Annotated in this window: 95 protein-coding genes and 1 pseudogene (1 of these 96 running past the window's edge); 6 read left to right on the top strand and 90 right to left on the bottom strand. The window is 26.8% G+C overall.

Annotated features, from left to right (window positions below):
- The 12 genes from VJI93_RS00950 to VJI93_RS00895 form a co-directional block, all read right to left on the bottom strand.
- Positions 1 to 418 (bottom strand): hypothetical protein (locus tag VJI93_RS00950; RefSeq protein WP_323998643.1); only part of this gene is annotated, 418 nt, incomplete at its 3' end.
- Between the two features lie 3 nt (positions 419 to 421).
- Positions 422 to 808 carry a hypothetical protein gene (locus VJI93_RS00945; RefSeq protein ID WP_323998642.1) on the bottom strand — a complete coding sequence of 129 codons (387 nt, stop codon included), beginning with the start codon at positions 806 to 808 and terminating at the stop codon, positions 422 to 424.
- 68 nt (positions 809 to 876) lie between these two features.
- Positions 877 to 1,221, bottom strand: coding sequence for a DUF1667 domain-containing protein (locus VJI93_RS00940; RefSeq protein ID WP_323998640.1), 345 nt, complete (start codon positions 1,219 to 1,221; stop codon positions 877 to 879).
- Positions 1,222 to 1,223: 2 nt separating this feature from the next.
- Positions 1,224 to 2,492 (bottom strand): NAD(P)/FAD-dependent oxidoreductase, encoded by a 1,269-nt coding sequence (locus VJI93_RS00935; RefSeq protein ID WP_323998638.1) that lies wholly within the window; start codon positions 2,490 to 2,492, stop codon positions 1,224 to 1,226.
- 10 nt (positions 2,493 to 2,502) lie between these two features.
- A complete protein-coding gene (locus tag VJI93_RS00930; protein WP_323998636.1) occupies positions 2,503 to 3,939 on the bottom strand; it encodes an NAD(P)/FAD-dependent oxidoreductase in 1,437 nt (478 codons plus the stop codon).
- A gap of 21 nt (positions 3,940 to 3,960) precedes the next feature.
- Positions 3,961 to 4,584: an MBL fold metallo-hydrolase gene (locus tag VJI93_RS00925; protein WP_323998635.1), complete on the bottom strand. Its 624-nt coding sequence runs from the start codon at positions 4,582 to 4,584 to the stop codon at positions 3,961 to 3,963.
- 9 nt (positions 4,585 to 4,593) lie between these two features.
- The gene (gene dtd / locus VJI93_RS00920; protein ID WP_323998633.1) at positions 4,594 to 5,043 is read right to left on the bottom strand and encodes a D-aminoacyl-tRNA deacylase; all 450 of its coding nucleotides are present in this window, start codon (positions 5,041 to 5,043) and stop codon (positions 4,594 to 4,596) included.
- Positions 5,043 to 7,196, bottom strand: coding sequence for a RelA/SpoT family protein (locus VJI93_RS00915; protein ID WP_323998632.1), 2,154 nt, complete (start codon positions 7,194 to 7,196; stop codon positions 5,043 to 5,045). Before VJI93_RS00915 ends, dtd begins: the two co-directional genes overlap by 1 nt.
- Before the next feature lie 12 nt (positions 7,197 to 7,208).
- Positions 7,209 to 8,954 carry a single-stranded-DNA-specific exonuclease RecJ gene (gene recJ / locus VJI93_RS00910; protein WP_323998631.1) on the bottom strand — a complete coding sequence of 582 codons (1,746 nt, stop codon included), beginning with the start codon at positions 8,952 to 8,954 and terminating at the stop codon, positions 7,209 to 7,211.
- 66 nt (positions 8,955 to 9,020) lie between these two features.
- Positions 9,021 to 9,338 (bottom strand): preprotein translocase subunit YajC, encoded by a 318-nt coding sequence (yajC, locus tag VJI93_RS00905; RefSeq protein ID WP_323998630.1) that lies wholly within the window; start codon positions 9,336 to 9,338, stop codon positions 9,021 to 9,023.
- A gap of 278 nt (positions 9,339 to 9,616) precedes the next feature.
- A complete protein-coding gene (locus tag VJI93_RS00900) occupies positions 9,617 to 12,184 on the bottom strand; it encodes an ATP-dependent Clp protease ATP-binding subunit (RefSeq protein WP_323998628.1) in 2,568 nt (855 codons plus the stop codon).
- Positions 12,185 to 12,241: 57 nt separating this feature from the next.
- Positions 12,242 to 13,153, bottom strand: coding sequence for a DnaJ domain-containing protein (locus tag VJI93_RS00895; protein ID WP_323998626.1), 912 nt, complete (start codon positions 13,151 to 13,153; stop codon positions 12,242 to 12,244).
- A 266-nt stretch (positions 13,154 to 13,419) separates the two neighbouring features.
- Here VJI93_RS00895 and yedF point away from each other — a divergent pair, with 266 nt between their 5' ends.
- Positions 13,420 to 14,019 carry a sulfurtransferase-like selenium metabolism protein YedF gene (gene yedF / locus VJI93_RS00890; protein WP_323998625.1) on the top strand — a complete coding sequence of 200 codons (600 nt, stop codon included), beginning with the start codon at positions 13,420 to 13,422 and terminating at the stop codon, positions 14,017 to 14,019.
- Between the two features lie 38 nt (positions 14,020 to 14,057).
- Here the strand turns inward: yedF and VJI93_RS00885 are convergent, their stop codons facing one another.
- The 11 genes from VJI93_RS00885 to dnaE form a co-directional block, all read right to left on the bottom strand.
- On the bottom strand, positions 14,058 to 15,092 hold the full coding sequence (locus VJI93_RS00885) for a hypothetical protein (RefSeq protein ID WP_323998624.1): 1,035 nt from the start codon (positions 15,090 to 15,092) through the stop codon (positions 14,058 to 14,060).
- 1 nt (position 15,093) lies between these two features.
- Positions 15,094 to 16,575 carry an O-antigen polysaccharide polymerase Wzy family protein gene (locus tag VJI93_RS00880; protein WP_323998622.1) on the bottom strand — a complete coding sequence of 494 codons (1,482 nt, stop codon included), beginning with the start codon at positions 16,573 to 16,575 and terminating at the stop codon, positions 15,094 to 15,096.
- A gap of 13 nt (positions 16,576 to 16,588) precedes the next feature.
- Positions 16,589 to 17,689 carry a glycosyltransferase gene (locus VJI93_RS00875; protein WP_323998619.1) on the bottom strand — a complete coding sequence of 367 codons (1,101 nt, stop codon included), beginning with the start codon at positions 17,687 to 17,689 and terminating at the stop codon, positions 16,589 to 16,591.
- A 9-nt stretch (positions 17,690 to 17,698) separates the two neighbouring features.
- On the bottom strand, positions 17,699 to 18,544 hold the full coding sequence (locus VJI93_RS00870; RefSeq protein WP_324009200.1) for a LicD family protein: 846 nt from the start codon (positions 18,542 to 18,544) through the stop codon (positions 17,699 to 17,701).
- A 21-nt stretch (positions 18,545 to 18,565) separates the two neighbouring features.
- The gene (locus VJI93_RS00865; protein ID WP_323998615.1) at positions 18,566 to 19,585 is read right to left on the bottom strand and encodes an alcohol dehydrogenase catalytic domain-containing protein; all 1,020 of its coding nucleotides are present in this window, start codon (positions 19,583 to 19,585) and stop codon (positions 18,566 to 18,568) included.
- A 1-nt stretch (position 19,586) separates the two neighbouring features.
- The gene (locus VJI93_RS00860) at positions 19,587 to 20,294 is read right to left on the bottom strand and encodes an IspD/TarI family cytidylyltransferase (RefSeq protein WP_323998613.1); all 708 of its coding nucleotides are present in this window, start codon (positions 20,292 to 20,294) and stop codon (positions 19,587 to 19,589) included.
- A gap of 3 nt (positions 20,295 to 20,297) precedes the next feature.
- On the bottom strand, positions 20,298 to 21,299 hold the full coding sequence (locus VJI93_RS00855; RefSeq protein WP_323998611.1) for a glycosyltransferase family 2 protein: 1,002 nt from the start codon (positions 21,297 to 21,299) through the stop codon (positions 20,298 to 20,300).
- The gene (locus tag VJI93_RS00850; RefSeq protein WP_323998608.1) at positions 21,289 to 22,002 is read right to left on the bottom strand and encodes a sugar transferase; all 714 of its coding nucleotides are present in this window, start codon (positions 22,000 to 22,002) and stop codon (positions 21,289 to 21,291) included. Before VJI93_RS00850 ends, VJI93_RS00855 begins: the two co-directional genes overlap by 11 nt.
- 61 nt (positions 22,003 to 22,063) lie before the next feature.
- Complete coding sequence (pyk, locus tag VJI93_RS00845) at positions 22,064 to 23,815, bottom strand: pyruvate kinase (RefSeq protein ID WP_323998605.1); 1,752 nt, start codon at positions 23,813 to 23,815, stop codon at positions 22,064 to 22,066.
- A gap of 9 nt (positions 23,816 to 23,824) precedes the next feature.
- Entirely contained in the window at positions 23,825 to 24,784 is a 960-nt protein-coding gene (gene pfkA, locus VJI93_RS00840) for a 6-phosphofructokinase (protein ID WP_323998603.1), read from the bottom strand.
- Between the two features lie 12 nt (positions 24,785 to 24,796).
- Positions 24,797 to 28,165, bottom strand: coding sequence for a DNA polymerase III subunit alpha (dnaE, locus tag VJI93_RS00835; protein ID WP_323998602.1), 3,369 nt, complete (start codon positions 28,163 to 28,165; stop codon positions 24,797 to 24,799).
- Positions 28,166 to 28,285: 120 nt separating this feature from the next.
- Between dnaE and VJI93_RS00830 the strand changes: the two genes are divergently transcribed.
- A complete protein-coding gene (locus tag VJI93_RS00830; RefSeq protein WP_323998600.1) occupies positions 28,286 to 28,675 on the top strand; it encodes a GrdX family protein in 390 nt (129 codons plus the stop codon).
- Positions 28,676 to 28,786: 111 nt separating this feature from the next.
- Here VJI93_RS00830 and VJI93_RS00825 read toward each other — a convergent pair whose 3' ends face one another.
- The 6 genes from VJI93_RS00825 to VJI93_RS00800 all read right to left on the bottom strand — a co-directional run bounded on the left by VJI93_RS00825 (position 28,787) and on the right by VJI93_RS00800 (position 34,885).
- Complete coding sequence (locus VJI93_RS00825) at positions 28,787 to 30,145, bottom strand: hemolysin family protein (RefSeq protein WP_323998597.1); 1,359 nt, start codon at positions 30,143 to 30,145, stop codon at positions 28,787 to 28,789.
- Positions 30,146 to 30,305: 160 nt separating this feature from the next.
- On the bottom strand, positions 30,306 to 32,315 hold the full coding sequence (locus VJI93_RS00820; protein WP_323998595.1) for a sodium-translocating pyrophosphatase: 2,010 nt from the start codon (positions 32,313 to 32,315) through the stop codon (positions 30,306 to 30,308).
- A gap of 18 nt (positions 32,316 to 32,333) precedes the next feature.
- Entirely contained in the window at positions 32,334 to 32,558 is a 225-nt protein-coding gene (gene secG, locus VJI93_RS00815; RefSeq protein ID WP_323998593.1) for a preprotein translocase subunit SecG, read from the bottom strand.
- Between the two features lie 93 nt (positions 32,559 to 32,651).
- On the bottom strand, positions 32,652 to 33,287 hold the full coding sequence (locus VJI93_RS00810) for a hypothetical protein (RefSeq protein ID WP_323998591.1): 636 nt from the start codon (positions 33,285 to 33,287) through the stop codon (positions 32,652 to 32,654).
- A gap of 1 nt (position 33,288) precedes the next feature.
- Positions 33,289 to 34,032 (bottom strand): peptidylprolyl isomerase, encoded by a 744-nt coding sequence (locus VJI93_RS00805; RefSeq protein WP_323998590.1) that lies wholly within the window; start codon positions 34,030 to 34,032, stop codon positions 33,289 to 33,291.
- Positions 34,033 to 34,045: 13 nt separating this feature from the next.
- Complete coding sequence (locus VJI93_RS00800; RefSeq protein WP_323998589.1) at positions 34,046 to 34,885, bottom strand: CvfB family protein; 840 nt, start codon at positions 34,883 to 34,885, stop codon at positions 34,046 to 34,048.
- 152 nt (positions 34,886 to 35,037) lie between these two features.
- Here VJI93_RS00800 and VJI93_RS00795 point away from each other — a divergent pair, with 152 nt between their 5' ends.
- Positions 35,038 to 35,874 carry a hypothetical protein gene (locus VJI93_RS00795; RefSeq protein ID WP_323998588.1) on the top strand — a complete coding sequence of 279 codons (837 nt, stop codon included), beginning with the start codon at positions 35,038 to 35,040 and terminating at the stop codon, positions 35,872 to 35,874.
- A gap of 202 nt (positions 35,875 to 36,076) precedes the next feature.
- Here VJI93_RS00795 and VJI93_RS00790 read toward each other — a convergent pair whose 3' ends face one another.
- The 3 genes from VJI93_RS00790 to VJI93_RS00780 all read right to left on the bottom strand — a co-directional run bounded on the left by VJI93_RS00790 (position 36,077) and on the right by VJI93_RS00780 (position 38,089).
- Complete coding sequence (locus VJI93_RS00790; RefSeq protein ID WP_323998587.1) at positions 36,077 to 36,586, bottom strand: hypothetical protein; 510 nt, start codon at positions 36,584 to 36,586, stop codon at positions 36,077 to 36,079.
- A 12-nt stretch (positions 36,587 to 36,598) separates the two neighbouring features.
- Positions 36,599 to 37,582, bottom strand: a complete 984-nt coding sequence (floA, locus tag VJI93_RS00785; protein WP_323998586.1) for a flotillin-like protein FloA — start codon at positions 37,580 to 37,582, stop codon at positions 36,599 to 36,601.
- 105 nt (positions 37,583 to 37,687) lie between these two features.
- Positions 37,688 to 38,089, bottom strand: coding sequence for an ATP-binding protein (locus VJI93_RS00780; protein ID WP_323998584.1), 402 nt, complete (start codon positions 38,087 to 38,089; stop codon positions 37,688 to 37,690).
- Between the two features lie 126 nt (positions 38,090 to 38,215).
- Between VJI93_RS00780 and rodA the strand changes: the two genes are divergently transcribed.
- Entirely contained in the window at positions 38,216 to 39,316 is a 1,101-nt protein-coding gene (gene rodA, locus VJI93_RS00775; RefSeq protein WP_323998582.1) for a rod shape-determining protein RodA, read from the top strand.
- 70 nt (positions 39,317 to 39,386) lie between these two features.
- Here rodA and alr read toward each other — a convergent pair whose 3' ends face one another.
- The 37 genes and pseudogenes from alr to VJI93_RS00590 form a co-directional block, all read right to left on the bottom strand.
- Positions 39,387 to 40,568: an alanine racemase gene (gene alr / locus VJI93_RS00770; protein WP_323998581.1), complete on the bottom strand. Its 1,182-nt coding sequence runs from the start codon at positions 40,566 to 40,568 to the stop codon at positions 39,387 to 39,389.
- 4 nt (positions 40,569 to 40,572) lie between these two features.
- Positions 40,573 to 41,796, bottom strand: a complete 1,224-nt coding sequence (locus tag VJI93_RS00765) for an NAD(P)H-hydrate dehydratase (protein ID WP_323998580.1) — start codon at positions 41,794 to 41,796, stop codon at positions 40,573 to 40,575.
- Positions 41,796 to 43,175, bottom strand: a complete 1,380-nt coding sequence (locus VJI93_RS00760) for a GTP pyrophosphokinase (protein ID WP_323998578.1) — start codon at positions 43,173 to 43,175, stop codon at positions 41,796 to 41,798. Before VJI93_RS00760 ends, VJI93_RS00765 begins: the two co-directional genes overlap by 1 nt.
- An 86-nt stretch (positions 43,176 to 43,261) precedes the next feature.
- Positions 43,262 to 44,452, bottom strand: coding sequence for a MalY/PatB family protein (locus VJI93_RS00755; RefSeq protein WP_323998577.1), 1,191 nt, complete (start codon positions 44,450 to 44,452; stop codon positions 43,262 to 43,264).
- 28 nt (positions 44,453 to 44,480) lie between these two features.
- Positions 44,481 to 45,659, bottom strand: coding sequence for a methionine adenosyltransferase (gene metK, locus VJI93_RS00750; protein WP_323998576.1), 1,179 nt, complete (start codon positions 45,657 to 45,659; stop codon positions 44,481 to 44,483).
- A gap of 10 nt (positions 45,660 to 45,669) precedes the next feature.
- Positions 45,670 to 46,143, bottom strand: a complete 474-nt coding sequence (ispF, locus tag VJI93_RS00745; protein ID WP_323998574.1) for a 2-C-methyl-D-erythritol 2,4-cyclodiphosphate synthase — start codon at positions 46,141 to 46,143, stop codon at positions 45,670 to 45,672.
- A gap of 1 nt (position 46,144) precedes the next feature.
- Entirely contained in the window at positions 46,145 to 46,831 is a 687-nt protein-coding gene (gene ispD / locus VJI93_RS00740) for a 2-C-methyl-D-erythritol 4-phosphate cytidylyltransferase (protein ID WP_323998572.1), read from the bottom strand.
- A gap of 177 nt (positions 46,832 to 47,008) precedes the next feature.
- Positions 47,009 to 47,434: a rhodanese-like domain-containing protein gene (locus VJI93_RS00735; protein WP_323998571.1), complete on the bottom strand. Its 426-nt coding sequence runs from the start codon at positions 47,432 to 47,434 to the stop codon at positions 47,009 to 47,011.
- 100 nt (positions 47,435 to 47,534) lie between these two features.
- Positions 47,535 to 48,746, bottom strand: a complete 1,212-nt coding sequence (locus VJI93_RS00730; RefSeq protein ID WP_323998570.1) for a glycosyltransferase family 4 protein — start codon at positions 48,744 to 48,746, stop codon at positions 47,535 to 47,537.
- 145 nt (positions 48,747 to 48,891) lie between these two features.
- Positions 48,892 to 49,164, bottom strand: a complete 273-nt coding sequence (rpsT, locus tag VJI93_RS00725) for a 30S ribosomal protein S20 (protein ID WP_323998569.1) — start codon at positions 49,162 to 49,164, stop codon at positions 48,892 to 48,894.
- A gap of 137 nt (positions 49,165 to 49,301) precedes the next feature.
- Entirely contained in the window at positions 49,302 to 53,597 is a 4,296-nt protein-coding gene (locus VJI93_RS00720; RefSeq protein ID WP_323998568.1) for a PolC-type DNA polymerase III, read from the bottom strand.
- A gap of 1 nt (position 53,598) precedes the next feature.
- Positions 53,599 to 54,654: a flavodoxin-dependent (E)-4-hydroxy-3-methylbut-2-enyl-diphosphate synthase gene (gene ispG / locus VJI93_RS00715; RefSeq protein WP_323998567.1), complete on the bottom strand. Its 1,056-nt coding sequence runs from the start codon at positions 54,652 to 54,654 to the stop codon at positions 53,599 to 53,601.
- The gene (gene rseP / locus VJI93_RS00710) at positions 54,654 to 55,685 is read right to left on the bottom strand and encodes an RIP metalloprotease RseP (RefSeq protein ID WP_323998566.1); all 1,032 of its coding nucleotides are present in this window, start codon (positions 55,683 to 55,685) and stop codon (positions 54,654 to 54,656) included. Before rseP ends, ispG begins: the two co-directional genes overlap by 1 nt.
- A complete protein-coding gene (locus VJI93_RS00705; protein ID WP_323998565.1) occupies positions 55,685 to 56,467 on the bottom strand; it encodes a phosphatidate cytidylyltransferase in 783 nt (260 codons plus the stop codon). Before VJI93_RS00705 ends, rseP begins: the two co-directional genes overlap by 1 nt.
- Entirely contained in the window at positions 56,467 to 57,183 is a 717-nt protein-coding gene (locus VJI93_RS00700) for an isoprenyl transferase (protein WP_323998564.1), read from the bottom strand. Before VJI93_RS00700 ends, VJI93_RS00705 begins: the two co-directional genes overlap by 1 nt.
- Entirely contained in the window at positions 57,183 to 57,740 is a 558-nt protein-coding gene (gene frr / locus VJI93_RS00695; RefSeq protein WP_323998563.1) for a ribosome recycling factor, read from the bottom strand. Before frr ends, VJI93_RS00700 begins: the two co-directional genes overlap by 1 nt.
- Position 57,741: 1 nt before the next feature.
- Positions 57,742 to 58,455 carry a UMP kinase gene (gene pyrH, locus VJI93_RS00690; RefSeq protein ID WP_323998562.1) on the bottom strand — a complete coding sequence of 238 codons (714 nt, stop codon included), beginning with the start codon at positions 58,453 to 58,455 and terminating at the stop codon, positions 57,742 to 57,744.
- 243 nt (positions 58,456 to 58,698) lie between these two features.
- Complete coding sequence (locus VJI93_RS00685; RefSeq protein ID WP_323998560.1) at positions 58,699 to 60,288, bottom strand: ABC transporter ATP-binding protein; 1,590 nt, start codon at positions 60,286 to 60,288, stop codon at positions 58,699 to 58,701.
- On the bottom strand, positions 60,281 to 61,912 hold the full coding sequence (locus VJI93_RS00680; RefSeq protein WP_323998558.1) for an ABC transporter ATP-binding protein: 1,632 nt from the start codon (positions 61,910 to 61,912) through the stop codon (positions 60,281 to 60,283). The genes VJI93_RS00685 and VJI93_RS00680 overlap by 8 nt, the downstream gene beginning before the upstream one ends.
- A 77-nt stretch (positions 61,913 to 61,989) precedes the next feature.
- Positions 61,990 to 64,017: an ATP-dependent DNA helicase RecG gene (gene recG / locus VJI93_RS00675; protein WP_323998556.1), complete on the bottom strand. Its 2,028-nt coding sequence runs from the start codon at positions 64,015 to 64,017 to the stop codon at positions 61,990 to 61,992.
- 36 nt (positions 64,018 to 64,053) lie between these two features.
- The gene (locus VJI93_RS00670) at positions 64,054 to 65,676 is read right to left on the bottom strand and encodes a DAK2 domain-containing protein (protein ID WP_323998554.1); all 1,623 of its coding nucleotides are present in this window, start codon (positions 65,674 to 65,676) and stop codon (positions 64,054 to 64,056) included.
- 9 nt (positions 65,677 to 65,685) lie between these two features.
- The gene (locus VJI93_RS00665; protein ID WP_323998553.1) at positions 65,686 to 66,039 is read right to left on the bottom strand and encodes an Asp23/Gls24 family envelope stress response protein; all 354 of its coding nucleotides are present in this window, start codon (positions 66,037 to 66,039) and stop codon (positions 65,686 to 65,688) included.
- Between the two features lie 71 nt (positions 66,040 to 66,110).
- The gene (locus tag VJI93_RS00660; protein ID WP_323998552.1) at positions 66,111 to 67,475 is read right to left on the bottom strand and encodes an MATE family efflux transporter; all 1,365 of its coding nucleotides are present in this window, start codon (positions 67,473 to 67,475) and stop codon (positions 66,111 to 66,113) included.
- 103 nt (positions 67,476 to 67,578) lie between these two features.
- Positions 67,579 to 69,591 (bottom strand): bifunctional 4-hydroxy-3-methylbut-2-enyl diphosphate reductase/30S ribosomal protein S1, encoded by a 2,013-nt coding sequence (locus VJI93_RS00655; RefSeq protein ID WP_323998551.1) that lies wholly within the window; start codon positions 69,589 to 69,591, stop codon positions 67,579 to 67,581.
- Positions 69,569 to 70,159 (bottom strand): lysophospholipid acyltransferase family protein, encoded by a 591-nt coding sequence (locus tag VJI93_RS00650; RefSeq protein ID WP_323998549.1) that lies wholly within the window; start codon positions 70,157 to 70,159, stop codon positions 69,569 to 69,571. The genes VJI93_RS00655 and VJI93_RS00650 overlap by 23 nt, the downstream gene beginning before the upstream one ends.
- The gene (cmk, locus tag VJI93_RS00645) at positions 70,152 to 70,808 is read right to left on the bottom strand and encodes a (d)CMP kinase (RefSeq protein WP_323998548.1); all 657 of its coding nucleotides are present in this window, start codon (positions 70,806 to 70,808) and stop codon (positions 70,152 to 70,154) included. Before cmk ends, VJI93_RS00650 begins: the two co-directional genes overlap by 8 nt.
- A 2-nt stretch (positions 70,809 to 70,810) precedes the next feature.
- A complete protein-coding gene (locus VJI93_RS00640; protein WP_323998656.1) occupies positions 70,811 to 72,016 on the bottom strand; it encodes an NAD(P)/FAD-dependent oxidoreductase in 1,206 nt (401 codons plus the stop codon).
- A 253-nt stretch (positions 72,017 to 72,269) separates the two neighbouring features.
- Positions 72,270 to 72,476, bottom strand: a complete 207-nt coding sequence (rpmB, locus tag VJI93_RS00635) for a 50S ribosomal protein L28 (protein WP_009372827.1) — start codon at positions 72,474 to 72,476, stop codon at positions 72,270 to 72,272.
- A gap of 132 nt (positions 72,477 to 72,608) precedes the next feature.
- The gene (gene ligA, locus VJI93_RS00630) at positions 72,609 to 74,597 is read right to left on the bottom strand and encodes an NAD-dependent DNA ligase LigA (protein WP_323998547.1); all 1,989 of its coding nucleotides are present in this window, start codon (positions 74,595 to 74,597) and stop codon (positions 72,609 to 72,611) included.
- A 2-nt stretch (positions 74,598 to 74,599) separates the two neighbouring features.
- The gene (locus tag VJI93_RS00625) at positions 74,600 to 76,852 is read right to left on the bottom strand and encodes an ATP-dependent helicase (protein ID WP_323998546.1); all 2,253 of its coding nucleotides are present in this window, start codon (positions 76,850 to 76,852) and stop codon (positions 74,600 to 74,602) included.
- A gap of 59 nt (positions 76,853 to 76,911) precedes the next feature.
- A complete protein-coding gene (locus VJI93_RS00620; protein WP_323998653.1) occupies positions 76,912 to 78,156 on the bottom strand; it encodes a CdaR family protein in 1,245 nt (414 codons plus the stop codon).
- Entirely contained in the window at positions 78,131 to 79,093 is a 963-nt protein-coding gene (gene cdaA / locus VJI93_RS00615; protein WP_323998545.1) for a diadenylate cyclase CdaA, read from the bottom strand. The genes VJI93_RS00620 and cdaA overlap by 26 nt, the downstream gene beginning before the upstream one ends.
- Before the next feature lie 117 nt (positions 79,094 to 79,210).
- Positions 79,211 to 80,572 (bottom strand): thioether cross-link-forming SCIFF peptide maturase, encoded by a 1,362-nt coding sequence (gene scfB / locus VJI93_RS00610; protein ID WP_323998544.1) that lies wholly within the window; start codon positions 80,570 to 80,572, stop codon positions 79,211 to 79,213.
- Between the two features lies 1 nt (position 80,573).
- On the bottom strand, positions 80,574 to 80,708 hold the full coding sequence (scfA, locus tag VJI93_RS00605) for a six-cysteine ranthipeptide SCIFF (RefSeq protein WP_324010837.1): 135 nt from the start codon (positions 80,706 to 80,708) through the stop codon (positions 80,574 to 80,576).
- A gap of 9 nt (positions 80,709 to 80,717) precedes the next feature.
- Positions 80,718 to 80,852 (bottom strand): annotated as a pseudogene (scfA, locus tag VJI93_RS00600) (six-cysteine ranthipeptide SCIFF); the annotation flags it as partial.
- Between the two features lie 12 nt (positions 80,853 to 80,864).
- The gene (locus VJI93_RS00595) at positions 80,865 to 82,289 is read right to left on the bottom strand and encodes an aminotransferase class I/II-fold pyridoxal phosphate-dependent enzyme (RefSeq protein WP_323998543.1); all 1,425 of its coding nucleotides are present in this window, start codon (positions 82,287 to 82,289) and stop codon (positions 80,865 to 80,867) included.
- 154 nt (positions 82,290 to 82,443) lie between these two features.
- Positions 82,444 to 83,175 (bottom strand): ABC transporter ATP-binding protein, encoded by a 732-nt coding sequence (locus tag VJI93_RS00590; RefSeq protein ID WP_323998648.1) that lies wholly within the window; start codon positions 83,173 to 83,175, stop codon positions 82,444 to 82,446.
- 252 nt (positions 83,176 to 83,427) lie between these two features.
- On the opposite strand from VJI93_RS00590, the gene VJI93_RS00585 reads away from it, so the two are divergent.
- A complete protein-coding gene (locus VJI93_RS00585; RefSeq protein ID WP_323998542.1) occupies positions 83,428 to 84,822 on the top strand; it encodes an MATE family efflux transporter in 1,395 nt (464 codons plus the stop codon).
- A gap of 233 nt (positions 84,823 to 85,055) precedes the next feature.
- Here the strand turns inward: VJI93_RS00585 and tsf are convergent, their stop codons facing one another.
- From tsf to VJI93_RS00480, 21 genes are all read right to left on the bottom strand, one after another.
- Entirely contained in the window at positions 85,056 to 86,126 is a 1,071-nt protein-coding gene (gene tsf, locus VJI93_RS00580; RefSeq protein WP_323998541.1) for a translation elongation factor Ts, read from the bottom strand.
- Positions 86,127 to 86,220: 94 nt separating this feature from the next.
- Positions 86,221 to 86,985: a 30S ribosomal protein S2 gene (gene rpsB, locus VJI93_RS00575; RefSeq protein WP_323998540.1), complete on the bottom strand. Its 765-nt coding sequence runs from the start codon at positions 86,983 to 86,985 to the stop codon at positions 86,221 to 86,223.
- A gap of 198 nt (positions 86,986 to 87,183) precedes the next feature.
- The gene (locus tag VJI93_RS00570) at positions 87,184 to 87,462 is read right to left on the bottom strand and encodes an HU family DNA-binding protein (RefSeq protein WP_323998539.1); all 279 of its coding nucleotides are present in this window, start codon (positions 87,460 to 87,462) and stop codon (positions 87,184 to 87,186) included.
- Positions 87,463 to 87,580: 118 nt separating this feature from the next.
- Positions 87,581 to 88,567, bottom strand: coding sequence for a peptidylprolyl isomerase (locus VJI93_RS00565; RefSeq protein ID WP_323998538.1), 987 nt, complete (start codon positions 88,565 to 88,567; stop codon positions 87,581 to 87,583).
- Positions 88,568 to 88,642: 75 nt separating this feature from the next.
- Positions 88,643 to 92,149 carry a transcription-repair coupling factor gene (mfd, locus tag VJI93_RS00560; RefSeq protein WP_323998537.1) on the bottom strand — a complete coding sequence of 1,169 codons (3,507 nt, stop codon included), beginning with the start codon at positions 92,147 to 92,149 and terminating at the stop codon, positions 88,643 to 88,645.
- 35 nt (positions 92,150 to 92,184) lie between these two features.
- The gene (pth, locus tag VJI93_RS00555; RefSeq protein ID WP_323998536.1) at positions 92,185 to 92,772 is read right to left on the bottom strand and encodes an aminoacyl-tRNA hydrolase; all 588 of its coding nucleotides are present in this window, start codon (positions 92,770 to 92,772) and stop codon (positions 92,185 to 92,187) included.
- Entirely contained in the window at positions 92,762 to 93,724 is a 963-nt protein-coding gene (locus VJI93_RS00550; RefSeq protein ID WP_323998535.1) for a ribose-phosphate diphosphokinase, read from the bottom strand. The genes pth and VJI93_RS00550 overlap by 11 nt, the downstream gene beginning before the upstream one ends.
- 16 nt (positions 93,725 to 93,740) lie before the next feature.
- Positions 93,741 to 95,126: a bifunctional UDP-N-acetylglucosamine diphosphorylase/glucosamine-1-phosphate N-acetyltransferase GlmU gene (gene glmU / locus VJI93_RS00545; protein WP_323998534.1), complete on the bottom strand. Its 1,386-nt coding sequence runs from the start codon at positions 95,124 to 95,126 to the stop codon at positions 93,741 to 93,743.
- 277 nt (positions 95,127 to 95,403) lie between these two features.
- Complete coding sequence (locus VJI93_RS00540) at positions 95,404 to 95,979, bottom strand: MptD family putative ECF transporter S component (protein ID WP_029949146.1); 576 nt, start codon at positions 95,977 to 95,979, stop codon at positions 95,404 to 95,406.
- On the bottom strand, positions 95,969 to 97,396 hold the full coding sequence (locus VJI93_RS00535) for an ABC transporter ATP-binding protein (protein WP_323998533.1): 1,428 nt from the start codon (positions 97,394 to 97,396) through the stop codon (positions 95,969 to 95,971). The genes VJI93_RS00540 and VJI93_RS00535 overlap by 11 nt, the downstream gene beginning before the upstream one ends.
- Positions 97,374 to 98,066: an energy-coupling factor transporter transmembrane component T gene (locus VJI93_RS00530; RefSeq protein ID WP_323998532.1), complete on the bottom strand. Its 693-nt coding sequence runs from the start codon at positions 98,064 to 98,066 to the stop codon at positions 97,374 to 97,376. Before VJI93_RS00530 ends, VJI93_RS00535 begins: the two co-directional genes overlap by 23 nt.
- Positions 98,067 to 98,256: 190 nt before the next feature.
- A complete protein-coding gene (locus VJI93_RS00525) occupies positions 98,257 to 99,975 on the bottom strand; it encodes an ABC transporter ATP-binding protein (RefSeq protein ID WP_323998647.1) in 1,719 nt (572 codons plus the stop codon).
- Complete coding sequence (locus tag VJI93_RS00520) at positions 99,975 to 101,711, bottom strand: ABC transporter ATP-binding protein (protein WP_323998531.1); 1,737 nt, start codon at positions 101,709 to 101,711, stop codon at positions 99,975 to 99,977. Before VJI93_RS00520 ends, VJI93_RS00525 begins: the two co-directional genes overlap by 1 nt.
- 299 nt (positions 101,712 to 102,010) lie before the next feature.
- A complete protein-coding gene (gene rplA / locus VJI93_RS00515; RefSeq protein ID WP_323998530.1) occupies positions 102,011 to 102,706 on the bottom strand; it encodes a 50S ribosomal protein L1 in 696 nt (231 codons plus the stop codon).
- 43 nt (positions 102,707 to 102,749) lie between these two features.
- Positions 102,750 to 103,175 (bottom strand): 50S ribosomal protein L11, encoded by a 426-nt coding sequence (rplK, locus tag VJI93_RS00510; protein ID WP_323998529.1) that lies wholly within the window; start codon positions 103,173 to 103,175, stop codon positions 102,750 to 102,752.
- Positions 103,176 to 103,277: 102 nt separating this feature from the next.
- On the bottom strand, positions 103,278 to 103,817 hold the full coding sequence (nusG, locus tag VJI93_RS00505; RefSeq protein ID WP_323998528.1) for a transcription termination/antitermination protein NusG: 540 nt from the start codon (positions 103,815 to 103,817) through the stop codon (positions 103,278 to 103,280).
- 33 nt (positions 103,818 to 103,850) lie between these two features.
- The gene (secE, locus tag VJI93_RS00500) at positions 103,851 to 104,057 is read right to left on the bottom strand and encodes a preprotein translocase subunit SecE (RefSeq protein ID WP_323998527.1); all 207 of its coding nucleotides are present in this window, start codon (positions 104,055 to 104,057) and stop codon (positions 103,851 to 103,853) included.
- A 22-nt stretch (positions 104,058 to 104,079) separates the two neighbouring features.
- Positions 104,080 to 104,229: a 50S ribosomal protein L33 gene (rpmG, locus tag VJI93_RS00495; RefSeq protein WP_009372623.1), complete on the bottom strand. Its 150-nt coding sequence runs from the start codon at positions 104,227 to 104,229 to the stop codon at positions 104,080 to 104,082.
- A gap of 162 nt (positions 104,230 to 104,391) precedes the next feature.
- Positions 104,392 to 105,171 (bottom strand): uridine phosphorylase, encoded by a 780-nt coding sequence (gene udp / locus VJI93_RS00490; protein WP_323998526.1) that lies wholly within the window; start codon positions 105,169 to 105,171, stop codon positions 104,392 to 104,394.
- Positions 105,172 to 106,011: a 16S rRNA (cytidine(1402)-2'-O)-methyltransferase gene (rsmI, locus tag VJI93_RS00485; RefSeq protein WP_323998525.1), complete on the bottom strand. Its 840-nt coding sequence runs from the start codon at positions 106,009 to 106,011 to the stop codon at positions 105,172 to 105,174. It lies immediately after the preceding gene.
- Positions 105,995 to 106,714, bottom strand: a complete 720-nt coding sequence (locus VJI93_RS00480; protein WP_323998524.1) for a tRNA1(Val) (adenine(37)-N6)-methyltransferase — start codon at positions 106,712 to 106,714, stop codon at positions 105,995 to 105,997. Before VJI93_RS00480 ends, rsmI begins: the two co-directional genes overlap by 17 nt.
- A gap of 82 nt (positions 106,715 to 106,796) precedes the next feature.
- On the opposite strand from VJI93_RS00480, the gene VJI93_RS00475 reads away from it, so the two are divergent.
- On the top strand, positions 106,797 to 108,399 hold the 5' portion of the coding sequence (locus tag VJI93_RS00475) for an ATP-dependent helicase (protein WP_323998521.1). The gene runs 245 nt beyond the window's last position; 1,603 of the gene's 1,848 nt are visible here — the first part of the coding sequence; the start codon lies at positions 106,797 to 106,799; the stop codon falls past the right edge of the window.

Here is a 108,399-nt window from a genome sequence, read left to right as displayed (position 1 = left end):
TAGTTATTATAGAATCTGGATATTCTGCTTTTATCTTATCTGCAAATTCTAATGCAGTCTTTGATTGAGCATCATGGGTTTCACTATATCTGCCCGAACCAAAACTTGTATTCAGTGTTTCTGTATTTCCAAATCCTATCATTTGAGCATCTGTTTCAATATCATTCCATTCATCAGTTCCTGCATAAGCAATTACAATATGTTTTGTATCCACTTTTCCATTTATTATTGGAGCAACTGCCATTGCTTGCATTCCATTTTCATGGTCTAGTACTTCTAAAACTTTAAATCTATTATTAGATTTTTTAAATTCACCTTCTTTTTCAACGATGTCAACACCTTTTTTATCTTTACGAACATTATATACTTCTTGTGAAATTTTGTTATAATCATAATCTGTAATCTTTACATTACTCATATTCTAATCCTCAAAATATTCTATCTTTGCTTCTAATTTTTTATTATTTTTTGGCGGTAATATTTCTTTAAAATCCTCTCCGTGATATCCAGCACCATCAATTTCTCTTGTTCTGTCACTTTCCGAAACATTAGCAGAATATTTTCCATTTATTAAAAAAGAACAACGCCATGATCCCGTCATTTTGTTTTTAAAGAAACTTGTAATTTTTATTTCTTTAATTTCTTCACCATTCGTTAATTCATAATTATTTACAAAATATAGGGCAAGTCTTTCTTGTCTTTCTCTAAATTCTTCTTTGTGTTTTGCTCTGTTTCCATTTAAACTAAAAGCCATAAAAACACCTCCTATTAAAATTATAACTAAGCCTATAATATATATCTTTTTCATTTAATCACCTTTCTAGTCTGAAATCAATCTATATAAAAATTTGTAATATTTAATACCCTTATAATAAATCACATATCTCTACTTGCAATGATATTTGCACCAGTATTTAATACGTTTTCCAAAATAATATCGCCAACTTTTATCGGAGAAACAACTTCGACTTTATTCAATTCTCTCATAATATCAAAAATCAGATTTTTAGGAATTTCTTGTGAAGTTTTTACTGGTAATCTATTATGAATGGCATTTTTTATCTTTACAGTGGAAGTTATAGTTCTAGTTGGAAAAGTCAATTCTTTTTTTCCATAATTTGACCCCTTTGGACATTTATTTCCTATTACTTTATAATTATTTTCTTCATCAACTGATATTCGACATCCAACAGGACAAACAATACATACCATATCTTTCATAGTTAATTATCTCCTTTTTCCATAGATATAATTATCTTATCCGTACTTACAAACTCTATTTGTTTTTTTGTTAAAGCAATTTTTTCCATTTCAGCTGGTGCAACATGAGATTTCTTAAATTCTTTTATAATTTTTCCATTCTCATCCGCAACTTTAATTATAATATTTTTTTCTACACTTTTTACTCTGAAAAATATTTCTAATCTATTTTCCATATTTTCAACCCTAATATTTTGAGGAACTGTATAAAAAATTCCATCTCCATTTAAAATCTCAATCTTTCTACTTTCAAATAAATTATTATCAAAAATGTATTTTGCAGCTGCTCTACCAGCTTTTTGACTTTCTCCTGTAACAAAATCTACTAAATCATGAACATGGCATACATTACCACATGCAAAAACTCCATCCATACTTGTTTCCATATTTTCAAAAACAAAAGCTCCTTTAGTTCTTCCATCTATTTCGATGCCAATTTCTCGAGTAATTTCATTTTCTGGAATTAAGCCTACAGAAAGTAATAATGTATCACATTCTAATTCTATTTCAGTACCTTTTATAGGAACTCTATTTTCATCAACTTTACTTATAACAACTTTTTCAAGTCTATCTTTCCCAATGATGTTGGTAACAGTATGAGAAAGTAACAATGGGATGTTATAATCATGTAAACATTGGACTATATTTCTTGCAAGACCATTCGAATAAGGCATAAGTTCTACACAAGCTATAACTTCAGCCCCTTCCAAAGATAATCTTCTTGCCATTATTAATCCAATATCTCCTGAACCTAAAATAACAATCTTTTTACCACACATAAGGCCTTGCATATTAACATACATTTGAGCAGAACCTGCAGTTAATACTCCAGAAGGTCTATCTCCAGGTATAGAAATTGCTCCTCTCGTTCTTTCTCTACATCCCATTGCAAGTACAATTGCTTTTGTTTGTATTATTTGATAGCCATAATCCTTGCTTATTGCATGAATAATTTTGTTTTCATCAAAATCTAATACCATTGAATTTAATCTTATTTCAACATTATATTCTCTTGCTAAATCAATAAATCTTTGGGCATATTCTGGTCCTGTTAATTCTTCTTTAAAATAATGTAATCCAAATCCGTTATGAATACATTGATTTAAAATTCCACCAGCCTCTTTATCTCTTTCTAAAATCAATACTTTATCTATTCCATTTTTCTTAGCTTCACAAGCAGCAGCTAGCCCTGCAGGACCTCCGCCAATAACAACTAAATCATAATTTTCCATATTAGGTACTTTACTCCCCTTCTTTTGTTTTTCCAGTTATAATATAACTTCCAAAATTAGTATTATAAACTTCTTCCGGTGGAATATTTAATTCTCTTGAAATTATATCTAATACTTTTGGACCACAAAAACCACCTAAACAACGTCCCATACCAGCTCCTGTCCTTTTTTTAACAGCACCAAGTGTTCTTGGAGGTAAAGGCATATTTAATGAATCTATAATTTCTCCCTCAGAAACAGTTATACATCTACAAATTATATTCCCATAAAGAGGATTTTCTCTAATTTTTTCTGATTTTTCTTCAGGAGATAGATGTTTTATTCTTATAATTTTTCTGTTATCAATATAATTTTCTTTTTCTACAAAAACTACACCAATATCCTTTAAAATATCTAAACACATTAATCCAATAGCAGCACAAGAAGCTAAGCCTGGAGATTTTATTCCAGCTAAGTCAACAAAATTTTTACAGCTTTTTGCTTCCCTAATTATAAAATCAGGCTCTGTACTATTAGCCCTTAACCCTGAAAAATTATTAATGTTTTCCCAGTAAGGAATATTAGAAATGGTTTTTGAAACTTTTTCTTTTACCTCATTTAATCCCTCAAAAGTTGTTGATTTATCAAAAATTTCTGAATTGCTTTCAGCATTGGGACCGATTATAATATTATTATGTGATGTAGGAGCAATTAAAACTCCCTTACCCGCTTTAGATGGACATTGAAATAGTACATGTTTAACAAGATCTTTTTGACTTTTATCTAATATAAAATATTGACCTCTAGATGGTGTTATTTCAAATTCCTTTTCACAAACCATATTATGCACTTTATCTGAATTTACTCCTGCTGCATTTACTATATATTTGGATGTATATGTATTATCTTTAGTTTTTACTATGAACTTTTCATCTTCTTTTATAATATCTACAACTTCACTATTTAATTTTATTTCAACTCCATTTGAAACAGCAACTTGAGACATTGCTATACATAATTCCCAAGGATCTATTACTCCTGCACCTGGTGAAAATAGTGCTTTAGTTACAGTTTTATTGATATTTGGTTCTATTTTTTCAATTTCTTCTTTATTGATAATTCTCAGATTTTCAACACCATTTTTAATACCATTATCTAACAATTTTTCTAAAGTTTTTTCATCTTCTTCATTAAAAGCTAAAACTAATGAACCACATTCATTATATTGAACATCTAATTTTTTTACCAATTCTTTAATTCTTTTTGAACCTTCTACATTTAACCTTGCCATTAATGTTCCGGGTTCAGGATCATAGCCTGAATGTAAAATTCCACTATTTGCCTTTGTAGTTCCATCAGCAACATCAATTTCTTTTTCTAATACTAAGACTTTTAAATTATACTTAGATAATTCATAAGCAACACTCGCACCTATTACTCCACAACCTATCACTATAATATCATACATTTATTGTATCTCCCACTATCTTTACATATTTTTCATAAACGGATTATTTTCTCTTTCAAATTGCAAATTACTCTCTGCACCGTGACCCGGCAATATTCTATAATCCTTTTTTAAATTATATAATTTTTTTACAGAATTAATTATTTCATCAAAACTTCCCGTAGGTAAATCACTTCTTCCTATGCTCATTCTAAATAATGTATCTCCTGAAAATATAACACCATCCATAAGAATACAGATACTTCCAATTGTATGTCCAGGTGTTTCCATTATATAAAGTTTTTCCCCATAAAAATCTATTATTTCTTCATCATAAAGCCATCTATCTGCTATTAACTCTATATCTTTAAAAGGTGGAATTGATTTTGATAAATTTAAGATAGGATCTTCTAATAAATCTTTTTCATTTATACTAGTATAAATAGGTAAATCATATTTTTCTTTTATAATTTTTACAGCTCCAATATGGTCTGCATGACCATGAGTTAGCAATATAAATTCTAATTTTATGTTTTCTTTATCAACAAATTTAATAATATCATCACTATCTCCACCTGGGTCTACTATAAATCCATTTTTATTATCATTATAAACGATATAGCAGTTTACTGCATATACTCCAACAACTATTCTTTTTATATTCATAATTATCTCCTAATAACTTTTCTCGGAATCCAACTGAATTGTAACAGGTCCGTTATTTTCAAGCAATATTTTCATATCAGCTTGAAATATTCCTGTCTTAATTGCAATATCATTATCATAAAATAATTTCAAAAATTCTTCATATTTTTTCTTAGCTTCAAAAACAGATAAACTACTATCAAAACTAGGCCTATTACCTTTTCTACAATCACCATATAAAGTAAATTGTGAAACAATCAAAATTTCATACCCTTTATCTAAAACTGATAGATTCATTTTAGAATTTTGGTCTTCAAAAATTCTAAGATTTATAATTTTTTTAAAAATATACTTTAAATCATAATCAGTATCTTCTTTTCCAAAGCCAACAAAAAGAAGTAGTCCCTTACTAATTCTGGATACTTCCTTTTTATCAACTTCTACACTTGCAAAATTAACTCTCTGTAATATAGCTCTCATTATGCTCTCACCCTATATACATCAAGTATACCTTTTAAAGATTTAATTTTATTTATTAACCTATCAAGTTCATCAATATTTTTTATTTCAACTATAATATTAGTAATAAAAGTTTTGTCTTTTCCGGTTTTTGCAGTTATACCTACTAAATTTAATTTTGATTCTGAAATAATATGAGCTACATCTGCCAATGCTCCAACTTGATCTAAAGAAATAACTGCAACTTCAACTTTATAAAATAAATTTTTAGTATTGGTCCATTCAACTGCAATAAGTCTATCTCGATTTATAACATTTTTTATATTAGTACAATTGCAATTATGAATAGAAATCCCTCTACCTTTTGTAATATACCCTACTATTTCATCTCCTGGAAGAGGATTACAACATTTCGCAAAGCTAACTTCTATATTATCAATTCCTTTTACAATAACTCCTTTAGAATTAAGTTTACTCTCAGACTTTTCACTTTTAACTCGATTAATTATATCATCAGCTGATTCCTGATAATAATCGCTATAAAATTCTTTTAATCTTGGTATAATCTGTTTTAAATTAATGCTTCCAAAACCAATTCCAGCATACATTTCATCAATTGTATTAAAGCTCAATCTTTTTGCAATTTGTAAAAGCCAATCATCTTTTAAAATCTTACTATAAGTAAAACCTAATCTCCTAACTTCTTTTTCAAGCATATCTCTACCTTGAACGATATTTAAAGCCTTATTCTCTTTTTTAAACCATTGTTTTATTTTAGTCTTAGCTTGAGAAGATTTAACAATCTTAAGCCAATCCTTACTAGGACCTGATGAATTAGGGTTAGTAAGTATTTCTACTATATTTCCATTTTTTAACTTATAATTTAATGGAACTATTCTACCATCAACTTTAGCTCCAACACAATTATTCCCAACTGCTGTGTGAACTTTATAAGCAAAATCTATAGGTGTTGCTCCAGCTATCAAATTTATAACATCACCTTTTGGAGAAAAGACAAAAACTTCATCAGAAACAAAGTCTTCTTTAAAAGAAGTAATAAATTCTCTATTATCATTTACTTCTCTTTGCCAATCCATAAGTTGTCTAAGCCAAGTTAATTTATCATCAAAACTTGTGCTTCTATCAACACCGGCCTTATATTTCCAATGTGCAGCAATCCCATATTCTGCGGTTTTATGCATTTCAAAAGTCCTAATTTGCACCTCAAATACATCTCCAGAATTACTAATAAGTGTATTGTGCAAAGATTGATATAAATTAGGTTTTGGTACTGCAATGTAGTCCTTAAACCTTGAAGGTATTGGTTTCCATTTAGAATGAACTATTCCTAAAACAGCATAACAGTCACTAATTGTTGGAACAATAATTCTAACAGCTGTTAAATCAAAAATTTCATCAAAACTCTTATTTTGTTTATACATTTTCTTATAAATACTATATAAACTCTTTGGTCTTCCGCTTATTTCTCCTTGAATATTATGTTCTTTTAAACTCTTACTTATTTCTTCAATAATATCATTTATAATTTTTTCTCTTTCACTTCTCTTTTTCTTAACTCTTTCAGCTAAGTCATAATATATTTCAGGTTCTAAATACCTTAAAGATAAATCTTCAAGTTCCCATTTAACATTACTCATACCTAGTCTATAAGCTAAAGGTGCATAAATTTCTAAAGTTTCTTTTGCTTTCTCTAATTGCTTAGCTTTTTTCATATATTCCAAAGTTCTGATATTATGAAGTCTATCTGCAATTTTTATTATTATAACTCTAATATCTGAATTCATAGCTAAAAGCATTTTTCTCAAATTATCTGCTTGTGATTCTTGTTTACTTTGATACTTAATTTTTTTAAGTTTTGTAACTCCATCTACAAGATTTGCAATTTCTTCATCAAACATTTCTGCCATCTCTTCAAATGTAACTTCCGTATCTTCTAAAATATCATGCATAAGGCCAGCAATAATTGTTGCATCATCCATATATAAATCTGCTAAAATATTAGCTACCGCCACAGGATGGATAAAATATGGTTCTCCGGAATTTCTGAATTGACCTTCATGACATTCTTTGGTAAAATCATATGCTTTTGTAATTCTTTCAACATCTGTATTTGGATTATAGCTTTTAATTTTTGATAATAATTCATCTAACATTGTTCTCACCTCCTACCTTATATCTTTTATTAGTAATTGTATCGATTTTGTATGCATATACTCATTAATTACAGGAGTATATAAAATATCTACAAATTTATTTTTAATATTATTCTGTTCTGATATTATATTATTAGTTTTAAACTTTTCGTTAAAATACTTAATATATTTATCGTAATTAGTAAAAATAATTCCACTAAATTCTACATTATCTTGACTTAAAATTAATTTTATTACATTTTTATTTTTTCCTATAATAGAAATAGATTTTATTTCTACATTTTTAGTTCCAAATAGAGGCTCTGGATTTGCTTTTCCATAAGGTTCTAATAATTTTAATTCATCCACAATATTATAATTTAATAATCTAAAATCTAATGAACAATCAATCTTTACTTTTTCTATAAAATTTTCTGAAATCAAATTAGAATTCTTATTTAATTCATTTCGCAATATATCTAAATTTTCTTCTTTTATTGAGAAACCCGCTGCCATAGCATGTCCTCCTAATTTTTCAAAAAGATTTGAAAAATCTCTAAGTTTTGAAATTATATCATAATCTTCAATGCTCCTAGCACTTCCTTTTAAAATACCTTCTTCTTTTGCTTTTGAAAAAACTAAAGTTGGTTTATAATAATAATCTTTAATTCTTCCTGCAACAATTCCAGCAATTGATTCATGAATTTCTTCATCATATACTACAATAATATCATCTTCAAAATATTTATTTTCCTTAATTTTTAAATTCACTCTGGAGTATGCTTCGTTAGTTAAATCTTTTCTTTTACCATTTAATTCAACTAATTTCTTAGCATAGTTATCAGCAGACTCTTCATCTTCTTCTAAAAACAAATTAACACCAATGCTTGCAGACTCTAGTCTTCCTGCAGCATTAATACAAGGTCCTAATTTAAATCCTAATGAAGTAGCTGTTATTTTTCCTACCTCATTCTCTTTTTTTAATTTATTTACTCCAATATTATCACTAGAATTTAATAATTCTAATCCTTTTTTCACAAAAAATCTATTTTCATCAACTAGGTCAACAACATCACAAACCGTTCCCATAGATACAAATTGTAATAAATCTATCAAATAATTTTCGTCGCCACCTAATTCATCAAATAATGCCTGCATTAACTTAAATGCAACTCCGGCACCACATAATTCTTTAAATGGATATTCACAATCTACCCTATGAGGGTTTATTACTGCTTTTGCTTTAGGAAGAATTTGATTTTTTTCACCATCAAAACATACCTGATGATGATCAGTTATAATCATTGGAATATTTATAGAATTACAATATTCCGCAACTTCAAATGCAGATGTTCCATTATCACAAGTTATAATTAAATCAACGCCATTTTCTTTAGCATTATCTACAATTCCCTTTGAAATACCATAACCATCTTCTACTCTGTGTGGAATAGCAAAACTGATATTATCAGTAAAAAAACCTATTCCCTTCATTAGAACAACAGTTGCAGAATTACCGTCTTGATCATAATCTCCAACAATTTGTATATGCAAATTATTATCTATAGCATCAACAATAATTTCAATAGCTGTATCTAAATCTTTCATCAAAAAAGGATTATGGAGGTATTTATAATCAGGATATAAAAATTTTTTTACATTTTTATAATCAATTTTTCTGTTTGCCAAAAGTTGACAAGTTATATAAGAAAATTCATTATTATTTTTGAAATTTTCTTTAGTTAATCCATTATCAGACTTAATAAACCATTTTTTCATAAATACCTCCTTTCAATATTACCTATAAAGAAAAAAATAGACGAAATCCGTCTATTTAATTAAAAATTAATTTTCTTCGCTATCTTCCTCTTCTTCATCATCTTCTTCAGAAGATTCTTCAGATTTGCTAACGATAGAATGAATAGCAGATTTAATAAATTCTATTTTTGTTCCATCAGATGTTTCAATTACAACGTCAGTATCAGTAAGTTCAATAATCTTACCTTTAATTCCACCAATTGTAACTATATTATCTCCTATTTTTAAATTATTTCTCATATCCATTATGGCTTTTTGTCTTTTCTTTTGAGGTTTAATCATAAGAAAATAAGCAATAACCATAAAACCACCTATCATAACTAATTGCATAGTCACCTGATCCATAATATGCCTCCTAAACTTAAATATATGACTATATTCTAACACAAAATCTATTATATTTCAAATATTTATAATGTTTTACAACAAAAAAATTATTATATTAAACTATTAAAACTAAAAAACAAATTAACTATATAAGAACTTTCCTACAATAATTTTACAACTCTTACTATTTTTTAAAGGAAATAAAAGGATGCTTTTAAAATTTAGTTACTAAACCTAAAATATAAAAAAGCTAAGATTTTTCTATTCTTAGCTCCTTATATCTATAACATATAGTTTTATGAAATACAAATTTTTCCATTTATATTTTTAAAATTTATTGTTGAATTTGTAGTAATTTTTCCTTCAATTATTTTTGTAGCAATCTCAGTTTCAATATTTTTTTGAATGTATCTTTTTATTATTCTAGCTCCATAGTTAAATGAATAAGTTGAATCTAAAATTAATTTTTTACATTCTTCGTCTAAATTAATTTTTACTCCAATATCTTTTAACCTATCTTCAATTTCTGAAATAGTCATATCAATTATCTTATAAAGTTCTTCTTTTTGTAATGGCTTGAATAATACTATATCATCAACTCTATTTAAAAATTCAGGTCTAAAAGAGTTTTTCAACTCTTTCATAACTTCATTTTCAGCTTCTTTAGTAATCTTACCATTTTCATCAATTCCATCAAGCAAATAAATTGAACCTATATTTGAAGTCATAATTATAATCGTATTTTTAAAATCTACAACTCTTCCCTGATTATCAGTAAGTCTTCCATCATCAAGAACTTGTAAAAGAATATTAAATACATCAGGATGAGCTTTTTCAATTTCGTCAAATAGAATTACACAATATGGATTCCTTCTAACTCTTTCAGTAAGTTGACCTCCTTCATCATATCCTACATATCCAGGAGGAGCTCCTATTAGTCTTGAAACAGAATGTTTTTCCATATATTCACTCATATCTATTCTAACAAGATTTTTTTCGCTATCAAACATACTTTCACATAATGTTTTTGCTAATTCAGTTTTCCCAACCCCTGTGGGTCCTAAGAATATAAATGAACCTATAGGTTTATTTTCATCTTTCAATCCACTTCTTGATCTTAAAATACAATCCCTAACCAAATCAATAGCTTCATCTTGTCCTACAACTCTTTTATGCAAAATATCTCCAAGATGTAGTAGCTTTTCTTTTTCACCTTCCACCAATTTTTTAATAGGAATATTTGTCCATTTAGAAATTACTTCTGCTATTGTTTCTTCTGTAACTTCTTCTTTTAGATAGCTTTCTTTTTCTTTTTTCTTTTCATTAAGTTCAGCTAATTTTAATTCTAAATTTGCAAGCTTTCCATATCTTAATTCTGAAAGTTTTTCAAAGTCATATTCTCTTTCAGCTTTTTCAATATCTATTCTAACAGAATCAATTTCTGCTTTTATAGCTTTTATTTCATTTATATCCTTCTTATCACTTTCCCATCTTGCAAGTTCAACATTGTATTTGTTTTTCACAGTTGAAAGTTCTTCTTCTAAATCTTGTAATCTTTTTTTACTAATTTCATCAGTTTCTTTAATTAAACCAGCCTTTTCTATTTCTAATTGTAAAACTTTTCTTCTTAAATCATCAATTTCTTGTGGCATTGAATCAATTTCAGTTCTTATCATGGAAGATGCCTCATCCATCAAGTCAATAGCCTTATCCGGTAAAAATCTGTCAGTAATATATCTATCACTTAAAGTTACACAGGCAATAACTGCTGAATCGGTTATTTTAATTCCATGATGAATTTCATATTTCTCTTTTATTCCCCTAAGTATTGAAATTGTATCTTCAACGGTAGGTTCTTTTACTAAAACTTTTTGGAATCTTCTTTCTAAGGCACCATCTTTTTCAATATATTTTCTATATTCATCTAGTGTTGTTGCTCCTATTGTATGCAATTCTCCCCTAGCAAGCATAGGTTTTAACATATTTGATGCATCCAAAGCTCCATCCGTTTTCCCGGCACCAACTAGAGTATGAATTTCATCAATAAATAAAATTATTTCACCTTCTGAATTTTTGATTTCTTCAAGAACAGCTTTTAACCTTTCTTCAAATTCTCCTCTAAATTTTGCTCCAGCTATTAAACTTCCCATATCTAATGAGAAAATTATCTTGTTCTTTAATCCATCTGGAACATCATTATTTACAATTCTTTGTGCCAATCCTTCTACGATAGCTGTCTTACCAACTCCTGGTTCACCTATTAAAACAGGATTATTTTTTGTTCTTCTTGATAAAATTCTAATTGAATGTCTTATTTCTTCATCTCTACCAATAACAGGATCAAGTTTACCATTTCTTGCTTCTTCAGTTAAATTTCTTCCATATTTTAACAACTCTTCACTTGTGCTTCCTTCTTTATGTTCATTTTTCATATTCTTAATTCCCATTAAAGCATATTTAAAAGAATTGTATGTTATATTATACTTTCTAAAAATATCTGAAGACTTTATATTTTTTTCTTTTAAAAGAGAAAGATAGATATGTTCAGGTAAAATAGCACTATCTCCTGTTCCTTTTATTTCATCTTCAGAATTAAGTAAAATTCTTTGATAAACAGTATTTGGATAAATGTTTGAATCGCCATATTGTGAAGGCAAATTATCAAAAGCTAGCTTAACATCATTTCTATAGCTATCTATATTTACATTCATAATGTTTAAAATTTTAATTATTATGTTGTCACTATCAATCAAAGCTTTGTGTAGATGAACATCAGATATTTCTACATTTGCATTTTTAATTGCCAAACTTTGAGATTCTTCTACAATTTTCATTGCATCACTACTAAATTTTTCTAAATTCATAATACTCCTCCTTTTTAAAACCTAAAATTTTAATAAAATATAAATTTTACTATATCATTAATTTTCCATTAATTTCTTATATAATTCTAATTTTTCACCGGATAAATTTTTAGGATTATTTATAACTATTTCAAGATATAAATCTCCAGTTTTTCCTTTTAAATCAGTATAACCTTTATTTGAAATTCTTATTTTTTTCATACTTTCTATCTTTGCAGGAATTTTTACTCTAACATTTCCATTTAAAGTTTCAATTACTTTTGTAACTCCAAAATATGCTTCCCAAGGATATAGACTAATCGTCTTTATTAAATCTAAATCTTCAAGTCTATATTCATCATTTATAACATTAATTTTTACAAAAATATCACCATCAAGTTTATATTTATCTCCATTAACTTTTACCTTTTTTCCTGTAGTTATGCCTTTAGGAATTTTTACAGTTATTTTTTTAGGAGAATTATTTATATTAACATATAGTTCTCTTTCAATCCCGGAATATGCTTCCTTAACTGACAAATTTATACTTGTTTCATACTTTTGCCTTTGAGGTTGTCTTTCAAACCCTGAATAAGTTCTAGAATTTGTAAAACCATCAAATCCAGAAAAGCCACTAAAACTTGAAGAAGATGTTCCACCTCCACCAAAAAACATATTAAAGAAATCAGAGAAACCACTCATATCACTTCCGCTATAGGAAGCACTAAAACCATAATTTCTCGGATCAAAATTGTCTCCACCACTAAAATTATAATTTGATCCAAACATATCATATTGTTTTCTTTTTTCCTTATCGGACAAAACCTCATAAGCTTCATTGATTTCTTTAAATTTATTACTTGCCACCTCATCATTTTGATTAACATCAGGATGATATTTTTTTGCAAGTTTTCTATATTCTTTTTTTATTTCTGCATCAGTTGCATTTTTTTTTACGCCTAAAATTTTATAATAATCTTTATATTCCATAAATCCCTCCATAAATTTGACTTTCTTTGACCTTTAGTTTTATTATACCCTAAATAGATAATTTAAACATATTTTTTACAAAAAATTAATATTACTTAATATTGTACTTTATTTAATTTAGAATTTTTTACTAATAAGCTTTACTTCTTATTAAAATTAAATATAACTAAATGTATTCCAATAAATTAATAATTTAAATCGCTTGTATTAATAATACTAATATTGTATAATTAGATTGTATAAATTATATTTTTTGGAGGTAAAATATGAAAGAAATAAATGCTAAGGGATTAGCTTGTCCACAACCTTTGATTTTAACAAAAAAGGCTGTAGAAAATTCAGAAGAAAAAGAGTTTTTAGTTATAGTTGATAATGATACTGCTGTAAAAAATTTAGAAAAATTTTCTAAAAGCAGTAATTTAAATTTTAGATTTGAGAAAAAATCTGATAATGAATTTAATGTGTATGTAACAAAAAGCAATGAAACAAATTTACAAGAAGCAACTGCGTTTTGTTCTGTGGGAAATTCATCAGATGTAGTAATTGCAATTTCTAAAGATTTTATGGGAAATGGGTCTGAAGAATTAGGAAAACTATTAATTAAAGGTTTTATTTATACTTCAAGTGAATATGAAAAATTACCTAAAACTTTAGTTTTCTTTAATTCTGGTGTAAAGCTAACTTGTGAAGAATCTCCTTGTACTGACGATTTACAAAAACTAAAAGATAAGGGTGTAGAAATAATCTCTTGTGGAACTTGTCTTGATTACTTCGGATTAAAAGAAAAACTTTTAGTTGGTGAAATAAGTAATATGTACACTATATATGAAACTCTTTTCAATGCAGAAAAAGTAATTAATATCTAAAAAAACAAAACCGGCTAAAATTAGCCGGTTTTGTTTTTTTATAATTTATATGATAAAACTCCTATAATATTTTTATCATAATTTTTTAGATTTTGTAATAATTTTTCGAATAATGAGTATCTTGTTATTCCATATTCTTCAATAAATATAGCATTTTTTAAATTCATTATATTATTTAATTCATTAGATTTTAAAACATTTACTTTATCAATGTTTAAATCATTCAACTTCTTAATAATTTTTGAATTTGAACTAATTACACTCAATTCATCAATTTTTTCTGAATTAAGTTTATATTTTAATACTTCTACTAAATCATTATTGTTTTTTATTTCTTGAACAAATTTTATATTATATTTTCTATAATCTCCTTCTCTATTAATTGTTGGATTAAATATATACAATACAAAATTCATAATAGCAACTAAAATTATTAAAGCCACTTCAATAGCAAAAACTTTCACTAATAATTTTTTCATGCTATATCCAGTATTTACATTTTCTTTAGAGCTTAACTCTTTAGAATAATTTGACTCAATCTTTTCAATGGTAACATTTTTATAAACAGCTTTATATTTATTTATTAATTCATCAAATTTCTTTTCAATAACATCATTTACAGCTTTACTTGGAGTTAAAATTTTAACAGAAACCCCTAAATTCGTAGAAATATAATTTATTACTACCTTCTTATCCCAGTAATCAGCATTAGAATTTTTTAAAGTAACAGCTGATGTATCCAATTCTTTAGCCATTTGTGATAATTCTTTATCACTTACGTCATTAAATAAAAAAGCTCCATTTAGATTAGAAGTTAACAGTTTTTCATAAAAATCAGAATATCCTCTTCTACTAAACAATGCATTTGTATTATCACTTTCAGGAGCAGTGATCTTATATGCTACATAAGTTGAATATTGAACTCCTTCTTTTGTTACTGTTTTTCTGTTAATAGTTTTAGTTACTAACGGAAAAATTAAAGCAATACTTAATAGTAGAAATGCTACTAAATTTAAAATTCTTTTTTTATATATATTGGATAATAAATCTCCAAACGAATAATTTTCAAACATATTATATCTCCTTTACTTTATAAATCGTATACGAATTATCCTTCGATATTAATTTTGCAACTAAGAAAATTAATATCACTATAAACCAAAATTGGAATGTAAGTAATGTTGAAAAACTTTCTGAAAAACTACTTCTAGGCATAAAGAATAAATTATTCAATACTATTAAAGTACAAACAAATGACAAAGTTTTATTTTTATAAGAAACATTTAACATTCTTATAAATAAAAAACCTAAAAACACACTAAACAAAAATACACCTAAATATCCATAGTCTGTAAAATTTTCCATTATATAACTACTTCCTAAACCGTGTCCTTGTAAATAATCACCTTTTATTGCTATATAGGAAAGATTGTGTGCATAACTATTACTTTTTATTGCCAATTCAATGCTATTTGTTGTAGCTGTAAATGGCTTTGTATCGAATAATAATTTACCAAAATTTCCATGAGTAAAATATTCAATTATTGGTCCAAAAGTAAAGTTTGTAAAACTTCTTACAGCAATATTACTATTATATAAGAATCCTTTAGCTAAAACACCAAAACTTGTGCCCTGTTTATAGATAAAATCTATAAATATATCAAATATTTTAAAATTAGAAACTTTAACATTATCTCTAACATAGTTTAAGAGTCCCATGCCCACAATTATTATAGGAAGACTTGTAAAAATTAATATCTTTTCCTTAACTCCTATCCATTTATTTTTAATATCTTCCTGTCCTCTTATAAAATAATATATAAAAGAAAATATTAAACTTAAAATAAATGGATTTCTAGTTCCAATAAATAGATATATTGCATTTGCAAATAGATTACTAACTAAAACTATAGTAGCATTTCTTTTATTTGGTTTAGATGCCAAATATACACACATTGAATATACTGTAAAAACTGATAATATATATGTAAAGTAAGGCAACTTGCTTTTAAACTCTGCATAATATATATAATAAGATGTATTTAATTTAAATATCAATCTTTCAATTAGCCTTAAAGCATAAAATGGATATGTTAAAATATATACTGAAAAGGAAACAATTCTCACATTTTTCAACCAAATAGAATTTTCTAATTTATTATTACTATCTACATCTAATTTTTTTTTATTTTTTATTTTTAATAATGCTTTTGAAATTACTCCTCCAATAAATAATCCTGAAAGCGAAATCATAACTATAATAAAAGCAAAAACATAAGCATCTTTCTGATAAGTATTAAAGCTATAACTTCTCAAATAATCTATTGTCGGTCTTGAAACTAGAAATATAAAAATAGTTATATAAAAAAATAAATGTATTATATAATATTTTATATCTATAAAACAAAATATTATTAAACTTACAAAAAAAGATAATAATGTAAAAAGCAATATATCCAACCTGTCTGTGTATAAATAACCCATTCCAAGTAACAGAGTTAAAATAAAAGAAAATACTGTAATTAAAGAATAAAATCTTTTAAAAGTAATATTCATATAATTATCTCCATTATTCTAATATTTCATTTATATTTTTTATTTGTTCGGCAATTGTAAATTGAGTTATAAAATTTTTCATTTCTGATTTATCTATTAATATATTATTTTCAAAATAATCAATAATATATTTACAAGCATCATCAGTAGAATTTACAATTTCACCGAATTTACCGTTATTTGAAAGCTCTTTAATTCCTCCAACATCGGTAGAAATGAAAGGAATTCCTAATGCTAATCCTTCAACTATCGCACCAGAAAAGCCTTCCTGTTTTGACATTGAAAACATCAAGTCCATTTTTTTGATATATTTATATGGATTTTTTTGATATCCTAAAAAATGAACATAATCTTCTAAATGGTCGCTTTGTACTAATTCTTTTATATAAGTTTCCAATTCTCCAGTCCCTAAAAAATATAAATGATACTTTTTATTTAAATTTTTGTGTAATTTTTTAATTGTCTCATAAACCTCTAATGATCCTTTTAGGTTCTCAATTCTTCCAATTACACAAATTGAATTTTTTTCAATATTAATATCTGTCATCTCATTTGATTTTTCCAAAATACTTTCAAAATCATATCCATTATAAATTGTAATGACTTTATCTTTGTATTCCGGATAAACTGAAATTATGGACTCTTTAGTTTTTTCCGATACAGAAATTATTTTATCGACTACATCTAAATGCCTTCTATGATTATTTCTCTTTTGAGAATCTTTCATAAAATCTTCAATACTTCCATGAATCCAGGAAATTTTTTTTACATTCTTATCCTTTGAAAATTCAAAAGGAGGGTTCATTATAGTAAATGAAATTTCTATATCATATTTTTCTTTAACCATTATTTTTCTCACTAAATTCGGAAAAAACTTTCTTATTCTCCATAAAATAGCTCTTTTTATCTTAGATTGTCTATAATCTTGCCATGATTTTAGTATTCTTATATTATCATTAATAGGTTCGTAACCTTTATCAAAATGCTCTATCTCGAGTATATCAATGTCATATTTTTCACTATCAAGATTATTTACAATTGTTGATAATATTTTTTCTGCTCCTCCCCCAAGGGAAAAGGACCACAAAAAAAATAATACTTTCTTTTTTTTCAAACAATCACCTTATTTCCAAATTTTTTCATAATTTGTATAGCTATTTTTTAAATCTAAGAATAGTAAATCATGATGAGGTATCTGCTTATCTTTTGGAGGTAATTTCATATAATCTCCAAAAGCAGTTTTTAAATATCCATCATAACCAATAGGAATAGGCATTTTCGTATCTTCAAAATCAAAATACTTCTTATCCATAAACCACTCTTTTCTATATACTTTTTTCATATAATATGGACCAGAACAAAGTTCTGTAATATATTCTGATTTATCAATTTTATATTTAGTCATTCTTTTTTCTGCGAACTTCCAAATTTTATATCTAATTTTTTTAGATTTAAAAATTGATAATAACAATTTAGAAACTTTTTTCTTTATCCCACCATGTTTTTCAGGTAAAACTTGAGCACAAAAAAGAGAATAAATTAATCCCCACATTATTTGAAATTTTCGTTTCACTTTACCACTAGGACAACCATCAAGAGGTAAAATATCCAACGCTATCCCATGACTTATATTTAAGCCTTTTTGATATGGTTTAACAGCAGTTGTTTCATTATCTCTAATAGTAATAAAAAGATTATAATCAACTAAATCTTTATTAGCCTTAACAAGAGAATATCTTTTAGTATCAGCTTTTTCATTCCATAGCAAAGCTAATTTTTCGTAATCTTCTCTAGGCATAAAAAAATCTAAATCATCATCCCATGGGATAAATCCTGAATGCCTTAAACTACCAATTGCTCCACCACCACAAAGATAACATAATAAATTATTTTCTTCACAAAACGAAACAAAATATTTTCCCATTTCTAGACTCTTAAGTTGTAACTCTCTTAAATTTATTTCATCCATAATTTATATAATCACACTTAATCAAATATTCCATTTTGCCACAGTTTTAAAAGGTGTATTTAAATCATTTTTAAAAAATCTATGAATATCATCAACACTATTGATTTCATCATCTTCAAATACAATCGACTTAAATCTGTTTTGAATTTTTTTGTTTTCAAGCATTCTAACTGCCTCTTGAAAATCATATCTTCCAGATCGGGAACATCCAATTAATGTTAATCCTTTCTCCAATATATCTCTAGTATTTACAGCAATTTTATTTTCGCTAACTCCCATCAACATAATTGAGCCTTGAGGCTTAATATATTTTATAATATTATTAATAGCATCTTCACTTCCTGGTCCTCCTGCACATTCAAAGGCATGATCTGTTGAAAAACTTTCAGGAATATCATCACTTGAATAAACCTCATCTACAAATGAGAAAATTTTTAACTTTTCTATATTTCTACCAACAACAACTATTTTAGTATTTGGAAATCTATATTTCAAAACATTTGCGACAATAAAACCCAAACTTCCATTTCCAAAAATAGTTATTGTTTCTTTATTTTCAATAGAATTCTTTACAAATCTATCATAGGCATGAAATCCAACTGAAATAAATTCCAAAATAGAAGCAACAGGTAAATCTATATCATTAAATTTTACAAGTCTATCCGGAGCAATTTTGACAAATTCCCTCATAAAACCATCATGACCACTAGATAGAAAATAAGAACCCTTCACATAATTTTCATATATACTTTCATCATAAGTACAAGGTGGAGTATTTGGTATCATAGATACCTTATCTCCAACCTTAAAAGTGTTTGTTGGATCAAAAACAACCTCTCCACAAGATTCATGAATTGGAGCCATAGGCAATTTTTTTGCCAATACTTTTGGATCTCTCTTTCCTAAATAGTATCTTTGATCAGCATGACACAAAGATACGTATAATGGTTTTACAATGACTTTATCTCCTAAAAAGCTCTCATCAACATATTTAACTGAAATAAAACCTGGTTTCATCAATTGAAAAATTCTATTTATCATCTTAAATCTCCATAAGCATTGCTTTAGCAATTTTTAAGTCAGTTACAGTAGTAATTTTTATATTTGAAAAATCACCATTAACTAAAAATACTTTTTCCCCATTTAACACAAATATTTTACAAGCATCAGTTAAAATATTTTTTTCTTCTTCAGAGAGTTTATTATAATATTCCATAAATTTATTAATTTTAAATGTTTGAGGAGTTTGTCCTTGAAACATTGTTTTTCTATCTGGTATTGATGAAATAAATTTTCCATCTTCAGAAGAAACTATAGTATCAAAAGCTGGAACTACAGTATCAATAATATTATATTTTTTACAATTATCAATATTTTCTTCAATCATTTTAATTGAAACAAATGGTCTAACTGCATCATGAGTTATAAGAATATCCTCATCTGATAATCCATTATCTTTTTCAATAGCAGAAATAATATTTAAAATTGTAGAATTTCTATCTTTTCCTCCATCTACAACAACAATTTTTTCAGATAAATAATTATAATCTTTATCTACTATATCAACTAGATAAGAATTCCAATCAGGATTTACCCCAACATAAATTTTATCTATTTTATTACATAATAAAAACTTTTCAATAGTATGAATTATAATAGGCTTATCTCCAATATTTAAAAATTGTTTTGGAATATTGGAAATATTCATCCTACTACCTATTCCTCCAGCAAGAATACCTGCATATATCATAGCCTAGTCCTCCTTATTATATGTTTTTAAAAATGAAGGGATTTTTAAAAATCCTATTAATGTTCCATATCCATAACTAATATGTAAAAGGAAAAATACAATTGGAAGTAATAAATTATAAACATTAAATTTCCCTTTTAAAATTGAAGTCAAAGACATCAAAATATTCACTATAAGATATGATCCAAATACCAATAAAAATAAATATTTAGTAAAAAATAGTGAAATAATTGAAATAAAAAGTGCAACTAAAAAAGCAAAAGGAATATAATGATATAAATTTAAACAATCTGGACATACTGAAGTCGTAAGTCCTATCCACATACCATTAGCTTTTTTTTGTTTAATCATTTTTGAAAGTGAATTCCTAGTATGCTGATATGAAATAATATCATCATCATAGCAAAGCTTATATCCCGCTTTTCTAATCCTATAATGGAATTCATTGTCTTCTGTTCTTAACAATTTTTCGTTAAAGAAACCGACTTTTTCCAATACTTCTCTTTTATACATTGCGTGAAACATAGACTTTACATATTTTTTCCCGGATGCATTTCTAAAAGGTGCAATTCCACTTCCAAACATTGATGATTCTGCTTCTAAAAGCATTATTTTGTATCCTGTATCATCATCTATTATATTTGGTCTTTTTCCACCTGAAACATCTTCTCCAGCTTCTATATTCCTAACATTTTTTTCTATAAAATCTTTTGGAACTGAAGAATGTGCATCAATTCTAACAAGCACATCTCCTGTGAAATTTTTTATAACGATATTCCATCCAGCAGATTGAATTTTTTTAGGATTATCTAAAATTTTAACTCCTCTAAAATTATTATTCTCTTTAAAATCTTGCATTATTTTTTTTGTATTATCTGTTGAAATCCCATCTACTAAAATTATTTCAATTTTATCATGTGGATATGTCTGCATTTTAAAATCTTCAAAAAGAGAAGGTAAAGTTTTTTCTTCATTTAAGGCAACTACTCCTATACTAACTTTCATTATTTTCCCTCCCCAAAAAAACAGATAAAAATGTTTTAAACATAATTTTTATATCATACCAAAAAGAAAATCTTTCAATATACTCAATATTATACTTCATTTTATCAGGCAAAATATAATTTATATATATATCATCAATACTAGTATCATCATCTAAATGACTTGATATTATTTTATCCTCATCTTTATAATTTATGCTAGAGTATGAAGTAAGACCCGCAGGTAATAACAAAGTTGCAAACATATAGTCTGAATATCTTTCAACGTATTTTGTAACTTCTGGTCTTGTTCCTACAAAACTCATATCTCCTGATAATATATTAAAAATTTGAGGAAATTCATCTAATCTATATTTTCTTAAAAACTTTCCAACCTTTGTTATTCTTGAATCTTCCTTCACAGTTACAAGAGTTCCAATTTTATCAGCATTAGATACCATTGTTCTAAATTTAAAAATTTTAAATTTTTTACCATATCTTGTAACTCTCTTCTGTCTATAAAAAATACTTCCTTTAGAATCTAATTTTATAGCTATAGAAATTATAATTATTGGAATTAACAAAATCAACAAAATTAAAATAGAAAAAACAATGTCAAATACTCTTTTAAAAAATAAACTTAGTCTTTTTTTTGAAACTATTTCATAATATTTTTTTACAGATTCATTTTGAAATTCTTTTGGTAAATCTTTATATTTTATCAAAATATTTTCTCCTTAATTAAACGTCTGTAATATAATAACATATATTTAAAATAAAGTAAAATTAAAGAACTTTAACATCTCCATCATAAACTAAACCACCTACAGTATCAATAGTCACAAGTTGTCCATCTTGAATCATTCTAGTAGCATTTTCAGCTCCTATAATAGTAGGTATATTAAAATGTAAAGCAATAATTGCGGCATGGGAAGTCAGTCCTCCTGTTTCGACTACGATTCCTGATGCTCTATCAATAAATTCAACATATTCTCTATCTGTAAATTTGGAAACAATTATGTCTCCATCTTTAAATTTATTTTTTAAATCGTCTTCATTGTTTATTAAACATGCTTTTCCTGTAATTGATTCTTTTCCTATACCAAGTCCTTTTATCAGGATTTTACCAACAGTATGAACTTTAATTAAATTTGTTGTACCCGCAACTCCAACAGGTATCCCTGCTGTTAAAACAACAGTATCTCCATCGCTGATATAATTTGCATTTAAAGTTGCTGATATTGAACGTTCAATTACTTCATCTGTATGCTCTGATTTTTTGGAAATCAATGTAGTAACTCCCCAAAATATTTGTAATTTTCTTCTAACCTTTTCAGAATAAGTTACAGCTATAATATCAACAAATGGTCTAAATTTTGAAATTGAAATAGGAGTAATTCCTGAAGCTGTAGCACAAATTATTGCTTTTGCTCTTAAATTCTCAGCAATTTCTTTTGTTGACAAACTTATTGAATTCATAGTATTTAAAATATCTTGTCTATTTTTACTTTTTATACTATTTTGAAAATCAAAAGAGTTTTCTGTTGTTATTGCGATATTATTCATTACTTTTACAGCTTCTTTTGGATATTTTCCTGCTGCTGTTTCACCAGATAACATAATACAATCACTTCCATCTATAATTGCATTTGCTACATCTGTAACTTCTGCTCTTGTCGGTCGTGGATTTCTAATCATTGAATCAAGCATTTGTGTTGCTGTTATCACTGGTTTTCCTATTAAATTACATTTTCTAATTATTTCTTTTTGTATTTTTGGAATAAATTCAGTTTTAATTTCAACCCCTAAATCTCCTCTAGCAACCATTATTCCATCTGATGCTTCTATAATTTTATCAATATTTTCAACACCCTCTTGATTTTCTATTTTAGATATAATTTTAATGTCAGAATTATTTTCATCTAAAATCTTTCTAATTTCATATACATCTTCAGGTTTTCTAACAAATGAAGCGGCAATAAAATCTAAATCATTTTGTATTCCAAATAAAATATCAGACTTATCTTTTTCTGTAATTGAAGGTAAATGTATTATTTCATTTGGAATATTTACACCTTTATTACTCTTGATTAGCCCATTATTTTTAACTAGACATTTTATTTCTTTATCTGTTTTTGAAATAACTTCCATTTCAACTAAACCATCATCAACTAAAATTGTCCCTCCAATTTTAACATCATTGGGTAATAATTTGTAAGAAACAGAACAAATTTCTTGATTTCCTAAAACTTCTTCAATTGTAAATGTGTAAGTATCTCCTGCTTTTAATACAACTTCATCAACACTAAATTTCCCTAGTCTTATTTCAGGACCCTTAGTGTCAAGCATTATTGCTATAGGCAAATCTAACTCTTCTCTTGCTTTTTTTATATTATCAATCCTAACTTGATGTTCTTCCTTGCTACCATGTGAAAAATTCAATCTACAAACATTCATTCCACAAAGCATTAATTCTTTTAAACTTTCAACTGAATCTGAAGCAGGTCCAATTGTACATATTATTTTTGTTTTTTTCATAATTTTCTCCTAAATAGATAATTCATCAACTATATCATACAAATCTTTATTAAATATTTTTTTACTAGAAACTGCATCTTCTATAGAAATATACTCAATATTATTATTTTTAAATGCTAAGGCTAAATTAGTTTGTTCTTTCAACAATAACTTAACTGCTATACTTCCCATTTGACTTGCAATTATTCTGTCAAATGAACTTGGAGTACCTCCTCTCTGAATATGCCCAAGCACAGTAACTCTTGTATCAATTTTTGCCTTTTCTTGAATCTGTCTTTTAAGTTCATAAGGGCTTAAAATTCCCTCAGTTAAAACTATTATATGGTGTAATTTACCTCTTTTTCTACCAGAAATTATTTTATTACAAACTTTATCTATATCAAAATTGACTTCCGGAACTATTATACTTTCAGCTCCCCCTGCTAATCCTGAATTTAAGGCAATATCTCCACATTTTCTACCCATAACCTCTAAAATATTAGCTCTTCCATGAGAAGAAGATGTATCACGAAGTTTTGAAATAGCGTCTATAACAGTATTTACTGAAGTAAAAAATCCAATTGTATAGTCAGTATATCCCATATCATTATCAATTGTACAAGGTATAGCTATCGTCTTTATTCCATATTTACTTAGTACATTGGCTCCTCGAAAAGTACCATCTCCACCTAAAACTACAAGTCCTTCAATACCATAATCCTTTAAGCTTTGAACTGCCTTTTCTTGCCCTTCCTTAGTCATAAATTCTTTACTTCTAGCACTACCTAGTATAGTACCACCTTTTTGAATTATATCTGCAACACTAGATACATTCATTTCAAAGATATCTCCTTTTATAAGACCATCATAACCAAATTTTACACCATATATTCTAGCATTATGATATATACATGTTCTTACAACAGCTCTTATTACTGGATTCATTCCAGGAGAATCTCCTCCACTTGTAAGAATAGCAATTTTTTTCAAAATATCCCTCCATCAACCTATATAAAAACAGTCTTTTCCAAAATTATTTTCCAACTCAACAAGTAAATTTTCATTTCTCAAATCAAATTTATTTTCTAATTTCAAAGTTTTATGATTAGATGAAATATATAAAATAACTTGATTTTCTCCATTATACTTTTCCGAAAGTTTTCCAAGTTTTTTCTTAGTATCATAGTCCAAACTATCTAATTTTATATATAACTTCTTAATATAAATATCATATACTTCCTTAGCACCAATTACAGTAAAATTAGTATTTCCAAACGAATTTACAGAAACTTTAACAGATATTTCATAGATTTTACCTTTGATAATATCTAAATCTTTAACATCTAAAAGCTCTATGCTACTTGTAAAATCTTCTACATTAATTGTTTTTAACGTTTTATTTTTTTTATTTCTTCTAAGTTTAATAGAATTTATATAAACTATTACATTATATATACCTTTATCTAAAACTTTCAAATCAATTAACTTCATACTATTTTTAGAATTAATATAGTCTTTGTATTCATCTAATGGATGTGAAGAAATATAAAAACCTAAAACATCTTTTTCAAACTCTAATAAGTCATCCTTAAAAAATTTTTCAGACTTAGCAAATTTTTCCTGCATAAAATCGGAACTAATTAAGGATAGTTGTCCTGATAATTCATTTTTACTTTTAGATACTATTTGAGTAAATAATGTCTCTAAAGAATTTAAAATTTCAACTCTTTTTTCATCTATTTCATCAAAAGCTCCAGATTTTATTAAGTTCTCAATTGATTGCAAGCTCATATTCTTTGAATTTTTCAATCTTTCTAAAAATTCTTTAAAACTTTTGAACTCTCCATTTTTTCTTTCATCTTCAATGTCTTTGGCTAAAAGCCTATTAAATCCTTTAATTTGGGAGAAACCAATCCTCATACATTTATTTTCAGTACTTATTTTATAATTACTGTAATTAACACTTGGTAGTAAAATCTTTATTCCCATTCTTTTAATTTCTTGAAAATATTGGAAAAATTGTCTTTCATAATTTATAACAGAATTTAAAAGGCAAACCATATATTCAAGCGGATAATAGTATTTTAAGTATGCGGTCCTATATGCATTTAAAGAATAACAAGCACTATGTGATTTATTAAAAGCATAATTACCAAACTCCACAATTAAATCAAAAATATTTTGTGCAAGTTTTTCATCAACTCCATTTCTAATACAGCCTTTAATTTTGATACTTCCATCTAAATTATCCAAACCATAAATAAATATTTTTCGATTATATTCCATAATGTCCATATGCTTTTTACCGATGGCTTTTCTCAAATTATCAGCTTGTCCCCAAGTATATCCTGCAAGTTCCCTTGCAATCTGCATAACTTGTTCTTGATATACAATAATTCCATAAGTAGATTTTAAATATTTTTCTAAACGTTTATCCAAATATCTAATACCACTAGGATTTCTTTTGTTTTTAATATAATTAGGTATTTGATTCATAGGTCCGGGTCTAAATAGAGAATTTGCAGCAACCAACTCATCAAAATTATCTGCTTTCAAATCTTTCAAAAATAATCTCATCCCCGTACTTTCAAATTGAAAAATTCCAATGGTATCTGCCGTTTTAAATAGGTTTAAAACATTTTTATCATTTAAAGATATTTTTTCGATATCTATATCTCTATTATAATTCTTTTTAACAAGTTTTATTGTATCATCAATTACGGTAAGTGTTCTAAGACCCAAAAAATCCATTTTTAAAAGTCCAAGTTCCTCTAATTCTACCATATTAAACTGTGTTACTATATTTTCTCCACTTTTAGATAGTGGAATATATTCTGTAAGCTCTTCTTTAGTTATAACAATACCAGCAGCATGAATTGAAATATGTCTATGAAATTTTTCAAATTTTTCAGAAGTATTAATAAGTTTTTTTATATTTACGTCTTCATCATATAATTTTTTTAATTCAAAACTATCTCTTAATGCATTTTCAAAAGTAACATCTAAATTATTTGGTATTAGTTTAGCAACTTTATCGACAGTAGATAATTTATAACCTAAAACTCTACCAATATCCCTCACGGCCGCTCGAGGTTTCATAGTACCAAAAGTAACAATTTGTGAGACATGATTTTTCCCATACTTCCTAATTACATAGTCAATAACTTCTTCTCGCCTTTCATTACAAAAATCTATATCAAAATCAGGCATTGAAATTCTTTCGGGATTTAAAAATCTTTCAAAAATCAATTCATATTCTATTGGGTCGATGTCAGTAATCTCCAAACAGTATGCAACAATTGAATTTGCACCTGAACCTCTCCCCGGTCCAACTGGAATTTTATTTTTCTTAGCAAAATTTACAAAATCCCAAACAATAAGAAAATAATCAGTAAATCCCATTTTATTTATAATTGAAAATTCATAATTTACTCGTTTTTTGATTTCATCAGTTATATTTTCATATCTTTTTTTCATACCTTCTATGATTAGACTATGTAAATAATCTTCCTTAGTACTAACACCATCAGGTACTTTATATTCAGGTAAATGGTATGTTGAAAAATCAAATTCAACATTACATCTTTGAGCAATCAGTTTTGTATTATAAATAGAATCTTCAAGCGAAGAAAATATTTTTAACATCTCTTCTTCACTTTTTAAATAGTATTCTGCTTTAGTAAAAGTTTCTTCCTTAAGTTCTGATAATAAAATGCCTTTTGAGATACATCTTGCTATATTAAATAAGTTAAAATCTGTGTTTTCTAAATAATGAACATCGTTAGTTACGACAGTCTCAACATTTACTTCATTTGCAAATTCCAAGTATTTATTAATCATCAATTCATCATTTTCTTCAAAATGAAAATTCAATTCAAGGAATAAATCTTCTTTATTAAACATACTTTTAAAATTTAAAATTTCATTCTTAGCACTTAACACATCATCTAAATATAGACATTTTCTAATAAAACTTCTTTTAGACCCAACTATTAATATTAAGTTTTTTGAAAATTTTTCTAATTCATCAAAAGTTATAAATTCTCTATCTCTATTTTCAACAACATATAAATTAGACACTAATTTACATAAATTTTTATATCCGTGATTATTCTTAGCTAATAATATTATATTATAAAATTCATTATTTGGGTATGACAAAGTTAGCTCACAACCGATTATAGGCTTTATTGAATTTTTTTTACATTTTTTATAAAAATCAATAACGCCATACATATTGTTATAATCTGTAATGGCCATAGCTTTAAAATTTAATTCTTTAGCTTTATCTATTAACTTTTCCATTGGATTATAATTGTTCAACAAACTATATTCTGTATGAACATTCAAATGCACAAAATCATTAGCCAAAATTATCACCTCATTATTGATTTTACCATATTTTTAGAATTTTTTAAATATATTTTACCTAATCGCTTTATATTTTTATGTTTTTATGTTACAATTTTATAGTACGAAGGGAGAATTGATATGAAATTTACACTAATAACTAATAATATAGACTTATATGAAAAAGTAAAGAATAAAAAAGATTTAGACATAATTTTTGATGAAAAATATTCTTATGGAGATATTTTGGATATAGTAAAGAAAAAACTTCAAAATGGATTTGAACTTTCAACGCATCCACTTTGTGGAAGTATAAAACCTAATGAGACACCATACAGATCTATTTTAATAACTAAAACAAAAGAGCTTGATGTTAATGGAATTATAATTATTGACGAAGCGATTGAAACATATAAAAAATTTCAAAACAATTTAAAAACACCTCTTTGGATAGATAGAGTACTAAGAGATTTTAGATATGTAGATTGTAACATATTAGTACAAACTATTGAAAAATTAGGAATTGAATAATTAAATAAACAAATCCACACAGTTTATAGCTGTTATGGATTCTTGGTTAAAATTTAAAACCGCTAATAACTTTAGCGGTTTTTTTATATGAATTACTAAAAATTTCAAAGATTATTCATCAGAACTTTTTTCTTTATCATCTTCTGTTTCTGTAACTTCTTCTTTAGGAAGAACTATTCTAACTTTCTTAACTCTATGTTCAAGAATTGATAAAATATTATAAATAACACCATTATCTTCAACAGTAAGTTTTTCACCATCATTTGGTATATATCCTAAAAGATACATAAGCATACCACCTAAGGTATCATAATCTTCAGAATTTTCATCAAGTTTTAAATTACAAGCGTCATTAACATCTTCAATTTCACATGCACCAGTTGCAATAAAATGTCTATCATCTATCTTTTTGATTGAAGGATTAGTTTTCTTATCATATTCATCATCTATTTCGCCCATAACTTCCTCAATCAAGTCTTCCATAGTAACAATTCCTGTAAAACCACCATATTCATCTATTAATACAGCCATTTGATTTCTTGAATTTTTAAGTTCAAGAAACAAATCATTTATATTCTTTCTTTCAGGAATGAAATATGCAGGTCTTAAAATAGAACGTATATCTATTTTATCAAACCCAACTTTATAAGCTTCTAAGAAAAAGTCCTTAATATATAAAATTCCTATTATGTTATCAATATCATCCTCATATACAGGTACTCTTGAATATCTCATTTGCATTAAAGTCTCAAAATCTTTATCAGGTTCATCAATATCAATCATGAATACTTCAGTTCTAGCTGTCATTACTTCCTCTGCTAATACATCATCAAAAGATATAACACCATCTATCATTTCGCGTTCTGTAGGATTAATTATACCTTGTTCTTGTCCAACTTCTACAATCGACTTAATCTCTTCAAGTGTAACTTGAGCTTCAACTCCACTTGTAGGAACGGAAAAAATCTTTAAAACAATATTTGTAGATAAAGATAGCAAATAAACAAAAGGACTCATAATCTTATAAACAAAATTTATTGTCCCAACAGAAAACAAAGCAAATTTTTCTGCATTTTGTAAAGCTATTCTTTTAGGTACAAGTTCACCAAAAACCAAACTAAAAAACGCTAATATAACCGTGATTAAAACAAAGGAAACTCTATACGCAAAAGGAATTGATAAGTTTGCTAATACTTTTCCAAATTTATCTGACAATCCTACTGCAGCAGAAGCTGATGTGAAGAAACCGGCAAAAGTAATACCAACTTGAATTGTTGATAAAAACTTTGAAGGCTCTTTTAAAAGTTTTTCAACTTTTATAGCTCTCTTATTTCCTTGTTCTGATAAAGTTAATAACTTTTTCTTGTCCATAGAAACTATTGCCATCTCTGATGCGGCAAAAAAAGCATTAACTAAAGTTAATAAAATTAAAATAATAATCTGAAAATAGACCTCGGGTCCACTATCCATAAAAACCTCCTAAAATTTATTTACTAAAAGCATTATATCAAAAATTAAAAAATATTGCAAATATGAATTTTATATATTAAATATAACTTATTATACACAAAGATTTACAAAAAAATAAAAAGTGTATAAAATACACTTTTTACTAAATATAATATTATAATTATTTTATTAACATTCCACCATAGTTTAAAATAACTTGAGCAAATACTAATGCTACTACAGTCATTAACTTAATTAAAATATTTAATGATGGACCTGAAGTATCCTTAAATGGATCCCCTACAGTATCACCAACAACTGCAGCTTTATGTGGATCTGAACCTTTTCCGCCATGATGTCCTTCTTCAATATACTTTTTAGCATTATCCCATGCTCCACCAGCATTTGACATAAAGATTGCCATCAAAACACCTGTTACTAAAGATCCTGCTAATAATCCACCAAGAGCTTCTGCTCCAATTAAAATACCAACTAATACAGGAACTACTACAGCTAATAATCCTGGAATAATCATTTGTTTTAAAGCTGCCATTGTAGAAATATCAACACATTTTCTATAATCTGGAGTTCCAGTTCCTTCCATAATTCCAGGAATTGTTTTAAATTGTCTTCTAACTTCTTGAATCATTTCATTTGCAGCGTTTCCAACTGCTTCCATAGTCAAAGCTGAGAACAAGAATGGTAACATTCCACCAATGAACATTCCAGCCACTACTTGAGGTTTTGTAACATCTATTTTTTCTAATCCTACTGCTTGAGTATATGATGCAAATAATGCTAACGCAGTTAATGCAGCCGAACCAATTGCAAATCCTTTACCAATAGCTGCTGTAGTATTACCAACAGAATCTAATTTATCTGTAATATTTCTAACTTCATGAGGTAATTCACACATTTCTGCAATACCACCAGCATTGTCAGCGATTGGACCATACGCATCAACAGCAATAGTCATACCACAAGTAGAAAGCATACCAATAGCAGCAACAGAAATACCATATAATCCTTGACCAGCATTAGCAAATCCATTTGATGCCATATATGATACTAAAATCCCAATTGCTATTACAACAATAGGACCAGCAGTTGACTTCATTCCAACAGCTAAACCAGAAATAATATTTGTTGATGAACCAGTTTCTGATTCTTCTGCAATATGTTGAACTGGTTTTTTATCTCCTGAAGTATAGTATTCAGTAAATTGTGAAATAATTAATCCAACTAAAATACCAGCTACTGAAGAAATAAATGCTGAATTATTTCCTAAAATTCTGTTACTTAAGAAATATGTTACTATAATAGTCAATATTGAGCTAACTATTGTTCCCATATTTAATGATTTTTGTGGATCTTTGTCTCCTCTTACACAGAACAATCCAACTAATGATGCTAAAATACCTGCTGCAGCAAGAGCTAAAGCAAATATAATACCTTCTTTACCAAAAGCAACTGAACCTAATGTAATACCAGAAAGTATAGATCCTACATAAGATTCAAAAAGGTCAGCTCCCATACCTGCAACGTCACCTACGTTATCTCCTACATTATCAGCTATAACTGCAGGGTTTCTTGGATCATCTTCAGGAATTCCCGCTTCAACCTTTCCTACAAGGTCAGCCCCAACGTCAGCTGCCTTTGTGTAGATACCACCACCTACTCTTCCGAATAGAGCTATCGATGAAGCACCAAAACTAAATCCAGTTACAATATTTACATCTCCTACTAAGAAGTAACAAACTGTCATACCTAAGATACCTAAACCAACTACAGAAAGTCCCATTACTGCTCCACCTGAAAATGCAGTTTGAAGCGCTTTTCCCATTCCGTATTCTTTAGCAGCATTTGCAGTTCTAACATTTGCTTTAGTAGCAGCTTTCATTCCGAAATATCCTGCTAAAATTGAACAAATTGAACCAGCTAAAAAACAAACTGCTGTAAGTAAATTAATGGCTACTCCTAAAATAATTGCAACAACAACAACGAATATAGATAAATACTTATATTCACGAACCAAGAAAGCCATAGCACCTTCTTGAATATAACCTGATATTTCTTTCATTCTTTCATTACCAGGTTCAATTTTTGTAATGCTTAAATATTTAATATAAGCAAATACAAGTGCAACAACCCCAACGGCAATCGCACAATAAAAAATCAAATTAGTATCCATTTTTTCCTCCTAAATTTTTTATTTAATCGCAGCCATAGCAATAGCTACTATAAAAAACACAACTGATGCTATAATAGTAATTTGGCTTAATACAGCATCTTTAGATTTTTTTCCGCCTTTTCCTGAAATATTAGTTTCTGCAGTCAAAGACGCAACGCCGTCAGACTTAGATTCTTGCATTAACACTGCTACTATTATAACAATACTAGCAATAAATAATATTATTTCCATTAAAACTTGCATAATACACCTCCGAACTTCATAATTAACCTGCTACTTATAATAACACATTTACAAGCAAAAATCAACTTAAAATATTGATTTTTAAGTTGATTCTTAAAAATAAATTAAAAGTAAATAACTAAATAATATAAATGGAATTAGTGCTATTTCTTGATGTTTAAAAGTTTCTATATCTTTTATAAAAATTAACTTTATTAAATAAAAAAGTCCCGCTATTATAAAAGTAAAAAGTCCAATATAAAAAACCGTATACCAATCGGTTGAAATTCCTATCAACGATAGTGCATAAATATCTCCTGTACCAAATACTTCTTTTCCATAGAATAATTTTGATATTATATAAATAGTTCCATACAGAATTATTCCTGAAATTAACCCTAAAGTAGCTAATTTAATATAATTCCCATATACATTTAATAATATTATTGGAACTACAAAAACCATAATTATATTTATAAAAATATTTTTACAAATAATATCAGTAAATGCACAAATGTACAGACATAAGAAACAAAGTAAATTTATCATATATAATATATCATTATAAAAGAATAATGATTTTAAATATAAATCTACTAAGAAAATTATTATAAAATTCAATAAATTATAATATTTTTTTATATTGTTAATCGAAATCTTAATTGTCTCTTTTTCTTTTAAATACTTCAAATCAATTGATGAAACTAATAAACAAACAACCCCACTAAGTGTTCCACCTAAAAAATACATTTTAATAATTTCTTTCTATTTTACTATCTTTCATTAAAACATCCATTTTTTTCACATAAGCCACTTGTTCTTTGGCTTTTATTATACTTTTTTCAATTTCATCCTTAACTGATTCTAAATCTAATTGTTCAGGATCTGTTTTTGATTCTAGTTTAATTAAATGATAACCAAATTGTGTTTTTACAGGTTCAGTAACTTTCCCTACTTCAGCATCTATACATGCATTTTCAAATTCTAATACCATTTGTCCTTGAGTAAATTCTCCTAAATCTCCGCCTACTTCTTTAGATGGACACATAGAATGTTCTTTGGCTAATTCTTCAAATTCTTCTCCTTTTTCACAAAGTTCTTTTAATTTATTAGCCTTTTCTTCACTTTCAATTAAAATATGTTTAGCTTTAAAAATATATTTACTCTTAAATAAATTTTTATTTTCTTCATAATACTCTTTAATTTCTTCATCAGTAGCGTGAACATTATCAAATAATTCATTTAAGAAATGTTTTGCTAAAATTGAACGTTTAATTTCATTAATTTCTTTAACAAATGCTTCACTTTCATCAATTTTTCTGTTGTAACAATCTTGAATTATAAGTTCTTGTTTTACCAATTCTTCACACAATTGCTTTCGACCTTCAGGATTTTTATAAGGCAATGCACTATTTCCCATTAGTTCAATAAATCTATCAATATCACTTTCTAAAATTTCTACTCCATTAACAATTGCCATTACTTGACTTTCCATAAATATTCCCTCCTTAAATTAATTTAATTCCATTTCCTTCAAATTGAATTTTTTGATTTTTTAAAAGTCTTCCTACAGCTTTCTTAAAAGATGATTTGCTCATTCCACAAATTTCCTTAATTCTATCTGGATCACTTTTGTCATTCAAATCTAAAAAACCACCTCTATCTTTGATAATATTAAAAAGTATTTCAGCATTATCATTTATTTCAATATGAGATAAATTTTTTAAAACTAAATTCAAACGACCATCTTTTTTTACTTTTGAAATTCTAAAATTAATAGGTTCTCCTATTTCTAAAACTCCAACAATATCTTTATTTTCAATCATAGCATCATATTTTTTGTCTACAGCAACAAAAGCTCCATAATCTTTATGGATTGAGTAAATAATTCCTTCAACCCATTCGCCTTCTTTATAAGGAGAATCTGACGTTAAGTAATCTCTTATTTTCATTGTTGCACAAAGCCTCTCTGACTTATCAATATACAGTGCAACTAAATATTTCCTTCCCTTTTCAAGTTTCATAGACTGTTCTTTAAAAGGTAAAAATAATTCTTTTTCAAGACCCCAATCTAAAAAAGCTCCAATTTTTGAAATATCCATTACTTCTAAAGTTTCTAGTTTTCCTAAAGAAATTTTCGGACTTTTTCTAGTTGCTACAAATCTTGCTTGATTGTCTTTATAAACAAAAGCTTCGATTTCATCATCTACTTTATCTGTTTCTAAAACTTCTTTCTTAGGTAATAATATATCAAGTTTTTCATTCTTTACATCTTTTAGTCCTATATAAGCGCCATTATTCTTAAAACGCTTTATAATCAACTTTTGAAATTCACCTAAATTATACATATTTTCTCCTTTTTGAATTCTTTTCTGTTAATTATTATACCATAATACTATGATTTTTGTAACCTTGAAAAAACAAAAATTTTTATTACTTTGAAATATGTTAAAAATGTTGTATAATAATTATATCAATATTACTAATTAAGGAGACAAAAATGTTTTATATAAAAAAGAAATTTGTTTTGATTTTATTATCAATGTTTATACTAACATCTTGCAGTAAAACAGGTACCAAAAATGTAGATAAGATCAACAATGAAATAAAAAATTCTTCTTCACAATTTTCTCTAACCACAGAAGAAATAAGTGTATTAGAAAAACCCTATGGAGAATTTTCGGATGATGATAAAAAGATTTTTAATAAGATTTTAGAAAAATATAATAAATTTAAAAATGATTCTTCAAAAGATATTGCTTTTGAGAGAAAAATACTAGAAAAACTTGAAGAAATAGAAAATTTTTACGGTAAAAAGTATATAAATTTTAAAAATGAATCTTCTAATGATGTAAAAGTTGAAGAAAAACTATTAAAACAAAATACTAAAATAGATCTTAATAAAAAAGAGTTTTCTTATAAAAACTATTTAATAAAATTAACTGGCAAAGGTAATTTTAAATACTCTGTAGATAACAAAATAGTTTGTGAGGAAACTTTAAAAGAGAATGAAAAACCAAGATATATTCGAATTAAAATTATAGATAATTCAAGTATAGAGTTTAATGGAAATGTTATTGGGATTATCTTTAAAGATAATATTAAATATGATACTTTTCAAAATTTTCCTAGCGGAATCTTTGATGTTGATAGTGATATTAAAGCAGGAAATTATAAAATATCAAATACTACGAAAGATACTATTATAAAAACTGTTTCAATTAAAAACGAAATAAAAATTGTAAATTTACAAGAATCGCATGAAATAAAGTTAGAAACTGGAATGAAATTGATAATATCTGGAGTAGATTATATAACATTAGAAAAAATTGATTAAAAAAGGAGACTACATCGTCTCCTCAGAGCACAGACAAAGCATAAATTTTGTTTGTGCTTTTTTATATATTTTATTTTAATTCGAAATTATTTGACTATAGTATTATAACACTTTTCTCTTTTTTCTACACTAAAAAGGGATCAATGATTCTTCATTGATCCCTTAGTCATCAATATGAGTAGTCTACATTATCTACTTTTAATTATTTTAACGATTTCGGTTTTCCAATAATTTCAGAATAAAGAATAGCTTTTGATAGACTTTCTTTACCTTTAATGACAAATTTTTTAGTTTTTCTTTCTATTAATTCATCAAAATGTTGAATATCATTTCTCAAAGCGACTCTTTCTGTTTTACGGGAATTGTACATTTGACCTTGACCTTCCATTGAAGTATTCATAATACTTTTGCCTTCAATAGAGGTCGTCATAGCCGTTTTACCTTCATAAGAATCTTTTTCAATAGTATTACCTTCTATACTAGAAGTCATAACACTAGCACCTTCAGGGCTCTCATAATCTTCAAAATTATTAATCCTATAACTTTGCTTTTTATTATTTTTGCTACTATTTTTATTTTTCGGCTTGCTTGAAGTTTTAAAGGTATTCCCACCCTTAAAATCACTTCCCATTTCATTAATTTGAGATTTTACATCATCAATTTCTGATTTTAAATCTTCAATAAAAGATAGAAATCCCTTCTCTTTTTTCATAGAAACTCACCTCTATTCTGAAAGTGATTCTCTCATTTTAGTATCAGATTTTAAATTTTTAAGCTTTTCATATTCAAATATTGAAATATTTCCATCTTCAAATGCTTTTGCAATAGCAAGAGGAATTTTACTTTCAGATTCAACAACTTTAGCTTTCATTTCTTCAATCTTAGCCTTATTTTCTTGTTCAACAGCTACAGCCATTGCACGTCTTTCTTCCGCCTTAGCTTGAGCTATCTTCTTATCAGCTTCCGCTTGATCTGCTTGTAATTGAGCACCTATATTTCTACCAATATCAACATCTGCAATATCTATTGATAAAATTTCGAAAGCAGTTCCTAAATCTAAACCTTTTTTCAATACTGTTTCTGAAATAGCATCAGGATTTTCAAGTACTAAACTATGTCTTTCAGCACTACCTACAGTAGTAACAATACCTTCTCCTACTCTGGCTATGATAGTTTCTTCGCCAGCACCTCCGATAAGTCTTGAAATATCTGCTCTTACTGTAACTTTTGCAATAACTATTACTTCAATACCATTCATTGCAACTGCTGCAATTTTTGGAGTATTGATAACTTTAGGATTTACACTAACTTGAACAGCTTCCAATACATCACGTCCAGCAAGGTCAATCGCTGTTGCCATTTCAAAAGTTAATTCAATATTGGCCTTTTGAGCTGCTATTAAAGCATCAACTACATTATTTACATTACCTCCTGCTAAATAATGTGCTTCTAATTCAGAAATATTAATTTTAACATTTGCTTTTGTAGCTTTAATCAATGGATAAATGATTTTTGAAGCTCTAACTCTTCTAAGTTTCATCCCTATTAGATGTGAAATTTTAACTTTTACTCCACTGAACAGAGCAGTAATCCAAAGTCCTACAGGAACAAAATAAAAGAATCCAAACACCAATACTACAGCCAAAATAATAATTATACTATTTTTTTCAACTAAATTTTTCATAACTGTTTGTGGTAACATTCTCATAATTAAACCCTCCATTAATAATTTACACTGCTGTGTATGATAATATTATATCACTTTCTACAAAAAATTCAATATAAAAAAGAAATCAATTGATAAAATTGATTTCTAAATATCAGTTCCCTCACATTTTATTTTTGCACTAATTTCATTGTTATTTATTTCAAGTTCATCAACCAAATGTTTAACAATTCTAAGACCTCTACCTGAAGTAGTCATATTAATATCTCTATTCTCATTAAATATATAATTTATTCCATCGCCCTCATCTTTGACATTTATATGTATACAATCCATATTAACACAGACTTTTAAATTTATTCCTTTTTCTTTGTTACATTTATTACCATGTTCATAACTATTGATAACAATTTCATTTATAACAATTCTAATATTGAACATTAACTCTTCATCCCTGATAACACTTGACAATTTATCCAAAATAAAGGAAACAGCTTCATCAATATCATCCAAATCACTTTTTATAACCTTAATATATTCAAAGTCCATACTTATCTCCTAATTTTTAATGTAGTATATATACCCAATCAAAAATAATTATTAACAATTTTCTGTTTTTTTATTTGCATATTTAACAAATTTTTAATATAATATATACATTATGAGGTGATTAATATGTTTTTTAAAAATAAAAATTTATATAAAATAGACTTATTTATACTAATATCATTGATTTTAATAATCCTAATAGGATTGGTAAACTTATATAGTGCGACAATAAGTTTAAAAAGAAATTTTATGCTATCACAAATAGTAGCTACAGTATTGGGTTTTATCTTAATGTTTGTATTAATTGCTGTAAATATTAAATTTTTAAAAAGATTATATTTACCAATTTATATAATTTCAATTATCCTTTTGATATTAGTACTTATAATTGGTACAGGAGATTCTGTAGGTGCAAGAAGTTGGATTAGATTTGGTCCTATTTCTTTTCAACCATCAGAATTTGTAAAACTTGGAATGATTATTTGTTTAGCTACAGTTATAGAAAAGAACAGCTCTAAATTAAAGCAACCTAAAACATTATTAAAAGTTTTAATATTTGCTTTTATTCCAGTTGGATTAGTTTTGATGCAACCGGATTTTGGTACTGCATTTGTTTTTATTCTAGTTATTGGTTCAATGCTTTTTGTGGCAGGAATTAGTCTAAGACTTGTAGTTTATACATTAATAGCAGCTATAGCTAGTTTGCCTGCCTTTTATATTAACTTATCTGCATATCAAAAAAATAGAATCTTAAATTTTTTAAATCCAGAACGAGATATTACAAATACAGGATATCAAGCAGTTCAAGGTAAGATTGCTGCTGGGTCAGGAAAGTTTATTGGACGAGGATTATTTAAAGGACCTCAAAATCAATTTAACTTTATCCCTGAAAAACAAACAGATTATATATTTCCAGTTTTTGTTGAAGAAATGGGATTTGTTGGAGGTACAATTTTAATCGGGTTATATACAATTATGTTATACAGATTTGTTAAACTTTCTAAAAAAACAGCAAATAAGTTTAATCAAATGTTAATTATAGGAATTTGCGCAATGTTTTTAGCACATATTTTTGAAAATATCGGAATGACAATAGGACTTATGCCAATAACAGGTATTCCTCTTCCATTCCTAAGTTATGGAGGAACTTTTCAGTTAGTAAATTTAATCGCAATGGGAATAGTATTATCTATATCATGTGAAAAAACACCACTTGATTTTATGTAAATACTTACTGTAAAAATTATTTAATTATTAAACTAAATTTAAAAGCTCAGTGGATTTTAGCACTGAGCTTTTATAATTCATAGTAATTTTTTTCAGTTGATAGGTAATCTACTACTCTTACTACTTTATTTTCTTCAAGATAAACTCTAGGAATTCTCATATTTATTCTACAAATTAAGTCATAAACATTTGTATTTGCAAGTTTTGCAATTTCAAAAATATCAAGTTTCATATCTTTGTATTCTCCATAAAGCAAGGCTGTATCTCCTATTTTTACATCATCAATATCAGAAACATCAATCATAGTTTGATCCATACAAACTTTTCCTAAAATTTTAGCTTTCTTATTGTTTATCATTACATAACCTTTATTACTTAATTCATAAGGATATCCATCTGCATATCCTACTGAAATAGTAGCAACTTTTATAGTTTTATCTGCACAGAAAGTTCTTCCATATCCAACAGTATCGCCTTTATGAATGTATTTTATATTACTTACAGTACTTGCAAAACTCACAACAGTATCCATTTTTATTTTAGAATTATCTTTTACATATTCTGAAGGATAATGTCCATATATTCCAATTCCAACTCTAACCATATCATAGTAGTAATCATGAAGCAATGCTCCACCATCATTAGCAATATGTAACATTGGTATTTTTAGATTTTCTTCTTCTAAAATTTGCTTAACTTTTTCAAATCTTTCGACTTGTAATTTCGTAAATGAAAAATCATCAATATCAGAAACACATAAATGTGAAAACATTCCTTTTACAATGATATGCTTCATAGAATAAATTTCTTTTAAATAATCTTTTAATTTATCATCTATTAAAAATCCAAGTCTATTCATTCCAGTATCTATTTTGATATGTATTTTACATTTTTTTCTACATTTCTCTGAAATTTCATTTAACTCTCTTATCATTTCTATATTATATACTGTTAAATCTACATTATTTTTTATTAACTTCTCAAATAATGCATTAGGAACATAACCTAAAATTAAAATAGGCAATTTTATTTTCTTTTTTCTAAGCTCCATTGCTTCAGAAAAGTTTGCCACACAAAAATAATCTGCCCCATACTTTTGTAAAAATTCAGCAACAGTACAGGCTCCAAGCCCATAAGCATTTGCTTTTAAAACTATTCCAACTTTTGCCCCATTGGATTTTTCTTTTATTTTTAAAAAGTTATTTTTTAATTTATCTAAATCTACAAAAATCAATGATTGATTCTCATACATAATATCACTCCCTAATATATTTTATTGCCTTTGGTAAAAATTTAATTATATCTGATGCTATTAAAGAATCTTCCCCTAATTCTTCCTTAGCAAAATCTCCTGCCAACCCGTGAACAAAGACTCCAAGCTTTGCGGAATTAAAAGCATTAAGCCCTTGACCAAGCAAAGATAAAATAATTCCCGTTAGGCAATCTCCACTTCCTGCTGTTGCCATACCTGAATTTCCAGTATTATTTATATATATTTCTTTGTCAGACTTAACTATAGTATTTTTTCCTTTTAAGACAAGAGTATATTTTAAATTATTTTCAAAGAATTTATTCACTGCTTCTAATCTACTTTTTTTAATTTCATTTAAATCATATGATGAAAACCTCGAAAATTCAACTTCATGAGGTGTTATTACTATATTATTCCTATTTAAAATCTCTGGTTTAATATTATTAATGAAAAATATAGCATCAGCATCTATCACAATTGGTCCTTGAAAATGTTTAATTATTTTTTCCAAAATTTTTAAATTTTCTTCATTTCTTCCTAAGCCACATCCGATAGCTATTGCATCTAAATTTTTTATTTTTTCAATTATTTCATCTGCATACCTAAGAATAAAATAACCTTTATTATCATCAGTAATAGGTAAAACAATATTTTCAACAGCTTTTATTTGTAATATATCAGAAATAGAGTTAGGACAAATATTATACACTAGTCCACTTCCTGTTCTAAGTGAAGCTTTAGCACATAAATCAACACTTCCACACATTCCAATACTTCCACCAATTATTCCAACTTTACCAAAATCACCCTTATGTCCATCATCTTTTCTGTCTAACATAAGATTTTTATGTTCAAAAACTTTTTTAGTATCTATTGATATATTAAAAAATTTGACATCTACTACTGCAATAGCATAATCGGAATCATGAGAAACAGAGCAAGAGATTTCTTCAATTTTTTTTAATATTTCATTATGAATTATTAAATCAGGTTTCCCAGAAAAATTATGTATAATCTCTACATCAATAGGTGAAATATTTCCAAAACCTGTACCAATCGCTTTAACAAAAGCTTCCTTTAATGAAAAAATCCCAGCTATAGTTTCATCTCTCTTTCCTGTATTTAAAATATAGTCAATTTCTTCGTTTGTAAAATATCTTTTTAAAAACTTATCCAAATTTTTCATATTTGAAAATCTTGAAATATTACAAATATCTATTCCTATCATTATTCAAACTCATCCATTTCTTTTTTTACAAAATTATTTTCCAATGAACTATATAAATCTTCATAATTCAAAGCTAATATTTCTTCAGGTTGTTCCACATTTTTTAAGAAATTTCTAATTTTATTCTCAATTTCTTTCATACTTTTAAAAGTAATTAAATTAGGTGCATATGAACTACAAATAAATTCCATGACTACATAAGAAATATCCCACTTTAATTTGGACTTGTCTTCATTCGAAATATTTAGATCATCAACGGCACGTTTTACTCTCTTAACAACCGCAAATACAATAAATTCTGAAAACAAAACAAATTCTTCACAGAACTCATTTTCTTCAATATCTTGAATAACAGAAAAAATCAAATTCCATTTAAAATCCTTATTTACCAGTTCCAAAAGGCCTGTTCCAAATCTCTTGCACAAATCATTTTTAAACTCAATTGTATCACAAATTTCAAAAGTTTCTCCAATAACAATAGTCCTATTGTTTGCTCCACTAAGTCTATTTAAAAATCTAACAAAATAGTCTTCATATCGCATAGAATTATGAAATTTATTTTTTGAAAAAATATAATCAACAATAATATTGGCACAATCTTTAAAATCAACAACAAATCCTGTACTTTCCTTAATTTTAACAGAATACAAATCATGAACCATTTTTGAAACAATAGTTTTTAAATGAATCTTTGAAGAATCGTAATTATTTTTATTTTCTACATTTTTTAAATGATTATAAACACTTTGGAGTTGATTGTCTATCATAGATAAATTGGCTTTAATTGAAAACATTATAGAACGAATAAAATCTTCTGTTATCATATAATTAAAATTTTTATACAATACACTATGATCAATTTCACCCCAAAATATATTTACTAAAGATTTAATTTGCAACTCAAAGTTTACAAAATAATCACCTTCTACAACATATCTACCATCAATTTTATATATTTCAAAACCATTTTTTTGAACTGTAGGTTGTTTTTCACTAAGTTTTAATTCTATATTAGCATTTAATTCACTCCTATAAAAACCATCTTCCAATTCAATAGTAAAATTTTTGGAAATTTCATCAAAAATTTTCTTTTCATCATCAATAAATCTACATTCAACTCTAATACCTATTAAATCTGGAAGATTTTCTATTGCAGCTTTATGATTAGGATATCTATAATAATAATTATTTCTCAATAATTTTTCCCTGATACTATCCTCACTTTTTATTCTTGCAGTTGTGTTTATAAAAAAATCACAATTCAAAAAAATATCGTTAAAGAATTTTTTTAATGACTCAGATGAATTAGAAATAAAATCCATATTCTTATCCATATGTTCTATTGATTTTTCTAAAAATTGAAAAATTTCAAGTTTCAAAAAAACACCTCCAATCACAGAAATATTTTACCATAGATTATAAATATTTACAATCTAAAAAAGACTGCATCAAGCAGTCTTAAAATTTATAAGCTATCTATAACTTTTTTCAATCTGTTTAACCCATCTGTTAGCATTTCTCTGTTACAAGCTATATTCATTCTAAAGAAAAGCCTTGCATTTTCTCCATAAGTTATTCCTGAATTAAGTAATAGTTTTCCATCATTAATTAACTTTTGATGTAACTCATCATGGTCAATATCAAAAGCTCTAAGATCTAACCATAATAAGAAACTTGCTTCTGGTCTTTTTACTTTTACCTTTGGTATTTCTCTATTTATAAAATCTATGGCAAAATCAATATTATCTTCAATATAACTTATACATTCTTCAAACCATTCCTTACCATAAGTATAAGCTGCCACAAAACCAACTGCTGCAAAACTTGCCATATGGAAAATTCCATATCCCACAAGTCCATTTATAAATCTATTTCTTAATTCTTCATTAGGAATTATAGCAACAGATTGAGCAAGACCTGCAATATTAAAAGTTTTACTAGGTGCAGTTAAAGTAACTGTATTATATAAAAAGTCGTCATTAAGAGATGCAATTGGTAAATGTTTGTAATCCTTAAGAATTAAATCTCCATGAATCTCATCTGAAATCATTAGTACATTGTGTTTTCTACAAATTTTTCCATATTTTTCTAATTCTTCTTTTGTCCAAACTCTTCCGACTGGATTATGTGGATTACATAATACACTTAATTTTACATTATTATCAATAATTTTCTTTTCAAAATCGTCAAAATCAATAACATACTTATCTTCTAATTCAATCAATGGATTTTCAACAACGACCCTATCATTTAGAGTTATGGCATTAAAGAAAGGTGGATAAACCGGTGTATTTATAATAACAGCATCTCCCACTTTTGTATTGTGCAAGATAGTATTTGCTATTCCAGGTACTACTCCTGGAACTGGAACAATCCATTCCTTCTTTATATCCCAATTATTTTTTTCTTTTTGCCATTTGATAAATGATGAAAAAAACTTTTCACAAGGACAGTCATATCCTATTACTCCGTTTGATATTGGTTCTTTTAAAGCTTCTAAAATTTCATCACAACATTTAAATTCCATATCGGCTATAGACATAGATAAAATTGAATGATCATTCTTTGGTGCACCTGCAGAAATCATATTATTCCATTTTTCAGCATGTGAATTTTTTCTGTCTACATATTCATTAAAATCATAACATCTTCCCATAATAACATCTCCTATATATTTACTTAATTTATATTAATTTTTTAATATCTTCAACTCTGTTCAATTTTTCCCAAGGCAAATCTAAATCATCTCTTCCAAAATGACCATAAGCGGCAATTTGACGATAAATTGGTCTTCTTAAATCTAGAATATCAATAATCGCAGCAGGTCTTAAATCAAATACTTTATTAATTATTTCAATAATTTTATCATCTGAAATTTTTCCTGTACCAAAAGTATCTACATAAATAGAAAGGGGCTTTGCTACACCAATAGCATAAGAAATTCCTATTTCTAGTTTTTCACAAATTCCACTAGCAACAATATTTTTTGCAATGTATCTTGCCATATATGCTCCAGATCTATCTACTTTAGTTGGGTCTTTACCAGAGAAAGCTCCCCCACCATGTCTTCCAAAACCACCATAAGTGTCAACTATTAGTTTTCTTCCAGTCAACCCTGAATCTCCCATAGGTCCCCCAATTTCAAATCTACCTGTAGGATTCACATAAATTTTAGTGTTTTCATCAATTAAATAACTAGGAATAACCTCGTCAATAACAAATTCTTTTATATCTTTTTGAATTTGTTCTAATTTAACTGAAGGACTGTGTTGAGTAGAAACAACTATTGCCTCTATTCTTGACGGAACTCCATCTATATACTCAACAGTAACCTGACTTTTACCATCAGGTCGTAAATATCCTAATATATCATTTTTTCTTACATAAGATAGTCTTTTTGATAATTTATGAGCTAGAGTAATTGGCAACGGCATAAATTCATCTGTTTCTGTACAAGCATAACCAAACATCATACCTTGATCTCCTGCTCCAACAGAATTATACTTATCTTCATTACCATTTTTATATTCTAATGCACTATCAACACCCAATGCTATATCTCTTGACTGCTCATTTATACTTGTTATAACTGAACAAGTTGAAGCGTCAAAACCAAACTTAGCTCTAGTATATCCAATTTCTTTTAAAACATTTCTAACTATACTCTGTATATCAACATATTGAGAAGTTGTAATTTCACCAACAACCATTACAATTCCTGTTGTTGTTAAAGTTTCACAAGCTACTCTCGCAACAGGATCAACTTTTAAAATTTCATCTAAAATTGCATCAGAAACCTGATCGCATATTTTGTCTGGATGACCTTCAGTTACAGATTCAGATGTAAATAAAACTTTCTTCATCTTTCCCTCCTTATATTTTCTCAAGTAATACTACCGCTTGAGAAGAAATACCTTCTTCTCTTCCTTCAAAACCTAAATGTTCTGTTGTAGTGGCTTTTATACTTATATTTTCTATATCAGTTTCTAAAACATTTGCAATATTTTTTCTCATTTCAATAATATAACCCGATAATTTAGGCCTTTGTGCAGATATTACACTATCTACATTTCCAATTTTATATCCTTTTTCTTTCATAAGCCTGACAACTTCTTTAGTCATAATCAAAGAACTAATATCTTTATATTTTGGATCATTATCAGGGAATAACTTTCCAATATCTCCTAAACATAAAGCTCCAATAATTGCATCATTTATAGCATGAACTAAAACATCTGCATCACTATGCCCTAAAAGACCTTTTTCATGATCTATTTTAACTCCACCAATTATTAAATCTCTACCAACTACTAATTCATGAACATCAAAACCAATTCCTATTCTCATATTAAATGCCTCTTTCTAATAATAATCTTGCATAATATATATCTTCTATAGTTGTAATTTTTATATTTGAGTATTCTCCCTCAACAAGTTTTACTCTAACATTCAACTTTTCTACAACAGAAGAATCATCAGTAACAAAACCACATTCTTCAAAATATCTTTTGTATCCATCTATAATAACTTCTTTTTCAAAAGCCTGAGGCGTTTGAATATTGTACAATGAACGTCTATCGGGAGTTGAGACAACTTCAAAATCAGAAGATATAAACTTCATTGTATCTTTAGTTTTAACTCCTGTAATAACAGCTTTATAACTATCTAATTCATTTATTACATTTAAAATATTTTGTTTACTAACAAGTGGCCTAGCGCCATCATGACAAATTACAAAATTTGCCTCATCAGATACTTTTAAAAGTCCATTAAAAGTAGACTCCTCTCTTGAAGAGCCTCCTTCAACTAATTTTATCTTTAATGTATATTTTTTAATTATATTATTAAAGTCCTCAAAAAACTCTTTCTTAGTAACCAAAATAATCTCAAATATTTCAGATATATCAGTAAAAGCACTAATAGTTCTTTCAATTACAGAAATTCCACATAAGTCTAAAAAAATTTTATTAGTACTTAATCCCATTCTACTTGAAGAACCAGCAGCAACAATTATAACAGAAATTTGTTTTGCCATAATTTCACCTCAAGTTATATTGTATCACATTTGAAATTTATTTTCTATATTTTTAATGGTAAAATTTATGAAGTAAAAAGAAATGAAACCCCTAACAAATAATAATTGGATTTTAATAAGAATCCTAAAACATTGTTATTTCACAATAAAAGCGATGAATTTTCATCGCCTTAAAAATTATTTTACAAGTTCATATTTATATTGTTTAACACCTTGTGCATTGCTAACATTAGTATAACCTAATTTTTTTAATTTTTCTAATGCTTGTCCACTTCTATTTCCAGTATTGCAATATAAAATAATTTTTGCATCTTTTTTTGTTACTTTAGACTCAATATCTTTTTCAATAGTTTCCAATGGAATATTTATCGCATCTTTAATATGTCCTTCATTATATTGTTCTGCAACTCTAACATCTATAACTGTAGCACCTTTCTTTTGTTCTTCTAATAGAGTTTCACCTTTCATTAAATCTGATGATTTCTTTTCATCTTTCTTTTCAGTTTGTTTATCATTTGCCTTATTGTCAGATTTAGAACCACAACCTACTAAAGTTGTTGCTGTAACTAATGATAAAAGCAATAGTTTTGATAATTTTTTCATTAATTTACCTCCAAAAATATAATCAACAAAATGATACCATATATTTTAAATAAAGTAAAATAATTTTTTCTTATTAATATATAATATCAATAAATATTTTCTATATAACTGTATTTTTTATGTTATCACAGATATTTTTCCAACTGAATTGAATCATTTTAGACGGAAAATCTTGTTCATAATTATTATTATACAAATTATTTATTTGATTCTCCAAAGCCATACTAAGTCTTAAAATATAATAATTTACCTCCGTTTCCATTACTTTATCAGTATCATATAAAACTGGCATTTTTACAAATTCAATATTTTTAGATTTTGTAATATCTTCGCCAACAAAATTGATAAAATTTTCTAGTTCGTTCATAACAACCTTTAATCCACAAGCCATAGCTTCAATTGTTACTAGTGAAAGACCTTCATAAAACGAAGGCATCACAAAAATATCACAGGATCTAAACAAATCCCCTATTTCCCTCATATTCATATATCCATATAATTTAATTTTATCAGAAAGCTTTCCAGAATAAGAAATAATCTCCTCATATTCTATTCCTGTTCCACTTCCAGCTAAAATCAATTCTACATTATATTTATCCTTTATTTTTTCAAAAGCTTTAAGTAAATATATAATTCCTTTAGCTCTACTAAATTTTCCTGCATATATTAGTCTTATTTTAGCATCTTTAGAATAAGTTTTATTATAATCTGTATAATAAAAATCTAAATCATATCCCCCACCAATAACATAAACTTTATCTTTATTATAATTAAATACATTAATAATTTCTTCTTTTTGCTTTTCTGACAAGCAAAAAATTCCATTAAGTGTGGGAATATTGTCACAAATAAACTTTTTATGTATGTCATTTTTATAAAGTTGTCTTAAATCCGTTCCATGACAAAACGCAAAAACTTTACATTTTAAATCAAGACTTGCAACAATAGATGTCATTATATAGAGATGATTTGTAAAAATAATATCTGGTTTAAAGTTTTCAATGATATTTGTTATTTTATTTATAAAAACATTTATATATCTTTCTAAGTTTTCACCAACTAAGTTTGAAAATAAAAAGGATTCATAAGGCATTACATCACTCATTCCGACTACTGGAAATGGCAATTCTTCACTTTTAAATTTGATAATTTCATAATCATCAAAATTAACTTCCACAATATCATCTTTATTCATAGCACATAAAACCTTTTGAGTAAAATTCATAGCTTTGAAGTTTTTATATACTTCTGACAAATAGACTCCACTACCTGTTTTTGAAGGGTATTGACTAATTAAATGTAAAATTTTCAAATTTATAACTCTCCTTATAATACAACTTTATACTCCAAAAAATAGATTTTAAGGTCTTTTTGATATTATATCATATCAATAAATAAATGTAAAAAAAAGCTCCACACGGAGCAAATATAGTGTGTTGGATCCATACACGCTATATTTACGCTTGTGTTGAAGCATCATGTAATTTTTTACTTAATTTACTTACTTTTCTAGAAGCAGCATTTTTATGAAAAACACTGTGTGCAGTAGCTTGTTTAAGTCTTTTATCAATCTTTCTTAACAACTCATTAGCTAATTCCAAATTGTTTTCTTCTATTGCTAATTCAAATTTTTTAATATAAGTCTTTATTTCAGATTTTCTACTTTTATTTTTAAGAGTTTGTTTTTTAGTAACATCAATTCTCTTAAGTGCTGATTTAATATTTGCCATCTCATTCACCTCCTCAAAAATAACAGTAATATTATACTACAAACATATAATTTTTACAAGCCCTATGTTTAAATAATTGGGTTAACTTTGTATTGTATATTTAAGAATAACTGAGATAATAAAATCTCAGTTATTCTTTACATAAAGTCAAATAAACTTACTTGATTTGTTTGTTGTAATTTACTTAAAACTCCATGCTCTTTTAAGGATTCTAATGCATTTTTATTTATTTTTGTTCTTTCTTGAAAATCTTCAATAGATATAAATGGTAATTTTCTAACCTCTTCATATATAGAAGTTGAATTGACATCACTTACAAAATCTAAAGCTCTAAATGGTGGTAAAATTTTACCTTTACCATCAATTAAAAACCTTGACGAATCTGATTTTTCCAAATCTACTTTACTTGCAACAATTCCCCTAAGGTACATTTCTTCTGCAACTTCAAGGATGTCATATACATCTTGCTCTTTTTGAGATGCAGATTTTCCTAATTCGTTTATTTCTTTCATTTTAGACTGTATTGCAGATAGCCCTTTAAATATTAAATTACCAGGATAATTGTCTATTTTTGTTGTAAAATATGTGGCATAAAAAGCTTCAGGATAATGAACCTTAAAATATGCAATTCTATAACTCATCATTACATAAGCCACCGCATGAGCTTTAGGGAATAGATATTTAATCTTTTTACAAGAGTCAATATACCATTCTGGTATCCCATTATTTCTCATATATGATTCAGTTTCTTCATCAAGACTTTTCCCTTTTCTTACTGTTTCCATTATTTTAAATGAACGTTTATTTTCAAGGCCTTTAAAAATTAGAAATGTCATTATATCATCTCTAGTACAAATTGTTTCATTTAAAGGTATTCCTTTTTTAATAAGTTCTTGTGCATTACCTAACCATACATCAGTTCCATGTGAAAGCCCTGATATTCTTATAAGTTCGGTAAGAGTTTTTGGTCTTGTATCAAGTAGCATTTGTCTTACAAAATTCGTACCGTATTCAGGTATTCCTAAAGTTCCAACTCCATCTTTGTATTTATCATCAATAAATTTCAAACTATCTGTTGAATAAAATATATTCAAAGTGTCCTTGTCATCCATAGGAATATTTAAAGGGTCAACTCCCGTTAAATCTCCTAAATGTTTTATTATAGTAGGAACATCATGACCAAGTAAATCCAGTTTTAAAATTCTCCCACTTATAGATTTATAACTAAAATGTGTTGTTTTTGTTTCAGAAGTTGGATCATCTGCAGGATATTGTATAGGTGTAAAATCATAAATTTCTTTATTATGTGGTACTATCATTACACCACCCGGATGTTGACCGCTAGTTCTTTTTACTCCAACTATCTTTCTAACATATCTTCTAATGTTGCCTGCTGTAAGTGAGAGTTCATTTTCTTCAACATATTTTTTTACATAACCAAATGCTGTCTTGTCAGAAACAGTACCAATAGTCCCAGCTCTATATACTTTATCTGATCCAAATAAATCTTCAGTATATTTATGGCAAGTAGATTGATACTCTCCTGCAAAATTTAAGTCAATATCAGGTTCTTTATCTCCATCAAAACCTAAGAATACTTCAAATGGAATATCATGACCTTCCTTCATCATATTTATTTTACATTCTGGACATTCTTTATCTGGCATATCCACTCCAGATTGTCCACTATATTGATCATGGAATTCTGAATGTTTACATTTAGGACAAATATAATGTGGAATTAGTGGATTTACTTCTGTTATCCCAGCCATAGTAGCTGCAAAAGAAGACCCTACTGACCCCCTTGAACCTACTAAATATCCATCATCATTAGAACGCCAAACCAATTTTTGAGCAATTATATATAAAACCGCATAACCATTTTTAATGATTGATCCTAATTCTCTTTCAAGTCTATCTTCAACTATTTTAGGTAAATTTTCGCCATAAATAGATTTGGCTTTATCATAACATATTTTTCTTAATTCTTCATCAGCGCCTTCAATAAAAGGTGGAAATGTCCCATTAGGAATTGGCAAAATGTCATCAAGCATATCTTTAAAAATATTAGTATTTTTTACTACAACCTCATATGCTTCATCTTCCCCCAAATATGAGAATTCACCTAGCATTTCATTCGTAGTTCTATAATAAAAAGAACCTTCTTTTTCAAGATTTTTCTTTCCTTGACCATATAAGATTACATTTCTAAAAATATAGTCATTTTTATCAAGATATTTAACATTTCCAGTTGCAACTACTAATTTATCTAATTTCTTTCCGAGCTCATAAATCTTCTTATTTATTTCTTTTAAATCATCTATGCTTAAAACTTTTCCTCTAAAAAACAGATGTTTTAAATTAGAAATTGGTTGAATTTCAAAGAAATCATAGAATTTGGCAATTTCTAATATTTCTTCTTCACTTTTTTCTTCTATGAATGCTCTGAAAAGTTCTCCATCCCAATTTCCTGAACCTATTAAAAGACCATCTCTATATTCCTTCAATCTTGATTTTGGAAAACCTGCGACTCTTCTAAAATACTTCATCAGTCCTTCTGAAACCATCTTATAAAATCCGCTTAAGGCTTCCATTTTTTTTACATATATTATTGAATTATATGAAATATTTTTTGCGATAGGCCATTTTGTTTCAATATTATTTATATTTTCATCAAATACTTTTCCATCTTTTTCTATCATTTTTATAAGTTCTAAAAGAATTCCTGAGCAGGCTTCAGCATCAAAACTTGCCCTATGATGATTTAATAATTTTACCCCTAATTCCTTACATAATGTATTAAGTTTATGATTTTTTAAATTTGGTAATACAGCTCTAGCAAACCCCATTGTATCTATAAAAGTGGGATCAAATTCAAGATTTAATCTTTTACAATTAGTTTTTATAAATGAAATATCAAATTCTGCATTGTGTGCAACAAAAACTGCATTTTTAGAAAATTCTAAAAATTTTGGCATAATTTCGGCTATCAAAGGCTTATCTACTACCATTTCATTGGTAATACCAGTTATTTCAGTTATTTCTTGAGTTATTTCTTGCTCTGGATTTACTAACTCATTAAAATACTCAACAACTTTCCCATTTTCAACACGAACTGCTCCTATTTCTGTAATATTGTTTTTTAAATGCGAAAGACCAGTTGTTTCAATATCAAAAACTACAAAAGTATCAAAATTTACTCCATCTTTATAATTATATAAAATTCTTGGATTATCTTCTAACAAATTTAATTCTAAACCATATAAGGCCTTTATATCTCCATTACTGAACAAATCCATCATTTGTGGATACGCTTGAACAACTCCGATATCAGTAACTCCGACAGCAGTATGTCCAATTTCTTGTAATCTTGACTTTAATACTTCCAAATTTACACATCCATCAAGAGCACTCATCTGTGAATTCAAATGTAATTCAACTCTTTTTTCAGGAGCATTATCCACAAATATATGTCGTGGTGCTTCTTCCATTCCATCAATCATCATAGAAATTCCCTTTGCATATTGATCATATTCAACTCTACCTACTGCTGTTACATAAATTCCGTTTGAGATTGATTTAGAATTTATTTTATCAGAAAAAATTTGTAGTTTTTTATCATCTAAAAACAATTTACAACTCATTGCAGAAGTTTCATCTTCAATATCAAATAAAGCTAATTTTTTGCCACTTTTTAACTCTCTAATATCTAAAGAATAAACTCTTCCCTGAATTTTACAAAAACCACTATTTTGATCCAAATCAGAAATTTCTAAAATTGGTTCTTTATCTGAAATTTTTTTACCAATTTTAAATTTTTCTTTTGATTCATCATTTTCTTTAATTACTTTAACTTTTTCAGTTTTATTATCTTTTTCTTTTTGAATTTCTTTTCTTTTATTTTCTAATTTGTTTTCCAATTTTTCAGAACTTTTTTCTTCTCTTGTAAATAAACTATTTAGCATTAATATTTCAATATCTTTATTGTATTTTTCTGAAATAAATGATTTTAAATCATTTAAAAATGAATTCGAAATTAGTTTAAATCTACAAATAGAGTCGGATATATATATTTCTATATAATCCTCTAAAAAATTTATTCTATCATTATTTGTAAGAGTAAAACCATGATTTTCCAATAATTTTTGTACTTCATTTACAAATTCATCATAGTTTATATAATAGTAATAATCATATGGACATTCTAATTTTGAAAAACTCTGAACTGAGATAGCCACTTCTCTACCATTAAATAACTCATGTAGTTCTTTATCTAAAACTACTAATTCTTCTATTCCAACTTCATCGGAGTTTGTAAGTAATCTAAAATCTATTTTTTTATCACCAAAAACAAACTCATCAATAATAAAATCTTCTGATAAGCTGTAATTTTTTCGTTGTGAAAAATAAAAACTTTTTAAACTCCTATACATACTATTCCTCCAATTTATTAATTTCATTAATCAATTCTTTAAGTAAGTCTTTTTCATCTACTTTTTTAATAATTTGTCCTTTTTTGAAAATTAACCCTTTTCCATTTCCACCTGCAATTCCTAAATCTGCTTCTTTTGCTTCTCCAGGACCATTTACAGGACAACCCATTATTGCAATTTTAAAGTTTTTATTAATATGTTTTAATTCCTTTTCTGCCTGTTCTACAATATTAATTAAATCAATTTTTGTCCTTGAACAAGTAGGACATGAGATTAAGTCAATTCCATCTTTTAAAAGTCCTAATGAACGTAAAATTTCTTTTCCGACTCTAACTTCTTCAACTGGATCTCCAGTCAAAGACACTCTAATAGTATCACCAATTCCTTTTGCCAAAATAATACCAAGTCCTACTGAAGATTTTATGGTTCCTCTAAAATTTGGACCAGCTTCTGTAATTCCTAAATGTAGTGGATAATTACATAAACTACTTAAAAGTTCATAAGATTCAACACAAATAGGAACATTACTTGATTTTATTGATATTTTAATTTGGTCAAAATTTAGTGATTCTAAAAACTCAACCTGATCTAAGGCACTATAAACTATAGACTCTTTATTAACTCCATGAAACTTATCAATAAATTTTTGATTTACAGATCCAGAATTAACCCCAACTCTTATTGGAATATTATGATATTTGCAACATTCTACAACTTCTTTAACTTTCTTTTTTCCACCAATATTTCCAGGATTAATTCTTAAACAATCAGCTCCATTTTCAGCTGCCATTATTGCAAGTCTATAATCATATTGAATATCTGCAATAAAAGGTATTGAAGTTAAGGATTTTATCTTATTAATAGCTAAAGCGTCGTCTAAATCATTAACCGCTGAACGACTAATGTCGCAACCTTCTGTTGCAAATTGATTAATTTGCTTTACAGTTGAATCAACATCCTTTGTTATTGTATTTGTCATTGATTGTATAGAAATAGGAGAACCACCTCCAATAGGCACGTTCCCCACATAAATTTTCTTAGTTATTTTTCTTTCCATTAATTTGCTCCAAAAATTCCTAGTCTTATTACATCTTTAAATGATACAAATAAAATAAGACCCATTAAAAATATAAATCCTATTGTATGAATTAAACCTTCCTTAGACCTTGAAACCGGTCTACCTAAAATTAATTCTATAAACAAGAAAACTAATCTTCCACCATCCAAAGCAGGTATTGGTAACAAGTTTATAAATCCTAAATTCACACTTAGAAAAGCAGTAATGTATAATAATGAGTATATACCATTACTAGCAGCACTACTTATTGCTCCAACTACTCCTATAGGTCCAGATAGCTGTCCTACTCCAACTTTTCCAGTAAATAATTGTCTTAAAATATCAAACATAGAACTTATAAAATAAAAAAATGTATTTAAACTTTCTTTCACTGACATTAGCAAACTTCTTTCTAATTTTGATGTAACACCTAAAACTTTTTCATCAGAATTTTCAAATTTTACTAAAATATCTATTTCTTTATTTCCTCTTATTACTTTAACACCAGTTTCTTGCTTATCTAATTTTGAGAGGCTTGTATGAATATCCTTCCAAGATTTTATTTCATAATCTCCAATACCTATAATTTTATCTCCCGGTTGTATCCCACATTTAAGAGCAACAGAATTTTTTTTGACACTCTCTACAGTTGTTGTTTGATGTCCTCTAATTGCAAACAGCGAGAAAAGAATAACAAATGCCAATATAAAGTTGAACAAAGGTCCAGCAAATATAGTTAAAATTCTTCCGCTTATTGTTGCACCATTAAAGTGTCCTCTTTCTGAAAAATCTAAATCCTGTTCTTCTTCGTTTTCATCTTCACCCTCCATAGCACAAAAACCACCTAATGGTAAGGCTCTGATTGAATATAATGTATCACCTTTTTGTTTGCCAATAATTTTTGGCCCCATTCCAACAGAAAACTCATTAACTTTTATCTTTGCTCTTTTCGCAAAAATAAAATGTCCAAATTCATGAACTACAACTACAACCATAAATACTAAAAGTGCTACTATTATTTTTATAATCATTAAATACTACCTCCAAATATACAAAAAATAATATAAACCAAAGGCGTCACAAACACTATACTGTCAAATCTATCTAAAAATCCACCATGTCCTTTGATAATATTACTAAAATCTTTTATTCCTATTTCTCTTTTTATTTTCGATGCAAATAAGTCTCCTAATTGAGCAACAATAGAAAGAATTATTCCTGAAACAATTATAAAAACAATATCAAATTTTAAAACAAAAAAATTAAATACATTTAACAGTATAAGAGACCCAAAAATCCCGCCTAAAGAACCTTCTACCGTCTTTTTTGGACTTATACTAGGATATAACTTTCGCCTTCCAAAAATTATTCCAAACAGATAAGCAGATGTATCAGTTCCCCAAGAAGTTAAAAATACAGCCCAAAGAAGATTATTTTCTCCAAGTCTTAAGAAAACTCCCATAGGAACTGAAATATATATAAAAGAGAACAACAATTTTCCTAAGTTTTCAATATTAATTTTATTAAAAAATAAATAATAAATAGAAACAACAAGAAAATACAATGAAAAACAAGTTAATACTAAACTTTTATTTGAAATACCTATAGAGTACACCATTGCTATAGAAAACAATATACTAAAAGAAATTATAAATAAATCATTTAACTTAAATGTCCTAAATAATTCAATTAAGCATAAAACTGTAATAGTCATAGTGTAACCCATAAGTGCATATCCTTTAAGCCATATACATATAAAAGATATTATTAACATCAATACTCCACTTATAGTTCTATTGATAAAGCTAGTCATTAAATTCCCCCAAATCTTCTATTTCTATTTTGAAAATCATATATAGCCTCATACAAATCATTAGCATAAAATTCAGGCCACAAAGTATCTGTAAAATAAAACTCAGAATAAGCTAACTGATAAATTAAAAAATTACTTATTCTCTTTTCATTTCCAGTTCTTATCATTAAATCAACGTCAGAATTTTCTTTTGTATATAAATAATTCTTAAAACTTTCTTCATTCAAATCGTCTATTGAAAAATTACCTTTTGAAACATCATCAAATAAGTCTTTTATAGAAGAAATAATTTCTGCCCTACCGCCATAATTTAATGCGATATTCAAAACCATTCCTGTATTGTTTTTTGACTTATCTATACTATTGTCTAGTAACTTAACTATTGAACTTGGTAATCTACTATAATCTCCAATAACTCTAAAAATAATATTATTTTCTAAAATTCTTTTTAATTGAGAATTTATATAAATAACCAAAATATTCATAAGACCTTTAACTTCATCTTTAGGTCTTTTCCAATTTTCAGTCGAAAAAGCATACAAAGTTAGAGTTTTAACCCCTATTTTACAACACTCTTCAACAATATCAACTACTCTATTCATTCCCTCTTTATGTCCAGCAATTCTGGGCAAAAATCTATTATTTGCCCATCTTCCATTGCCATCCATAATAATACCGATGTGTTTTGGTATATTTGTAAAATCTATATCTTTCATTAAATTTCCATTAACTCTTTTTCTTTTAATTTTGTAATATCTTCAACTTTTTTAATAAATTTATCTGTAACTTTTTGAACTTCTTCTTCAGCTTGTCTTAATTCATCTTCGCTGATTTCCTTATCTTTTTCTAGTTTTTTCAATTTATCAAGTCCATCACGTCTCAAATTTCTAATAGCAATTTTGGCGTTTTCTCCATATCCTTTTACAACCTTAACTAATTCTTTTCTTCTATCTTCAGTTAAAGCTGGGAAAGGTAATCTTATAACTTTTCCATCATTAGATGGAGTTATACCTAAATTTGATGCTAAAATAACTTTTTCTATAGGAGTTATCAAAGAAGCATCCCAAGGTTGAATTACCAATAATCTTGCTTCTGGAACAGAAATAGATGCAACTTGTTTAATTGGTGTTTCTGTACCATAATAATCAACAGTAAATTGATCCAATATTGTAGGATTTGCTCTACCAGCTCTTATTGTTGTTAATTCTGTTTCATAAGACTCTATTGATTTTGACATTTTTCTTTCTAATTCATTAATTATTTCTTTATGCATTTTATTTCCCCCTTACTATTGTTCCTACCTTTTCGCCCTTTACTACTGAAACTAAATTTTCTGGATTGTCAATTCCGAATACAACAAGTGGAATATCATTATCCATACAAAGAGAAGTAGCAGTAGCATCCATTATACCTAATCCTCTATTTAAAATTTCTATATATGTTAACTCTTCAAATTTCTTTGCATCTTTAAATTTATTTGGATCTTTATCATATATGCCATCAGTTCCTGTTTTACCAAGTAAAATTACATCTGCTTGCATTTCCGCTGCCCTTAAAGCTGCAGTAGTATCAGTTGAAAAATATGGCATACCTGTTCCTGCACCGAAAATAACAATCCTCCCTTTTTCAAGATGACGTTCAGCTTTTCTTTTTATGAAAGGTTCAGCAACTTCATGAACATTAATTGCTGTCTGAACTCTTGTAGGTACTCCCATATTTTCAAGTGTAGCTTGTAATCTTAAAGAATTTATTATAGTTGCAAGCATACCCATATGATCAGAAGTTGAACGTTCTATTTTTTCACTTGAACGACCTCTCCAAAAATTTCCACCACCAACTACAATACAAACTTGAATACCTAAATCATATACATCTTTTACTGATTTACAAATTTTTTCAATTGTTTCATCATGGAGTCCATGTCCAATTCCACCAGACAAAGCTTCTCCACTAAGCTTAATAACTACTCTTTTAAAATCTAAATCCATAAGATAGTCTTTCTCCTTTAATTTTATACAATAAGTGTATCATTTTTTTATTATTTTTTCAATCTTTTTGTAACTAAATTTAATATAATGATATTATTTTAATTTGATTTTTATAAATAATATCAGATAATAAAAGTTTATACTATTATTTTTAAATTAAACTAAAAAAAGAGATAAAAATCAACTCTATCTCTTTTCTTTAATTCATAATAATATTATTAATAAACTTGTCAACATTTCTTTTTACAACTCAATTATTTTAAATTCTTCATCATAAATATTATACTTTGTTAGATGTGAAATAATCATAAATTTACATTTATATAATTTTTTTATATTGTTTATAATTAATTTTATTGTTTCAACATCTAAATTTGCATCAGGTTCATCTAAAAAAAGTATTTGAGGGTTAGTTATTAACGCCCTAGCTATTGTTAATCTCATCTTTTCTCCTTTAGATAAAACACTTACTTTTTCATCAATATAAAAGTCAAGTCCATCATCCAAAGAATCTACCCAATTATCTAAACAAACTGTTTGTAAAGCTTTATATATTTTGTCATCACTAACATTTCTTTTATCAAGTAATATATTTTCTCTTACAGTGCCTGAAAAAATCAAAGGCTCTTGAGATACATAAACAGGATTTCCGCTATTTTCTAATTTACAATAATTAAAGTTAATGCTCCCTTTATCAGGTTTTAAAATATCAAATATCAATTTAAAGATTGTACTTTTACCAATACCGTTTTTACCACAAATTATATAGTTATTTGAAAAGTCAAATTCTAAATTTAATCCATTTATTAAATACTCTTTACTGTCAAAAAATTTAAAAAATACATCCTTAAATTCTATCCTAGATACGGGCTTTAAAACAAATTTCGAAATTTCAGAATTTCTTTTAGAATATAAAAAAGTGTTAACTTTAGAAATACTTATAAATATTTTTTGAATAATAGATATATATTCACCTGTATAACTCAAAAAGAAAATTATCCCTTCAACCATAGAAAAACATAACAATAAATATCCAAAATTTATATCTCCTATTGAAACAAGATACATTCCATATATAATTATTATTAATTTAAATCCAATTTTATATACTATATTGTCTATGAAAAAAGTTATTGTCTCGTAAAATTTTATTTTTATTTTTTGTTTATAAACTTCCTCCAATACTCTTAAAATATCACTTTCTACTGATTCACTTAATCCAAAAATATTTATTATTATTAAATTATTAACATAATCAGATACATATTTTATTTTAAGCTCAGTATTTTTTCTTATACACAAATATAATTTTTTTATAATTTTTATAAAAAATAAATTTAATATTATTGCAATTAAACCTAAAATGTAAAGGAATAGTAACATTTTGTATGAAGCATTAAAAATAACAATAGTTGATATAATACCTGATAAAATCGCTTGAAAAAGCACTACAAGATTCCAGCCTAATATCTTTGAATCATTTATTACATCATGTTGAATTAAAGTAATATTTTCAGATGAATGTACAACATTATCTCTATTAAAAATTGTTTTAAAAACTAAATTAGTTAAATTTTTAGTATATATATTAACACCTTTTTCCATATGATATCCCCAAAAAGGGATTAAAAACACAAAATATAAAAAAACTAAAAATGTTAATAACATTAAAAATGGATATTCTATTTTACAATAATACAATTTTTCAAAAATTAAAAAATATAATATTCCAAAAAGAAAATCTGCAAAAACACTTTGAAATGCATTGAATAGAAATGAAATTCCAGAAAGTAAATTAAAACTTTTTGTTACTAAATTAATTTTTTTAAACATTAATTTCACTCTCCTTATTTATTTCAAAAACTTTATTATCTGAAATTTTAAGTATTCTATCACTCATATCCATAAGTTTTTTTCTGTGAGTAACCAATATAGTTGTAACATTAATATTTTTCAACAAATCACAAAACAAATCCTCACTATAATCATCAAGGGCAGATGTAGGTTCGTCTAAAATCAAAAGACTTGGATTTCTAAATAATGCTCTGGCTATACAAATTTTCAATTTTTCTCCTCCAGATAAATTTGTTCCAAATTGCTTTATCCTCAAATCTTTATCTAATAAATAATTTATACCAAGCATTAAAGCTATATTTTCTAAATTTTTTAATTCAGAATTGGTTAAATCATTTTTTAAAGTAATATTATAATTTATACTCCCATCAAATAAATATGTATTATTATCAACATATCCAATATTTTCCCAAATTTCTCTTTTTTCATTATTAACATCAAATCCAAAAATATTTATTCTTGTTTTTTCATTTAAGTCATATAACCCTAAAATAATTTTTATCAAAGTAGACTTTCCTGAGCCAGTTTCCCCAATTATAGAAATTTTTTCACCATTCTTTACACTAAAATTTACATCCCTAAAAATAATTTTATCTCCATAATTAAAATCCAAATTTTTAACATTAATTACTGTATTATCAGTAAACTTTGAACTTTTAAAATTATTCTTAATGATATGACAATCTTTTAAATCTATTATTTTTACAATGTCATCAAACAAAACACTTACTGATTTCAAATTAGTGATTGTTCTTAAAAATTTTGTAAAAGGTAATGATATCCCAACAACCATACTAAGTAGTGCAAAAAACTGACCATAGCTCATAGGAGAATATTTTACTCTTAAAATTGCTATAAAAATTAATATAATAGTCGGTAAATATTCGTTTAATAGTGCAGGAATATAAGAAATTTGTTCTCTAAATGTGAGATAATTTTTAGATTTCAATAATTTTTCTTGTTTTTTTCTATGTAAACTATCAATATAATGTTCAAGACCATTAATTTTTATATTTTCTATTTTTTCTAACATCTCTTTTTGAAAATTTATACAATCACTATATTCTCTATAATACTTTTGTGAAGAATATATCAGTTTATCTGTTAGCAAAAAGTCGATAAACACTGTAGTTATAACAACTGGTATAATTATTATAGCAGTCATTCTATCAATCAAAAAAATTCCCAAAAAAGTAAATATAAATGAAAAAGGTGTATAAATAAGACTGTTTAAATTATTATCTAGAAAATCCGTAAATTTTGAAATTCTATCCATGATAACAATGGAATTGTTTAATTCTTCTTCTTTTAAATCTTTTATATTTAAAATATATTTACTCAAAATTTTATATTCTAGCTTTATAGCAATAACTGAAAATAAAAATTTTTTTAAGGTATTCATAACCAAAAAAGCAAACAATAAGCCCATAAATATTTTAACGCCATAGTAATAAATACCATTTAATTCTATAAATTTATCAACTATTTTTTTAGTATAAACATAAACAAGAAGTTGACAAATAGAAGTTAATAGACAAACAGCAAAAATTACTATATTAATAAAATAATTAAAACTAATAATTTTATATAATTTCCTAATCAAAAAATCCCCCTCTATCACCAATATCATAATTTAACACTAATTGCAATTTTGATTACACTATGAAGTAACTTTAAAATCTAATTCATAATAATATTATTACTTAAATTTTGGATAAACTCATCAACATTTCTTTTTAAAACTTGATTTTCTTCTTTTTCAAAATTAAAATCCTCACTCAAAAGCTCATCAACATATTTTATTGCAGATTTTAAAAGCTCATAATCTTTTTGGATATTTAAAATTTTAAATCTGGCTTCTCCTGATTGTCGATATCCTAGAATATCACCATATCCTCTAAGTAAAAAATCTTGTTCAGAAATATAAAAACCATCATTTGATGAACACATTATATTCATTCTCTTTTTTACATTTGTACTTTTGTTATTACTAACTAAAATACAAAAACTTTCATAATTTCCTCTTCCTATTCTTCCTCTTAGTTGATGTAATTGACTAAGACCAAATCTTTCTGCATTATAAATTACCATTATATTTGAATTAGGAACATTAATACCAACTTCTATTACAGTAGTTGCAACTAAAACTTTTATTTTTCCGTTTTCAAAATTTTTCATTATCTTGTCTTTGTCAACAGGTTTTATCTTTCCATGTATAAACTCAATTTCAACGTCTTGAAAATATCTTTCTTTTAGACGTTCATATAAATTTATAACTGACTGTAATTCCAATGTATCGCTTTCATCAACAAGTGGACAAACAATATAGGCTTGACGTCCTTCTGATATATATTTTTTTATAAAATTCATATATCTTTCTTCATAATTTTCATCTACAAAATAAGTATTCACCTTTCCTCTACCGCTAGGCAATTCGTCAATAGTAGAAATATCCAAATCACAGAACATAACAAGACCGACAGTCCTAGGTATTGGAGTTGCACTCATTACTAATATATCTGGATTTTTAGATTTTTTAGAAAGTAAAAGTCTTTGTTTAACTCCAAATCTATGCTGTTCATCTGTAATAACAAAGCCCAAATTTTTGTAAACAACTTTTTCCTGAAAAACCGCATGTGTTCCAATTACAATATCAATTTCTCCGTTTTCTAGCTTTTCTCTAATAGCTTTCTTTTCGGATTCTTTTAAACTTCCAACTAATAACTCAACTTTTATATTATAATCTGAAAAAAGATTTTTAGCATTTTCATAATGCTGTCTAGCTAAAATTTCAGTAGGAGCCATTAAAACTGATTGAAATCCATTTTTTATAACATTAAACATAGCAATAAAAGAGATTATTGTTTTACCACAACCCACATCTCCTTGAATTAGTCTATTCATTTGTTTATCGTTAGACATATCTCTAAAAATATCTTCCAATACTTTATTTTGTGAATTTGTCAATTTGAAACTCAAAGATTTTATAAAATCATACGTTTCATCTTTTATCTCAAATCTAATAGCATCATCATTATTTCTCTTTAATTTTTTCATAGAGAGTTGAAAATAAAAAATCTCGTCAAATGCAAGTCTTCTTTTAGCTCTAATAAAACTTTCGTTATCTTTTGGAAAATGTATGTTTCTAATTGCATTGTCATAGCTTTCTAAGTTTAATTCATTTAGAATATTACTAGGTAGTTTTTCTTCAAAATATGAATTCTTTTTTAATAAATTTTGAATAATCTTAACTAAGTCTAGATTAGAAATTCCTTTACACAAATGATATTGTGGAATTATACTTCCAATAATATTAGCTTTATTTTGCATTGTAGGAGACTGAATTTCAACATTTTTTCCAAGTAATTTTGCCCTTCCATACATTTCATATACATTATTAATCTTTAAATTTTTTGAAATAAAGATATTATTAAAATATACAATTGTGCAATAATTCATTTCCTCATCCATTGCTAAAAATTTTGTAACTCTAATATTTCTTTTTTTTCTATTTTCCATTAAAGAAATAATTTTTAATCTATATGAATAACTTCCTTCTTCAGTTATTTCAGAAATTTTTTTAAATTTTGTTGTATCAATATAAGAATATGGAAAATACTCTAATAAATTATTAACTGTAAAAATTCCAAGTTTATTTAAAAGAGCAATTTTCTTTTCTCCAATTCCCTTAATATCTTTTAATTCCATAATTATCCTTACAAAAAAAGTCCTTTCGGACTTTTTCTACTCAACTGAAATCAAATAGTAATATAATGGTTGACCACCATATACCAATTCAACTTCAATATCTTTATATTTTTTCTCAATTAATTTTACTAATTTTTCAGCATCTTTTTCTTTTACATCTTCTCCATAGTAAAGACTTACTATAGATGAATCTTCATCAACAAGCTGATCAATAAGTTCTTTAAATGTATCTTCTATTTTCTTTTTAGAAACAGTTATCTTACCTTCATTTAAGCCCATAAAGTCATCTTTTTTGATTTTTACTCCTTCAATTTCGGTATCTCTCAGAGCATAAGTTATTTGACCAACTTTAATGTTGGAAATAGCTTCAGTCATAAGTTCAATATTTTCATCAACTGATAGAGATTCATCAAAATTAAATAATGAACTAAATGCTTGTGGGATTTGTTTTGTTTTTATAACATGAAGTCTTTTCTTTGAAATTTTTGCTGCTTGTTCTGAAACAAGTATAATATTACTATTATTAGGGAAAACAAAAATATCATCAGCATTAATCTTTTCAACTGCTTTTAATATATCTTCAGTTGAAGGATTCATTGTTTGTCCCCCAGTAATAATTTCGTCTACCCCCATACTCTTAAAGATTTCATCAATACCATCTCCTGTCGAAATAGAAATAAAACCATATTTTTTATGTTCTTTAACTTCTTCAGAATGCTTAGCATCTGCAACTTCTTTGTCTGTATGATGTAAATGATTATGTTGTCTTCTCATATTATCAATTTTTAAGTCATGTAAAGGTCCAAATTCTAATGCCCATTCAATTGCTTGTCCTGGATGATTGGTATGAACATGAACTTTTATAATATTATCGCCCTTAACTACAATTAAAGAATCTCCAATACTTGAAAGCTTATCTCTTAATATTCCATATTCTTCTGAATCACTTGTAACCATAAATTCAGTACAATATCCAAATTTAATATCTTCATCTTGTTGTGCAGCTAAGTGTTCAATTCTTGCAGGTCTGTTAAATTCGTAATTATTTTTAATTTCTACTATTTCATCTCCTAATGCACCTTCAAGAAGATACATCAATCCACGACCGCCTGCGTCCACTACTTCTGCTTCTTTTAAAATAGGTAAAATTTCAGGAGTTTTTTCCAAACTTCTAAAACCTTCCTTTAAAATTTCTTTGCAAAATTCTATTTCATCATTATAATGAGTGTAGTTGGCTTCTGCAAACTCACCCATTTCTCTTATAACTGTTAAAATTGTTCCTTCAGTGGGTTTTATAACTGATTTATAAGCAACCTTATAAGCATTTACAAAACATTCTTTAATAGTTTCAACATCAAGAGTTACACTTTCTTTACTTCCTAAATAGAATCCCCTTAAAATTTGAGATAAGATTACTCCTGAGTTTCCTCTTGCTCCCATCAATGCACCATCGCTAATAGCTTTAGTAACATCTGCACAAGTATTAATTTTTGAATTTTCTAAATTCTTTATTGCTGATTTAATAGTCAAAGACATATTAGTACCTGTATCTCCATCAGGAACTGGAAACACATTTAAGCTATTAACTATCTCTTTATTTGTTTCAAGATAATTACGAGCTCTTACAAATGCCATTTGCAACTGTTCACTATTTATCATAACTTCCTCCTAATTACCTTCTAATTTTATTCCATGCACATTAACATTAACTTTTTTTACAGTTAATCCTGTCAAGTTTTCAACATTATATTTTACATTTTCTATTATATTTTCACAGACTGTTGATATCTTTATTCCGTATTGAGTAACAATATGTAAATCTATAAAAATATTATTTTCTTTAAGTACTACATGAACACCTTTACCAGAATTATCCCAACCCAAAAGTTGATAAATTCCATCTTTAGGAGAAACATTAGCCAATCCACTAACTCCATAACTTTCTCTTAACACATTAGCTACAATTGTTTTAATCACAACAGGATTAATAGAAACTTTACCTAATTTATTATTAAATTCCATAAAAAAACCTCCTAATTTATACATAAGTATATAGATTACTATATCAAATTTTAAGAAAAAAATCAAGATTTTTATAAATCTTTAATTGCCGATTCCCATTTTACTTTCATAACAAAAAAGAAAAATATAAATGCAGCCATACAGTTTGAAAATAAATTACCCCAGAATATTGAATATACACCCAAATATTTTTCTGTAAATACTATAAAAATATATCTAAGTAGCCAAATTCTCATTATTCCAGTAAGTAAAGGCATTTTCGTTCTTCCCAAACCAATAAATACTCCTTGTTCAACTGTAAAAATTCCAAATCCAATTACAGAATACATATAAATTGTTAAAGCTTTATTAGTTATAGTAGTAATTTCAGGATTCTTTTGGAATAACTCTACAATATAAGGATTTAAAGGAGTAAAAATTATAATAATAGCAAAAACTATCATCAAAGAAAATAAAATTCCATAATAAAATATTTTTTTTGCATTTTTTACATTTCCGTTTCCTATATTCATACTAATCATTGTTGTAACTGTAGTTCCAACACTTGTTGGCAAAATGAAATAAATTGAATTTATATTAGAAGCAATGGTAGAAGCATTAAGTGCAATAGATCCATATTTTACTACTTCTTTATTAATTAAAAAGAATCCGATATATACTAAAATATATGATAATATGCTAGGAATTGCTAAATTCATCGTCTTTTTAATAAACTCAAAGTCAAATTTAAAGTTTTTTAAAGAAAGTTGCATATCAGATTTTTTTATAAACAAATCATAATACATCCAAATTCCAATTAAAAAGTAAGACATAAAGGAAGCAGATACTGCACCAAAAACACCTAAATTTAGTATTGACAAAAATATTGTATTAAAAATAACTTTAAAAACTAACAAAATAATCATCCGAAAAAATGGAGCTTCCGGATGACCCGTTCCATTTTTAATAGAATTAAAAATAGCTGCCATAAATAAGAAAGGTAAAACAAAAGAATATAGTCCAAGATACTGAAAAACATGCACTGATAATTCTTCATTTACTCCTCTTGAAATTACATAGGATAATACTATACAAAGTGGTGACAAAATCAATCCTATTGTAAAAGATAAAACCAAAATTTGTACTGAAGCCTGTTTAGTTTTTTCTATATCTCCCTTACCATATAATTGTCCAATCATTGCTGAAGCGGCTACACTTAGCCCCTGTGAAAATGCATTTAAAATGTTTATAACAGATTGAGAAAATCCAATAGCTCCCGCTATAATATAACCCGCTTTATTATTTAAAAATAATCCATCTGTAATAGGAATTAAAGATTGCACCAAACCCATCATAAAAATAGGTATAGTTAAAATAACTATGGTCTTTAATACTTTTTCACTAAGAATCATATTTCGTCGTTCATCAGAACTTTTATTAAAAAATTTTATATTCATAAAAAATCACTCCAACTAAATTATATACCTTAATGAAATTTATTTCAATGCGAGCAAAATAATAGCTGTCGATTTTTTCGACAGCTATATAAAAAATTTAAAATTATAATTCTATATCAAGTAACGCACCGATTGAATTGTCCAATTCTTGATTTTCAAATTTTTCTTCTTTTTCTTCTTCTACAACTACTTCTTTTTCTTCTTCAACTGTTTCTTCAACTGGTTTTTCAAGAAATTCTTTTATTGATAAAGAAATTTTTTGATTTTCTTCATCAATATTTATAATTTTTACTTCTACTTCATCACCAATGTTTAATACATCTGAAGCCTTTTCAATGTGGTCATAAGAAATTTGAGAAATGTGAACTAAGCCTTCAACATTTTCTTTTAACTTAACAAATGCACCAAAATCAACAAGATTAATTACAGTACCTGTAACTACATCTCCAACTGAATTATTTTCCAAGAATAATTCAAATGGTTTTTTTGTCAATTGTTTTAAACCTAAAGAAATTCTATTTCTTTCTCTGTTAAGTTTTAAAATAACAACTTCTACTTCATCTCCGACATTTAAAATATCAGAAGGTTTTTTAATTCTATTCCAAGAAATATCTGAAACATGAATTAAACCATCAACATCTCCTAAATTTACAAATGCTCCAAAGTCAGTTAACTTTCTAATTGTTCCTGTTAAAACATCACCAACAGCTAATTTGCTCCAAGCTAAATCTAATTTTTCATTTAATTCTTTTTCTTCTACTTCTCTTCTTGAAAGAACAACTTTCTTCTTTCTTTCATCAATATTTATTATTGCACATTCTAATTTTTGACCAATATATGGTGTAAAATCTTTTACGAAGCTAGTTGTAATATGACTTGCGGGAATAAAAGCATTAATTCCATCAACAGTAGCTAATAGGCCCCCTTTAACTTCTTTTACTACTTCTGCTTCTACCAACTCTTTATTATTGAATTTTTCAACAAGATTTTGCCAATCTTTTAATGATTCTACTCTTCTAGTTGATAAAACAACATTACCTTCTCCATCATCAAGTTTAATTACATAAACGTCAATTTCTTGTCCTTCATGAAATAAATCTTTAGGTTTTTTAGTAACGTCAGAAGATAACTCATCAAGTTTTATAATCCCATCACTTCTATAACCAATGTTTACCATAACTTCAGTTTCAGTGACATAAATTATAGTTCCTTTCACTATGTCTCTTGGATAAATTTTCTTAATACTCCCTTCTATTTGTTCCATAAATTCATCCTTGCTTAAAATTTCCATACCTTCAACTACCTCCTCTATTAACCAATCCGGAGTTGAAGCACCGGCGGTTAATCCTATTTTCTTATATTTTACCATATCTTTCAATGGCAAATCTAAAAATGTTTCAATTCTATATACATTTTTACAATGCTTTTTGGCGACATCATAAAGCTTATTTGTATTTGAGCTACTGTATCCCCCAATAACTATCATACAATCTACCTTCTTAGAAATTTCTTCGCAAGAATTTTGTCTTTTTGAAGTTGCATCACAAATTGTATTTTCAATTATAACATTTTCATTCCTATCCTTTATTATATCAGAAAATTGAAAAAATTTCTCTACTAAATTGGTTGTTTGTGAAATAATATATAAATTTTTTTTATTTTTTATCGTTTCGGCTTCTTCTTTTGTATTTATTACACAAACTTTATCACCACAATAACCAACCATAGCTTTAATTTCTGGATGATTTTTATCTCCGATAATTATAATCTCATATCCATTTTCAACTTTTTTTTCAATTTTTCTATATATATTTAATAAAACTGGACAAGTACAGTCAATATACTTATGTCCATATTCCTCCATTTTTTTCTTTATACTAGGATGTATTCCATGAGAACGTAAAACAATAGTTCCTTTTGTCTCTTCTTCAAACTTATCTATTATTTTAAGTCCTTTTTTATCAAATTTTTCAACAACTTGTGGATTGTGAATTAATTCTCCATAAGAATACACATTTTCATTATTATGATTTTCATTTAAAGTTTTATCGGCTAATTTTACAGCTCGCTTTACTCCAAAACAAAAACCTGCATTATTTGCTATATAAATCTCCATACTTTCCTTGATAAATTTTATTAAATAATTCTTCTGTCAATTTATCAATAGCCTCCGAATCCTCCATATTTTCAAAATCACTAATTTCAATCATAGGGTATATATCAACAGTTATTTTAGAAAAGATTTTATAAGTACCTTCAATATGAATTGGCAAAATATTGACTTTATTTTTTAAGGCAATTAAAGCTATACCTTTTTTCATATTGTTGATGTCGATAGTTTTAACTCTAGTTCCTTCAGGGAAAATTCCAAGTATATTTCCTGATCTAATAACTCTAAAGCAAGACTTTATTGCTTTTAAATCAGTATTTTCTCTATCTATAGGTATAACACCTAGTTTTGAAAAGAATTTTGCCGAAATCTTTTTATCAAAAAGTTCTTTTTTTGCAAGAAAAAATATCTGTTTTTTAGTTAATGTAGCAAGAATTACTGGATCAAAAATATGAATATGATTAGCACTTATAATAATAGGCTCATCATCTTTAAAATTTTCAATTCCATTTACTCTAACCCTATATATAATTTTAATAAGAATAGAAACTATCCCAAGTAAAAACTTATACATTATTATCTCCTCTAATATAGGATAAAAACTCTAAAATAGTTTCTTTAAGAGTCTTATCAGTAGAATCTATTTCAATTGCATCTTTTGCCTTTTTAAGTGGAGATGCTTCTCTATTCATATCATCGAAATCTCTTTTTTCTATACTTTCTCTAACTTGTTCTAAATTAAGACCTTTTTTTCTTTCACTTTGTAGAAATCTTCTTTTTGCTCTTTCCTTTGAAGAAGCAGTTAAATAAAACTTAAAATCAGCTTTTGGAAAAATTACAGTTCCAACATCCCTACCATCTAGTACACAACTAGCTTCCATTCCGATTTTTCTTTGAATATCTACTAAATTTTTTCTAACATAATCATAACTTGAAACCAAGGATGCTCCTTTTGAAATCTCATCAGTTCTAATTTCCTTTCCTAATTTCACACCATCCATATAAAGACAATTGGATTTATATGTAAAATCAGTATTTTCTAAAATTTCTTTGATTTTATCATGATTATCTAAAGGAATATCATTTGAAATAAGTTTAAAAGCAATTGCTCTATACATTGCTCCTGTATCTATATAATTAATCTTTAATATTTTAGAAAGTTTTTTTGCAATGGTACTCTTACCAACTCCTGAAGGTCCATCTATTGCTATAATATAATCCATAATTACTCTCCCTCTATACAGGAAACCCCAGCTAAATGTCCAGTTGAAAATGCAATAGTTAGATTATATCCACCTGTATTTGCATCTACATCTAAGAGTTCCCCTACAATATATAAATTTTTTATCAGCTTACTTTCCATTGTAGATGAATTGACTTCCTTAACTGAAACTCCCCCAATAGTAATGATTGCTTCACTTAATGGTCTTAAGCTCTTAAAGTTAAATTTTAAATTTTTTATAGTTTCTACAAGCTTTTTTCTATCTTCTTTATTAATCTGATTAACTGAAATTTCTCCATTAACTCCAGATTTTTCGAGTACAAGTTCAACCATAGAACCTATTAAAACATTCGAAAGAACATTTTTTAAATTTTTATTCTTATTTTGATCAAATTCCCTTAGTAATCTAAGATCTAATGTATGCTGATCAAGTTTAGGTTTTAAATCAATTGAAACAAGAAAATCTTTTGAATTATCAAAATACTTACTTGATTTTAAAACAATTGGTCCACTAAAACCAGTATGTGTAAAAAGCATTTCTCCAAACTCAGAATGTAAAAGCTTTCTATTTGCATTATAAATCTTAAAATCTACAAATTTTAAACTTACTCCTGAATATTTCCTAATATTTTCTTTTACATCAATTCCAACAAGTCCAGCTTTTAAATCTGTTATTGTATGATCCAACTTCTTTAAAATTTCATGTCCCCTTCCCCTAGAACCTGTAAAAGGATATGATTTACCCCCAGTAGCAAATATAACTTTATCAAAAAGTCCATAATCTTTATTGCATATTAGTTGAAATTTTTCTCCAATAAGTTTTACATCTTCAATTTCAGTATTTAAAATAATTTTTATGCCTTTATTATTTAATACTTTTTCCAAAACTTTTATAACATCACTTGATTTATCAGAAAACGGAAAAACTCTTCCCCCACGTTCAACTTTAGTTTTCAGTCCATTATCATTAAAAAAACTTAAAATATCTTCATTAGTAAAAGAATATAAACTACTATATAAAAAATTTTTATTTCTATTTATTTCATCAAAAAATTCGTAAATTTCTTTTGAGTTTGTAATATTACATCTTCCTTTACCGGAGATATAAATTTTTTTTCCAATTTTTTCATTTCCATCAAATAAAAAAACCTCACTGTTTTCATTCTTTGAAAATATTGCACTCATAACTCCTGATGCACCTGCACCAATAACTGCTATTTTTATAAAATCACTACCTTGAACTTAATAATTTAACTCATATAAGTATAAAATATTTTTTGCATTTAGTCAAATTTTTTTGTTATTAAATTTTTGAATTTTTACATTTAAAATAATATCATTAAATTGTAGAAATATGTTATACATTATTATATAAAATTTCTTATGTAAAGTTGTAAAATTTTTTAAATAAAATAGCAAAAAAATAGGAAGATAAAAATCTTCCCAAAAATCATATTTATAATTATTCAGCTGAAGTAAATGAAGGTCTTTCAACAAAACCACTCTTTAAACATGTAGTACAAACATTAATTCTCTTTACAGAACCGTCAACAACAACTCTAACTTTTCTAATATTTGCTCCCCATGATCTACTGCTCTTTCTATGTGAAAAAGTTACTTTATTTCCAAATAATTTTGTTTTATCACAAATTGCACATCTTTTTGACATTTTCATACCTCCTTTTACAAACTCAAATTTAACATTAGTATTATATCATAGAATACTCGCCTTTGCAAGTACTTAGGTAGATCATATTAAATATTTTTTTGCAATCAATATAGAGGTAAATTAAAATATATATCATTTTAAACTAATACTTTGTAAAAAACTTTCAAGATTTTCTTCAGTAATAATTTCAATTCCAAGCTCTTGTGCTTTTTTTAATTTTGAACCAGCCTTTTCTCCTACCACTAAAAAGTCGGTAGATTTAGCTACTGCAGATTGAACTATAAGTCCATTTTGTGAAAAAATATCTTCTAAATCTTTTCTTTTATACTTCTCAAAAGTTCCTGTTATTACTATTTTCTTATCTGTAAATTCACTTTTTGAAATTTCTTCATAAGGAACTACTTCTATTCCTTTTTCAAGTAATTTATCTAAGGCATCTTTACTATATTCATCATTAAAAAATTCAAAAATGGAATTAGCTACAATATCTCCAACATCATTAATTTGTAGTAGTTCTTCAACAGTTGCATTTCTTAAATTATCTAAATTTTTATATTTTTTAGCTAAATCTTTTGCGGTTTTAATTCCGACATTTTTAATTCCAAGTGCATAAATAAAGTTCTCTAAATTTACCTTTTTACTCTCTTTTATTGAGTTTAGTAAATTATTAACCTTTTTATCTTTAAATTTTTCTAGAGTGATAAGTTCATCATATTTTAAGTCGTATATTTTATAAACTTTATCAACTCCTAATTTGTCAAACAATGATTCAATTGTTTTTTCACTAAGTCCTTCAATATTCATTGCATTCTTACTTGAAAAATGAACAAGTGAAGAAGTTAATTGTGGTGTACAGGCTAGCGTATTTGTACAAAAGAAATGTACTCCATCTCTAATTAATTCACTATTACAATAAGGACAGTGTGTAGGCATTTTAATTTCTATCTCATTTTCACTATCTTCGTCCATTATTCCAAGAATTTCAGGAATAACATCGTTTGAACGTCTTATCAAAACTCTTGAATTAATTTTTACTTTTTTTCTTAAAATATCATCATAATTATTTAATGTTGCTCTTTGAACAGTTACATCTCCTATTTCAACAGGTTCTAAAATTGCAGTTGGAGTAACTTTCCCTGTTCTTCCCACATTCCACACAACTTCTTTTAAAATTGTACTATATTCCTCTGCTTCAAATTTGTATGCTATTGCAAATCTAGGAAATTTATTAGTATATCCAAAAAATTCCCTAAGTTCAAAATCGTTAACTTTAATTACAACACCATCTGTCAAATAATCAACTTTTTTTCTTAAAATCTCTATTTCTTTTATTTTATCTTTAATTTCATTTATATTAAGACATTTTTTTTCATATCCATTTACTTTGAATTTATTTTCTTTTAAAAATGAAATCATTTGTTCTTGAGTTTTGAATTGTTCATCAGACTTAAAACCAACATTGTAAATAAAAGCATCTAAATTTCTACTGGCAGTTTTTTTAGGATCAAGATTTCTAATTGCACCAGCAGCAGCATTCCTAGCATTTTTTAAAGGTAACTCAGCAGTCTCATTATATTTTACAAGAGCGGAAAGTGGCATAATAGCCTCTCCCTGTATTTCAATTAAACCTTTATAATCAATTTTAAGTGGAATACTCTTTATTGTCTTTACTTGTTCAAAAACTTCTTCACCATATACTCCGTTTCCTCTTGTCGATGCAGAAATTAAAATTCCATTATCATAAGTTAAATTTATTGTTAATCCGTCAAATTTATACTCAACATAATATTCCAAAGTCTTTTTGGTTCTATTTATAGAATTGTATTCATTCAAAAGTTTTTTGCATCTATTATGAAAATCTTCAAGTTCTTCAAAACTTTGTGCCTTTTGTAAACTGTAAAGCTCTTTTAAATGTGTATGTTTTTCAAATTTTTCTAAAACTTCTCCACCTACTCTTTGAGTTGGAGAATTTGGTAAAATTACTCCTGTTTCTTTTTCCAATCTTAACAGTTCATCATAGAGTTTATCATACTCAGCATCACTTACAATAGGTTCGTCTAATGTATAATACTGATAAGCCCAAAGATTTAATTTTTCTGTAATTTCTTTCATTTTATCCATTATTAAGCCCTCTTTATACGCTTGTCTTTTTTTATATCAAATAATTTAATTCCTTCTCCATCAAATGCAACCATAAGCATAACCTTTGTTCCTGCTTTTTCACATTTAATTACAGTTCCTATACCATATTTTTCATGTATAATCTTTTCTCCAACTTTATAAACATCTTTAGAAGAAGTCTTAGTTGGCTTTTGATAATGATTTAGTGGTTTATCTAATTTTGTTCTACCTAAATCTGCATTTGAAACATAAGTTCTGGAATAATCTGTATAAGCATCATTTCTAATTTTCGAAGTAGTAACTCTTTCTTCATCAAAATTAAATTCAAGATTAATGCTTTTATCGTCAACATAATTAATTATTTCATCTACAAAACTTGAAACTCTATAAAGATTTAATTTTCCATACATAGTCATACTCTTTGTTGATGAAATAAAAAGTTTTTCTTTTGCTCTAGTAATAGCTACATAGAAAAGTCGTCTTTCCTCTTCAAGCCCATCATCTCTCTCTTTAATTGACCTTTCACTTGGGAATATTCCCTCATTCATTCCTATAATAAATACAACTTTATATTCAAGCCCCTTAGCTGAATGAATAGTAGTTAAAGTAACTGTATCATCTGAGTCTTCAGTCTTATCTATATCTGATAAAAGACTATTAGTTTCAAGATAATCTAATAATTTCACATTTTTATAATTATTAGAAATTTCTTCTAAAAATAAATTTATATTTTCAGCTTTCTTTTCAAAGTCCTTCTTTTCATTTTCTCTTAAATAATCTACAAATTTGATTGATTCTAAAAGCTCTTTAACTAAAATTTCAATTTCTGTATCTTCAACACAAGTAATAAAACCAAAAATCATATCTCTAAAATTTTCAAATTCAGTTCTTAATTTTTTACTCACTGAATCCAAAAATTCATTTCTAAAAAGTCCATCAAAAAGACTAATATTTTCTAAATTGCAATATTCCTCTAGTTTTTGCAAACTTACATTTCCAATTGAACGCTTAGGATAATTTATTATCCTTCTAAAAGCATTATCATCCTTCGGATTTGCAATTAATTTTAAATATGCCAAAATGTCTTTAATTTCTTTTCTATCGTAAAACTTTAGACCACCGACCATTCTATACGCAATAGAATTTTTTCTTAGAGCATTTTCAATTGCAAAAGATTGAAAATTTGCACGATATAAAACTGCGATATCTGATAAATTATAACCTTCAAAAATCAAATTTGAAATATTTTGTGCAACTTCTATAGCCTCATAATTTTCATTTTGATAGCTTTTATAAATTATTTCATCTCCGCCCTCTTTTTTTGTCCAGAGATTTTTTTCTTTTCTATTTACATTATTTTTTATAAGTTCATTAGCACAATCTAAAATCTTTTGTGTTGAACGATAATTTTCTTCAAGTAAAATTATTTTTGAATTGGGAAAGTCATTTTCGAAATTCAAAATATTTGAAATATTTGCACCTCTCCACCCATAAATTGATTGGTCGATATCTCCAACGGCACATACATTTTTATATTTAGATGCTAAAAGTTTTATAATCTCATATTGGGCATCATTAGTGTCTTGATATTCATCAATATAAATATATTTGAATTTTTCAGAGTAATAATCTAAAACTTCAGGGCATTTTTTAAAAAGTTCAATCGTTTTAAAGATAAGGTCATCAAAATCTAAAGCATTATTTTTAATTAAGATTTCCTCATATTTTTTATATATTTTTTCTACTACATCAGTATTATTTCCAAAGGAAAAATATTTTGAAAATTCGTTAGATTTAACATTTTTCCCTTTAGCATCACTTATAATTCCTATAACTGCATTTTTAAACTCTCCAAGTACACTTTCCCAAGTAGGATTTTGTTTAAAAATCTCTTTTAAAACTAACTTTTGATCATCTCTATCATAAATAGTAAAATTATTTGAATATCCTATTTTTTCTATATTAAATCTTAAAATTTTAGAGCAAATTGAGTGAAAGGTCCCTATCCACATACTAGAAATATCTCTTTTAAAGATATTTTCTATTCTCTCTTTCATTTCCTTTCCTGCTTTATTTGTAAAAGTAATAGCTAAAATTTCATACTCACTTACATTTTTTTCTAAAACTGCATAAGCTATTTTAGTAGTCAATACCTTTGTCTTTCCACTTCCTGCTCCCGCAAGAACCAACAATGGAGATCCAAAATGCTCTACAGCCTCTAATTGTTTATTATTTAATCCTTTTAACAGATCCATACATAACCTCATTACTTATCTATAAAAAAGCAATGGGTTTACCATTGCTTAATTAAAATTTATTTTCCAATAGCTTTAACAATATCATTTGAAATTTTTACAATTTCAATATTTTCAATATTTTTAGCTTTTATTTGAACATTTTTGCCAACATCTTCTTTTTTTACTGAAACATAAAGTTTTATATCCTCTGCGCTTAGCTTAGCTAAGTCAGACTCGAAACCTCTTACAGTAACTTTTATCCGATCTTGAAGCCCTTTTAATATAATATCCCTTCCTGAATCGTTCTCTATTTCAATAGTTGAAGCATCTATTTCCCATACTTTTTCAATTTTTTTATCAACATCAATATTAATAACGACTTTAAGATCATTATTTACAAGAGTAACATCGGAAGGTAATTCTAAGTTTAAATTAAACGAACCAGATTCCTTTATTTGAGATAAGTCAAAAGGCTTGGTGCTTATTTGAGAAATTTGTTCTAAACTCGTTAAATTACCAACTATAGAAACTATATTAGGAACTATATTTTTCTTTAAAATCCTAACATCACTAGGTGGCGAGTTAATCTCAACTAATTTTATTTGAACTTCTTTGAAATTCTTAAATCCGATAGAAACATTGGTGTCTGTTTTACTAAGATTAACCTTTTTTACTTCTTGATTAAGTTCATCAACTGGAACTATTTTTGATTGTACCACTTCATCGCTATCTTTATTAGTTACATCAACTACACAAAGAACTTTCTTTACTTTATTTACATAACTCACAGGACCTTTAACTACAACTTCTGAATCTGCAGGCTCTTTTTTTGCTACTACTTGATTTTTATTTTTTATCTGTCCAACAGTATCAACTTCCACTTTAAAAGTCTTAGTTACTTCTTCATCCAAAGTTACAAGTAAATCATTTTCTGAAGCTGATTTAAACTGAACATTAAATGGAACTTTATAATTAATAGATAATCTATGAGCTCCAGATGTTATTCCATTTTGCAAATTAACCTCTGCAACAATATCACTCTTATTTACAGAATAAACATCACTTCTTTTACCGGTAATAGTAACTGTTACGGTTGGATTTTCAGGGCTAACTCTTATTAATTTTCTAGATTCTAAGACTGATTGATTTTTAAAACTTACGGGAACATCATGAAACTGTCTAGTAACAACAGGATTAACTCCTCCTATAACTAGAAACCACATAACAATTCCTACACAAATTGAAATCAATTTTAATTTAAAATCTTTTTTTATAAATTCAATTATACTCTTTATATTAATCTTTTTTAACAATTTTATCACCTTGATTTTCAACAATTTCACTAACTTCTTCTTTTATATCTTCAATTATTTCCTTCTTTACTTCTTCTTTAAGTTCTTCCTTATTTACGACATCATCTGAAGCTTCTTTGTTTTCAAATAAATTTTGAAAAATTTCTTTCAAAGTATTAGTATTTTTTTCTTCGACAACAAAATTTTCAACCAAATAATTTAATAAGTACCCTTTTGAAACATTTCTATTTATTTTTGATTTTTCACAAATAGACACATATCCCGTTTCTTCACTAACAACAATTACTATGGCGTCAGATTTTTCAGAAATACCAATACCAGCTCTGTGTCTTGTTCCTAGCTCCATAGAAATTTGTTTATTATCCGTTAATGGTAAAAAACAAGATGCTGCAATAATATGATCATTACTTATAACCACAGCTCCGTCATGTAAAGGAGTATTAGGAATAAAAATATTCATAAGTAATTCATAAGAAACTTCAGAATTTAAAGAAATACCTGTTTCAATAATATCTCTAAGCCCCGTCTTTCTTTCCAAAACCATCAATGCACCAATTTTTTTATCTGCTAAAGAAAAACTTGCCTTAACAATTTCTTCAATAATATTTACATTACTTCTTGATCCTTCAAAATTAACTGGTTTTAAAAATTTATTATTTCCAATATGTTCCAAAATTCTTCTAAGTTCAGGTTGAAATACAATTAAAATAGCAATAAACCCTACTGTAACAGCATTATTTAAAATCCAACTTATAGTATAAAGTTTAAAAAATTCACTAAGTTTTGAAGCAATAAAAATAAATAGTATTCCCTTTATAAGTTGAGTTGCTCTTGTTCCCCTTATTAAAGCAAATAACTTATAAAACATAAAACTGACTAGAAATATATCTATAATATCTGTTATTCTAATAATTGATATTAAAAAAACTAATTTATCCAATCCCATAAAATCACATCTTTCTAATTTTTATAATTCACATACTAATTATAATATAATCTAAATTAAAATTCAACATAAAAAAGATTGAAAAATTTTATTTCCAATCTTAAATTTAAAATAAGTTTATTCTTCACTTCTTGCAGCATCCATCATTATTGCACATTCCATTCTTTTTCTAAAGAGTTTACAACCATATTCATATATTTTTGTGATGTCTTTATGCGTATGATATGCATTGGCAGGACAACCTCCTGCACAATAAAGTTTTGCCCAACAATCTTGACAATCTTCTCTTGAATATATATTACAAGACCCAAATGTATCCCTTATATCTTCTCTTTTTATTCCATCAAAAACATTCCCTAAACACATTTCTTTATCATTTACAAATTGATGGCAAGGATATAAATCTCCTGTCGGAGTTACAGACATATACTCTGTACCAGAACCACAACCTGCAATTCTTTTATGAATACAAGGGCTTGTTTCAAGATTTATAGTGTAATTATAAAAAGAAAATTGATTCCCCTCTTTTTCTCTTTTTAACATTTCTTTTGCCAAAATTTCATATTGTTCAAATAAAATAGGTAAATCTTCTTCTGTTAGGGCAGAAGGTGAACTCAAATCCGCAACAACTGGCTCCATACTCAATTCTGTAAAACCTAAATCAGCCATATGAAAAATATCATTAGTGAAGTCTGTATTATGATGCGTAAATGTTCCTCTTATGTAATAGTCCTTATCACCTCTTTTTTCAACAAGTTTTTGAAATTTAGGAACTATTGTATTATAACTTCCTTCACCTTTTATATTAACTCTAAATCTATCATTAGTTTCTTTTCTTCCGTCAAGAGATAAAACCACATTATGCATTTCTTTATTTACAAAATCAATTACCTCATCATTTAAAAGAACTCCATTTGTAGTAAGAGTAAATCTAAAGTTTTTATTATGTTCTTTTTCTATACTTCTTGCATAATTTACAATTTCTTTTACAACTCTCCAATTAACAAGTGGTTCTCCTCCGAAAAAATCCACCTCTAAATTCTTTCTCGTTCCACTGTGTTCAATTAAAAAATCTATCGCTTTTTTACCGACTTCAAAAGTCATAATTGCATCTTTTCCGTGATATGTTCCCTGTTTTGCAAAACAATATTCACATGCTAAGTTACAAGTATGAGCAATATGTAAGCAAAGTGCTTTTACGACAGAATTTGATTTTAATTTAGGTTTAATTCCTTTGAAAATATCCTCAGTAAATAATTGCTTATTATCTTTTAAATATTCAACATCTTCAAGACATTCCTTAACATCTTTATCTATAATATTTTTATATCTATCACAAATAATCTCTATTATCTCTTCTTTAGAATAATCTTCATAAAGTTCTATAATATCATAAGCAACTTCATCAACTACATGAATTGCTCCACTATAAACATCAAGTACAATGTTATATCCGTTTAATTTATACTGATGTATCATATTATCTACATCTTTCGCAAGGTTGATTTGCAACTCCTGATGATGTTTTAGATGCACTTTGACAAGATGTTTGACATTCTCCACATCCACCTTCAATTATTGAATTATGTAAGTTTCTTGTCTTTAATGTTCTTATTCTACTAACTGATTCACAAGGTTGATTTGCCACCCCTGATGATGTTTTAGATGCACTTTGACAAGATGTTTGACATTCTCCACATCCACCCTCAACTATTGAATTATGTAAGTTTCTTGTCTTTAATGTTCTTATTCTTGACATGATTTCTCTCCTTTATTTTTTATTTATGATATTAATTTTATCATTACATTTTGATTTTGAAAATCTTAAATCTATATTTTCTTCTCTGTATTTTTGAAATAAATTTAAGACTTCTTCAGTTATAATCTCTCCAGGTGTTAAAATAGGTATTCCCGGAGGATATGCCCATACATATTCCCCTGAAATCTTTGAAATTGAATTTTTTAAAAAGACTTCAGTAAGATTAGACATAACTGCGTCTTTGATACTTAGCTTTCGTTTTAACAACAATTTATTAAATATAAAATTTTTACAAACTCCGAGATTTAATTTTTTATCTATATCAAAAAGTGCATAAATTAATTTATCCAAAGATTTTATTGAAATTCCAATACCTGTATACGCTATTACATATTTAAAGGATGCCATCTCCAGTTCAATATCATACTCACTTCTTAAAATATTCATTAATTCATATCCCGAAATATCAGTTTTATTAGTTAAAATAGTTATCTTAGAATTATCCAATTCAAAAATATCATCTAATATTATATTTGATAAAACTCTAAGATTTTCCAAATTTTTACATTTTTCATAGAAATACTTTAAATTTTCTCTCCAATTATTGAATAAATTTTCCCCATTTTGTTCTATGCTTCTAATACAGTAATCCATAGATGACATTAAAATATAAGATGGACTTGAAGTTTGAAAAATTTCAAGTGATTTTCTTATTTTTGAATACAAATTTTTGTCTGAAATATGTAAAATAGCTGTTTGAGTAAAGGACATTAACGTTTTATGTAAACTCTGAATCGTAATATCAGCACCGAGTTGAATAGAGGACTTTGGAAAATAAGTACTAAGTCCAAAACTGGCCCCATGTGCTTCATCAACAATCAATTTCGCATCATGCTTATGAACTGTATTGGCAATTTTTTCTATATCAGAAACAACACCCTCATAAGTCGGACTTGTTATCAAAACAACTTTAATATCAGAATTTTTCCGTAAAATTTTCTCAATGTCATTTGCATCAATACTCAAAAAAATTCCTAAACTTTCATCATACTTAGGATAAATATATTCAAAGTTCAAGTCAAAGACTTCTATTGAATGATAAATTGATTTATGACAATTTCTTGCAATCAAAATTTTATCTTTAGGTTTTGTCAAACTGTAAACTGCAGAAAAAATTCCCGAAGTTGATCCATTTACAAGATAAAAAGACCCCTCGGTATTCCAGAGTTTCTTTGAAATATCCATTGACTCCTTTAAAATTTCCTCAGGATGGTGTAAATCATCAAAACCATCAATTTCAGTAATATCCAATCCGATAAATTCACTTAAAGTTTTAAAAGTTTCTTTATTTCTCATATGTCCCGGCATATGAAAAGCAGTTTTTGTTTCATCATAATCTCTTAACTTTTTTAATAAAGAATTATTCAAAAATTTCACATTCCCTCTTGTAATAAAATAAAAGGCAATTTAATAATATTCGTATTAAATTATCATATGCTAAATTATACTATATTTTTTTTCATTTTTCAAATTTAATTATATAAAATATTTTTCAACAAAAATCTTTCAATTAATTTGACAGTTTTTGTAATTAATATTCAATAAAAACATCATCGCCAATATTTTTCTCTTTACCTGTATTTAATTCTATCATTTTTAAAGTTTTTTGATTATTTTTCTTTAATTTTAGTTGATATTCTATAAACACACCTCTAAATTGTTTTGAAACAATTTCAGCATGCTCCTTAGTTTCATAATCAACTATTTTTATTTTTTCAGGCCTAATAAAATTATCATCATCCAATTTATTTGAATTTCCAATAAAAGAAAGAGAAAATTCACTATTTAGAGCATCATACAATTCAGTAACTGTTGAATTTTGAATGATTTTTCCATCATTCATTAAGATGACTTTATCAGCCATTGTAAAGGCATCCTCTTGATCATGGGCTACAAGTATAGTTGTCATTTTAAAATATTTTACAAGCTTTTTAATTTCGTTTCTCATTGTAACTCTTAAATTTTTATCTAAATTCGAAAAAGGTTCATCAAGCAAAATAAGTCTTGGACTTATAACTAGGCTTCTTGCAAGAGCTACTCTTTGCCTTTGCCCACCAGATAATTCATGAATTTTTTTGTTTTCATACCCTTCAAGCCCAACATTTTTTACCATTTCAATAGATTGTTTTATTCTATCTTGCTTTTTTACATTTCTAAATTTTAACCCATAAGCTACATTTTCTAAAACATTTTTATTACTAAAAAGTCCATAAGACTGAAAAACTGTTGAAACATTCCTATCTTCTGGATTAAATAAACTTATATCTTCTCCATTTAGAATAATTTGTCCTGAATCATTTTTAATAAAGCCTCCAATTTATATTTAATTATAATAAATTTCTATAATTTATGATAAATATTTTCAAAAATACTTATACAAACTAAATAATTTAAAAATAAATCTTTAAATTGTTAACTCTCCTTATTAATTTTTAAAAAAATTTTATCTAAACCTGTTTTATTCCACTATAATTGTGGAACATAATAAAGGTATAAATTTTATGGGAGGTATTGTATGAAAAAAGAACGAAGTGAAATGATTTTAAATGGTAATATTTACAAAATTATTGCAATAATATCAATTCCAATTATTCTAAATAATTTTATTCAACAATTATACTCTCTTGCAGATGCGTTTTGGCTTGGAAAATTAGGAACAGCAGAGTTTGCATCAACAAGTTTTACTTGGCCTGTTATTTTTCTATTTAATTCTATTGGTATTGGTCTATCAATTGCAGCAATATCTTTAATTTCTCAATTATTAGGACGAAAAGATTTCTTACACGCACAAAAGTATGCTGATACTTTAATAAATATTTCTTTGCTATTTTCAATAATATTTATGTTATTAGGATATTTTAGTGCTGATTTGATAGTAAAAATGATGGGTGCAACTGGAGATTTAGCAAAATATAGTATAATTTATTTAAAATATAGCTATCTTGGAATTCCATTTATATTTCTCTACTACATATATTCATCAATATTATCTGCTCAGGGCAGGAACACAATTCCCACAATGATAAGTACAATTTGCGTTATATTAAATATGATTCTAAATCCAGTTTTTATCTTTGATGTAATACCATTTACATCAATTTCAGGACTTGGTCTTGGAGTTAAAGGTGCCGCTCTTGCAACTGTATTAACTCAAGGAATAATGTGCATTGTTGGATTTATTCATTTAAAAATAAATAAAGATATAATTAAATTAAACCTAAATAGTTTAATATATATTAAATGGGAAAAACATATCTTAAAAAGAATTTACAGAATTACTTTACCATCAGTAATAGGGCAAGTTGGAACTGCAATAGGATTCATAATAATGAACTCATTTATTCAAAGTTATGGAACTGAAACTGTTGCTGCTTATGGTATGGTAAACAGGATAGGTGGACTCTTAAACATTCCACCTGGTGGAGTAGGTTCTGCCATAACTTCAATAATTGGACAAAATATAGGAAATAATAATATAAAGAGAGTTAAAGAAACATTTAAAAAAGCATCCATTATTATAATTATTATGTCAATTTTAATTGCATTTATAAGTTTTATATTCAGATATGAAATCTTATCTTTCTTTATAAGTGCACCAAAAGATTCAGTACTTATGTTACAAGCAAATAGTTATATGTTCTATACATTAATAACTCTAGTAATGCTGAATATGTTTTTTGTATATCAAGGTCTTTTCCAAGGTTCTGGAAACAGTAAATATTCAATGGCAATAGATATGATAAGACTTTGGATAATAAGACTTCCATTAATACTTTTTTTCAAGAATTTTACAGGATATGGAGCAACTGGTATATGGCTTGCAATGGCGATTTCAAATGTATTAGTAACTATGATTGCTCATGCAATATATCTAAAAGGTGGATGGCAACAAGGTTCATTTTATAGATAAAATCTATAATAACAAAATGTTTATACATTAAGGTTGAGAATAACAATTTCTCAACCTTTTTTTGCTATACAAGTTTACTTTTAACATTGTTATTATTTTCTTTCACTAACAAAAAATATAAAAAAGCTCCCTTTCATAATGAAGCTCCCTTTCATAATGCTTTGCATCGGAATCTTATTTTTACACAACAAAAAAGACAGCGATAATGATATACCGCCATCTTAAAAATATTTTTATAATCCCATTTGTTTTGCAACTTCTTCAGCAAAGTTTTCTTCTTTTTTTTCTAAACCTTCACCTACTTCAAATCTAGTGTATTCTACAATTTCAATATTTCCGCCTAATTCTTTTGCTTTATCATTTACAGCTTCTAAAACTGTTTTGCTATCATCTAATACATATTGTTGACTGAATAAAGCATATTGTTGATCAATTAATGTATTGTCTTGAATAAATCTTTCAATTTGTCCAGGTAAAATTTTATCCCAAATTTTTTCAGGTTTACCTTGTTTCTTCAATTCTTCTTTTAATAGTTCCTCTTCAGCTTTTAAAACTTCATCAGTTATTTGAGACATTGAAGCATATTTTGGAATTCTCTTTAATTGTTTTCCAAGTCTAACTAACTCTTCATTTTCTTTTTCAATTGAACCTTTAAGAGCTAAATATTCTTTTTCAACAAAATCAGCATCTAAATCTTTATAACTTAAATATTGTGGTTTCATTGCTGAAATATGCATACAAATATTTTGTAATAAATCTTTTGCAACTTTCTTTGTAGCTTCACTATCACATTTTGCTTTAAGAATAACACCAACTTTTTTATTAAAGTGAACATATCCACAAACTATACTATTTTCGCAACATGCCTTAGCAAATGACAATCTTCTAACAACAATGTTTTCTCCAATTGAAGAAATTTGTAATTTTAAATATTCTTCAAAATTTGTTCCATCTATAGTTGAAGAATTTAATTCTTCAATATTCTTTAATTCATTATTGAATACATGTTCAGTTACTTTTTTAGTTAATGCAACAAAATTTTCATTTTTAGCAACGAAATCTGTTTGTGAATTTACTTCAGTAAGAGCTGCTTTTGTATTATTTTCATCAATTACTAAAGTAATTAAACCTTCAGCTGCAACCTTATTAGCTTTTTTAGCAGCTTTAGCTAATCCTTTTTCTCTCAAAAATTCAATAGCTTTTTCCATATCTCCACTAACTTCCTGTAATGCCTTTTTACATTCCATCATTCCAGCACCAGTAGCTTCTCTTAAATCTTTTACCAATTTTGCAGTAATTTCCATAAAATCCTCCTATAACTTATATAATCTATAAAAAATAAGGTAAGGATAAATATTAAAAATTTGAATCCTTACCCCAAAAAATTCTACTTACTAATTATTCTGCTACTTCTTCAGAAACTTCTTCTGCTTCTACTGCTACTTCTTCTACTATAGCTTCTTCTGTTTCAACTTGTTCTCCTTGCTTAGCTTCAACAATAGCATTTGCAATAGTACCTGTTAATAATTTTACAGCTCTAATAGCGTCATCGTTTCCTGGAATAGCAATATCAACTTCATCAGGATCACAGTTAGTGTCAACGACACCAATAACCGGAATACCTAATATTTTTGCTTCATTTACAGCAATTTTTTCATTCTTTGGATCTATTACGAAAAGAACATTTGGAAGTTTGTCCATTTCTTTAATTCCACCTAAGAATTTTTCTAATTTTTCAGCTTCTCTTCTTAATTTAATTACTTCTTTCTTAGGTAATCTTTGGAAAGTTCCATCTTCTTCCATAAGTTCTAATTTCTTTAATCTTTCAATTCTTTTTCTTATAGTCTTATAGTTAGTTAACATTCCACCTAACCATCTATGACTAACATAGAATTGTCCACTTCTTTTTGCTTCTGTTTCAACAGCTTCTTGAGCTTGTTTTTTTGTTCCTACAAAAAGAACTCTACCACCATCAGCAACAATTTCTCTTACAAAATCATACGCTTGTTCAATTTGTTTTACAGTTTTTTGTAAATCAATAATATAGATTCCATTTCTTTCTGTAAAAATAAATCTTGACATTTTTGGATTCCATCTTCTAGTTTGATGACCAAAATGTACTCCTGCTTCTAATAAATTTTTCATTAAAATTACTTGTGACATTTTCTTACCTCCTGTTTTTAAGTCACCCATATTCCTCAACTTGACAAGAACCACTTGGGCAACACTTGTTCAATCAGAATATGTGATTATTTACCAAGATATTATAACATAATATATTATATTTTTCAACACATAAAGTATATTTTTTATAAAAAAAAATCAGACACGCAGTCTGATTCTTTTTATTAGTAATCAAAATTATTTATTTACTATTTCTTTTAATGATTTTCCAGCTTTGAATACTGGAGCTTTTGATGCTGGTATTTTGATAACTTCTTTAGGGTTTCTTGGATTTCTACCATCTCTTGCTTTTCTTTCTCTAGCTTCGAAAGTTCCAAATCCAACTAATTGAACTTTTTCCCCTTTAACAAGTGTTTCTTCAACAGTTTGAATAAACGCATTTAATGCTCTTTCAGCATCTACTTTTGTGATTTTTCCTTTTTCGGCCATGCTAGCCAATAATTCAGATTTGTTCATTAAAATTTCCTCCTAAATACACTATTATATTTAATAATTGCCTATAAAATGGTCACTTAACCATTGTGCAATATTATTATATATCAATTTTTAAAAAATATCAAGCAATTCAACCAATTTATTTAAAATTTTTAATTGGTAAACATCCAACTTCTTTTTTAATTTTTTCAAATTCATTTTTAAAGTTTTCAGATAGTATTGATTTTTTCAATTTTTCATTTATATTTTTTTTGCTTTCCTCTGAAAATTCTTCATAATTTTCAACAATTTCATTCACTTTTATAATATGATATCCAAATTTTGTCTTTACTGGTTCACTAATTTCACCAGCTTTTAACTTGGAAGCAGCATCATAAAATTCTTTAACCATAACCCCTTTAGTGAAAGTTCCTAAAACTCCTTTATTTTTTTTAACTGATGGATCTTTTGAAACTTCAGTTGCTACGTCTTCAAATTTTTCTCCATTATCTAAACGACTTTTTACATTTTTTGCATCTTCTTCTTTTTCAACTAGAATATGACTTGCATTAATTTGTGGTCCCTCATATTCACTTCCTTTGTATTTTTTCATAATGTCTTCATCAGTTGGAGCATAATTTTCTGTAAACCAAGCTTGAAATTTTTGTGAATATAAATTATCCTCTATTTTATATTTTAATTCTTCTTCTGTAAGTTTGGCCTTTTCAAGTTGTTCATCATATTTGTCACCCACTTGATCTTTTACTTTTTTCAAACCCTCTTCTACATCTTCTTTAGTTACAGTAACCTTAGATATTTCTTCTTCTGATTTTCCTTCATCTTTGTATTCTTTTTCTAATTTAGCAAATTTTTGTTTTACAACCTCAATATTAGTGAACATTTCTAATATATTTTGTTTCAAAGTTAAAGAAGCTTTTTTACCTTCTTCAGTTGATTCATCATATTTTGCTTTTTGATCATCAGAGTAAGATGCAATTACTCTATCATATTCTTTTTGTATTTGATCTTCAGTTATATACTTTTCCCCAATTTTCACCATAGCATTTTTTGGAGCAGTTGCACATGCGGTTAAAATCATAGCCGATAATACAATTCCACTTACAAATTTTATAAATTTACTTTTCATACTTCTCTCCTTTTCGACTAACATTGTAATCTTTTGATATTATACATCATTTTTTTAGGAATGTCAAAGCTTTTTTCAATTTTTCTTCTTTAAAGAGAGTAAATTATCAACTAATTCAATACTTTCTGATAGTTTATTCTTATCATAATTGAATATTAACTCGGCGTTTTTATTTAAATTAAATTCAATTTTTCTAAATAAATTATCAGATAAACCGCCGATTAGCTTTAAAATATCTCTATTTGCCTGTTCAAACTTAAATACAACAGATTTTTCTCTCTCTATTATTTTTAAAAAATTCAACTCTGTAGAAATAGTTTTCAAATATGAAACATTCATAACATTTAATACCATTTTTGGAACATCTCCAAATCTATCAGTCAATTCTTCATAAATTTCATTAAAATCTTCTCTTGATGTTATTCCTGCAATTTTTCTATACATATCAATCTTCTGATTACTGTCTCCTATATAATTTGAAGGAATATATGCATCAACTGAAAGTTCAATAGTAGTTTGACTTTTAATATTAAGATTTTCTCCTTTAACAGTTTTTATGCTTTCTTCTAACATTCTAACATACATTTCATATCCGATAGTTTCTATATGTCCAGATTGACACTCTCCTAAGATATTTCCAGCTCCTCTAAGTTCTAAATCTCTCATTGCTATTTTAAAACCAGATCCAAACTCCGAAAAATCTCTTATTGCCATAAGTCTCTTCTCTGAAATTTCAGTAAGTACTTTATCTTTTTCATAAGTAAAGTATGCATAAGCTCTTCTTGTAGATCGTCCTATTCGTCCCTTTAATTGATATAACTGTGATAATCCCATCTTATCCGCATCATATATAATCATAGTATTGCAATTTTTTATATCCATTCCCGTTTCAATAATTGTAGTACATAATAGTATATCATATTCTCCCTCTTGAAAATCATACATTATATTCTCTAACTCTTTGTTAGACAATTTACTATGAGCCATTGCAATTCTAGCATCAGGAACAAGTTTTGACAATTCAACATACATTTTTTCCATATCTTGAATTCTATTATATACAAAATAAACTTGTCCACCTCTATCTAACTCCTTATATATAGCTTCTCGAATTACAGAATCATTATATTCTAAAACAAAAGTAGCAATAGTAACTCTTTCTTCAGGTGGATCATCTAAAACACTCATATCTCTAATTCCAACTAAACTCATTTGCATTGTTCTAGGAATAGGTGTTGCAGATAAAGATAATACATCAATATTTTCTTTTATTTTTTTTAATGCCTCTTTATGTTTAACTCCAAATCTTTGTTCTTCATCTATTATTAAAAGTCCCAAATCTTTAAACTCTAACTTATTTGATAATAGTTTATGCGTACCTATAAGTAAATTTACTTTACCATTTTTTACATTTTTCAGAATTTCTTTTTGTTTTGTAGGACTTCTAAATCTGCTAAGCATTTCAATTTCAACAGGAAATTCCCCTATTCTATCATTAGCTGTGTTAAAATGCTGTTGAGCAAGTATGGTTGTCGGAACTAAAAATGCAACTTGCTTATCATCCATCATAGCCTTAAAAGCTGCTCTTAGAGCTACTTCAGTTTTACCATAACCGACATCTCCACAAAGCAATCTATCCATTGGTTTAAATTGCTCCATATCTCTCTTTATTTCATTGATTGCTCTAAGCTGTGAATAAGTTTCTTCATAAATAAAACTGTCCTCAAATTCCTTTTGCCATGTTGTATCCTCTGAAAATGCAAAGCCTCTTATTTTATCTCTCTTCGCATAGAGTTGAACTAAGTCTATAGCTATCTCTTCTAGAGCTTTTTTAGCACGATTTTTTGTTTTTACCCAATCACTAGAACCTAATTTATTTAATTTTGGTCTATATCCATCTTTACCAATATATTTTTGAATTAAATTCATTTGATCAGTTGGAATATATAATTTATCATTTCCTTTATATAATATTAAAATATGATCTTTTACAACGCCTTCTACTTCTATTTGTTCAATGCCTCTATATTCACCAATTCCATGATTTTCATGAACTACGAAATCTCCAACATTTAAATCTGTATAATCAAGTAAATTTTCTTTACTTTTCTTCTTTGTTTTTTTAGAAATCTTTTTTACAGTTCCATATATTTCTTTATGAGTTAAAAAAAGAACTTTTTGAATTGGATACTCAAAACCTGATTCTAAATTTAAGGTAGAAATTCCTAAAATGGAACTTTTTAATTCAAATTTTAATCCTTCAATTATATTAGAATTTATATTTTCAGCAAATAATATTTCTTTTAAATTATTAGCCTTTTCTAATGAACCTGCAAAGATAACAATTTTGTATCCTCTTTGTAATTTACATTTTAACCCCTGAAATAACATGTCAAATTTTCTGTTGAACATTTCAGATTCAATAGTTTTTAGATTTACAATACTTTTTGCATTAATTATTTTTGTTCTTTTTAAAAGCTGTGTAAAGTTAACTATACTAAACTCTTTAATTCTTCTTAAAATTTGTTCAAAAGGAATTAAAATATCTTTATGAGAATCTAAAATCTCTGCATTTTCAATAGAAAATACTACATTTTCATGAAATAAATTTTCTATTTCCAAATTTTTATCATAAATTTTCAAAATATCTTCTGTGCATATTATTGAATCTTTATCTAAATAATCTAAAAGAGTTGAATAGCTACCTTTTCTTATATATGGTGAAATTAAATCCATATTTGAAATATGATAATTCACCTTCAAATCATTATAAATTTGATAAAACTTTTCTGTTGCTTTTTCAATATCTTTTCCAAATAATTTTAACTTTTGTAATTTTTCAATATCTTTATTCAGACCATTTAAAATATTTTCAACATCAGCTTTTGATAATACCATTTCTTTTGCAGGTATTATTTCCACATTATTCAACTTTTCAACAGATCTTTGACTATTAATGTCAAATATACGAATGGAGTCAACATCATCTCCGAATAATTCTATCCTTATTGGATTTTCAAAATTTACTGGAAATATATCAAAAATAGATCCTCTTATTGAGAATTGTCCTTTTGCTTCAACAAAATCTACTCTATCATAATGCATCTTTATTAGATTTTCAGTTAATTCGTTTAGATTTATTTCAGAATCCTCATCAATGTAGATATAATGTGATTTAAAAAATTTTGGTGTGCTGATTTTTTTTGATAAAGCACTTGCAGTAGTTATTATTATGAATTTCTCTTTAGAAAGAAGTCTGTTCATTATTCCTATTCTTAAATTTTCTAAATTAGTTTCTAAGCTATTAATATTGTGAAATCTTATTTCAAAATTAGGATAAACAGCTACCTTATCCCCAACTAAATTTTTTAATTCATCACAAAGTTCATTAGCTCTATTTTCATTTTCAACTAATAAAACTAAATTTTTATTAGGTAAATCATTGAAAATAGAATATATTAAATGAAATAAACTCTCTTTAATAAGTCCATTACAATATATTGGAACATTATTTGATTTTAAATTTGAAATCATATCCAAATATGACTCATTATTTTTTAAAAAATCAATTAAAAAATTCATAATTTACTCCTGTTCATAAAAAATATAGAGGAATATTATTCCTCTATACACATTCCATTATATTTACACATTGTTTTGTCAACATCACTTTTTATTATCTCTTCAACGGCATCTGTAGCAATTTCTAATTCTTTTTTCAAAATTTTCTCTTCAGATGATGAAAATCTACTTAAAACAAAATCTTTTAAATCCATATAATCAGGACATTTTCCAACACTTATCCTAACTCTAGGAAAATTTTCTGTTTCTAAATGATAAATAATTGACCTTAACCCATTATGTGTACCTGCACTTCCTTTTTTCTTAATTCTAACAGTTCCAAAAGGAATATCTATATCATCTAATACAACTATAATATTTTCAGGTTTTATTTTAAAATAATTTACTGCATCTATAACTGCTTCGCCTGACAAATTCATATAAGTAAGTGGTTTTAAAAAAACACATTTTTTGCCAAACATATCTATCTGACCACAGAAAGATTTAAACTTTTCTTTTTTCATATTGATACTATATTTTTCCGCTAAAATATCAATAACCCCATATCCCACATTATGTCTAGTTTCTACGTAATTTTTACCAGGATTTCCAAGACCTACTATTAAATATATATTATCTTCCATCAAAAAGCATACTCACAGGTCTATTGTTATTTATTCTATCAATAGCTTTCGCAAAATATTGGGCTACTGAAACAACTTCAATTTTACCACCTAAATTCTTTTCTTGAGGAATAGTATCTGTTACAACACATTTCTCAACTTTGGAATTAGAGATATTTTCTATTGCTTTTCCCGAAAATACACCATGACTTGCAGTAATATAAACTTTTTTTGCTCCTTTTGCTATTAGGGCATTTGCAGCATTTGTAATAGTTCCAGCTGTATCTATAATATCATCAACTATTATACAAGTTTTTCCTTCTATATCGCCTATAACATTCATTACTTCGGAAACATTTGGACGTGGTCTTCTCTTTTCCAAGATAGCAATAGGCAAATCTAAATAATTAGAGAAATTTCTAGCTCTTGTAACTCCACCTAAATCAGGAGAAACTACAACCATATCTTTTTTGTCTTCATCTTTTAATTCATCCTTGAAGAAATCAGCAAGTGGTTTAATAGCAGATAAATGATCCACAGGAATATCAAAATATCCTTGAATTTGGCCTGCATGTAAATCCATAGTTATAACTCTATCAGCCCCTGATTTTTCAATCAAATTAGCTACTAATTTTGCTGTAATTGGTTCTCTAGCTTTAGTTTTTCTGTCTTGTCTTGCATATCCATAATATGGAATAACCACATTAATTCTTCCTGCAGAAGCTCTCTTGAAAGCATCAACCATAATTAACACTTCCATTAGATTGTCATTAGTTGGATTGCAAGTTGGTTGAATAATGTAAACATCATAACCTCTTACAGTTTCCTCAACTGAAAGATTAATTTCACCATCACTAAATTTACCGATATTGATTTCCCCCAATGGCATATCAAGACATTTACAAATATCTTCTGCAAACTTTCTATTTGCAGTTCCTGAAAAAATTTTCATAGGTCCAGTATAAGCTAACATAATTCCTCCTAAAATATTACTTTTTTATTTTTAAATTCTTTTTATAAACCCAATTTTCTTTTTCAAAAGTTTCACTGCGTCCAATTATTAAAGAACCTTCATTTTCCACATCTGAAACCACAGTAGTTCCAGCAGCAATAAAAGTATCATTTGCAATTTTTACTGGAGAAACTATATTAGAATTACTACCTACAAAACAACCGTCTCCAATTTCAGAAATGTGTTTATTTTTCCCATCGTAATTTACTAAAATAGAACCACAACCCATATTTACATCTTTCCCAACAATTACATCTCCAATATAGGATAAATGACCAGCTTTGGTATTCTCTCCAACAGTTGAATTCTTAACTTCAACAAAATTTCCTATATGAACTTCATTTTTTAAAATACTATTTGGTCTAAGATGAGCAAAAGGTCCCATAGTTACAGAATCTCCAACAATGCTGTCCTCTATGTAAGAACTTCTAATTACAACATCATTTCCTATAACAGAATTTTCTATAAAAGAATCTCCTGTTATATATACATTTTCTCCTATTCTAGTATTTCCAAAAATTCTAGCACCACTTCCAATAAATGTATCTATTCCTATACTTATTCCCTTTTCAATAACAGTATTTTCTGGATTTTCCATTATAACACCATTTTTCATATATTCTGAATTTATTCTGTAACGCATAATTTTTTCAGCTTCAAATAGTTGAAGTTTAGAATTTATACCATAAATTTCTTCAATGTCGTCAAGTTTATAAGTTGAAACATGCTCTCCATCTTGCACTAAAACTTTGATTGCATCTGTAAGATATAACTCATTTTGAACATTATTTTGATCAATCTTTGTTATTGAATTTTTTAATGCTTTCCCATTAAAAACATAAATTCCTGAATTTATTTCTTTAACTCTCTTTTCTTCAATAGTAGCATCCTTATCTTCGACTATTTTTAAAAATTTACCATTATTGTCCTTTATAATATGACCATATCCTGTAGTATCATTGATAAATGCCGTAAGAACAGTTGCTTTTGAGTTCATAGCAATATGTTCTTCTAATAATTTTTGTAAAGTTTCCCCTTTTATTAAAGGAGTATCCCCACTCAAAATTAAAACATTATCGTCATCACTGATTTCATCTACAGCAAGTTGAACCGCATAACCTGTTCCATAAGGATATTCTTTACCTATTTTTTGTTCCTTATATAATACTTTATCTTCAAATTTTTCTTCAACTTCAACTTTATTTTTTCCTACAATAATTATAGTTTTATCACTACCTGCATCACAACTAGCATCATAAACATAATCAATCAAAGTTCGATTAACAATTTTATGTAAAACCTTTGATTTCTTACTTTTCATTCTAGTTCCTTCCCCTGCAGCTAATATGATTGTAATATTCATACTCTAACTCCTAACTATATAAAATCTATATCACATATTTTAATATGCAATTAAATTAATATTATTATTTAAAAAATAAATTTTGTTTTATCACAAGGCATAAAAGTTTTAATTATATCGTAATTCCTTTTTGATTATTTTCTTATGGTAATTACGATGAAATTAATGTAGTTTTATCACAAGGCATAAAACTACATTAATTATATCACATATACTCAAAAAAAACAAAAGAGATATACGTAAATATATCTCTTAAAATCTTTATTTCTCGAAATTTTTAAATTTTTTTAAAATGTTTTTTCAAAATTTTATTTCCGATTACAACTCCAAGTCCTCCTAGTATAAATACAATCAAAAGGTTAATTAATCCATATGTTCCAGTTGAAAATTTTATCATCTCATTTATAGCACTCTCTGTAACTCCATTTTTTCCTACCCAAGTTTTCTTAAATGATTCTAAGAAGAAATTTACCGGTATTATTTGTCCACATTCACTTCCTACTTGAATCAATCCAAAGGCTATAAATTGAGCAATTTTATTTTGATAACCCATATATGAAAGTATAACTTCTCCTATAATAAAGGAAACCGTATATGAAATAATCCACGGAAGGTAAAATCCAGCACCAGCCATTGCAATCAAATAAACACCTGAAAACAGCAAAAAACTCCCCTTTTTCCCAACTTTATTACACATAAATACAAAAACTGTACCTGCAAACAATCCTGCAATTCCCGGACTTATACAATGAGCATATGGTCCCAATGGGAATAATGCAAATGTTACAATCATTGAAACAACTAAATTTAACGCTCCTAAAATAGCAACTAAAACTAAATCTTTAATTTTCATTTTCTTTTCCTCCTTTTATTTTTTGAAAAATATTAGTTAGTTGATTTTTTTCTTTTAAAATAAAGTCTTCTGTGATTTTTCCATTTTCAAGAAATATCACTCTATCTACAACTCTTGACAACAATTCATAGTCATGAGAAATTAATATTATTGCTTTATCTTTTGCTAATTTTTTTATAATATCAGAAATAATAATCATATTGTTAAAATCTAAACCGCTAGTCGGCTCATCTAAAATTAAAATATCGGAATCATTTTTTGCACAAATTCCCATGAGCAATCTTTGTTTTTCTCCTCCAGAAAGCGAAAATGGATGACAATTTCTCTTTTCATAAAGATTAATAACTTTTAACATTTCCAAAACTTCATCATCAGTTAAGTCTTTATTTGATAAGAAAAATTCTGAAAATACACTTTCTGAAAATAACTGGTAATCCACATCTTGCATCAAAACAAAAGGTAAACTTTTACTTAAAATTTTCCCTGAAGTCTTCTTATATATTCCAGAGATTAACTTAGAAATTGTAGATTTCCCAACACCATTTTTACCTACAAGTCCAACTATTTCACCTCTATATATATCAAAAGAAATATCTTTAATAATGTCTTTAAATTTAAGATTTCTTATTTCTAATATTTTTTCCTCTCTTTTTACTTTTTTTATATCAGTTAATTCATTATCGAAAGGATTTAAACTTCTCAAATCTTCTGCACTATAATTTAAAGCATCTTTTCTACCTAAATTTACAATAAGTTTTCCTTTGTTTATATGAATTAACCTGTCAAAAATTTCTTTTAAATAAAAAATTCTATGTTCAACAACGACAATAGTATATCCGTTTTTCTTTAATTTTAGAAAAATTTCTTTCAATAGCTCAATTCCCAAGTAATCCAAATTTGCAGAAGGTTCATCAAATATTAAAGTTTTCGCATCTAATATTGAAACACATGCAATAGAGATTTTTTGCTTTTCTCCACCAGAAATTTCCAAAACATTTTTATTTAAAATATTTGAAATACCAAAGAAATTCGAAATATTTTCTATTTTTTCTACAATTTCTTTAACTTCATATCCCAAATTTTCCAAAGTAAATGCCAGTTCAGAAGTGGTATTATCAGTAAAAAATTGTCCTCTCGGATTTTGAGAAACCGAACCTATTATTTTACATAGCTCATAATTTTCACAATCTTTCGTATTTTTATCATCAATAAAAATATTTCCTAAAAGTTCCCCGTCATAAATATGCGGAATCAGTCCATTTATACATTTATATATCGTAGATTTACCAGAACCAGAAGCTCCTGTTATTAATACTAATTCTCCTTTATTTATTTCAAAACTTATATCTTCTAAGGCTTTTTTATCAGAATTTTCATAAGTAAAACTTACATTTTCAAATTTTATCAATAAATCCACCTCCCCAAGAAGCTACTAGTAAAATCAACATAACAATAAGAACAAAATCTACTATGTCAAAATTTTTATAGTATATTGAATTCATACTATCAGTACACATCGCACATCTTGTATATGCTGATTCTGTCATTTCATTTGCAATATTCGATGCCCTAAAAAGAGTTGGTACAATGTAATATTCAAATCGTTTAATAGGTTTAGTAAATGAAATATCTACTCCTCTAAGCTTTAAAGCATTTTTTATAATTCTTTTTTCTGCAAAATAAATAGGAATAAATTTTAAAGTAATCGTACATGCAAATCTTATTTTTTTACCAAATCCCAATTTTCCTAAAACATAAATCAATTCACTTGTTCTTATATCTAAAACAATAAAACTCGCTATCATGTATGTTGGACACATCTTTACATTTGAATAACTGATAAAACCTATGAAAGAGAAAAATGAATCATCAGGCAACTTTATATAAAAAACTATATATAAACAAATAAGATAAAAAATTAGAAATTTTATAAATCTTTTGGTTTTTCCACTATAAATTAAAATTAAAGAACAAATACAAAAATAAATCATATCTAATTTGAAATTATTCCACACTAAAATCAACGTTCCAAAAATCAAATTCATAAAAATTAAGACAAATAAATTTATTCTACGTTGCTCTATCAAATAAATTCCCCCAATCAATTAAAAATTAATAAGAACCCCACCCTTCCTCGATGCTTCGCATCGGGTGGGTACCCGGGAACCTTGTTGTTTCACAATAACAACCCCACCCTTCCTCGATGCTTCGCATCGGCTGGGTGCCCGGGAATCTTGTTGTTTCACAATATAAAGTGCTGTAAAAACAGCACTCATATTAATAACTATAATTTTCAGCTAAATTAGAATTTTTAACCATTGTATTGTAAACCTTAGATTTTTCTAAAAGCTCATTGTGATTTCCTTGGGATTCTATTTTTCCATTTTCCATTACTATTATTTTATTTACATTCTCTATAGATTTCATTCTATGTGAAATTATCAATACGGTTTTATTTTTAATAAGCTTATTTAAGCTTTCTTGTATTTTCATTTCATTTTCAACATCAAGACTTGCACTAATTTCATCAAGTAAAATTATTGGAGCATTCTTCAAAAATGCACGTGCAATAGAAATTCTTTGCCTTTCTCCACCAGATAATTTACTTCCATTTTCTCCAATTAAGGTGTCGTACTTTTCAGGTAATTTTTCAATAAATTCTTCACAATTAGCAAGTCTTGCAGCTTCTTTGACTTGTTCATCGGTTGCATTTTTATTTCCAAATCGAATATTTTCTAAAATTGAAGTATTAAATAGTGTAACTTCCTGAAAAACTATTGAAATATTTTCAAAAAGACTTTCTGTTTCTATACTTTTTATATCATTTCCGTCTATTATTATTTTTCCACTATCATAGTCATACAATCTTGACATTAATCTTAAAACTGTTGTTTTACCACAACCTGATGGTCCAACTAAAGCTGTAACTTCACCTTGTTTTGCAACAAAAGAAATATCATTAATTACTTTATTTTCCCCATATCCAAATTCAACATTTTTAAATTCTATATCAAAATTTTTAAGTTCCTTAGCTTCTCCAGTTTGGGTTTTAGTACTTCTTAATTCTCTAATTCTTTGTAAATTTCCATCCAAATACATAAGTTCTGCAAAATTTGAAAGCATTCCATTTACAGCATCAATAACCTTTGAAGCACACATTATATAACCTATTAGATAAAGAATAGATGCCTCACCCTTTAAATATAAAGCTGTTCCAAATAAAATCGTAGCTCCCAAAGTTAAATTTTGTATGTTTGTTGAAATACTCAATGGAAATACCATTTTACCTTCAGCTTTTATATGAATTTTTTCTGAATAATCAATATCATCATATATTTTTTTAGTAATTTTATCTACTTGTCCATAACTTTTTATTTCTTGCTGTAATTCAATGGATTCTTGAAAATCCTCCGAAATACCTCTCATAACATTATAATATTTTTTGTTCCCATTAACTTGCATTTTTTTTGATAGAAATATACATCCAGTTGACAAAACAATTGGAATTAAAATACAAAGTCCTAATTTAAAATTATAAATTAATAACATAGATACTATTAATATTAAATAAAATATTAGACCTATAGCCTTTGGAATAGCATGACTTATTGCATGTTCAATAGTCGCAACATCCTTCATAATTGTTTGAGATAAATCTGAAACATCGTGCTTTGAAAAAAATGAAAGTGGTAAAGTTTTTAAAATCTCTGCTATTTCAATTCTAATATTTGCACTTTCTTTATATGTTTCATTATATAAGCAATCATATTCTATTGACATAAGAATATACATTATAAGTAGCATAATTAATATTCCTATTACAAAGAAAGAAATAGTATTTTCTTTCCCTTCAATAACATTTTGAATAAAAAACATAAGTAAAATCATTGGAATCATTAAACTACAATATGAAAAGAATGATGCTATTGATGCCTTTATGATTCCGGCAGTTCCCTTATCAGTTAATTGAAACATTCTTTTAAGCATTTTCATAATTATATCCTCCATTCATTAGCTTGAGAGAATAAATCTTGTAAAAATTTATATCTTCCACCAATTTCCATAAGCTCTTTATCTGTTCCTCTTTCAATAATTTTTCCATTATCAACAACCAATATTTCATCAACATTTCTAATTGAACTCAATCTATGTGCAATCATAATTACAGTTTTATCTTTCATTAAATTAGAAAAAGCTAATTGTATCTCATGTTCATTTTCAGGGTCAGATGCCGCTGAAGCCTCATCTAAAATTATAATCTTTGCATCTTTTAAAATTGCTCGTGCAATTGCAATTCTCTGTATTTCTCCGCCTGAAAGATGAACCCCCTTTGATCCTATTACAGTATTTTCGCGAGTTTCAAATTTATCTAAAATATCCCCACATCTTGCTAATTTTAAAGCATTCATAACTTCTTCATAACTGGCATTTTCATTTCCTATCTTTACATTTTCAAAAATTGTAGTTTTAAAAAGCTTTGAATTTTGAAAAACAAACGAAATATTATTCATAAGAGCTTCCCTTGAATAAGTAGAAATATTTTTTCCTCCTATTAAAATCTCTCCCTCGTCAATCTTATAAAATCCTGAAATTAATTTTGCGATGGTTGATTTACCACCACCTGATGAACCAACCAAAGCATAAGTTTTATTTTCGTCAAGTCTAAAACTTAAATTTTCCAAAATATTAGCAGTATCATATTTAAAACTAACATTTCTAAATTCTATATCATAGCTAGAAAACTCTTTATCATTTCCATACTTAATATCATTCGCTTCCATTTCTGTAAAAAGATTTTCTAATTTTTCTACTGCTTGTGTTGCCATATATTGGTGCATTCCTACATACATAATTCTCATAAAACAACCAAATAAAGTTCCAATAAAGCATGTAAAGAAAATTAATTTAATCATTATTGACACATTATTTTCTGCACCCTTTGAAAGCATAATTGCAAATGGAGTTACAAACGCGGCTGCCCCAAGCAGAATAATTTGAAATATAACATAAGGCTGTTTACAGCTTTTACTGTACTCATAAGCACATCTAGAGTAGTCAACAATAGAATCATAAAATGATTTAAAAGAAAATATTGAAGCTTTAAATATTTTTAAAACTTGCATACCTCTAACATATTCAACTGCCTCACTATTAACTCTTTCAAGTGCTTTATTATATTTTTCCATAAATTTCACATCACCATACATAAGTTTAGTAAAAATGGCAGATAATATAGTTAAAATAACAGTTGCTATCCCTAAATAAATATCTACAGAAAACATTATTACAAATAAAAGTATTGGCGTTATCAATGCAACAGTTATATCTGGAATTAAATGTGCAACTATCATATGAGTATCAGTAGCATTATCATCTATTATTTTTCTTATTCTCCCTGATTCATTAACATCAAAAAAAGAAAATGAAGCCTTCATTAGATGACTTATTCCTGCTTTTCTAAGATTTGTTTCCAATCGAAAAGCAAATAAATGAGTAAATCCTACTGAAATAAAATAAATTAAGGACTGAACAAGCATAATTACAAAAATAGTAATTGCATAATTTTTTGCTTGAGTAAAATCCTTCTTTAATAAAAATTCGTTCAAAAATTTATACAAAAACCAATATGGTAAAATTGAAAGCACTGACGAAATAAGACTCATAAATATTCCAATATAAACGAGATACTTTTTATCAGGCACATACTTAAATAATTTCTTATAAATATCCATTAAACCCTCCTATTTTATTCTATATTCAATATATTTCTGAAAAATATTAGAAATAAATTGAATAAGTATTTTTACACAAACGACGTCTTCGTCGTTTAAAAATATTATAACACTTTTAATATTGCTTTTCAATATTTTTAATATTGATTTTTATTATAAATAAAAAAAGATTATCTTTATAAATATAGATAATCTAAAAGGAACCTCACCCTTCCACGATGCTTCACATCAGCTGGGTGCCCGGGAACCATGTTGTTTTACAATAAAAAAAGACACCTTTACGGTGTCTAAATTATTAATTATTCTCCTAATTTAGTAGAAGCTAATTTAATTCCAGGTCCCATTGTAGTTGCAATAGAAACTGACTTTAAATATTTTCCTTTAGCAGCTGATGGTTTAGCTTTTATAATAGCAGTAATTATAGTTCTTAAATTTTCTTCTATTTTTTCAGCTCCAAAAGAAACTTTTCCTACTGGACAGTGAACGATGTTTGCTTTATCAACTCTATATTCAACCTTACCAGCTTTGATTTCTTTAACAGCATTAGCAATGTCAAAAGTAACTGTTCCTGATTTAGGGTTTGGCATTAAACCTTTAGGTCCTAAAACTTTACCGATTCTACCTACAACACCCATCATATCTGGAGTTGCAACTATAACATCAAAATCAAACCAGTTTTCAGTTTGAATTTTTTGAACAAGATCGTCTGCTCCAACATAATCAGCTCCAGCATCTTTAGCTTCTTGAACTTTATTTTCTTTACATAAAACTAAAACTCTTAAAGTTTTACCAGTTCCATGAGGTAATACTACTGTACCTCTAACTTGTTGATCAGCATGTCTTGAGTCAACACCTAGTTTAACATGTAATTCAACTGTTTCATCAAATTTTGCAGTTGAAGTTTTTACAGCTAATTCACACGCTTCTTTTAAATCATATAAGTTTGTTTTATCTATTAATTTTAAACTTTCTAAATATTTTTTACCTTTTTTCATTTATATCCTCCTTGTGGTGTTCGCTTTTTGCTCCCACGTAATATTACTCTTCTACAGTTATTCCCATACTTCTAGCAGTACCTTTAACCATACTTATAGCCGCTTCAATAGAGGCAGCATTCAAGTCAGGCATTTTCATTTCTGCAATTTCTCTAACTTGTTCTTTAGTTAAATTACCTACTTTAGTCTTGTTTGGTACTTTTGATCCTGATTCGATACCTAATTTTTTCTTAATTAATACTGGTACCGGTGGAGTCTTTGTAATGAATGTAAATGATCTATCTTGGTAAACAGTCAATACAACCGGAATAATTAATCCGGCTTGGTCAGCTGTCTTTGCGTTAAATTCTTTTGTAAATTGCATTATATTTACACCATGAGGTCCAAGTGCAGTACCTACTGGTGGAGCAGGAGTCGCCTTTCCTGCTGGAATTTGTAATTTTACTAATGCTTGTACTTTTTTAGCCATTTTATAGTTCCTCCTTAAAAACTAATGTGGTTTTTCGGGTGCTAAACCCCTCCCACTCTCGTATATCTCTGTTTTGAATACTTTTTCAAATTATTTTCAAATTTAATTTTTTATTACGTCACTAAAATCTAATTCAGCAAGCGTATCTCTTCCAAATAAAGAAACGAAAGCTTTTAATTTACCATTTTCATGAGATACTTCTATTACTTTAGCAGTTAAATCTTTAAATGCTCCATCTATAATCGTAATAGAATCTCCTTCGTTAATTTCCACATCATTATATGGTTTTGATGAAACACCTAATGCTTCAACTTCTTTTTCTGATAGCGGTACAGGTTTGTTACCTGAACCTACAAACCCAGTTACTCCTCTAGTATTTCTAACTAAATACCAAGAAATATCTGTTATTATCATTTTAACTAAAACATATCCAGGAAATAATTGCTTTTCTTTGATTTTTCCAGTTTCTGTTTCTTCTTTAACCGTTGGAACAACAACTTCAAATATGTCAATGTCATTTCCACGATTAACAACTAACTTTTCGATATTAGCCTTTACTTTGTTTTCGTGTCCTGAGTATGTATGTACTACATACCACTTGGCTTCTTTTTCTTTAATATCCTTTAATTCTTCTGTTGTCATATAAGCGGACTAAAGTCCTTCCCTCCTTAATAATTAATGGATAATTAAACCTAACAATCTTTTTAAAATATTATCCAATCCCCAAATCATAGTTGAACTAATTATAGAAATTGTAACTACTGCAAGGCTATAATAAAAAACACTCTTTTTAGAAGGCCATACTATTTTCTTAAATTCATGACGAACTCCACGCATAAAGCTAGTTTTCTTTTGTTTTTGATCAGTAGTTTTTGCCACCATACTACTCTCCTCCAATCTCTAACTATTTTGTTTCTCTGTGAAGAGTGTGTTTTTTACAAAACTTACAATACTTGTTCAATTCAATCCTGTTAGTTGTAACTTTTTTGTTCTTTTTAGTATTGTAATTCCTATTTTTACATTCTGTACATGCCAACACAACTTTATCTCTCATAGAAACACCTCCTTGAAAGCTAAATTTGAACATAATTATACATTATATTACTCATAAGATGATAACATAAAGTAAATCAATTGTCAAGCAATTTAGACCATTTATTATAAACTTTATTTTTATAAAACAATCAAATTATTACATTAAAAAAATCTATCAATTTTATCTGTTTTCTCTATCTTTTTTTATTAAATTTCTAAGGGCATGTATTGCTGTTTTTATAGCTCTGTCAGTATCTTCTATTACATTATTTGATAGATTTTGCTTTACTCTTTCTTGATTGTTTACAACTAAGAATATTGAACCAGCTCTTGTATTTAAATAACTTGATACTACAAAAAGCGCTGCTGATTCCATTTCACTTGCCTTAGTGTTAAGTCTTTTCCACGCTTCCCATTTATTTAATAATTCATAACTTACAGGTTTAGTTTCTGGTTGATGTTGTCCATAGAACGCATCTTTACATTGAACCACTCCAACATGATATTTTTGTTTAGTTTCAATACAAGCATTTGAAAGCTCATTTACGATATTAAAATCAGCAACTGCAGGAAATTCTATTGGCGCATATTCTTTTGAAGTTCCTTCCATTCTGATTGCTCCAGTAGCTACTACCAAATCTCCAGCTTCAACTTCTAAGTCGATTCCACCACAAGTCCCAACTCTTATAAATGTATCTGCACCGATTTTATGCAATTCTTCAACAGCTATTGATGTACTTGCTCCACCAATTCCAGTACTTGTTACAGAAACTTTTTCTCCTTCTAAAAATCCTGTATATGTTACATATTCTCTATTATCAGCAACTAAAACTGCATCTTCAAAATATTTTGCAATTAGTTTACATCTTTTTGGATCTCCAGGTAAAATTACATATCTTCCTACATCTCCCACTTTCATATCAATATGATATTGTTTTTCTTTTAATAATTGTTCTGACATTTATTTTTCCTCCTCATTTTCAAAATTCAATACTAATTCATATGCTTCATTTTTTGAAATATTAAAATTATTTTTTAGCATTTTTACAACGTCCTTATTACTGTATCCATTATTTTTTAAACTTAATATTTCCTTTTCAATATCAATAGCTTCTTTTTCTTCAGATATTTTTTCTATTATAAGGACTATCTCTCCTTTTACCCCTTTTTCAGAATAATAAGAGATAATTTCTTCTAAAGTTCCCCTTTTGTACTCTTCAAAAAGTTTTGTAAGTTCTCTACATACGCACACATTTATATTTCCAAATAAGGAATATAAAAATTTTAATGTTTTTAAAAGTCTATGTGGACTTTCATAAAATATTCCTGTAACATTCATATTTTTAAAGTTTTTAAAGTATTTTTCACGTTCCGAGTCCATTTTAGGAACAAATCCCATATAAACAAAACTTGTCGCATCAAATCCACTACCGCAAATTCCATTTATTAATGCACAAGCTCCAGGTAAGATTTCATAAGATATATCTCTTTTTATAATTTCCTGCAAAATCACAAAACCTGGATCATTAATTATCGGCATTCCAGCATCAGAAATTACAGAAACAATTTTTCCGCCTTCAATATTACTGATTATTTCTTCAACTCTCTCGCTCTCATTAAATTTATGGTATGATATTAATTTAGTATTTATGTTATGATATTTTAATAAGTTAAGACTGTTCCTTGTGTCTTCACAGTAAATTATATCACTTTTTTCTAAAACTTCCAATCCTCTAAGTGTAATGTCTTTCATATTTCCTATAGGTGTTGGAACAAAATAAATATTAGAAATTCTGTCCATAATATATCTCCTTAATTTTATCGGTATATTTTCCATTTTTATCATAAATATAAATATTATCTTCAACAAATAAATTGCTATTACCGTTTTTAACTAGTTCAACCATAAATAGATGTGGTTTTTTCTCAATATTTGTAGAAATAAATTGTATTCTTTTAGCTTCTAATCTATATTTTCTGGATTCGCTTAATACATCTACTAGACGTTCCATACTGTAAATCAAAAATACTTTTCCACCAGATTTAAGTTTTTTATACGAAAAATCTAAAATATCTTCGAGTTTAAGCATATATTCATATCTTGAAATTAAAAAATTCTCATCTTCATTTAATATTCCTGTGTTCATTTTTTTATATGGAGGATTTGAAACAATATAATCAACTGAAGAATTATCAAAATCATTATAACACAATTTTAAATCTTTATTTAAAAGAATAACATTTTTTAGCTTATTTTCAACTATACTATGATTAATAAGTTCTGCATTTTCATTTTGTATTTCTATGAGATATACTGTTTTTAAATTATTTAAAAAATTAATTCTAAAGCCTATTATTCCAGTTCCTGCTCCAATATCAATCAATATCTTATCTTTTTTCACTTTTGAAAAATAGGATAGTAAAATCGAATCAATACTAAAAGAAAATTTATTCTTATTTGCAAATATAACACCTTCAGTGTTAGGAATATAATGTTTATCCATGTAATAACCTCCGACCTATATTTTACCATAAATACGCTTTAAAAGGAATTATTTTTATGATAGAATATACTAAGGTGATTATATGAATTTTACAAATCAACAATTTGATGCCATTAAACATTTTGAAGGTCCTGCTCTGATTTTGGCAGTTCCGGGTTCTGGCAAAACAACTGTATTATTAAATAGAATTTTAAATTTAACTAAAAATCATAATATAGATCCAAGTGAAATAATTTCAATAACTTTCAGTAAATCTCAAGGAATTGATATGGAAAGACGATTTTTAGCTCAAAACCCTGAATTTAGAGGAAAAATAACTTTTAAAACAATTCACGCTTTTTGTTATGAAATTGTTAGAAATTATATGAAATTAAAAAATATCAAAAAAACTTTGATTGAAGGAAATAAAGAATTCAATAGAATTTTAATTTTAAAAAGAATTTATTATCAAAAAAATTATAAAAAACTATCTGATGAAGAAATCAATGATTTCTTTTCAATTTACGATTTTACAAAAAATAAAATGTATGATTTTGAAGGATATATAAGAAAAAATCATTTTATTTCCAATCGTTCTTTAATGTTAAAACTGTATAATTTGTATGATGAAATAAAAATTCAAAATAATTTTATGGATTTTAATGATTTGCTAATTTTGGCTAATGAATATATTTCAACGGATAAAAAACTTTTAAAAGCCTTAAAAAATAGATATAAATTTTTCCAAATTGATGAAGGACAAGATACTTCAACTTTACAATTTGAAATAATAAGAAAGATTGTATTTCCAGAAAATAATGTATTCATAGTAGCAGATGATGACCAATCAATCTATAGTTTTAGAGGTGCAAGTCCTGAAAATTTATTAAATTTTAAAAATATTTATCCAAATTCTAAAATATTTTTTATGGATAAAAATTTTCGTTCTACTAAAAATATAATAAAAATAAGCAATAAAATAATTCAAGGAAATAAAATCAGATATGAAAAATCTTCTAAACACACAACTGAAGAAAATTCACAGATAATGCTTTTTAAAGTTAAAAACTCCATTATTCAAGCCAGAGAATTGGTGAAAAGAATTTTTGAAATAAACCCTAATGAAACTATTGGAGTTTTATATCGAAATAATATATCTTCGCTATATGTTGCGGACATATTAAAAAATAATAATATAGAATTTTTTATAAAAGAGAATAAATTCGATTTTTACTCAAATAGAATTTTAAATGATGTAAAAGATATTCTTTTATTTTCAGAAGATACATCCGACTTGGAAGTTTTTAAAAAAATTTATTTTAAACTTAATGCCTATATAAAAAAGGACTTCATTGCTAAATTGGAATATAAACCATATAATCAATGTGTTTTGGAAAGTTTGCTGGACTTGGATGAGTTAAATGATTTTTATCTAAACAAATTTACATCTTTAAGAAATGATTTTAAAAGATTAAAAAGGATGAAAATGGAAGATAAAATTGACTGTATTCTCTATGAGATAGGATACGGAGATTATTTGGATAATTTCAACGATTTTTCTAATCTAAATTATAATCTTATTTTTGACTTGATAAAATATTTATCCAAAGATTTAAAAACTTTTGATGAATTTATAGAAAAATTGGACAATTTAAAGAAATTGCTTAAAAATGCATCAAGTTCAAATTCAAATATATCAATTTCAA

Origin of the sequence: Parvimonas sp. M20 (genome assembly GCF_035282425.1) — a bacterium.
Lineage (GTDB): Bacteria > Bacillota > Clostridia > Tissierellales > Peptoniphilaceae > Parvimonas.
The sequence above is the reverse complement of the archived record's forward strand: the minus strand, read 5'-3'. Positions and strand labels throughout refer to the sequence as shown.

Excerpts from the sequence above, each read along its gene's own strand:
- frr (WP_323998563.1), bottom strand. The coding sequence starts at position 57,740 with ATGCATAAAGAAATAATTAATGAATTAGAAAGAAAAATGTCAAAATCA.
- VJI93_RS00915 (WP_323998632.1), bottom strand. The coding sequence starts at position 7,196 with ATGTTAGATGAATTATTATCAAAAATTAAAAGCTATAATCCAAATACA.
- VJI93_RS00900 (WP_323998628.1), bottom strand. The coding sequence starts at position 12,184 with ATGAATTTAGAAAAATTTAGTAGTGATGCAATGAAAATTGTAGAAGAA.
- ispG (WP_323998567.1), bottom strand. The coding sequence starts at position 54,654 with ATGGAAAGAAAAATAACTAAGAAAATTTATGTGGGGAACGTGCCTATT.
- VJI93_RS00705 (WP_323998565.1), bottom strand. The coding sequence starts at position 56,467 with ATGACTAGCTTTATCAATAGAACTATAAGTGGAGTATTGATGTTAATA.
- VJI93_RS00810 (WP_323998591.1), bottom strand. The coding sequence starts at position 33,287 with ATGTATTTTTTAGGTGGAACACTTAGTGGGGTTGTTTGTTTATTAGTT.
- rpmB (WP_009372827.1), bottom strand. The coding sequence starts at position 72,476 with ATGTCAAAAAGATGTGCAATTTGTGATAAAACAAAATTATTTGGAAAT.
- ispF (WP_323998574.1), bottom strand. The coding sequence starts at position 46,143 with ATGAGAATAGGAATTGGTTTTGATGTTCATGAATTAGTAGTTGGTAGA.
- VJI93_RS00700 (WP_323998564.1), bottom strand. The coding sequence starts at position 57,183 with ATGAAAGATATAGATTTTACAAATATACCAAAACACATCGGTATTATT.
- rpsB (WP_323998540.1), bottom strand. The coding sequence starts at position 86,985 with ATGTCACAAGTAATTTTAATGAAAAATTTATTAGAAGCAGGAGTACAT.
- rpmG (WP_009372623.1), bottom strand. The coding sequence starts at position 104,229 with ATGAGAGATAAAGTTGTGTTGGCATGTACAGAATGTAAAAATAGGAAT.
- rsmI (WP_323998525.1), bottom strand. The coding sequence starts at position 106,011 with ATGGACAGAATTTCTAATATTTATTTTGTTCCAACACCTATAGGAAAT.
- VJI93_RS00520 (WP_323998531.1), bottom strand. The coding sequence starts at position 101,711 with ATGGATATTTATAAGAAATTATTTAAGTATGTGCCTGATAAAAAGTAT.
- VJI93_RS00625 (WP_323998546.1), bottom strand. The coding sequence starts at position 76,852 with ATGGATCTGTTAAAAGGATTAAATAATAAACAATTAGAGGCTGTAGAG.
- VJI93_RS00945 (WP_323998642.1), bottom strand. The coding sequence starts at position 808 with ATGAAAAAGATATATATTATAGGCTTAGTTATAATTTTAATAGGAGGT.
- VJI93_RS00930 (WP_323998636.1), bottom strand. The coding sequence starts at position 3,939 with ATGTATGATATTATAGTGATAGGTTGTGGAGTAATAGGTGCGAGTGTT.
- rpsT (WP_323998569.1), bottom strand. The coding sequence starts at position 49,164 with ATGGCAAATATTAAATCAGCACTTAAGAGAATTGATGTTACTAAAAAA.
- VJI93_RS00935 (WP_323998638.1), bottom strand. The coding sequence starts at position 2,492 with ATGGAAAATTATGATTTAGTTGTTATTGGCGGAGGTCCTGCAGGGCTA.
- metK (WP_323998576.1), bottom strand. The coding sequence starts at position 45,659 with ATGAAGAAAGTTTTATTTACATCTGAATCTGTAACTGAAGGTCATCCA.
- recJ (WP_323998631.1), bottom strand. The coding sequence starts at position 8,954 with ATGAAAAAATGGTTTATTAAGTCTGATAATGGATTAACTAAAGAAAAT.
- scfB (WP_323998544.1), bottom strand. The coding sequence starts at position 80,572 with ATGATACATCAGTATAAATTAAACGGATATAACATTGTACTTGATGTT.
- VJI93_RS00735 (WP_323998571.1), bottom strand. The coding sequence starts at position 47,434 with ATGAAAAAATTATCAAAACTATTGCTTTTATCATTAGTTACAGCAACA.
- secG (WP_323998593.1), bottom strand. The coding sequence starts at position 32,558 with ATGCAAGTTTTAATGGAAATAATATTATTTATTGCTAGTATTGTTATA.
- VJI93_RS00765 (WP_323998580.1), bottom strand. The coding sequence starts at position 41,796 with ATGATAGGAATAGATATTTGTAATATTTCAAGATTTTCAAATATGAAA.
- VJI93_RS00480 (WP_323998524.1), bottom strand. The coding sequence starts at position 106,714 with ATGGATAAACATTATATTCCTAACACTGAAGGTGTTATATTTGCAAAT.
- VJI93_RS00795 (WP_323998588.1), top strand. The coding sequence starts at position 35,038 with ATGTTTTATATAAAAAAGAAATTTGTTTTGATTTTATTATCAATGTTT.
- yajC (WP_323998630.1), bottom strand. The coding sequence starts at position 9,338 with ATGGATCAGGTGACTATGCAATTAGTTATGATAGGTGGTTTTATGGTT.
- VJI93_RS00720 (WP_323998568.1), bottom strand. The coding sequence starts at position 53,597 with ATGTATAGGAGTTTAAAAAGTTTTTATTTTTCACAACGAAAAAATTAC.
- VJI93_RS00565 (WP_323998538.1), bottom strand. The coding sequence starts at position 88,567 with ATGAAAAGTAAATTTATAAAATTTGTAAGTGGAATTGTATTATCGGCT.
- VJI93_RS00800 (WP_323998589.1), bottom strand. The coding sequence starts at position 34,885 with ATGTATAATTTAGGTGAATTTCAAAAGTTGATTATAAAGCGTTTTAAG.
- VJI93_RS00865 (WP_323998615.1), bottom strand. The coding sequence starts at position 19,585 with ATGATAAATAGAATTTTTCAATTGATGAAACCAGGTTTTATTTCAGTT.
- VJI93_RS00550 (WP_323998535.1), bottom strand. The coding sequence starts at position 93,724 with ATGTTAGCTTATACTGGACCTATGAAAATTTTTTCAGGAACTGCAAAT.
- VJI93_RS00570 (WP_323998539.1), bottom strand. The coding sequence starts at position 87,462 with ATGAACAAATCTGAATTATTGGCTAGCATGGCCGAAAAAGGAAAAATC.
- cmk (WP_323998548.1), bottom strand. The coding sequence starts at position 70,808 with ATGGATTATATTATAGCAATAGATGGACCTTCAGGAGTTGGTAAGAGT.
- VJI93_RS00670 (WP_323998554.1), bottom strand. The coding sequence starts at position 65,676 with ATGATAAATAGTGAACAGTTGCAAATGGCATTTGTAAGAGCTCGTAAT.
- VJI93_RS00870 (WP_324009200.1), bottom strand. The coding sequence starts at position 18,544 with ATGGATGAAATAAATTTAAGAGAGTTACAACTTAAGAGTCTAGAAATG.
- VJI93_RS00650 (WP_323998549.1), bottom strand. The coding sequence starts at position 70,159 with ATGTATAAGTTTTTACTTGGGATAGTTTCTATTCTTATTAAAATTATA.
- pth (WP_323998536.1), bottom strand. The coding sequence starts at position 92,772 with ATGGAAGATAATATATATTTAATAGTAGGTCTTGGAAATCCTGGTAAA.
- alr (WP_323998581.1), bottom strand. The coding sequence starts at position 40,568 with ATGTATGAGAATCAATCATTGATTTTTGTAGATTTAGATAAATTAAAA.
- ligA (WP_323998547.1), bottom strand. The coding sequence starts at position 74,597 with ATGGATAAAATGAAAGAAATTACAGAAAAATTAAATCTTTGGGCTTAT.
- VJI93_RS00805 (WP_323998590.1), bottom strand. The coding sequence starts at position 34,032 with ATGGAAAGTCAAGTAATGGCAATTGTTAATGGAGTAGAAATTTTAGAA.
- dtd (WP_323998633.1), bottom strand. The coding sequence starts at position 5,043 with ATGAGAGCTATATTACAGAGAGTTAATTTTGCAAGTGTAGAAGTTGAT.
- VJI93_RS00940 (WP_323998640.1), bottom strand. The coding sequence starts at position 1,221 with ATGAAAGATATGGTATGTATTGTTTGTCCTGTTGGATGTCGAATATCA.
- VJI93_RS00790 (WP_323998587.1), bottom strand. The coding sequence starts at position 36,586 with ATGAAAAAAGAGAAGGGATTTCTATCTTTTATTGAAGATTTAAAATCA.
- VJI93_RS00830 (WP_323998600.1), top strand. The coding sequence starts at position 28,286 with ATGAAATTTACACTAATAACTAATAATATAGACTTATATGAAAAAGTA.
- rplK (WP_323998529.1), bottom strand. The coding sequence starts at position 103,175 with ATGGCTAAAAAAGTACAAGCATTAGTAAAATTACAAATTCCAGCAGGA.
- VJI93_RS00880 (WP_323998622.1), bottom strand. The coding sequence starts at position 16,575 with ATGAATATTACTTTTAAAAGATTTTATTCTTTAATTACAGTATTTTCT.
- VJI93_RS00660 (WP_323998552.1), bottom strand. The coding sequence starts at position 67,475 with ATGAATATAAAATTTTTTAATAAAAGTTCTGATGAACGACGAAATATG.
- yedF (WP_323998625.1), top strand. The coding sequence starts at position 13,420 with ATGAAAGAAATAAATGCTAAGGGATTAGCTTGTCCACAACCTTTGATT.
- VJI93_RS00860 (WP_323998613.1), bottom strand. The coding sequence starts at position 20,294 with ATGATATATGCAGGTATTCTTGCTGGAGGAATAGGTAGTAGGATGAAT.
- tsf (WP_323998541.1), bottom strand. The coding sequence starts at position 86,126 with ATGGAAATTACTGCAAAATTGGTAAAAGATTTAAGAGAAGCTACTGGT.
- floA (WP_323998586.1), bottom strand. The coding sequence starts at position 37,582 with ATGAGAATGTTACCACAAACAGTTATGAAAAATTTAGTTGAAAAAAAT.
- VJI93_RS00540 (WP_029949146.1), bottom strand. The coding sequence starts at position 95,979 with ATGAAAATTAAAGATTTAGTTTTAGTTGCTATTTTAGGAGCGTTAAAT.
- VJI93_RS00895 (WP_323998626.1), bottom strand. The coding sequence starts at position 13,153 with ATGGAATATAAAGATTATTATAAAATTTTAGGCGTAAAAAAAAATGCA.
- VJI93_RS00585 (WP_323998542.1), top strand. The coding sequence starts at position 83,428 with ATGAAAAAAGAACGAAGTGAAATGATTTTAAATGGTAATATTTACAAA.
- glmU (WP_323998534.1), bottom strand. The coding sequence starts at position 95,126 with ATGAATATTACAATCATATTAGCTGCAGGGGAAGGAACTAGAATGAAA.
- ispD (WP_323998572.1), bottom strand. The coding sequence starts at position 46,831 with ATGGCAAAACAAATTTCTGTTATAATTGTTGCTGCTGGTTCTTCAAGT.
- VJI93_RS00655 (WP_323998551.1), bottom strand. The coding sequence starts at position 69,591 with ATGGAGATTTATATAGCAAATAATGCAGGTTTTTGTTTTGGAGTAAAG.
- VJI93_RS00665 (WP_323998553.1), bottom strand. The coding sequence starts at position 66,039 with ATGGAATTTAATAATAAATTAGGTAAAGTTTCTATTAATCCTGTTGTG.
- VJI93_RS00820 (WP_323998595.1), bottom strand. The coding sequence starts at position 32,315 with ATGGATACTAATTTGATTTTTTATTGTGCGATTGCCGTTGGGGTTGTT.
- VJI93_RS00855 (WP_323998611.1), bottom strand. The coding sequence starts at position 21,299 with ATGAAAGTTAGTATAGGAGTAGTTGCCTTAAATGAAGAAAAAACTTTA.
- VJI93_RS00925 (WP_323998635.1), bottom strand. The coding sequence starts at position 4,584 with ATGAATATAAAAAGAATAGTTGTTGGAGTATATGCAGTAAACTGCTAT.
- VJI93_RS00685 (WP_323998560.1), bottom strand. The coding sequence starts at position 60,288 with ATGTTTAAAAAAATTAATTTAGTAACAAAAAGTTTTAATTTACTTTCT.
- nusG (WP_323998528.1), bottom strand. The coding sequence starts at position 103,817 with ATGACAACAGAAGAATTAAAGGATATTAAAGAAAAAGAAGCCAAGTGG.
- rseP (WP_323998566.1), bottom strand. The coding sequence starts at position 55,685 with ATGATTATAAAAATAATAGTAGCACTTTTAGTATTTATGGTTGTAGTT.
- VJI93_RS00755 (WP_323998577.1), bottom strand. The coding sequence starts at position 44,452 with ATGGGAAGATGTTATGATTTTAATGAATATGTAGACAGAAAAAATTCA.
- pyk (WP_323998605.1), bottom strand. The coding sequence starts at position 23,815 with ATGAAAAAAACAAAAATAATATGTACAATTGGACCTGCTTCAGATTCA.
- VJI93_RS00780 (WP_323998584.1), bottom strand. The coding sequence starts at position 38,089 with ATGGACTTTGAATATATTAAGGTTATAAAAAGTGATTTGGATGATATT.
- VJI93_RS00825 (WP_323998597.1), bottom strand. The coding sequence starts at position 30,145 with ATGGATAGTGGACCCGAGGTCTATTTTCAGATTATTATTTTAATTTTA.
- udp (WP_323998526.1), bottom strand. The coding sequence starts at position 105,171 with ATGTCAGAACAATTATTAAAAGAAAAACAATATCATATTGATATGAAA.
- recG (WP_323998556.1), bottom strand. The coding sequence starts at position 64,017 with ATGGAATTAAAAGATATTAAGGGAATTGGAGAAAAGAAAATTGCTCTT.
- VJI93_RS00885 (WP_323998624.1), bottom strand. The coding sequence starts at position 15,092 with ATGTTTGAAAATTATTCGTTTGGAGATTTATTATCCAATATATATAAA.
- cdaA (WP_323998545.1), bottom strand. The coding sequence starts at position 79,093 with ATGGGATTGGATAAATTAGTTTTTTTAATATCAATTATTAGAATAACA.
- rplA (WP_323998530.1), bottom strand. The coding sequence starts at position 102,706 with ATGAAAAAAGGTAAAAAATATTTAGAAAGTTTAAAATTAATAGATAAA.
- mfd (WP_323998537.1), bottom strand. The coding sequence starts at position 92,149 with ATGAATTTTTTAATTGATTTTTTAAAAAATAATGAGTCATATTTGGAT.
- pyrH (WP_323998562.1), bottom strand. The coding sequence starts at position 58,455 with ATGGATTTAGATTTTAAAAGAGTAGTTATTAAGCTTAGTGGAGAAGCT.
- rodA (WP_323998582.1), top strand. The coding sequence starts at position 38,216 with ATGTTTTTTAAAAATAAAAATTTATATAAAATAGACTTATTTATACTA.
- secE (WP_323998527.1), bottom strand. The coding sequence starts at position 104,057 with ATGGTGGCAAAAACTACTGATCAAAAACAAAAGAAAACTAGCTTTATG.